At 57.5% G+C, this 115,343-nt stretch carries 95 protein-coding genes and 1 other RNA gene (2 of these 96 running past the window's edge); 53 read left to right on the forward strand and 43 right to left on the reverse strand.

All coding sequences use genetic code 11. From position 1 onward, the window contains the following. The 11 genes from LRR79_RS16350 to LRR79_RS16400 form a co-directional block, all read left to right on the forward strand. Positions 1 to 32: the end of a NarK family nitrate/nitrite MFS transporter gene (locus LRR79_RS16350; RefSeq protein WP_231758224.1), read on the forward strand. The gene continues 1,435 nt to the left of window position 1, outside the view; 32 of the gene's 1,467 nt are visible here — the last part of the coding sequence; the start codon falls outside the window, past its left edge; the stop codon is at positions 30 to 32. A 301-nt stretch (positions 33 to 333) separates the two neighbouring features. Continuing rightward, a complete protein-coding gene (locus tag LRR79_RS16355) occupies positions 334 to 2,082 on the forward strand; it encodes a bifunctional protein-serine/threonine kinase/phosphatase (protein ID WP_231758225.1) in 1,749 nt (582 codons plus the stop codon). 368 nt (positions 2,083 to 2,450) lie between these two features. Further along, positions 2,451 to 4,979 carry a nitrite reductase large subunit NirB gene (gene nirB, locus LRR79_RS16360; protein ID WP_231758226.1) on the forward strand — a complete coding sequence of 843 codons (2,529 nt, stop codon included), beginning with the start codon at positions 2,451 to 2,453 and terminating at the stop codon, positions 4,977 to 4,979. 276 nt (positions 4,980 to 5,255) lie between these two features. Further along, entirely contained in the window at positions 5,256 to 5,612 is a 357-nt protein-coding gene (gene nirD / locus LRR79_RS16365) for a nitrite reductase small subunit NirD (RefSeq protein ID WP_231758227.1), read from the forward strand. Positions 5,613 to 5,636: 24 nt separating this feature from the next. Beyond that, positions 5,637 to 8,339: a nitrate reductase gene (locus LRR79_RS16370; RefSeq protein WP_231758228.1), complete on the forward strand. Its 2,703-nt coding sequence runs from the start codon at positions 5,637 to 5,639 to the stop codon at positions 8,337 to 8,339. 373 nt (positions 8,340 to 8,712) lie between these two features. Further along, positions 8,713 to 9,966, forward strand: coding sequence for a molybdopterin molybdotransferase MoeA (moeA, locus tag LRR79_RS16375; RefSeq protein WP_231758229.1), 1,254 nt, complete (start codon positions 8,713 to 8,715; stop codon positions 9,964 to 9,966). Between the two features lie 178 nt (positions 9,967 to 10,144). After that, on the forward strand, positions 10,145 to 10,438 hold the full coding sequence (locus LRR79_RS16380; RefSeq protein WP_231758230.1) for an antibiotic biosynthesis monooxygenase family protein: 294 nt from the start codon (positions 10,145 to 10,147) through the stop codon (positions 10,436 to 10,438). A 221-nt stretch (positions 10,439 to 10,659) separates the two neighbouring features. Beyond that, the gene (gene trmH / locus LRR79_RS16385; RefSeq protein ID WP_231758231.1) at positions 10,660 to 11,346 is read left to right on the forward strand and encodes a tRNA (guanosine(18)-2'-O)-methyltransferase TrmH; all 687 of its coding nucleotides are present in this window, start codon (positions 10,660 to 10,662) and stop codon (positions 11,344 to 11,346) included. Positions 11,347 to 11,605: 259 nt separating this feature from the next. Then, positions 11,606 to 12,334: a dienelactone hydrolase family protein gene (locus tag LRR79_RS16390; protein ID WP_231758232.1), complete on the forward strand. Its 729-nt coding sequence runs from the start codon at positions 11,606 to 11,608 to the stop codon at positions 12,332 to 12,334. A gap of 107 nt (positions 12,335 to 12,441) precedes the next feature. Continuing rightward, positions 12,442 to 13,389 (forward strand): ABC transporter ATP-binding protein, encoded by a 948-nt coding sequence (locus tag LRR79_RS16395; RefSeq protein WP_231758233.1) that lies wholly within the window; start codon positions 12,442 to 12,444, stop codon positions 13,387 to 13,389. A 15-nt stretch (positions 13,390 to 13,404) separates the two neighbouring features. Next, on the forward strand, positions 13,405 to 14,166 hold the full coding sequence (locus LRR79_RS16400) for an ABC transporter permease (protein WP_231758234.1): 762 nt from the start codon (positions 13,405 to 13,407) through the stop codon (positions 14,164 to 14,166). Positions 14,167 to 14,228: 62 nt separating this feature from the next. Here LRR79_RS16400 and LRR79_RS16405 read toward each other — a convergent pair whose 3' ends face one another. Next, positions 14,229 to 14,879: a TetR/AcrR family transcriptional regulator gene (locus tag LRR79_RS16405; protein WP_231758235.1), complete on the reverse strand. Its 651-nt coding sequence runs from the start codon at positions 14,877 to 14,879 to the stop codon at positions 14,229 to 14,231. 250 nt (positions 14,880 to 15,129) lie between these two features. On the opposite strand from LRR79_RS16405, the gene LRR79_RS16410 reads away from it, so the two are divergent. Next, the gene (locus LRR79_RS16410; protein WP_231758236.1) at positions 15,130 to 16,278 is read left to right on the forward strand and encodes an efflux RND transporter periplasmic adaptor subunit; all 1,149 of its coding nucleotides are present in this window, start codon (positions 15,130 to 15,132) and stop codon (positions 16,276 to 16,278) included. A 50-nt stretch (positions 16,279 to 16,328) separates the two neighbouring features. Further along, positions 16,329 to 19,442 (forward strand): efflux RND transporter permease subunit, encoded by a 3,114-nt coding sequence (locus tag LRR79_RS16415; protein ID WP_231758237.1) that lies wholly within the window; start codon positions 16,329 to 16,331, stop codon positions 19,440 to 19,442. 74 nt (positions 19,443 to 19,516) lie between these two features. On the opposite strand, the gene LRR79_RS16420 is transcribed toward LRR79_RS16415, so the two are convergent. The 10 genes from LRR79_RS16420 to LRR79_RS16465 form a co-directional block, all read right to left on the reverse strand. After that, positions 19,517 to 20,440: a glycerophosphodiester phosphodiesterase gene (locus tag LRR79_RS16420; RefSeq protein ID WP_231758238.1), complete on the reverse strand. Its 924-nt coding sequence runs from the start codon at positions 20,438 to 20,440 to the stop codon at positions 19,517 to 19,519. After that, positions 20,441 to 21,247, reverse strand: coding sequence for a glycerophosphodiester phosphodiesterase (locus tag LRR79_RS16425; RefSeq protein WP_231758239.1), 807 nt, complete (start codon positions 21,245 to 21,247; stop codon positions 20,441 to 20,443). It lies immediately after the preceding gene. A 26-nt stretch (positions 21,248 to 21,273) separates the two neighbouring features. Continuing rightward, on the reverse strand, positions 21,274 to 22,686 hold the full coding sequence (locus LRR79_RS16430) for a hypothetical protein (RefSeq protein WP_231758240.1): 1,413 nt from the start codon (positions 22,684 to 22,686) through the stop codon (positions 21,274 to 21,276). 233 nt (positions 22,687 to 22,919) lie between these two features. Further along, on the reverse strand, positions 22,920 to 24,044 hold the full coding sequence (locus LRR79_RS16435) for an ABC transporter permease (protein WP_231758241.1): 1,125 nt from the start codon (positions 24,042 to 24,044) through the stop codon (positions 22,920 to 22,922). Beyond that, positions 24,041 to 25,018 carry an ABC transporter ATP-binding protein gene (locus tag LRR79_RS16440; protein ID WP_231758242.1) on the reverse strand — a complete coding sequence of 326 codons (978 nt, stop codon included), beginning with the start codon at positions 25,016 to 25,018 and terminating at the stop codon, positions 24,041 to 24,043. The genes LRR79_RS16435 and LRR79_RS16440 overlap by 4 nt, the downstream gene beginning before the upstream one ends. After that, positions 25,005 to 26,189 (reverse strand): HlyD family secretion protein, encoded by a 1,185-nt coding sequence (locus LRR79_RS16445; RefSeq protein WP_231758243.1) that lies wholly within the window; start codon positions 26,187 to 26,189, stop codon positions 25,005 to 25,007. The genes LRR79_RS16440 and LRR79_RS16445 overlap by 14 nt, the downstream gene beginning before the upstream one ends. A gap of 7 nt (positions 26,190 to 26,196) precedes the next feature. Then, entirely contained in the window at positions 26,197 to 26,979 is a 783-nt protein-coding gene (locus LRR79_RS16450) for an outer membrane protein OmpK (RefSeq protein WP_231758244.1), read from the reverse strand. After that, the gene (locus LRR79_RS16455; protein ID WP_231758245.1) at positions 26,976 to 28,211 is read right to left on the reverse strand and encodes a cytochrome c; all 1,236 of its coding nucleotides are present in this window, start codon (positions 28,209 to 28,211) and stop codon (positions 26,976 to 26,978) included. The genes LRR79_RS16450 and LRR79_RS16455 overlap by 4 nt, the downstream gene beginning before the upstream one ends. Beyond that, complete coding sequence (locus tag LRR79_RS16460) at positions 28,212 to 28,757, reverse strand: (2Fe-2S)-binding protein (protein WP_231758246.1); 546 nt, start codon at positions 28,755 to 28,757, stop codon at positions 28,212 to 28,214. 11 nt (positions 28,758 to 28,768) lie between these two features. Further along, complete coding sequence (locus LRR79_RS16465; protein ID WP_231758247.1) at positions 28,769 to 31,579, reverse strand: xanthine dehydrogenase family protein molybdopterin-binding subunit; 2,811 nt, start codon at positions 31,577 to 31,579, stop codon at positions 28,769 to 28,771. Between the two features lie 708 nt (positions 31,580 to 32,287). Here LRR79_RS16465 and LRR79_RS16470 point away from each other — a divergent pair. From LRR79_RS16470 to LRR79_RS16505, 8 genes are all read left to right on the forward strand, one after another. Next, positions 32,288 to 32,881: a response regulator transcription factor gene (locus tag LRR79_RS16470; RefSeq protein WP_231758248.1), complete on the forward strand. Its 594-nt coding sequence runs from the start codon at positions 32,288 to 32,290 to the stop codon at positions 32,879 to 32,881. Beyond that, entirely contained in the window at positions 32,878 to 33,339 is a 462-nt protein-coding gene (locus tag LRR79_RS16475; RefSeq protein ID WP_231758249.1) for a curli production assembly/transport protein CsgE, read from the forward strand. Before LRR79_RS16470 ends, LRR79_RS16475 begins: the two co-directional genes overlap by 4 nt. Beyond that, complete coding sequence (locus LRR79_RS16480; protein ID WP_231758250.1) at positions 33,339 to 33,758, forward strand: curli assembly protein CsgF; 420 nt, start codon at positions 33,339 to 33,341, stop codon at positions 33,756 to 33,758. Before LRR79_RS16475 ends, LRR79_RS16480 begins: the two co-directional genes overlap by 1 nt. A 109-nt stretch (positions 33,759 to 33,867) precedes the next feature. After that, positions 33,868 to 34,731 carry a CsgG/HfaB family protein gene (locus LRR79_RS16485; protein WP_231760049.1) on the forward strand — a complete coding sequence of 288 codons (864 nt, stop codon included), beginning with the start codon at positions 33,868 to 33,870 and terminating at the stop codon, positions 34,729 to 34,731. Positions 34,732 to 34,805: 74 nt separating this feature from the next. After that, positions 34,806 to 35,336 carry a hypothetical protein gene (locus LRR79_RS16490; protein ID WP_231758251.1) on the forward strand — a complete coding sequence of 177 codons (531 nt, stop codon included), beginning with the start codon at positions 34,806 to 34,808 and terminating at the stop codon, positions 35,334 to 35,336. Continuing rightward, on the forward strand, positions 35,329 to 36,267 hold the full coding sequence (locus LRR79_RS16495) for a hypothetical protein (RefSeq protein WP_231758252.1): 939 nt from the start codon (positions 35,329 to 35,331) through the stop codon (positions 36,265 to 36,267). The genes LRR79_RS16490 and LRR79_RS16495 overlap by 8 nt, the downstream gene beginning before the upstream one ends. A gap of 510 nt (positions 36,268 to 36,777) precedes the next feature. Continuing rightward, positions 36,778 to 37,665 (forward strand): hypothetical protein, encoded by an 888-nt coding sequence (locus LRR79_RS16500; RefSeq protein ID WP_231758253.1) that lies wholly within the window; start codon positions 36,778 to 36,780, stop codon positions 37,663 to 37,665. A gap of 102 nt (positions 37,666 to 37,767) precedes the next feature. After that, positions 37,768 to 38,640 carry a hypothetical protein gene (locus LRR79_RS16505; RefSeq protein ID WP_231758254.1) on the forward strand — a complete coding sequence of 291 codons (873 nt, stop codon included), beginning with the start codon at positions 37,768 to 37,770 and terminating at the stop codon, positions 38,638 to 38,640. 85 nt (positions 38,641 to 38,725) lie between these two features. Here LRR79_RS16505 and greA read toward each other — a convergent pair whose 3' ends face one another. The 6 genes from greA to dapB form a co-directional block, all read right to left on the reverse strand. Then, positions 38,726 to 39,202 carry a transcription elongation factor GreA gene (greA, locus tag LRR79_RS16510; RefSeq protein ID WP_043319088.1) on the reverse strand — a complete coding sequence of 159 codons (477 nt, stop codon included), beginning with the start codon at positions 39,200 to 39,202 and terminating at the stop codon, positions 38,726 to 38,728. A 144-nt stretch (positions 39,203 to 39,346) separates the two neighbouring features. Beyond that, positions 39,347 to 42,577 (reverse strand): carbamoyl-phosphate synthase large subunit, encoded by a 3,231-nt coding sequence (gene carB, locus LRR79_RS16515; protein ID WP_231758255.1) that lies wholly within the window; start codon positions 42,575 to 42,577, stop codon positions 39,347 to 39,349. A gap of 69 nt (positions 42,578 to 42,646) precedes the next feature. Further along, entirely contained in the window at positions 42,647 to 43,783 is a 1,137-nt protein-coding gene (gene carA / locus LRR79_RS16520) for a glutamine-hydrolyzing carbamoyl-phosphate synthase small subunit (RefSeq protein WP_231760050.1), read from the reverse strand. A 492-nt stretch (positions 43,784 to 44,275) separates the two neighbouring features. After that, entirely contained in the window at positions 44,276 to 44,869 is a 594-nt protein-coding gene (locus LRR79_RS16525) for a YfiR family protein (RefSeq protein ID WP_231758256.1), read from the reverse strand. Positions 44,870 to 45,015: 146 nt separating this feature from the next. Continuing rightward, on the reverse strand, positions 45,016 to 46,416 hold the full coding sequence (rimK, locus tag LRR79_RS16530; protein ID WP_439651606.1) for a 30S ribosomal protein S6--L-glutamate ligase: 1,401 nt from the start codon (positions 46,414 to 46,416) through the stop codon (positions 45,016 to 45,018). A gap of 27 nt (positions 46,417 to 46,443) precedes the next feature. Then, complete coding sequence (gene dapB / locus LRR79_RS16540) at positions 46,444 to 47,253, reverse strand: 4-hydroxy-tetrahydrodipicolinate reductase (protein ID WP_231758257.1); 810 nt, start codon at positions 47,251 to 47,253, stop codon at positions 46,444 to 46,446. A 248-nt stretch (positions 47,254 to 47,501) separates the two neighbouring features. On the opposite strand from dapB, the gene LRR79_RS16545 reads away from it, so the two are divergent. Then, on the forward strand, positions 47,502 to 47,954 hold the full coding sequence (locus LRR79_RS16545; protein ID WP_231758258.1) for a hypothetical protein: 453 nt from the start codon (positions 47,502 to 47,504) through the stop codon (positions 47,952 to 47,954). A gap of 67 nt (positions 47,955 to 48,021) precedes the next feature. On the opposite strand, the gene dnaJ is transcribed toward LRR79_RS16545, so the two are convergent. The 3 genes from dnaJ to grpE all read right to left on the reverse strand — a co-directional run bounded on the left by dnaJ (position 48,022) and on the right by grpE (position 51,978). Beyond that, positions 48,022 to 49,146 (reverse strand): molecular chaperone DnaJ, encoded by a 1,125-nt coding sequence (dnaJ, locus tag LRR79_RS16550; RefSeq protein ID WP_231758259.1) that lies wholly within the window; start codon positions 49,144 to 49,146, stop codon positions 48,022 to 48,024. 132 nt (positions 49,147 to 49,278) lie between these two features. Further along, positions 49,279 to 51,219 carry a molecular chaperone DnaK gene (dnaK, locus tag LRR79_RS16555; protein ID WP_231758260.1) on the reverse strand — a complete coding sequence of 647 codons (1,941 nt, stop codon included), beginning with the start codon at positions 51,217 to 51,219 and terminating at the stop codon, positions 49,279 to 49,281. A 153-nt stretch (positions 51,220 to 51,372) separates the two neighbouring features. After that, positions 51,373 to 51,978 (reverse strand): nucleotide exchange factor GrpE, encoded by a 606-nt coding sequence (gene grpE / locus LRR79_RS16560; RefSeq protein ID WP_231758261.1) that lies wholly within the window; start codon positions 51,976 to 51,978, stop codon positions 51,373 to 51,375. 282 nt (positions 51,979 to 52,260) lie between these two features. On the opposite strand from grpE, the gene recN reads away from it, so the two are divergent. Next, positions 52,261 to 53,913, forward strand: coding sequence for a DNA repair protein RecN (gene recN, locus LRR79_RS16565; protein WP_231758262.1), 1,653 nt, complete (start codon positions 52,261 to 52,263; stop codon positions 53,911 to 53,913). A 188-nt stretch (positions 53,914 to 54,101) separates the two neighbouring features. Continuing rightward, positions 54,102 to 54,734, forward strand: coding sequence for a 1-acyl-sn-glycerol-3-phosphate acyltransferase (locus LRR79_RS16570; RefSeq protein ID WP_231758263.1), 633 nt, complete (start codon positions 54,102 to 54,104; stop codon positions 54,732 to 54,734). A 55-nt stretch (positions 54,735 to 54,789) separates the two neighbouring features. Here the strand turns inward: LRR79_RS16570 and fur are convergent, their stop codons facing one another. Beyond that, complete coding sequence (fur, locus tag LRR79_RS16575) at positions 54,790 to 55,200, reverse strand: ferric iron uptake transcriptional regulator (protein WP_231758264.1); 411 nt, start codon at positions 55,198 to 55,200, stop codon at positions 54,790 to 54,792. Between the two features lie 295 nt (positions 55,201 to 55,495). Between fur and LRR79_RS16580 the strand changes: the two genes are divergently transcribed. Continuing rightward, positions 55,496 to 55,840: an outer membrane protein assembly factor BamE gene (locus LRR79_RS16580; protein ID WP_231758265.1), complete on the forward strand. Its 345-nt coding sequence runs from the start codon at positions 55,496 to 55,498 to the stop codon at positions 55,838 to 55,840. A gap of 22 nt (positions 55,841 to 55,862) precedes the next feature. On the opposite strand, the gene LRR79_RS16585 is transcribed toward LRR79_RS16580, so the two are convergent. After that, positions 55,863 to 56,192 (reverse strand): RnfH family protein, encoded by a 330-nt coding sequence (locus LRR79_RS16585; protein WP_231758266.1) that lies wholly within the window; start codon positions 56,190 to 56,192, stop codon positions 55,863 to 55,865. Next, positions 56,189 to 56,647 (reverse strand): type II toxin-antitoxin system RatA family toxin, encoded by a 459-nt coding sequence (locus tag LRR79_RS16590; protein WP_231758267.1) that lies wholly within the window; start codon positions 56,645 to 56,647, stop codon positions 56,189 to 56,191. The genes LRR79_RS16585 and LRR79_RS16590 overlap by 4 nt, the downstream gene beginning before the upstream one ends. Positions 56,648 to 56,880: 233 nt before the next feature. Between LRR79_RS16590 and LRR79_RS16595 the strand changes: the two genes are divergently transcribed. The 5 genes from LRR79_RS16595 to ssrA all read left to right on the forward strand — a co-directional run bounded on the left by LRR79_RS16595 (position 56,881) and on the right by ssrA (position 62,252). Then, entirely contained in the window at positions 56,881 to 58,299 is a 1,419-nt protein-coding gene (locus LRR79_RS16595; protein WP_231758268.1) for a sodium-dependent transporter, read from the forward strand. A gap of 41 nt (positions 58,300 to 58,340) precedes the next feature. Further along, positions 58,341 to 58,820: an SsrA-binding protein SmpB gene (smpB, locus tag LRR79_RS16600; RefSeq protein ID WP_226704060.1), complete on the forward strand. Its 480-nt coding sequence runs from the start codon at positions 58,341 to 58,343 to the stop codon at positions 58,818 to 58,820. Between the two features lie 86 nt (positions 58,821 to 58,906). Then, positions 58,907 to 60,253: a sodium-dependent transporter gene (locus LRR79_RS16605; protein WP_231758269.1), complete on the forward strand. Its 1,347-nt coding sequence runs from the start codon at positions 58,907 to 58,909 to the stop codon at positions 60,251 to 60,253. Between the two features lie 108 nt (positions 60,254 to 60,361). Next, positions 60,362 to 61,759 (forward strand): 23S rRNA (uracil(1939)-C(5))-methyltransferase RlmD, encoded by a 1,398-nt coding sequence (gene rlmD, locus LRR79_RS16610; RefSeq protein ID WP_231758270.1) that lies wholly within the window; start codon positions 60,362 to 60,364, stop codon positions 61,757 to 61,759. A 104-nt stretch (positions 61,760 to 61,863) separates the two neighbouring features. After that, positions 61,864 to 62,252, forward strand: a transfer-messenger RNA (tmRNA) gene (gene ssrA, locus LRR79_RS16615). A 210-nt stretch (positions 62,253 to 62,462) separates the two neighbouring features. Here ssrA and LRR79_RS16620 read toward each other — a convergent pair. After that, on the reverse strand, positions 62,463 to 63,491 hold the full coding sequence (locus LRR79_RS16620; RefSeq protein ID WP_231758271.1) for a hypothetical protein: 1,029 nt from the start codon (positions 63,489 to 63,491) through the stop codon (positions 62,463 to 62,465). 225 nt (positions 63,492 to 63,716) lie between these two features. Here LRR79_RS16620 and LRR79_RS16625 point away from each other — a divergent pair, with 225 nt between their 5' ends. After that, positions 63,717 to 65,459 (forward strand): ATP-binding protein, encoded by a 1,743-nt coding sequence (locus LRR79_RS16625; RefSeq protein WP_231758272.1) that lies wholly within the window; start codon positions 63,717 to 63,719, stop codon positions 65,457 to 65,459. Here LRR79_RS16625 and LRR79_RS16630 read toward each other — a convergent pair. Continuing rightward, positions 65,456 to 66,109, reverse strand: coding sequence for a response regulator (locus tag LRR79_RS16630; protein ID WP_231758273.1), 654 nt, complete (start codon positions 66,107 to 66,109; stop codon positions 65,456 to 65,458). The two genes, LRR79_RS16625 and LRR79_RS16630, sit on opposite strands and share 4 nt — an antisense overlap. Positions 66,110 to 66,830: 721 nt before the next feature. Between LRR79_RS16630 and LRR79_RS16635 the strand changes: the two genes are divergently transcribed. Next, entirely contained in the window at positions 66,831 to 69,455 is a 2,625-nt protein-coding gene (locus tag LRR79_RS16635; RefSeq protein WP_231758274.1) for a TonB-dependent receptor, read from the forward strand. An 85-nt stretch (positions 69,456 to 69,540) separates the two neighbouring features. Here LRR79_RS16635 and LRR79_RS16640 read toward each other — a convergent pair whose 3' ends face one another. Next, complete coding sequence (locus LRR79_RS16640; protein ID WP_231758275.1) at positions 69,541 to 70,269, reverse strand: tRNA-uridine aminocarboxypropyltransferase; 729 nt, start codon at positions 70,267 to 70,269, stop codon at positions 69,541 to 69,543. Positions 70,270 to 70,516: 247 nt separating this feature from the next. On the opposite strand from LRR79_RS16640, the gene LRR79_RS16645 reads away from it, so the two are divergent. The 6 genes from LRR79_RS16645 to LRR79_RS16670 all read left to right on the forward strand — a co-directional run bounded on the left by LRR79_RS16645 (position 70,517) and on the right by LRR79_RS16670 (position 77,724). After that, the gene (locus LRR79_RS16645) at positions 70,517 to 71,266 is read left to right on the forward strand and encodes an OmpW/AlkL family protein (RefSeq protein WP_231758276.1); all 750 of its coding nucleotides are present in this window, start codon (positions 70,517 to 70,519) and stop codon (positions 71,264 to 71,266) included. Next, on the forward strand, positions 71,256 to 73,589 hold the full coding sequence (locus LRR79_RS16650) for an autotransporter family protein (protein WP_231758277.1): 2,334 nt from the start codon (positions 71,256 to 71,258) through the stop codon (positions 73,587 to 73,589). The genes LRR79_RS16645 and LRR79_RS16650 overlap by 11 nt, the downstream gene beginning before the upstream one ends. A 54-nt stretch (positions 73,590 to 73,643) precedes the next feature. Further along, positions 73,644 to 74,531, forward strand: a complete 888-nt coding sequence (locus LRR79_RS16655) for a DUF1853 family protein (RefSeq protein ID WP_231758278.1) — start codon at positions 73,644 to 73,646, stop codon at positions 74,529 to 74,531. 74 nt (positions 74,532 to 74,605) lie between these two features. Then, the gene (locus LRR79_RS16660; protein ID WP_231758279.1) at positions 74,606 to 75,187 is read left to right on the forward strand and encodes a GbsR/MarR family transcriptional regulator; all 582 of its coding nucleotides are present in this window, start codon (positions 74,606 to 74,608) and stop codon (positions 75,185 to 75,187) included. A 126-nt stretch (positions 75,188 to 75,313) separates the two neighbouring features. Continuing rightward, positions 75,314 to 76,708 (forward strand): cytochrome ubiquinol oxidase subunit I, encoded by a 1,395-nt coding sequence (locus tag LRR79_RS16665; RefSeq protein ID WP_231758280.1) that lies wholly within the window; start codon positions 75,314 to 75,316, stop codon positions 76,706 to 76,708. Beyond that, positions 76,705 to 77,724, forward strand: a complete 1,020-nt coding sequence (locus LRR79_RS16670) for a cytochrome d ubiquinol oxidase subunit II (protein WP_231758281.1) — start codon at positions 76,705 to 76,707, stop codon at positions 77,722 to 77,724. Before LRR79_RS16665 ends, LRR79_RS16670 begins: the two co-directional genes overlap by 4 nt. A gap of 103 nt (positions 77,725 to 77,827) precedes the next feature. Here LRR79_RS16670 and pelA read toward each other — a convergent pair whose 3' ends face one another. The 3 genes from pelA to LRR79_RS16685 all read right to left on the reverse strand — a co-directional run bounded on the left by pelA (position 77,828) and on the right by LRR79_RS16685 (position 82,695). Beyond that, entirely contained in the window at positions 77,828 to 79,042 is a 1,215-nt protein-coding gene (gene pelA / locus LRR79_RS16675; RefSeq protein WP_231758282.1) for a pectate lyase, read from the reverse strand. Between the two features lie 157 nt (positions 79,043 to 79,199). Continuing rightward, entirely contained in the window at positions 79,200 to 80,327 is a 1,128-nt protein-coding gene (locus tag LRR79_RS16680; protein ID WP_231758283.1) for a PepSY-associated TM helix domain-containing protein, read from the reverse strand. 274 nt (positions 80,328 to 80,601) lie between these two features. Continuing rightward, positions 80,602 to 82,695, reverse strand: coding sequence for a TonB-dependent siderophore receptor (locus LRR79_RS16685; protein ID WP_231758284.1), 2,094 nt, complete (start codon positions 82,693 to 82,695; stop codon positions 80,602 to 80,604). A 200-nt stretch (positions 82,696 to 82,895) separates the two neighbouring features. Between LRR79_RS16685 and LRR79_RS16690 the strand changes: the two genes are divergently transcribed. From LRR79_RS16690 to LRR79_RS16700, 3 genes are all read left to right on the forward strand, one after another. Next, positions 82,896 to 84,533 carry an ethylbenzene dehydrogenase-related protein gene (locus LRR79_RS16690; protein ID WP_231758285.1) on the forward strand — a complete coding sequence of 546 codons (1,638 nt, stop codon included), beginning with the start codon at positions 82,896 to 82,898 and terminating at the stop codon, positions 84,531 to 84,533. Beyond that, the gene (locus tag LRR79_RS16695) at positions 84,530 to 85,237 is read left to right on the forward strand and encodes an Lcl C-terminal domain-containing protein (protein ID WP_231758286.1); all 708 of its coding nucleotides are present in this window, start codon (positions 84,530 to 84,532) and stop codon (positions 85,235 to 85,237) included. The genes LRR79_RS16690 and LRR79_RS16695 overlap by 4 nt, the downstream gene beginning before the upstream one ends. Before the next feature lie 86 nt (positions 85,238 to 85,323). Then, a complete protein-coding gene (locus LRR79_RS16700; RefSeq protein ID WP_231758287.1) occupies positions 85,324 to 87,789 on the forward strand; it encodes a DNRLRE domain-containing protein in 2,466 nt (821 codons plus the stop codon). Positions 87,790 to 87,864: 75 nt separating this feature from the next. Here the strand turns inward: LRR79_RS16700 and LRR79_RS16705 are convergent, their stop codons facing one another. Further along, on the reverse strand, positions 87,865 to 90,081 hold the full coding sequence (locus LRR79_RS16705) for a S9 family peptidase (RefSeq protein ID WP_231758288.1): 2,217 nt from the start codon (positions 90,079 to 90,081) through the stop codon (positions 87,865 to 87,867). Positions 90,082 to 90,173: 92 nt separating this feature from the next. Continuing rightward, positions 90,174 to 91,721, reverse strand: a complete 1,548-nt coding sequence (locus LRR79_RS16710) for a mechanosensitive ion channel family protein (protein WP_231758289.1) — start codon at positions 91,719 to 91,721, stop codon at positions 90,174 to 90,176. 536 nt (positions 91,722 to 92,257) lie between these two features. Between LRR79_RS16710 and LRR79_RS16715 the strand changes: the two genes are divergently transcribed. Further along, positions 92,258 to 92,434: a DUF1328 domain-containing protein gene (locus LRR79_RS16715; RefSeq protein ID WP_231758290.1), complete on the forward strand. Its 177-nt coding sequence runs from the start codon at positions 92,258 to 92,260 to the stop codon at positions 92,432 to 92,434. Positions 92,435 to 92,477: 43 nt separating this feature from the next. Beyond that, positions 92,478 to 92,675, forward strand: a complete 198-nt coding sequence (locus LRR79_RS16720; protein ID WP_231758291.1) for a hypothetical protein — start codon at positions 92,478 to 92,480, stop codon at positions 92,673 to 92,675. A gap of 70 nt (positions 92,676 to 92,745) precedes the next feature. Here the strand turns inward: LRR79_RS16720 and LRR79_RS16725 are convergent, their stop codons facing one another. Beyond that, the gene (locus LRR79_RS16725) at positions 92,746 to 94,137 is read right to left on the reverse strand and encodes a sigma-54 interaction domain-containing protein (protein WP_231758292.1); all 1,392 of its coding nucleotides are present in this window, start codon (positions 94,135 to 94,137) and stop codon (positions 92,746 to 92,748) included. 158 nt (positions 94,138 to 94,295) lie between these two features. Between LRR79_RS16725 and LRR79_RS16730 the strand changes: the two genes are divergently transcribed. The 4 genes from LRR79_RS16730 to LRR79_RS16745 all read left to right on the forward strand — a co-directional run bounded on the left by LRR79_RS16730 (position 94,296) and on the right by LRR79_RS16745 (position 96,811). Next, positions 94,296 to 94,820 (forward strand): hypothetical protein, encoded by a 525-nt coding sequence (locus LRR79_RS16730; protein WP_231758293.1) that lies wholly within the window; start codon positions 94,296 to 94,298, stop codon positions 94,818 to 94,820. A gap of 56 nt (positions 94,821 to 94,876) precedes the next feature. Then, positions 94,877 to 95,443, forward strand: coding sequence for a BON domain-containing protein (locus tag LRR79_RS16735; protein WP_231758294.1), 567 nt, complete (start codon positions 94,877 to 94,879; stop codon positions 95,441 to 95,443). 228 nt (positions 95,444 to 95,671) lie between these two features. After that, a complete protein-coding gene (locus LRR79_RS16740) occupies positions 95,672 to 96,106 on the forward strand; it encodes a hypothetical protein (protein ID WP_231758295.1) in 435 nt (144 codons plus the stop codon). Between the two features lie 72 nt (positions 96,107 to 96,178). Continuing rightward, positions 96,179 to 96,811, forward strand: a complete 633-nt coding sequence (locus tag LRR79_RS16745) for a hypothetical protein (protein WP_231758296.1) — start codon at positions 96,179 to 96,181, stop codon at positions 96,809 to 96,811. Between the two features lie 13 nt (positions 96,812 to 96,824). Here LRR79_RS16745 and fghA read toward each other — a convergent pair whose 3' ends face one another. Further along, positions 96,825 to 97,667, reverse strand: a complete 843-nt coding sequence (gene fghA / locus LRR79_RS16750; RefSeq protein WP_231758297.1) for an S-formylglutathione hydrolase — start codon at positions 97,665 to 97,667, stop codon at positions 96,825 to 96,827. Between the two features lie 12 nt (positions 97,668 to 97,679). Beyond that, entirely contained in the window at positions 97,680 to 98,807 is a 1,128-nt protein-coding gene (locus LRR79_RS16755) for an S-(hydroxymethyl)glutathione dehydrogenase/class III alcohol dehydrogenase (protein ID WP_231758298.1), read from the reverse strand. A 253-nt stretch (positions 98,808 to 99,060) separates the two neighbouring features. Between LRR79_RS16755 and LRR79_RS16760 the strand changes: the two genes are divergently transcribed. Further along, positions 99,061 to 99,441, forward strand: coding sequence for a hypothetical protein (locus tag LRR79_RS16760; RefSeq protein ID WP_231758299.1), 381 nt, complete (start codon positions 99,061 to 99,063; stop codon positions 99,439 to 99,441). A 75-nt stretch (positions 99,442 to 99,516) separates the two neighbouring features. On the opposite strand, the gene LRR79_RS16765 is transcribed toward LRR79_RS16760, so the two are convergent. From LRR79_RS16765 to LRR79_RS16785, 5 genes are all read right to left on the reverse strand, one after another. Next, positions 99,517 to 100,275 carry a hypothetical protein gene (locus LRR79_RS16765; protein ID WP_231758300.1) on the reverse strand — a complete coding sequence of 253 codons (759 nt, stop codon included), beginning with the start codon at positions 100,273 to 100,275 and terminating at the stop codon, positions 99,517 to 99,519. A 183-nt stretch (positions 100,276 to 100,458) separates the two neighbouring features. Next, the gene (locus LRR79_RS16770; RefSeq protein ID WP_231758301.1) at positions 100,459 to 101,403 is read right to left on the reverse strand and encodes a tyrosine-protein phosphatase; all 945 of its coding nucleotides are present in this window, start codon (positions 101,401 to 101,403) and stop codon (positions 100,459 to 100,461) included. A 41-nt stretch (positions 101,404 to 101,444) separates the two neighbouring features. Continuing rightward, positions 101,445 to 103,976, reverse strand: a complete 2,532-nt coding sequence (locus tag LRR79_RS16775) for a TonB-dependent receptor (RefSeq protein ID WP_231758302.1) — start codon at positions 103,974 to 103,976, stop codon at positions 101,445 to 101,447. A gap of 169 nt (positions 103,977 to 104,145) precedes the next feature. Continuing rightward, on the reverse strand, positions 104,146 to 105,360 hold the full coding sequence (locus tag LRR79_RS16780; protein ID WP_231758303.1) for a hypothetical protein: 1,215 nt from the start codon (positions 105,358 to 105,360) through the stop codon (positions 104,146 to 104,148). Next, entirely contained in the window at positions 105,357 to 106,229 is an 873-nt protein-coding gene (locus tag LRR79_RS16785; RefSeq protein ID WP_231758304.1) for a hypothetical protein, read from the reverse strand. The genes LRR79_RS16780 and LRR79_RS16785 overlap by 4 nt, the downstream gene beginning before the upstream one ends. 613 nt (positions 106,230 to 106,842) lie before the next feature. Here LRR79_RS16785 and LRR79_RS16790 point away from each other — a divergent pair. The 5 genes from LRR79_RS16790 to LRR79_RS16810 all read left to right on the forward strand — a co-directional run bounded on the left by LRR79_RS16790 (position 106,843) and on the right by LRR79_RS16810 (position 110,744). Next, the gene (locus LRR79_RS16790; RefSeq protein ID WP_231758305.1) at positions 106,843 to 107,280 is read left to right on the forward strand and encodes a host attachment protein; all 438 of its coding nucleotides are present in this window, start codon (positions 106,843 to 106,845) and stop codon (positions 107,278 to 107,280) included. 196 nt (positions 107,281 to 107,476) lie between these two features. Then, positions 107,477 to 108,430: a magnesium/cobalt transporter CorA gene (gene corA, locus LRR79_RS16795; RefSeq protein ID WP_231758306.1), complete on the forward strand. Its 954-nt coding sequence runs from the start codon at positions 107,477 to 107,479 to the stop codon at positions 108,428 to 108,430. Between the two features lie 242 nt (positions 108,431 to 108,672). Further along, positions 108,673 to 109,371 carry a hypothetical protein gene (locus LRR79_RS16800; RefSeq protein WP_231758307.1) on the forward strand — a complete coding sequence of 233 codons (699 nt, stop codon included), beginning with the start codon at positions 108,673 to 108,675 and terminating at the stop codon, positions 109,369 to 109,371. 166 nt (positions 109,372 to 109,537) lie between these two features. After that, positions 109,538 to 110,107, forward strand: coding sequence for a cytochrome b (locus LRR79_RS16805; RefSeq protein ID WP_231758308.1), 570 nt, complete (start codon positions 109,538 to 109,540; stop codon positions 110,105 to 110,107). A 58-nt stretch (positions 110,108 to 110,165) separates the two neighbouring features. Next, the gene (locus LRR79_RS16810; protein ID WP_231758309.1) at positions 110,166 to 110,744 is read left to right on the forward strand and encodes a YceI family protein; all 579 of its coding nucleotides are present in this window, start codon (positions 110,166 to 110,168) and stop codon (positions 110,742 to 110,744) included. A gap of 311 nt (positions 110,745 to 111,055) precedes the next feature. Here LRR79_RS16810 and LRR79_RS16815 read toward each other — a convergent pair whose 3' ends face one another. The 4 genes from LRR79_RS16815 to LRR79_RS16830 all read right to left on the reverse strand — a co-directional run. Further along, positions 111,056 to 112,474: a sodium/proline symporter gene (locus tag LRR79_RS16815; protein WP_231758310.1), complete on the reverse strand. Its 1,419-nt coding sequence runs from the start codon at positions 112,472 to 112,474 to the stop codon at positions 111,056 to 111,058. A gap of 91 nt (positions 112,475 to 112,565) precedes the next feature. After that, positions 112,566 to 113,573, reverse strand: a complete 1,008-nt coding sequence (locus tag LRR79_RS16820) for a tetratricopeptide repeat protein (protein ID WP_231758311.1) — start codon at positions 113,571 to 113,573, stop codon at positions 112,566 to 112,568. Then, positions 113,561 to 115,117 carry an aspartate kinase gene (locus tag LRR79_RS16825; RefSeq protein ID WP_407665221.1) on the reverse strand — a complete coding sequence of 519 codons (1,557 nt, stop codon included), beginning with the start codon at positions 115,115 to 115,117 and terminating at the stop codon, positions 113,561 to 113,563. The genes LRR79_RS16820 and LRR79_RS16825 overlap by 13 nt, the downstream gene beginning before the upstream one ends. 22 nt (positions 115,118 to 115,139) lie before the next feature. Continuing rightward, on the reverse strand, positions 115,140 to 115,343 hold the 3' portion of the coding sequence (locus LRR79_RS16830; RefSeq protein ID WP_231758312.1) for an ectoine synthase. 201 nt of this gene lie beyond the right edge of the window; only the last 204 of its 405 coding nucleotides appear in the window; its start codon lies off the right edge, out of view; the stop codon is at positions 115,140 to 115,142.

Genomic DNA, 115,343 nt, shown 5'->3' on the forward strand with positions numbered 1-115,343 from the left:
ATGGTAGTGTTTCTTTGATCGACGTAGCGTAATTCTTGAATGCCGTCATGCCGGACTCGATCCGGCATCCAGCTTCGTAGCACTGGATTCCGGGTCAGGCCCGGAATGACGAGAGGGGCGAATTCAGGCCCTCAAATCACAAAAACCGTCATGCCGGACTTGATCCGGCATCCAGCTTCGTAGCTCTGGATTCCGGGTCAAGCCCGGAATGACGAGAGGGGCGAATTCAGGCCCTCAAATCATAAAAACCGTCATGCCGGACTTGATCCGGCATCCAGCTTCGTAGCTCTGGATTCCGGGTCAAGCCCGGAATGACGAGAGGAGCAAACCACTTTGAACACCACCTGCAAAACCATCACCGTGCCCGATTCCGACCAACAGGCCTCCAATTCCGAGAACCTGGAATTTGCCACCGCCACCGAGTGTGGGCAGAGCGCCTACAACGACGATGCGGTTGCAGTCTATCGGGCCACCGGGAGTGATCTGCGGTATCGCGGTTCCCTGGCGGCGATTGCCGATGGGGTGGGCAGCGCGGAGGCCGGGGGTGCGGCGGCGCGGGCGGCGGTGAGCGGGTTTATTTCCGATTATTACAGTACACCGGATTCCTGGTCGGTGAAGCAGGCGGCGGCGCGGGTTTTACATGCACTGAATGGTTGGCTGTACCGGCAGAGCGGTGGGGCGGATGAGGTGCAGCGGGGTTGGTTGACGACCTTTTCTGCAGTGGTGCTGAAGGGCTCTACGGCGCACCTGATTCATATCGGGGATTCGCGGATTTACCGGCTGCGGGATGGCAACCTTGAGTGTCTGACTCGGGACCACAGTCGCACGCTGGGGCCGGGGCGGACGTTTTTGAGTCGCGCACTGGGGATGGATGCGCATATCGAGGTGGATTACCGGCAGGAGCCACTGGAAGCCGGCGATCTGTTTTGTGTGACCACCGATGGCATTCACGATTTTCTGCCCACTAAGCAGTTCAAACAGCTGCTTGAAGCGCACCAGCTGGAGGCGGCGCAGCCATTGATGGCGGCGGCGCTGGATAATGGCAGTAAGGACAATCTGAGCCTGGCGCTGTGCCGGGTGAATGTGCTGGATTCTTTAGAGGCGGACGATGTGATGCTGGCGACAAGCCAGCTGCCCTTTCCGCCGCCGCTGCAGCCGGGTAACAAGATCGACGGTTACGAGGTGCTGCAGGAGCTGCACGCGAGTAGCCGCAGTTATCTGTACCTGGTGCGGGATATGGAATCCGACGAGCTGCGCGCTTTGAAGGCGCCGTCGGAAAATTTCAGTGACGACCCGGCTTATATCGAGCGGTTTATCGCCGAGGAATGGACCGGGCGCCGGCTGGAGCATCCGGCCATTGTGAAGGTGTTCCCGCCGCGCAAGGAGCGCAAGTTCCTGTACCACGTGATGGAGTATGTGGACGGACAGAATCTGCGTCAGTGGATGCAGTTGAATCCGGAACCGCCGCTGGATCAGGTGCGCAATCTGGTGCAGCAGCTGGTGAGCGCCCTGCGCCGCCTGCAACGGCTGGAAATCGTGCACGGGGATCTGAAGCCGGAAAATATCATGGTGGATTCCAGCGGTCGCCTGAAACTGATCGATCTCGGCGGCGCCAATGCAGCGGGGCTGCAGGAGCTGCTGCGCTATCAGGACAGTGCACCACCGGGCAGCAAGAATTATTGCGCACCGGAGTACTTCTTCGGCGATGCCGCCAGCCACCGCTCGGATATTTTTTCGCTCGGGGTCATCGCCTACGAGATGCTCACCGGGCACTACCCCTATAAAGAGCGCTTTGGCAGCAACCACTATCAACTGAAGCACTACGCCAGCCTGCGCTACCGCAGTGCGAGCCGGCAACGGGAGGACATTCCGGACTGGATCGACGGCGCCCTGCGCCGCGCCTGCGCACCGGACCCGAAGAACCGCTACCCGGCACTGTCGGAATTCGTGCACGACCTCAGCACCCCCAACAAGCGGTTCGATACCACAGAGAAGCCGCCGCTGATGGAGCGCAACCCGCTGCTGTTCTGGCAGACGGTGGCGGTGCTGGCGATTCTTTCGCACCTGCTGTATTTCCTGTAACTGGCAAGCCTCGAAGCGCGCCCTGTATAAGAGCCAGTCGGGCTGTCTCCTACGGAGCAGTTGTCTTCAAGCCCCGCCATGGGGCAAGCAACCTGTACGCGCACCAATTTAACGCGCCCGCCCAGGCACTATCGCCAATAAACCGCACAAACCCTGTGGTTTCCCCGCCCCTCCCAACGCTCGCTGCCACCTGCAAGAGTTGGCACAGAGATTGAATACCTATAGTCACAATCCGAAATTCTTTTAGCAAGGCAACGGCGCCTGACACTCTTCGACAGAAGAGGGGACGCCCGTGCAGCCGCAAGCTAACCCGGCCCTTCCCCCAGCTTTCCTTCTGTCGAACGCATCAGGTTCAAACGGCAGAGATTATGGTTAAGCAAAAAATCGTCGTCATCGGCAACGGCATGGTGGGTCACCACTTCCTCGAACAACTGGCCAATCGTCCCGAGCGGGAAATGTTTGATGTGCTGGTATTCTGCGCCGAACCCCGCCCCGCCTACGATCGGGTACACCTCTCTGAATACTTCGGCGGTCGCACCGCCGACGACCTGGCCATGGGCAAGGTGGAACAGTACCGCGAATGGGGCTACGACCTGCGCCTGAACGATGCCGCCGTGGGTATCGATCGCGAAAACAAGGTTGTCACTTCCGCTAGCGGCGCTACCGAAGCCTACGATCATCTGATTCTGGCTACAGGTTCTTATCCGTTTGTCCCGCCAATCCCCGGTCACGAGCATGACAAGTGCTTTGTATACCGCACCATCGAAGACCTGGACAAAATCCAGGCTGCGGCCAAAGAAGGCAAGGTGGGTGTGGTAGTCGGTGGAGGTCTGCTGGGCCTGGAAGCGGCCAACGCACTCAAGCAACTGGGCCTAGAAGCCCACGTGGTGGAATTCGCCCCCGGTCTGATGTCGGTTCAGCTGGACGAAGGCGGCTCCAAACTGCTGCGGGAAAAAATTGAAGAGCTGGGTGTGACCGTACACACCAGCACCGCCACCGAGCTGATCGAAGAAGTGGACGGCGGCCGCCTGCGTATGAACTTCAAAGGCGATAAGTCCCTGGATACCGACCTGATCGTATTCTCCGCCGGCATCCGCCCGGAAGACAGCCTGGCCAAATCCGCCGGTATCGAACTGGGCGAGCGCGGCGGTATCGTGATCGACAACACCTGCCGCACTTCCGACAAGAATATTTTCGCCATCGGCGAATGTGCCCTGTTCAACAACTTTATCTACGGCCTGGTCGCCCCCGGCTACACCATGGCGCGCACCGCGGTTTCCCTGCTGTGTGGCGAAGCGGCAGAATTCAATGGCGCGGACATGAGCACCAAGCTGAAGCTGCTGGGCGTGGAAGTCGGCTCCATCGGCGACGCCCACGGGCGCGCGGAAGGCTCGGCGGCGATCACGTTCGTAGACGAGCAGACCGGCGTGTACAAGCGCATGATTACCGACAGCGAAGGCAAAAAGCTGCGCGGTGCGGTACTGGTGGGCGACACCGGCGACTACGACACCCTGCTGCAATACCACCTGAACGATATGGATCTGCCGGAGCACCCGGAGCAACTGATCCTGCCGGCACTGGATGGCGCGGCCCCGGCGTTGGGTGCCGATGCACTGCCGGACACCGCCACCATCTGTTCCTGTCACAACGTGAGCAAGGGCGATATCGTCGGCGCGGTACAGGGCGGCTGTTGTTCGGTGGGTGAAGTCAAAGACTGCACCAAGGCGGCCACGGGTTGTGGCGGCTGTGCAGCGCTACTGAAAAACGTCGTCGATACCGAGCTGGCGGCCCTAGGTGTGGAGGTCAACAACGATCTGTGCCCGCACTTCCCTTACACCCGCCAGGAAATTTTCCATATGGTGCAGGTGGAGGAAATCAAAACCTTCGACGAGCTACTGCACAAGCACGGTACCGGCAAGGGTTGTGAAATCTGTAAACCCACCGCAGCTTCCATTTTCGCCTCCCTGTGGAATGAGCATATCCATGAGAAGCCCCACGTTGGGCTGCAGGATACCAACGATACCTTTATGGCGAATATGCAGAAAAATGGTACCTATTCTGTAGTGCCCCGTGTACCAGGTGGTGAGATCACCCCGGACAAGCTGATTGTGCTGGGACAGGTGGCGAAGAAATACGATCTGTACACCAAGATTACCGGCGGTCAGCGGGTGGACCTGTTTGGTGCGCGACTGGAGGAGTTGCCGGAGATCTGGCGCGAGTTGATCGATGCGGGCTTTGAGACGGGCCACGCGTACGGTAAGTCCCTGCGGACAGTGAAGTCCTGTGTGGGTTCTACCTGGTGCCGCTTCGGGGTGCAGGACAGTGTGGGCATGGCGCTGACGGTGGAGAACCGTTACAAGGGTCTGCGTTCGCCGCACAAGATCAAGATGGCGGTTTCCGGGTGTACCCGTGAGTGTGCGGAGGCTCAGAGTAAAGATATTGGTGTGATTGCCACCGAGAATGGTTGGAATCTGTTTGTCTGCGGTAACGGCGGTATGCGCCCGCGCCATGCGGATCTGTTTGCGACGGACCTGGATGATGTGACGCTGATTAAATATATCGACCGGATTCTGATGTTCTATGTGCGCACGGCGGATAAGTTGCAACGGACTTCGGTGTGGCTGGAGAACCTGGAGGGCGGTCTGGATTACCTGCGTGAGGTGGTGATCGAGGACAAGCTGGGTATCTGCGAGGAGCTGGAGCGCCAGATGGGCCATGTGGTTGGCACTTACCAGTGTGAGTGGAAAACCGCGATCAACGATCCGGAAATGGTCAAGCGCTTCCGTCAGTTTGTGAACACCGACGAGAAAGACGAGAAAATCGTGTTCGTGGAAGAGCGCGAACAACGCCGTCCTGCAACCCAGGAAGAGATCGTCAAGATTGCCGAGCCGGCTTAAGTTTTTTCCCGGCCCGGTGGCGGCGAGTCACCGGGAGCGGGTTTTCAGGACCGCTGTGAACCCATCCATGGGCGCTGCGGCGCAAACATCCTGTTTGCGACGCTCCTGAAAACCCGCACCCGGCGCCTCGCCTTCACAGCGAACTAATTTACTCCGCCCCACGTCATTCCGGCGCAGGGCCTGTGCCGGACTTGATCCAGTACCGGAATCCAGCCCACCGAAGCTGGAATAGAACACAAGTTTTACGAATATCACCACCATTAGTGGAGAACCAGAATGAGCGAAGTTGCCATAACCCGCACCGAGTGGCTGCAAGTCTGCAAGCGATCAGATCTTGTAGCCAATTCCGGAGTGTGTGCTCTTGTGGGCGATCGTCAGGTTGCCCTGTTTTTTTTACCCGACCAGGAACCCCAGCTGTACGCCATCGATAACTGGGACCCTGTCGCCAATGCGGGCGTGATCGGCCGCGGCCTTGTGGCGGAGATTGACGGTGAGCTGACCGTTGCCTCGCCGCTGTACAAGCAGCACTACCGCCTAAGCGACGGCCAGTGCCTGGAACAGGAAGAGCTGAAACTGGAGACCTTTCCCGTTGCCTTTGAGGGTGATGAAGTTCTGATTCAGGTCGATCCGTAAAACAAAGAAAATAAGCAGTCGAAGATGGCATTAACAGAACTGTTCAGCGCCCACAGATCCTGTACCACCTGCCCTTATTGCGGGGTGGGTTGTGGGGTGGCGGCGACGCGGGAGTCCAGTCCGGGCGGTGGTGAAGATGTGATCCGCATTGAGGGGGATCAGCAGCATCCGGCCAACAGAGGTAAGCTGTGCGTTAAGGGTTCGTCCCTGGCAGATACCCTCGGCAATCGCGGGCGTCTGTTAAAGCCACAGTTGCACGGCGAGGAATGCGACTGGGAGACGGCAATGGAATTTGCCGCGTCCCGACTGCGTGAGACCATTGAGGAGCACGGGCCGGATTCGGTGGCATTTTACCTGTCCGGTCAATTGCTGACGGAAGACTATTACGTTGCCAACAAGCTGATGAAGGGATTTATCGGCACGGCCAATGTGGATACCAATTCTCGCCTGTGTATGTCCTCCGCGGTGGCCGCTTACAAACGCGCCCTGGGTGCGGATGCGGTGCCGTGTAATTACGAGGATCTGGACGAGGCGGAGCTGGTGGTTTTGATCGGTTCCAATGCTGCCTGGACCCACCCGATTCTGTTTCAGCGGATGCAGGCGGCGAATGCCAAACTGGTGGTGGTAGACCCCCGCGGCAGTGCCACCAGTGAAATGGCGGATATGCATCTGGCAATTACGCCGGGTAGCGACGCAGCGCTGTTCAATGGCCTGCTGCACTACCTCACCGAGTATGGTGCCCTGGATCAGGCATTCATTGATAGCCACACGGAAAACTTTACCGACACCCTCTACGCCGCGGCGGAGTGGACGCCGGAAAAGGTGGCGGAGTATTGCAGTGTGCCGCTGGATCAACTGCTCGAGTTTTACGCACTGTTCCGCACCACTGAAAAAACCGTCAGTTTTTATTCCCAGGGCGTCAACCAGTCCAGCACCGGCACCGATAAGAACAACACCATTATCAACTGCCACCTGGCCACCGGACGCATCGGCAAACCCGGCTGCGGGCCCTTCTCCATCACCGGCCAGCCCAATGCCATGGGTGGACGCGAGGTGGGTGGTCTGGCGAATATGCTCGCCGCGCATATGGATTTTACCGAAGATAATATTGACCGCGTGGGTCGCTTCTGGAATGCCAGCAAGATGGCACAGGGGCCGGGCCTGAAGGCGGTGGATCTGTTTAACGCGGTGGAGAGCGGCCAGATCAAGGCGGTGTGGATCATGGCTACCAACCCGGCGGTGAGTATGCCGGACGCGCGCCGTGTGGCTGCGGCGCTGAAGAAATGCCCTACCGTGATTGTTTCCGACTGTGTGGGCGATACCGACACCGCGCGCACCGCCGACCTGCTACTGCCCGCGACCACCTGGGGAGAAAAGACCGGCACCGTCACCAATTCCGAGCGCCGCATCTCCCGGCAGAAAAGCTTCCTGCCCAAGCCCGGTGAGGCCCGCCACGACTGGGAAATCATCTGCGATGTCGCCAAACGCCTGGGCTTTGCCGAAGCGTTCGATTTTGAGTCCCCCGCGGACATCTTTCGCGAACACGCCGCGCTTTCCGGTTTTGAAAACAACCGCGATCAGGCCCGCCGCGCCTTCGATATTTCCGCGCTGGCGAGTATCAGCGATCAGGAATACGACCTCTTTACTCCGGTGCAGTGGCCGGTCAATGCCAAACATCCCAATGGCACCGCGCGCCTGTTCAGCGACGGCGATTTCTATACGCCCAATGGCCGCGCCCGCTTTGTGGCGGTCCAGCCCCAGTGCCCGAAACAGGAAACCCGCGACGAATTCCCGCTGGTACTGAACAGCGGCCGTTTACGGGATCAGTGGCACACCATGACCCGCACCGGCCGCGCGCGCAAACTGCTGGATCACAGCGAAGCGCCGGAACTGCACGTACACCCGCAGGAAGCATCAAAGTTCGGTATCGAAGATGCACAACTGGTGCGCGTGGAAAGCGAAAAAGGTCAGTTCTTCGGCCGCGCCCGGGTTACCCCCAGCCAGAAGCCCGGCCAGCTGTTTGCCCCCATCCACTGGAGCGACAGCCTCGCCCACAACGCCACCGTCAGCGCCCTGGCCATCCCCTTCACCGACCCCTTCTCCGGCCAGCCGGGACTGAAGCAGGTAGCGGTCAACATCGAACCCCTGTCAGCCCACAGCTACGCCTGCCTGCTACTGCGCAGCAAAGCCGCAGAAGAACTCCACAGCCGTTTGCAGGCAGGCGACACGCAACTGTTCGAAACCATTCTGCACTGGTACCGGGTGCCGGTGGAGGGCGGTTACCGGTTCGAACTGGCGTTAAAAAAACAGCCGGACTGGCAATCTGTGGCAGACAAGCTGTTCAACCTGAGCGGCAAATCACTCAATCGCAAGCAACTGCAACTGCCCAGCGGTGAACGCTGGCTGTTGCACAGTGAAGAAATGGAGTTGCTGGTCTTCACCAGCGCCGACTGGCAGGGGCTGCCGGATCGCAAAACCCTGGAAAACGCCCTGCAAGAGCCTTTACCAGATGCCCCCGCGAAACTCTTACACGACGTCCCCGCCGGCGCGCAGATGGTATGTACCTGCCTGCAGGTTTCCCGCAAGGAAATCGAAGCGGCGATTGCCGAGGGTGCGGCGTCCGTTGATGAACTGGGTGAACTGCTGGGATGTGGTACCAACTGTGGTTCCTGTAAGCCGGAAATTTCAGCGTTGCTGAATACCAATCTTGCAGTCGCCGTAGGATAAATGGTGGATGCGCTGCGCTTATCCACCCTACGGTATGGGGGTCGTAGAAATACCTCAGTAGGGTGGATAAGCGCAGCGCATCCACCCTCACCGTCATGCCGGACCTGGTCCGGCATCCAGCTTCGTAGTCCTGGGTTCCGGGTCGAGCCCGGAATGACGGGAGAACGGTAGATCAACCGGTAAGTACGATATACCTACTCTCACGCTCTATCACCGTCATGCCGGACCTGATCTGGCATCCAGCTTCGTAGCCCTGGATTCCGGGTCGAGCCCGGAATGACGATCGCGTTAACAATCCTCTCTCAGCACTTGGCAATTCCCATCCAGCCCAGCTATCTTCTCGACCAAACAGACAAGATCCAAGGCAAGAACAATGACTGATGCCTGTGCAGAAAATGGCCTGCGTTCCGTAGACGTGGCCAAGCAGATGCTGATCGACAGCATCCACCCCGTCTCTGCGACCGAAACCATCCCATTAAGTCAGGCCTGTGGTCGCGTACTGGCGGCGCCGGTACAGGCCACCCTCGACCTCCCCCCCTGCGACAATTCCGCCATGGACGGTTACGCCCTCAGCGGCGACCGTGACAGCTACACCATTATCGGCAAAAGCCTCGCCGGCCATCCGTTCGAGGGCACCCTCAAGGCTGGGGAGGCCATCCGAATCACCACCGGCGCCGCCGTTCCCACGGGCGCCGACCGCGTACAGATGCAGGAAAACTGCACTTTAGATGGCGACCAGCTCACCATGAACCGCCCCGCCAAACCCGGCGAAAATATTCGCCGCCGCGGCGAAGACGTCCACACCGGCCAGAGCCTCGTGCCCGTGGGCTCCAAAATCAAAGTACCCCACATTGCATTACTAGCCGGCGCAGGCGTTGCGGAAGTCACGGTAGTGTGCAAACTCAAAGCCGCCCTGCTCTCGATTGGCGACGAACTGAAACCCATCGGCACCCCGGCATCCGAGCTGGGCGATGGTGATATCTACGATAGCAATCGCATTGCACTGCAGGCCGCGCTGGAACAACTGGATGTGGATATTCTGGATCTTGGCTGCTGGCCAGACCAGCCGGAAAAAATCCGCGAGGCATTTACCAAAGCCCGCGACAATGCCGACTTTGTCATTACCAGCGGTGGCGTCTCGGTGGGTGAGGCCGATTTCACCAAAACCGTATTACAGGAACTGGGTGAAATCGGTTTCTGGAAACTCGCCATCAAACCTGGCAAACCCTTCGCCTTCGGCCGCCTGCCCAGAGCCGAGAGGGAAACGCTGTTCTTCGGCCTGCCGGGCAACCCGGTTTCCGCCATCGTCACCCTGTACCAGCTGGTGGTACCCGCTCTCGAAAAACTGCGTGGCACCGCTGAACAGTTCCGTCGGCCTCCTTTGCAGGTTCGCGCAAGGCTGCTGAACGATATCCGCAAGCGTCCTGGGCGCACGGATTATCAACGCGGCTTTACCTATCGCGATGAGGATGGGATTCAGGTGGTGGAGACCCGTGGTATTCAGGGGAGTCATATTCTTTCCGGCTTTGCGGCGGCGAACTGTTTTGTTGTATTGCCTCGGGAAGGTGGGGATTGTGAGACCGGGGACTGGGTTACTGTGGAGCCCTTTTCTGCTCCTTTGATCTAGTTTGGTGGTTACGAGTAAGCGGGTTTTGTGGCGGTAAAGCACTGGGGATGGGTTTTCAGGACCACTGTAGACCCATCCCTGGGAGTTTCGGCGCAAACATCCTGTTTGCGACGATCCTGAAAACCCATCCCCAGCACTTTCCCTTAGCATTTAAATTTGTACTTTTTAAGGAACTTGCGTGATTCTTGAAGTAGCGATTCTGGACGTAAAGCCGGGCCAGAATGAAAGATTTGAAAGTGCCTTTAAAAAGGCACAAAGCATCATTTCCTCGATGCCAGGCTACCTAAATCACCAACTACAAAAGTGTCTTGAAAAAGAAGGTCGCTACATCCTGTTGGTAAACTGGGAGAAGCTAGAAGACCACACAGAAGGCTTCCGAAAATCCCCCGAATACCAGAACTGGAAAGCCCTCCTCCACCACTTCTACGATCCATTCCCCGAAGTAGAACACTACTCACTCGTCGAACTGTAAAAAACCGATGCGAAGGCCAAGTCCCGGGTATGGGGTTTCAGGAGCGTCGGCGACAGGGACGTCGCCGACGCAGCGTACATGGATGTATTCACAGCGGTCCTGAAACCCCATACCCGGTGCTTGGCCGCCACCAAACCGCCCGAGTAGGGACCACAAAGCCCACCATAAACCACAGTGCTATAATCCGCGGCCAACAGAAGACCGAGCAAGACAGCAGTACCATGAGCCGCAGCCGCTACGAGAAATTCAAGCAGGTGCTCCGCCAGCGCCAACACGACATGACCATCCTCACCGACCAGGTACACAAAGGTCAGAACATCTCCGCCATGCTGCGCACCGCCGACGCCGTCGGCATTCCTGAAATCCATATGGTCCAGCCCAGCTACGGCCACCGGATCTACCACAACACCGCCGGTGGCAGTGGCCGCTTTACCGGCAACAGCGTCTACCCCGACATCCAGTCCGGCATGACTGAGCTCAAAAACCGCGGCATGCACCTTTACGCCGCCCACTGGTCCGACCGCGCCATCGACTTCCGCGAAGCCGATTACACCCGCCCCTTTGCCTTGATCATGGGAGCCGAAAAACACGGTCTGAGTGACTACGCAGCGGAAAATGCCGACGATCACGTGACCATCCCGATTATCGGCATGGTGGAAAGCTACAACGTCAGTGTGGCGGCGGCGATTATTTTGCAGGAGGCGATGTATCAGAGGACCAATGCGGGAATGTATGACAATAAAATACTGGACGAAGAGGATCCCGAAATAAAAGATATTCTGTTTCGCTGGATGCACCCGAAGATGGTGAAGTATTGCGAGACTCACGGGCTGCCATTTCCGGAACTGGATGAGGATGGCGATATTATTCCACCGAAGGACTCAAAGTACCGCCAACCGAAAAGCTGACCGCGTGATCGTCATGCCGGACTCGATCCGGCATCCAGCTTCGTAGCACTGGATTCCGGGTCAAGCCCGGAATGACGAGGGGGATCGATTCCCGCATCCAACTTTACAGAAACCGTCATGCCGGACTTGATCCGGTATCCAACTTCCTAGCACTGGATTCCGGGTCGGGCCCGGAATGACGGCTGATTGCTTTGTCCGAAACACCCATCTACCCTTGGCACACCATTTCCAAGACCAAGTATTCCTCAAGGAGGACGCAGTGCATACCGAAGAAATCGAATACACCGTCGACGGCGAATCCTTTACCGGCTACCTGGCCTACGACGAAACCATCGAAGGTAAACGGCCCGCCATTCTGCTGGTCCACGAATGGTGGGGGATGAACGACTTTATCAAAGAAGAAGCCGAGCGCCTCGCCGCGGAAGGATTTACCGCCTTTGCCCTCGACATGTACGGCACCGGTGTTGGCGCCGACAACCCCACCGACGCCGCCGCCCTGATGAACAAAACCATCGAGAACGAAGGCGCCCCCCTCAAACGCTTCCAGGCCGCCCTGGACCTGATCAACAACCACGAAACCGTCCTCGAAGGCGAAGTGGCCGCACAGGGCTACTGCTTCGGCGGCGCCGTGGCACTGACCATGGCGCGCCTGGGCCTGCCGTTGAAAGGTGTCGTCAGTTTCCACGGCGATCTGCAGACCGAAGTGCCAATCAAACCCGGCGATGTCAAAGCCCAGATCCAGGTCTACACCGGTGGCGACGACGACATGATTCCCGCCGAACAGGTGGCCAACTTCGTCACCGAAATGCAGACCGCCGGTGTCCGCTTTGACGTCATCAGTTACCCCGACGCCAAACATGGCTTTACCAACCCCGCCGCCACCGGCCGCGGTGAAAAGTTCGGTATTCCCCTGGCTTACAATGAAGATGCCGCCAATGATGCCTACGAAGGTGCGGTGAACTTCTACAACAGAATCTTCGGACGCTAATCCCGAATTGCCCTCCTCCTGCCCCGAACCGCTAGCGTATCCGCACGGCTTCGGGGCACAATGTGTGCCGCATTTTTGCGAGATGCACAGAGAACAAGGGAGGATGCGTGCAGCCGATCATTTCCATCGAGGGCATCGGCAAGACCTATGCCGGCGGTTTTACCGCGCTCAAGTCAGTCGATCTCGACATCAAACAGGGCGAAATTTTCGCGCTGCTCGGGCCCAATGGGGCCGGCAAAACCACCTTGATCAGTATTGTATGTGGCATCGTCAATCCCACCAGTGGCCGGGTGACCGCCGATGGCCATGATATCCAGCGGGATTTCCGCGCCGCCCGCAGCAAAATCGGTCTGGTTCCCCAGGAGCTATCCACCGACTCGTTTGAAAGTGTCTGGAACACCGTCAGCTTCAGCCGCGGTCTGTTCGGGAAAGCCCCCAACCCGGAATATATTGAAAAGATCCTGCGACAGCTTTCTCTGTGGGAGAAAAAGGACAGCAAGATCATGGCGCTGTCTGGAGGCATGAAACGGCGGGTGATGATTGCCAAAGCCCTATCTCACGAGCCTTCCATACTGTTTCTCGACGAACCCACTGCCGGTGTGGATGTGGAGCTGCGCCGGGACATGTGGGAAATGGTGCGCGGGCTGCGCGAGAACGGCGTTACCGTGATTCTCACCACCCACTACATCGAAGAAGCGGAGGAAATGGCGGACCGCATCGGTGTGATCAACCACGGCGAGCTGGTACTGGTAGAAGAAAAACACACGCTGATGCGTAAGCTGGGCAAAAAACAGCTGACCATTCACCTGCAGAATCCGGTCTCCGATTTGCCTGCCGGGCTGGGTGAGTTTGCCCTGGAGTTGAGCGATGAGGGAAACCAGCTGGTTTACACCTTCGACACCCAGCGCGAGCATACCGGAATTGCGGAGTTGCTCCGCGCATTGAACCAGCAGGGTATCGAGTTCAAAGACCTGCACTCCAGCGAAAGTTCGCTGGAGGAAATCTTTGTCAATCTGGTGCACCAGAATCAGAATGCACGCCAGCAGGCCGGATAACGGAGGGATTTGAAAATGAATGTTTACGGTATCCGCGCCATCTACCAGTTTGAAATGGCCCGCACCGGGCGCGCCCTGATGCAGAGTATCGCCTGGCCGGTGATTTCCACCTGCCTGTACTTTATCGTGTTCGGCACCGCCATCGGCGGTCGCCTGGGCGAAATCGAAGGGGTGAGCTACGGAGCGTTTATCATTCCCGGTCTGATCATGCTGTCGCTGCTGTCGGAAAGTATTTCCAATGCTTCATTCGGCATCTTTTTCCCCAAATTCAGCGGCACCATATACGAGGTGCTTTCCGCACCGGTATCCGCGTTTGAGATCGTCGCCGGTTATGTCGGCGCGGCGGCCACCAAGTCGGTGATTATCGGAATTCTGATCCTGATCACCGCGCGGTTTTTTGTGGACTATGAGATTGCTCACCCTTTCTGGATGTTCGGTTTCCTGGTACTCACCGCCGTCACCTTCAGTATGTTCGGCTTTATTATCGGTGTCTGGGCAGATGACTTTCAGAAGCTGCAGATCATCCCGCTGATGGTGATTACGCCGCTGACCCTCCTCGGCGGTGCGTTTTACTCCATCAATATGTTACCGGAGTTCTGGCAGAAAGTGACGCTGTTCAACCCGGTGGTGTATCTGATCAGTGGTTTCCGCTGGGCCTTTTACGGGGTCTCCGATGTCAACGTGGGCATCAGCCTGGGTATGACACTACTGTTTCTGTTTGCATGTATGACCGCAGTCTGGTGGATCTTTCGTACCGGCTACAAGATCCGCAGCTGACTCCGGATACAAGGGACAAAAAAGCCCGCGCGCCCATGGCTCGCGGGCTTTTTTTCGAATGTTTATCGCGGCTGGTAGCCCCGGGTAAATACCCGCACCACTTCCGCCACATGCTTGGCGATTTCCGCTTTGCCGGGAGGTCCGGCACACCCGAGCATAATCTGGATATGGGTACAGCCCCCCTGCAGCATGCCAAAAAACAGTTCCGACGCACGCTCCGTATCGGGAATATTCAGTTGCTCCAGGGCACAGGCCCGATCCAGAAAACGGGTCATTTCATTGCGGGTACGCATGGGCCCCGCCTCATAGAACAGATTGGCCATCGTCTGATCCTGAGCCCCCACCGCGCTGATCAGACGCATCAGCTTCATGGAATCTTCGTGGTACAGCATTTCCAGAAAAGCCTCGCCGATCTGCTGCAGCATCTCCTCCACCGGCACCCCAGGTTCAAGAGTAAACATTACCACCGGCATCTGGCTGCAGCACTTGTCCTCAATGGCGTCCGAAAACAGCGTCTCCTTATCGGAGAAGTGGCTGTAGACCGTCAGCTTGGAGACACCCGCCGCACTGGCCACTGCATCCATGCTGGTACCGGTAAACCCGTGGGTGAGAAACAGGTGCTTGGCCGCATGGAGTATCGCCTGCCGCTTGGCCGGATCTTTGGGGCGGCCCCGGCTGGCTGGGGCAGTACTGCTGGAATTTGCTTGGCTCATGATCGTCATCGTCGTTGTGTCGCGCACCTGTCCCGCCAGGGTTACCGGACGTCGAAGCACGCGCTCGCCACCACTGAATTAGTGGACTCACGAGTTTAATATACTTACTATACTCGCCAGTACAGAATAGAGTCCGGCGCAGTATGGCAGACAACTGTACCAGTTTCTGCCGGTATCCCCGACCCCAAAGTCATCGCCCCGGACCGCTCGATATCAACGCAACCCGTGCCCCACAGGGATTGAGGTAATCATGCACCGCTTCCTGCCACACCTAATTTCTGCTCTCCGATGCTCTGCAGCCGTAGCGGCCGCGCTGTCCCTGGCCGCCTGCTCGGCACCGGAACCGGATACTGCCAAGCCTCCGCGCCCGGCCATAGTGGTACACCCCAGTGCATCCGGCGCCCAGCTGGCGGTCTACCCTGGCGAAGTGCGCGCACGCCACGAGCCGGCACTGGCGTTCCGGGTGGGAGGTGCGGTGACCCGTCGCCTGGTGGATGTGGGTGACCGGGTCAAACAGGGCCAGCCCCTGGCGGAACTGGATGCACAGGATCTGCAATTGCAGCGAGATGCGGCCCGCGCACAGCTGCAGGCGGCCGAAACCGAAAACCGCAACGCCAGTAACGAACTGGCGCGCTACCGGGATCTGCTGCAGCGCAAGCTGATCGGCGAATCCCAGTTTGATGCGGTGAAGACCCGCCACGACAGCAGTGTGGCGCAGCTGGAGCGCACCCGCGCCCAATGGAAGGTAGCGGACAACCAGGCCGAATACGCAACCCTCAAGGCTCCCAGTGACGGCGTGATTACCGGCCGCCGCATTGACGCCGGGCAGGTGGTGAGCGCCGGTCAGACCGTATTCACCATGGCGGCCGATGGCGAACGCGAGGTGCTGATCGACCTGCCGGAACAGGAGATCACCCGCTTTGCCGTGGGCCAGGCGGTTACGGTGGAGCTGTGGTCCACCCCCGGCACTCCCATTCAGGGCAAGGTACGGGAGCTCTCCCCGGCGGCGGAATCCGGCCTGCGCACTTATGAGGCCCGCATTGCCTTCTCCGCCGACGCCAATACCGAGGTCAATCCACAGCTGGGTCAGAGTGCCCGGGTTTACGCGCGCACCGATGCGAAACGCCCGACTCAGCGCCTGCCCATGTCGGCAATCACCGCCGACGGCGCCGAGGCCCACGTCTGGCGTATGGATCCCGAGACCTTCACCCTGCACAGGGTTGCCGTCTCCGTAACCCGCTACGGCCACGAATACGCGGAAGTGATTTCCAGCCTGACCCCACAGGACTGGGTGCTCTCCGCCGGCACCCAACTGGTGCGGGAAGGCCAGCGGGTACGCCCGGTAGACCGCCAGAACCGACCGATCGAGATGGATGACCGGCTGGCACAGAGCCAGTAGACACCACCTTCTCCGACGCCTGTAAATACTGTATTCACGGACACAGCAAGATGTCATTCAACCTCTCCGAGTGGGCACTGAAAAATAAACCGCTGGTGCTCTATGCCATGCTCGTGCTCGGCCTGATCGGGGCCATTTCCTACACGCAACTGGGGCAGAGCGAAGACCCGCCCTTTACCTTCAAGGTGATGGTGGTCAATACCCTGTGGCCCGGAGCCAGTGCCGAAGAGGTGTCCCGCCAGATCACCGAGCGTATCGAAAAGAAACTGATGGAGACCGGGGATTATCAGCGCATCACCTCGTTTTCCCGCCCCGGTCAGTCCCAGGTGATGTTTATGGCCCGGGATGATATGCGCTCATCGGAGATCCCTGACCTCTGGTACCAGGTGCGCAAAAAAGTGGGGGACATCCGTCACACATTGCCCGCGGATATACAGGGGCCGTTTTTCAATGACGAATTCGGCACCACCTTCGGCAATATCTATGCCCTGACCGGTCAGGGCTTTGATTACGCGCTGATGAAAGACTATGCCGACCGACTGCAGCTGGCGCTGCAGCGGGTGGACGACGTGGGCAAGGTGGAACTGCTCGGCCTGCAGGATGAAAAAATCTGGGTGGAAATTTCCAATGCCAAGCTGGCATCACTGGGCATTCCACTTTCTGCTGTACAGTCGGTTCTGCAGGCGCAAAATCAGATGGCGGATGCCGGCATCGTGGAAGCGGTCAGCGACCGGGTGCGTATCCGCATCAGCGGTCAGTTCCGCAGTGTCGAGGAAATTCGCCAGTTTCCCATTCACGCCAATGGACACACATTGACCCTCGGCGATATCGCCAACGTATATCGGGGCTTCAGTGATCCCCCGCAACCGCGCATGCGCTTTATGGGTGAGGATGCCATTGGCATCGCGGTGTCCATGAAGGACGGCGGCGATATCCTGCAATTGGGTGAGCGACTGGATGCCGCGGTGGAAACACTTCAGCAGGACCTGCCCATCGGCCTGACCCTGAGCAAGGTGTCTGACCAGCCGGCTGCGGTAAAAAGCGGTGTGGGCGAGTTTGTAAAGGTACTGATTGAAGCGCTGGTGATCGTGATGCTGGTGAGCTTCTTCTCACTGGGCTTCCGCACCGGGCTGGTGGTGGCCCTGTCTATCCCGCTGGTGCTGGCGATGACCTTTGCACTGATGCACTACTTTGATATCGGCCTGCACAAAATTTCGTTGGGCGCCCTGGTCCTCGCCCTGGGATTGATGGTGGACGACGCGATCATCGCCGTGGAAATGATGGCCATCAAAATGGAACAGGGATTGAGCCGACTGAAAGCCGCGGGCTTTGCCTGGACCAGTACCGCCTTTCCCATGCTCACCGGTACCCTGATCACCGCCGCCGGATTCCTGCCAATCGCTACCGCGCAATCCGGTACCGGTGAATACACCCGGTCGATTTTCCAGGTCGTGACGCTCTCCCTGCTCGCCTCCTGGGTGGCGGCGGTGGTGTTCGTGCCCTACCTGGGTAACCGCCTGCTGCCGGCGTATGGCGGGCATACCCCTTCCGACCATTCGGGCAGCAAAAGCGCCGATCATCAGGACCCCTACCAAAAACCGTTTTACCAGCGCTTCCGTCGAGTTCTGAATGTGTGCCTGCGCTACCGCAAGACCGTGCTGCTGCTGACCGTCATCATTTTTGTGGGGGCGATTTTTCTGTTCCGGTTTGTGCCGCAGCAGTTCTTTCCCTCCTCGGCCCGCCTGGAATTGATGGTGGACCTGAAACTGAATGAAGGCGCCTCCCTGAGTGCCACCGAAGAACAGGCATTGCGCCTGGAGGAACTGCTGTCGCAGAACCCGCTGGTGGAAAACTATGTGGCCTACGTGGGCACGGGCTCACCGCGGTTTTACCTGCCACTCGACCAGCAGCTGCCCGCGGCCAGCTTTGCCCAGTTTGTGGTGCTGACCCGCAGCGTGGAAGAACGGGAGCAGGTACGCCAGTGGCTGATCTCCACACTCAATGAGCAGTTCCCATCGGTGCGCACCCGGGTATCGCGGCTGGAGAACGGGCCACCGGTGGGTTACCCGGTGCAGTTCCGGGTTTCCGGAGAGCATATCAGTGAGGCGCGCCGGATCGCGCGGGAAGTCGCCGCAGTAGTGCGCAGCAATGACGACGTGGCCAATGTCCATCTGGACTGGGAAGAGCCCAGCAAAGTGGTAAAACTCGATGTGGACCAGGCGCGCGCACGGGAAATGGGGGTCAGTACCGCTTCCCTGTCCCGGGCATTGCAAGGCTCACTGTCCGGTACCGCAGTGGGGCAATACCGCGAGGATAACGAGCTGATTACGGTCGCGGTGCGCGGCCAGGAACGGGAACGACAGGCGCTGGAACAGCTGGGGAACCTGGCGGTGCAAACCGACAGCGGCCAATCCCTGCCTCTGAACCAGGTTGCCACGCTCGATTACGGCTTTGAGGAAGGGGTGATCTGGCACCGGGACCGCCTGCCCACGGTCACCGTGCGTGCGGACATTTACGGAACCCAGCAACCGGCAACCGTGGTCGCCAATCTCTGGCCAAAGTTGCAGTCGGTACGCGAGGCACTACCGCCGGGCTACCTGCTGGAAATCGGCGGCAGCGTGGAAGAGTCCGCGCGCGGACAGGACTCGGTCAACGCCGGTATGCCACTGTTTATCTTTGTGGTGTTTACTCTGTTGATGCTGCAGCTGCGCAGCTTCTCACTGGCCACCATGGTGTTCCTCACCGCGCCTCTGGGGATTATCGGAGTCACCCTGTTCCTGCTGCTGTTCAATCAGCCCTTTGGCTTTGTGGCGATGCTTGGCACTATTGCCCTGGCCGGCATGATCATGCGCAACTCGGTTATTCTGGTGGATCAGATTGAGCAGGACAAACGCCAGGGCCTCGCGCCCTGGGACGCCATCGTGGAGTCCACAGTACGCCGCTTCCGCCCGATTGTGCTCACCGCGCTGACCGCGGTACTGGCGATGATCCCGCTGTCCCGGAGTGACTTCTTTGGGCCCATGGCGGTGGCAATTATGGGCGGTCTGATTGTGGCCACCGCGCTGACGCTGCTGTTTCTGCCGGCACTCTATGCGGCCTGGTTCCGGGTTGAGAAATCAGAGGAAAGTGATTCACCAGAAAATCCTTTACCCGCAATCAGCTAACTCGACCTCACACAACCGAGACGAAAAAGGCTTCCGGATCGGAAGCCTTTTTTGTGGGCTCGGAATATCCGCCTTTAATCACTCATCTCGTGAAACTCCTGTATCTCCTCGATCACCCGCAACAGGCGATCGGGTCTATCGGTCATAATGCCATCCACCCCCAACTCAATCAGGCGGCGCATCTCCGCTTCGTCATTCACGGTCCACACATCCACGCGCACCCCATGGTTCTGCGCCTGGCGCAGACTGCGGCGATCCACCAGCGTGATGCCATCGTAGGACAGAGGGATATGCAACGCCTGATAACGAGGGCTCAACAGGCGAAAGGCGTTCAGTTTGGTGGCCGCGGCAAAATATCTGACCTCATCGGAACCGGCCCCGGTAGCCACCTGCGGGCAGTCCTCCCGCAGCGCATTGACAGCGCCCTGATAAAACGAAGAGACGATCACCAGATTACTTTTGTTAAAAGCCTTCAGCTTGCGGCAGAGTGCGCGCGCCGCTTCCGGGTCCGGGGTTTTCAGCTCGATCACCATTGGATAGCGGGGATAGGTTTTGAATACTTCATCCACCGTAAGAATGCGCTGAGGGTTTTCCCGGTATGGGTAGGTGGTGCCATCCTGGCTCCAGTTGTAGGCCACATTCAGCTGCCTTAATTCTTCAAGGGATTTATCGCGAATACGCCCCTTGCCATCGGTGGTTCTGTCGACGGTATCGTCGTGCATCAGCACCAGCTCATCGTCGCTAGTGGCGTGGACATCCATTTCCAGTACATCCACGTTCATTTCCGCCATCTTTTGTAAAAAGACCGGCGTATTGCCCGGGTAGAGCCCCAGACCGGAATCGTCCGCGTGGGAAATGACCAGCGGCCGGCGAAAGCCTTCGGCCTGGAAACTGGGAAATTGCAGACCGGTGTGCGCTGCCGGACGGGCGGCGAGGTAGCGCCAGCCAATAAATACCAGTAGACCGATCAGTAGGAGTAACAGTAGGCGTTTGATCATTTAGCGTTCCAGTATCGACATCAGCCGGTCGGGCCGGTCGGAAACAATTCCGTCCAGTCCCCGGGCAATATATTTTTTCATGGCTGCAGGTTTATTGACGGTCCACACGGACAGATGCAGGCCTGTACGACGCGCCGCCGCGATAAAGCGCCGGGTGAATACGGGGATGCCGTAGTAACGCATCGGCAACTGCATGGTCTGATAGGCAGGCTTGAGTAACTGCTCCGCAAATACCAGCTGCGCGAGAAAAAACAAAAGCGCTTCCGGCAGGGTGGCACCGGTGGCGACTTCGGGGCAGAGCTCGCGAAAGGCACGGATCACCCCGCGATGAAAAGAGGATACAACCACCCTCGACTCACAACCCGCCTGCGCAATGGCCTGGGCCAGAGCCCGGGCCGCACGCGGATCGTCGTTCTTCAACTCGATAATCATCGGGGTTTCCGGAAACTCGGCAAAAGCTTCCTCAATGGTGATCAGCGGCTGGGGATCTTCCCGGTAGGGAAAGTGCTCGCCATCCGGCGACCAGTGATAGGCCGCGTTGAGCGCACGCAGTTGCGCAAGGGATTGCTCCCTTGCCAGTCCATGACCGTCGGTGGTGCGCTCGAGGGTGCCGTCGTGTAGCAACACCAGGCGGCCATCTGCAGTCAGGTTCAGGTCAATTTCCAGCGCGTCCACCCCCAGCGCCACCATTTTGCGCAGGTACAATCGTGTATTGCCCGGGTACAGACCTCCACCCCGCTCGTCCCCATGGGCGATAACCAGGGGGCGCGCACGGTGCGGATTCAACCAGAATTCAGAACGACTCAATGAGAGATTCTCTTCGCGGGAGCCAGTTACTGATTCACGGGCTCACCGCCGGCAAGCGTTTTCTCTTCTGCCGCGGCCTGCTGTCGCCAGAGTAGAAAGCGTGCCTCGAGCCATAGTGGCAGGAAAATAATAATGTCGTAGAGTCGCACGGCAATCCCACCGGCACGGAGAATGCCGGTTCCGGCAACCCGCAGCACTACGGATAGAAGACGAAGAAAAAAAGCCGTCAACATGCCCAACACCGTACGGGTGGAGGCGACAAACCGCTCCAGGGGCACCGCCACAAACGTCATTACCAGCGGCAATAGAAACCCCAACCCCATTTGTACGGCCAGTATGATCCGGAATTGCAGCCCCTCCGAGGTCAGCACACCGGCGCCCATCCCGTCGGGACCGGGCAGCGCGATCAGTTCCCGTGTGAAAGCAAGCGCCCCATTCAATAGTGCAAACAATATCAGGAGTGAGATTGCCATCCACATGATACGGCTGCGAAGCCGATCGCTAATGGCGCCCATTGCGGGAAAGAAGCGAGTCATGCGCAGAGATTCCATGACAAAAATCCCCACAGTCAATTCCACCAGGATCATGACCAGCGCCGCAATATCCGCAAAATGAAAACCACCGAACTGACGGGTGTCTGCCCACAACACAGACATCGGCCCCGCAACCAGATGAAAACTGATGAACGCGCCGCCTGCGGCAACAACCAGTAATAGCGAGGAGATAAAAAACTGGCTCAGCGAGGAGGCGGAAAGCGCACCCAGAGCCCGGTCAGAGCCCTGCACGATTTCCTCATGGCGCTGCATATGGTGGTCGATCTGCCGTGCACGCTGCTGCACAGAGATCACCGTCTGATTCACTTTACCCAGGCTTTTCAGAATCGAGCGCCAGGCGGGCATCATGCGCTTGAGTAACTGGTGGCGCTCCCGCACCGCTTCCCGATAGGCCTCCAGGGCTTTGCCCTCGGCCTTACGCATTGAGCCATAGATGGTTTCCAGTACATCGGCCACCACGGAATCCTGTGGGGCCGGAATTTCCGCCACCGCCTTGATGGCTCTCGCCCAGTTGGTGGGTTCCGGTGGCACCTCGGCGCTACGCACGTAGTCTTCATCGATGGCGGTGAGCTGCTCGCACAGACGGCGGTGCAACTCGGGATATTGCGCAAGCTCTTTTTTCATCGCGCTTTCGATGCGATCAAAGTCCCGCTCGATATGGCGCTCGCAGGCCTCGCGACCGGCGGCCAGAAGGACTTCCCGGTTGCGCAGCTGCAGGCGCACACCGGCGGCAGCAACCGCATTGCCAGCAAGGCGTAGCGACTGGTGAAAAAAGCGCGCCAGCGCATAGATACCCTGGTGCATCGGCGTGCGCGCCAGAAACAGCGCGACCGCCGCAATCACAAACCACAACCACGGTGGCAAACTGTGGAATAACTCGGCCATGGTACAACGTCCTCCCTGCTGACGTGCAGCAACGTTCTAGTGGGCAATCCCTGGATACGTCCTGTCAGGGCTTCACACAGATGCTACCAACTGTGCGCCAGGGAATCCCCTGGACAATTCCACAAATGCTGTGAATTGGGTGCAGGGTACGATGAAATAGAGGGCATATTGTCAGGAAAGGTCCCCAAGGAAAGATTTTCGCGCCATTCTATGCAACGCCGATGATGGGGCACTCAATCGAGACTCTTGTTAAATCGCAGTATCGCCAGTGTCATCATCACGCCGATGAAGACCACAAGGGCGAGCAGATCCGGCCACAGCTCGAGGAGGCCGGCACCGCGCAACATGATCCCCCGAATCAGGCGCAAGAAATGGGTCAGCGGCAGTATCTCCGCCAGCCACTGGGCGGCTTTGGGCATTCCATCAAACGGAAACATAAATCCGGATAGCAGGATCGACGGCAGAAACACGAAAAAGGTCATCTGCATGGCCTGAAACTGGGACAGCGCGCGGGTGGAGATCAACAGCCCCATGGCGAGATTGGCAAGAATCAGCAGCAGCGCAGCCAGATAGACATCCACAAGGCTGCCGCGCACCGGCACGCTGAACAACAGCAACCCCAGGATCAGGATCAGGCTGGTCTGGATAAGGCCAATCAGCCCATAGGGAAGCACCTTGCCGATCATCAGTTCCGCGCTGCTCACCGGGGTGGCAATCAACAATTCCATATTGCCCCTTTCCCGCTCCCGCACGATCGCCACTGCGGTAAACATCACCATGGTCATGGTAAGAATGATACCGATAAGCCCGGGCACAATATTGATCGCTGAAACCCGCTGCGGATTGTAAAAAGCCACAACGCTGATGGGGCTTTGTGGAAAAGGAACCGAGGACTGGCGATTGGGTAGCAGCGTATTGTTTTCCGGTGGCGGTTCGCCAATGGGTATCTGCGCCAACTGCGCGGCGGCGCTCTGCACTACCGTATCACTGCCATCCACCAGAATCTGCACCGCCTCCTGACCCACCGCCAGGCGACGCTCATAATCAAACGGAATCACCACCCCCACGCTGATCACTCCGCGCCGCAACATATCCATCAACTGCTCGGGAGTCTGCGCCTGGGCGACGGGCTGGATCACCTCCGTCGCGAGCAGATCCATCACAAACTGCCGGGAAGCGCTGGTATTGGACTGATCGGCAATTGCCGCAGGCAGATGCCGCAGGTTGAGATTGATGGCGTAACCAAACAGCGCGAGCTGCATTACCGGAATACCCACGATCATGGCCAGCGTCATCCGGTCCCGCCGCATCTGGCGGAATTCTTTGAGCAGAACGGCATAGAGGCGCCGCAGATTCAATGGCGCACCTCCTCATCCGACGCTGTGGTGCGTTCGCTGGACTGACGGTGTGTGACCGATACAAATACATCCTCAAGGTTGGCGCCGACAGACGTGACACGGGCATCGGCCTCGCGCTCCTGCAGCACCGTCTGCAATTCCTGTAGGATCTTTTCCCCGCTCTGCTCACCACTGGTCAGGATGCGCAGACTATTACCTATCTGCGCCGCACTGATGACACCCGGTAACTGCAACACCCGCTTCCGCGCGGCACGCTGATTGTGTGTATTCACCAGCAGCGTTCGCCCCGCCAGCGCGTTTGTAAGTTCGTCGGGCGTACCGTCGGCAACCAGTCGGCCGCGATCGAGAATGGCCAGCCGGTGGCAGCGTTCGGCCTCGTCCATATAGTGCGTGGAAACCAGGATGGTGGTGCCGTTATCGGTAAGCTCGAATAACTTCTCCCAGAAGTCCCGCCGCGACTCCGGGTCCACCGCGCTGGTCGGTTCGTCCAGAAACAACAGCTCCGGTTTATGGATGACCGCGCCCGCCAGTGCCAGACGCTGCTTTTGGCCACCGCTCATGGTTCCTGCCACTTGCCCGGCTCGACCCACGAAATGATATTCCTCCAGCAGCTCGTCAATACGGGGGCGCGCCCGCCGTGACGGCATATTCTGGACCGCCGCGAGAAACTCCAGATTTTCCCGTACCGTCAGGTCCTCAAACAGCGAGAATTGCTGGGTCATATAGCCAATGCGCTGACGGAGAACCTCGGCCTGTGCCGGGATCTTTAAACCGAGCACTTCAATTTCGCCGGCAGAAGGCGTCAATAATCCGCACAACATACGGATACTGGTGGACTTGCCGGAGCCATTGGGTCCGAGAAACCCGTAAATCTGTTTGCATGGCACGGCAATATCAATCTGGTCTACCGCCACCAGGCTGCCAAATCGTTTGCTGAGACCGCTGGCGCGGATGGCGACTTCACTTTCCGCCATCGCGAGGCTCCGGGTATCGGGACCTGGCGGGCGCAGCATCCTTGTGCGGAAGCGCTCCATCCGGATCGGGCAGGTTTTCCCGAGGCGCGTCAGGAGGAGAGGGAGCGCCGGAAATGTGCGGTTCCGCCAGTGTGTCCCCTTGCGGATACGCTTCGCCGCCGACGGTTTCCGGCAGGAATTCCACGCGCAGCGGCAGGCCTGCCGGTAACTCTGCAGCACGGGGCTCATTGCGCAGCTGCACTTCGGCGATATGGCTGAGACGCGTCACATCGTCCCCGGTCAGCGCATAGTAGGGCGTGAAAGAAGGTTCGTTGCGCACCATGCGCACGCGGCCATCAAACAGAGCCCGGCGATCAGCTTCAGCCTGCTGTGGCTCGCCCGATACAACGCTGCTATCCAGGATAATCCGCGCGCGCCCGCCAACGATGACCTGCCGCCGCAGGGATTGGGGCACATAAACCCGGGCGTAGGGTGTGATACCGGCCAACAGAACCACCAGTGCGCTGCCGACCGGGGCCTGGTCACCGAGCTTGAAAGGGATGCTGTCGACGACACCCGCGCGCGGTGCGCGCAGTCGCAGCTTTTCCAGTAGAACCCGCTGGGCCTGTGCCTGAGCACGCGCCGCTGCCAGGGATGCCTCGCCCTGATCAACGTCTTCAACCCGCGTGCCACGCTCCAGTTCCAGCAATTGCTCCCGCGCTGCCCGTACCTGCGCTCGGGCACTTTCCGCGGCCGCGCGGGCGCCGTCAATATCGGAGCGGGAGGCATAATTTTTTTTGCCGAGGGCGACCAGGCGCTGGTAGTCCGCCTCCCGGTCTGTCAGGGTCGCGCGGGCGGATGCGAGACTGGCTCTGGCGCGCTCTATTTCCTCAACCCGCGGGCCGACACGCAATTCGATCAGCGCGGCCTGCGCCTGTGCCACAGCGGCTTCGGCATTGCGCAGCTGCGCGAGCGCTTCAGCGTCATCCAGATCGAGAAGGCGCTGTCCCGGCTCAACCCGCTCCCCTTCGCGCACATAGATCCGTACCACTTTTTCTGCAGCAGGCGCCGGCAGTGCGATCCGATCCCATTCCAGCGTACCCAGGGCCACCTCTTCCTGCTCGCCACAGGCCGCGAGCAGTAGCAGGAGCGAGACAACCGCACAACGCAGGTTTACGCAGCGTATCGACATCGCCGCATCAGAAGCGCCATACCAGTAACGCCTGCACCGTGCTCTCGGTGACATCGACGCCCAGCTTGTTGCGCCAGTACTGGTATTCAATCCCCACAAACAGCTGTTTGGGACTGTTAAACAGCGTCTTCCCCATATCCCAGCGAAATTGCGGCTGTGCGAAAACCCAGCTTTTTACATCGCCAAACTCGCTGGTGCGGTTATGGATATACTCGATATGCCCTTCGATACTGAAATCCTGTTCACCAATACTGAACGGGAAGGCACCGTTGAAGTCGATCATGTAGCTGCTCCCCTCTTTGGGCGCACTATCGCCATAACCGATGTCTTTGTATCCGGTAATATCGGTGTTCAGAAATGCGCCTTCCGGGAGATTCCATGCCACCCGGAATCCCGGTAAAAACTTTTCCACATTGGCGTCTGACGAGTAGTTGAACCCGGCAATGATGCCCAGGTCTTTCACCGGCCCGAAGGTCAGATCACAGCCGGTTATCTTTCCAAGACTGAAGTTCGGATACCATTCGGCATAGACATCGCTATCGTTGAAGCCGTCGCGCTCGCCGTCGTTAATAAAGTCCACAAAGAAGAAATTGTCGCCGTATTTCCACCCACTTGCATGTTGCAGTGTCAGAATGGTGCTGCTGGCCTTTGTGCGCGTAAATGGGTTCTCCAGACGGCCATACTGGAGTTGAGCCTCGGTGTTTGACCACTCCGCTGCCATCGCGGGCAGCGCGGCGATACAGCCGACAAGAAGCACCAGACCGCCATACACATTCTGCAAATACTTCACTGATGTTCTCCAAGAAAGCCGTGCTCACGGAGATCCTCACGAATTTTCGCTATCTGATCTTCGGTCACCGCTGTGCCCGACGCGCCCCAGGCGGTGCGCATAAAATTCACAACGCCGGCAATACGCGCATTGTTCAACTCCTTGGCAAAGCTTGGCATTCCCGCGCGCGCGTTTGTCCGGCTCATGCGCTGGACTGGCAGCCCCCGCAGTACCACCGCGATCGTGTTGTAGGGGTTTTCGCCGCGCACACCGGCATTGCGGTGCATCGGCGGCGCGAACGCCAGGGTGATACCAGTGCCTTCCCGACCATGGCAGGCAGCGCAGTAGGCTACGTAATCCGCTCGCCCCTGGGGATGCTGCTCGGCGGCAGCTTGCGGATCGCCGGTCGTCTGTGCGACCGTTCCACTCGCCGTCTCGTCGTCATCCAGAAGGTAGGTGATCATCGCGTCGAGATCACTGTCGGACAGGTGACGCAGGCTGTGTTTCACCACACTGAACATTTCGCCAAACGCGGCCCCCTGCTCACTGACGCCAGTGCGAAACAGTGTGCGCAGACTGGCTCTGTCCCAGCCCTGACGCCGCAGTGCCTGCGGTCGGATGTCCACCGCATCCCAGCCTTCGAGAACATTGCCGGCGAGGGGGGCTTCCCGCTTTAGCGCATAGGCAAAATTGCGCGGGGTGTGGCACTCACCGCAGTGCCCCAGGGCATTGACCAGATAGTTGCCACGCTGCCAATCCGGACTTTTGCCCGCTTCCTGCTGCAGGGGCTGTCTATCGAAAAACACCCAGTTCCAGGCTTTCAGGCCGAACCGCAGGTTTGCCGGAAAAATCAGGTCGTTCTCAGGCGCAACATACTCGACGGCCGGTAACTGCATAAAGTAGGCATACAGGGCCGCGATATCCGCGTCCGAAATTCGGTAGTAGGAGGTATACGGCATTGCCGGGTAAAGATTCCCGTGTATACCCATACCGCGCCGCATGGATGCGGTGAAGTCTTCCAGGGTATAGTTTCCGATACCCGTTTTTTTATCCGGCGTGATATTAGTGGAATACAGCTTTCCGAAAGGCGTATGAAAAGGTCTGCCGCCAGTCATAGGACGACCATTGACTGCGGTATGACAGGCGACACAGTCCGCGGCGGTGGCGAGATAGCGCCCCTTGTCGATCGGGGTCTGTGCGGCGGCAATGTCCACACAGAGAATACACAGGACAACCAATATCAACCGGCTCACTTACTCCACCTCCTTCAGCAAACCCGGAGTGGACTCGATCACCTCGCGCACGGCGCGAAAGTAACGCACGTAACCGGTACAACGGCAGATATGATCACCCAACGCTTCTTCGATCACCTGCTCCACATCGTTCGCGGAAACCGGCTCGCGTCGCAGACGATCAATCAACGCGGTAGCTCCATTAACGAAGCCCGCTGTACACCAACCGCACTGAAACGAATAATTACGGAGAAAGGCCTGCTGTACTGGTGACAGTTTCAGCAACGCACCGTCGCTGTTCCGCTCCGCCTGCCCCTCTATCGTAGTGACCTTGGTACCGTGAAACCGGCCCACATTATTGATACAACTGCGTATCGGTTGTAGCGCGCCGTCCTGCCCTTCGACAACGATGGTACAGCTCCGGCAGACTCCGATTCCACAGCCGAGCTTCGTGCCCGTCAGGTTCAGGTACTCCTGCAGAAAATCCAGCATGGAAGTGTATTCATCGACCTCTACCGGCCCTACTTCTGCGCCGTTGACCACCATTGAAACGGGAATCTTCGCCATGACCAATCTCCTCACAAAATCTGGGGGTTGAGCGCGCGGCGCAGTGTTTCCGGGGATACAGGCGTCTCGTTAAAACGCTTTCCGGTCGCCTGATAGATCGCCTCGACCAGAGCTGCGACAATCGGGATCATCACCACCTCGGCGATTCCTTTGTGCGGATCCTTTTCCGATTCTGGGGGTAGTATTTCATGCTGCTGATTCCATACGGGGACGTGTCTGGCGAGTGGTACCTGATAGCGATTCAGGTTCCAGGTGCCATTGCCGGCACCTTCGCCGAGCGCAGGCAGCACTTCGTAAAGCGCATGACCAATACCCATCGCCACCCCACCCTCGATTTGCCCTTCCACCAACTGGGGCACGATGGGACGACCGCAGTCCATATAATTCTGCAATCCGTGAATGGTGACCTCCCCGTTTCCGGGGTTAACCGCCACTTCCACCAGCGCCGCCGTGGGCGCATAGTAGGTCACCATGGCATTGTTCAGCGCTGTGGGCGGGTAGCGTACCCCTTTGCGTTTAACCACTTCGTACTCGCTGGCTTGCACTCTGTCGGCACTTCCGCCACGACGCAGCGCGAGCCCGTCTATCGCCCAGGTGTAGTCATTCCCACTCAGTTCAAAATCCGCCTCTGCCCATTCCCAGCGGTTGAAACAATGCACCATGACGCCGCTGATACCACCATCACGGTGAATTTCCCGCGCCAGATCTGGCAGCGATAGAGGCTCGTGATCACCAAAATGCAGTCGGCCATCGCGCCATTCGATCTGGGACCGCTCTACTGGCCCGCTATTCCACAAGCGTTGCGCCGCCGGCAAAATGCCCTGCTCCAGCAGGACCTCTGCCGCCCGGTGTGTTGCGTGGCTCTGGAAGTATGCCGACATGGAGGCGGCACTGGCCATTGCGGTGACCGGAGTCCACAGGGGGGCGCGAGACATTTGATCCTGATGATCCTGACTCATGGTGTAAGGGCTTTCGGTCTGGAATTGTTCGAGCGCATGCCACGCATCGATCTCACCAACGTCGCACCGCTGCGCGGGCTGCCCCAGAATGCTTTCCAGCAGCATGGCCTGTGAAGTACCGACGCCGGTCCCCATTTCCATGAATTCCACCGCCATGGAGAGCCGACCCTGTCCATCCAGCTGCACTGCGGCGCTGGGCGAGGCGGCGCCGGTGCCGTAGTCCTTGGTGGCAATGGCGTAGCCGGTGCCAAACAACAGGCCGGGGTTTTCCGCTTCGAAGGATTGCTTCCGGTCAGCGCGCTCCCGCCACATCGGGTGCTGCTGTGCTCGTTTGAGCAACTCGGTATAGCGAACGCCCACGCGCGGGACAGCCCCCTGGGTGTTGCGCCAGCCATCCTGAAATGCATTGCGCAAACGCAGGTCGATGGGGTCCATGTTCAGCTCTTGCGCGGCCTGGTTGACCATCATTTCCATGGCCGACATGGTCTGCAGGGTGCCGTAGCCACGCATGGACCCTGAGTCCACATTCATGGACTGATTGGCGATGGCCGATATATCGTTACGCGGCAGGTAGTAGATACTCTGGATCGCACTGGCACCGACCATGGACACGGACGCACTGAAGTTCTGTCGGCCACCGCCATCCACCTGCATTTCTGAGATCAGCGCCTGGAACTTGCCGCTCTTGCGATCCACCGCGAGCGTATTGCGCATGTGAAAGGGATGCCGTTTGAGTCCCGCCTGAAACTGCTCAAAACGGTTGTTGGCCAAGCGCACGGGGGCTTTGGCGAAGAGCCCGGCGACAAGTCCGTAATAGGGAAAAATGGAGTGGTCTTTCGCACCAAAGCCTCCGCCCACCACCGAGGAGTGCACCACAATATTCTTGATATCTGTGGCATATTGGCTCTCGGCGATCATATGCGCCGCAAGCTCCTGGAAGTCCTGGGGAGATTGGCTGGTCAACACCAGATGGAGTGTCTGCTCGCCCCGATCAAACCACACGTTGGCGGCTTCCGGCTCCATCATCATTGGATCGATAATCTGGGTTTTGTACTCCCCTTCCACCAGGTGCCAGTTGCCCGCGCGGGATTCTTTCTGTGACTGTGCACGGATTTTCTGTGCGTAAAAGATCCCCCGCTCACTGACATCCCCGCTCTTGTCGGCATCCGTGGGCCACACAACCTTGCGGTTGCGGTAGTTTGGGAAGAACAAGCCGTCCTGTAGTGGCGAATACAGGTCCTCACCACTCGGCCCCTCCGGCCCTTCCACACGGATAATTCGCCAGCTGGCATAAGGGTCGCGAGTGTAGGGAGGTGTGGCATCTCCGTAGCGAATCACATTTTTATTGAATTGCAGCTGCTGCTTGGCGCCGTTGTATTTCTCAAACGTATCAAACAACAGTATGGCCACCGCGTGCCCGTAGTAGTGCGGTGATGCCCCTTCGGGCAACAGCATTGCGTCCCCGTAAAAAGGGGGCAGTTTGACCCGTTTTTCATCCAGGGAATCCGCGGTGATACGTGCGTAGGGCCGGCAGTCTTCAGGTACCTGACTCCAGTCAACACCGGTAAACCGGCGCTCTACCCGGTTGCAGCGCAATATCAGTGCATAGTGTTGCTGCCGGTCCCAGCCAGGCATATCCTCAGCGCGAAAATCCCGGCCAAATATTTTCTGACCGGTGACCTTGGCCACACCATCCATACGAAATGCCGGATTGTTACCACTACCTCGCCAGTTCATCGGATCCGGCACCTCAGCCCGCGCGCCACCAATACGTCGCCACAGGGAAGGCGCGGCAAACACACTGATACCGGCGATGGTACAGACCTTAATGAACTTTCGCCGATCCGAACGGAAACCTTGCATAGTCATCCTGGGTTATTTCTCGGGGTTTTCAGCGGTGGTTGCACCTTTAAACCAACCGTCAGCGGCGCGTGAACGGTACGGTGCAGACGTTGAACGCATTGCATCGTGGGAAGGCCGGATATGGCGTCAATCGCATCCTGCCTGCGGTTTTTGATTATTCCTGCGCCTTTTTCTGCGCTTCATTCATGAACTAATAGTCTCAAGAGACCAGAACGTCCATTCACGTCTGCGTTGATGGCGTTATTTGTATCTTTCTTCGGTACCTTCACCGAATCCACAATGGTCGCAGATCAAAAGTGGTTCGGCGTCGACTACAGCAACAGGAACATAAATATTGCCTTCCGGGATACACACACAGAAAGACGTCTTTTTAAGTCAGAACTATGGAAAGTTATTCCATAAAACAATCAAAAAAGTTATTCCCTTAATTTAAATTATTAAAAATTCATTTTTTAATAAAAAATAGTCTTTTATAACTGTCGCTGCATTCGTCGGCACCTACTCGAGTGCCGACTACACTCCATACAAATTTCTCAAGGAATGAGATTTTCCACGTAAACGGAATTGCGCGTACTCACGAGAATGTGCCAGCAGCACCATTGGCCGGACTGAAGAAGTAAGTGAGAGATCTGCAGCAGGAAGCCCCTGCCAGCAATGGCGTAAGAATCTCAACCTGGGGTCTTCTGGGGCTAAATACGGGGTACTTTCATGCCGATTCTCTTTCTGAGCGATTCCGGCCTGCACGGAGACTTATTGTTCTCACTGGTCTCACAGTCACTTCCTTTTAACTGGGAAAAATCAGACTTTGGAAAGCAGAAGCACTGCCTAAAATCCTACGAGGCAATTGTGGTCGACTGCTTTGGACTCTCCTCAAAATCGACGCCCAGCGCCGAATTCAACTATCTGAAGAGCATCGACCACTCGAAAGTCATTCTTATCAATATTCCCCAGGGGCTACCCACCCATATTACGCAGCCGCTGGAAAGTCGAAAGTTCTCCTTTTTATGCGATAGCCGCGCCAGTCAGAAAGATCTGATCAAGAAACTGGAGTACTCGATCCAGAATGCGCGCTCTCAATCGGAGAAGGACCCGCGCTCACAGCTGCTATTGACCAAACGCGAGCAGGAAATTCTTGCACAGCTCACCACCGGCGACCCGAACAGTATTATCGCCTCGAGGCTGCACTTGAGTGAGCACACAGTAAAGAACCACATGTACAACATTTACCGGAAAATTGGTGTCAAGAACCGGCTGCAGGCCAGCAACTGGGCAAAGCTCCACCTTCAGGTCGAACGGATATGAACATTCCCCTTCGCCCCGCAGGCCATATCTTAATCGCGATACTTGTGCTGCCCACGGCAGTCTGCATCGCTCAGGAAGATATTCAGGTATTGGAGGAAGCGCCTACCCAGGCCGACAGCGGACAGATAGAGGATGAGATCAGCGGTTTCAATGTTGATCAGACGATCACACGAACCGGCCACGATTTCGCACGCTACATGAGCGAATATCGCAATCTGCACTATCCGGACAGCACCTACAACCTGACCATTCAGGAGCGGCCATCTGCGCGCTGGGGCAACCTGATCTGGGTAACGTACAACAACAAAACGGTGTTTCGGCAGTTCATCAGCCCAAGCACCAACAATATTCGAGCAGTAGCAGAAGAAACGGCAAAAGCCATTCACGAAATGGTTCTGAAGGAAATGGTTCGTCAGGCACTAACCGATCACTTCGACCTTGGAAAGGATGAATTCTAATGAAAATTACCAGGTTGGCCGCGCTGGCCGCTGCCCCGGCACTCCTCTTGATGGGAAGCCAGGGGCTTGCTTCGCAATTGATTTATGAACCGGTAAACCCGAATTTTGGCGGTAACCCGCTAAACGGTAATTACCTGATTCAGAACGCACAATCCCAGGACGACCATGAGGACCCGGACAATCCCGCGGACCTTTACGAGCAACCCAGCGCGTTGGATCGCTTCACCGACTCACTGGAAACCCGTCTGTTGAATCAGCTGCTGACCGATGTCGGTGATGGCAACAGCGGGGAGCTGGTGACAGATGATTTTATCGTCCAGATTGTCGATAACGATGGTCAACTCACAGTGCTGATCACCGATCGCGCAACCGGGGATAAGAGCGAAATTATTGTAAGCGGACTGAACCCCACCAACTGATAGACAGGAATCCGACCACACAAGAGGAAGTACAGCTATCAAGTCCTAGATGTACCCGGGACTGACCCGTGAGCTCGAATAATCACGAATAATATTGGAGATAAACGTGATGTTTTTAAGAGGTACAAGACTGGCTGCGGCTCTGGCATTTGCTACAGCATTGGCAGGCTGCACAGCGGTAAAAAATACCGGAGACGCGCTTTTCGGGCCTGGTGAAGAAGCCGCCAAGCTGACGCCGCGCAACGAAACCTATCGGGACCTTCTGAATCTGCCTCAGCCGAAGGGAAAAATACTGGCGGCGGTTTATAGCTTTCGCGACCAGACGGGACAGTACAAACCGGCCCCCGCAAGCAGTTTTTCCACCGCGGTCACCCAGGGTGCGGCATCCATGCTGATGAATGTGCTCAACGAATCCGGCTGGTTTATTCCGCTGGAGCGTGAAGGCCTGCAGAATCTTCTGACCGAACGAAAGATCATTCGGGCGGCGCTGGCCAAACCCAATGCGCCGGAAAACAATCTGGCTCTTCCGTCGTTGGTTGCCGCCAATATCCTGCTGGAGGGCGGTATCGTAGCCTACGACACAAACATCAAAACTGGCGGCGCCGGCGCGCGTTACTTTGGTATTGGTGCAGATGAGCAGTACCGGGTGGATCAGGTCACCGTCAACCTTCGTGCCATCGATATACGCTCAGGGAGAGTGCTACACACCGTACTAACCTCCAAGACCGTCTACTCAAAAGCAATCAGCGCCGACGTTTTCCGCTATGTGAAATACAAGCGATTGCTCGAGATTGAGGCTGGCACGACCACCAACGAACCTGCGCAGCTCGCCATGCTGTCCGCCATGGAATCAGCGGTGATTCACCTGATCGGAAAAGGCATTATCGCGAACTCCTGGTCGCTGCAAAACCCGGACGACATCAATAGTCCAGTGCTGCAGTACTATCTCAATGAAAGTACCGCGATCATGTAACAACATAGCCCCCTATCCATACACATACACATACACATAAACATAAACATTTCGAGGTGACGATGGATCTGTGCATGGCCCTGTATCGAAAAGCCCTCCCTGCGATACTGGTGTTGCTCACTACAGGGAAGGCCGGTGCGGACGATTTCTCACTGGTCCACGAGCTTTCTGCAGCGAATGAACTGGATGTCTACATTGCAGCGTCTTCTGCGAACCTGGCGGTTATTCAGCAGGAAGGTAATTTCAACCACGTCGCCGCGGACCAGTCAGGTACCGTAAACTACCTCTCGATCCAGCAATCGGGCTACGGCAACCTGCAGATCCTGGATCAGGTGGGAAAGAGTAATAGCATGATCACCAGCCAGCAGGGTGAAAGCAATGTCGCCATTCTGTTGCAGGCCGGCTATGAAAATCTGATCTTGCTGGACCAGATTGGCTACGCCCACAAAGCGGGTATAACCCAGTACGGTATCCAGAACTCCGCAACCGTCGAGCAGATTGGCGTGGCGCATCAGATCACCATCAACCAAAGAGGCAATGGGCTACACACTGCGGTTACCCAAACAGGGGTTTCGATGACTACCACGATCAACCAGTATGATTAAGCATATCTCCGTCAGCGCACGGCAAAGAAGCTCCAGCAATGGCTTGTCCCGCGCCCTGCAGGGCCTGCTGTGTTGCACGGTACTCCCATTCGTAGCGGTGGCAGAAACCCGGGAAAACACTCAGTACCAGGCTTCCTTCGCTGATATTCAGGCGGTATCCGCCCCCATCCGTACAAGTACAGGTAACAGCCTCTCACAGACTCAGGAGGGGAATGGGAATAGTGCTGATGGTATCCAACAGGACGAAACCGGCAGCACCATAGTACAGGTCCAGGACGGTGCGCTGAATACTTCCAGTGCGCAGCAGGAGTACGGCGTAAGCAACACGATTTCAACACAGCAGTATGGCGGGCGAAACACCGTCGAGATTATCCAGGTGTTCGGCTATGACAACTCCGCGACCAGCCGTCAGCTGGGCATCGGCAACACGCTGTCGGTGGAGCAGACGAACGGCATACTGAACCGAGCCCAGACATTTCAGCGCGGCGCCATAAATCAGGCGGATGTATCTCAAGATCAGAGTATCCATACGCGCAGCCATATCGAGCAATTAGGCAATGATAATTCTGCAGAGGTTCAGCAGGCCGGCGGCGGTAGCTTTTCTGCAACGTCCCAGAATGGCGCATTTAATAATTCCCGCACACACCAATCCGGGCTTTTACAGGACGCGGAGATAATCCAGTCAGGTATCGCCAACCAAGTGGACCTTCTCCAGGAAGATAATTACAACAGTATCAGTGCCTTTCAAAGTGGCTCATTCAATCAGATTGCCGTCTCACAAAAAGGTACCTTCGGACTCGGCGGGAGCCATCAGGCACTTATCAATCAGGTAGGCAATCTGAATGCGACCTCGGTTACCCAGACCGGGGTCTCGTCCACCGCCATTATCACGCAGTTTGGACACGGAAATTCAGTTTCACTGAAAAACTGATCTGACGACGTTACGCCCCCCGCCCACCGCTTCGCGTCTCCGCACCCATGGGTTTCATTGCTTTTTCCCCACCGGGAAAAACCGGATTTACCGAGAAATGGAAACCGCGCCAAAAGAGGCAGTTCACGCCAAATCGCTATCTTTCGGTTATCAAACCACGTTAACCAGAATGAATGCTGCTTAAAAACTGTACTTTCTTCCTAGTCTTTCATGACTTCCCTCCTATAGCGACCGCCCCCCCAAACGACAACAATCAATATCAAGGTGAACACTTTTTGCACACTTAGATTGATAACCAAACAATGAGTTTGAAATTTAAACAGCAAAAGTGACAAAGGTGTCACGCTGTACACCTCCGTTCGCCGGGTCGCTGAGCATGAACCGCAGGGAGCTGCAATCTGTTCAGATATTTACCCAAGAAGAAATATGGCGCTGCTTTCAGCACCATTGAAGATCAGTTCCGCCCTCGGGGCTGGTTGGATTCTAACGTCCGAAGTAAAGGAGCAACTCATGAAGACGTTTTCCCGTATCGCTGCTGCCATCGCACTTGTAACCAGCGGTAGTGTTTTCGCAGACGACAATATTGCAGTTCAAACCCAAGTGGGCGCGTTCAACCTGGCAACCTCTACCCAGCTGGAGTTGATTGGTGGTTTCAACGAGGTTTATCAAACCCAAGTGGGCTTTGTTAACCTGTCTACCGCTCTGCAGGTTGGTCTGATCAGCGCGTTCAACGATATCAACCACTTCCAGTTTGGTGCTCTGAACAACGCATTCTCTCTGCAAAACGGCATTATCAGCATCGATAGTAACGCTACTATCAATCAGGTTGGTGTACTCAACAACGCCACTACCTTCCAGAGCAACTCATTTTTCAACAACGCAACCATCAATCAGGTAGGCGTACTGAACGACGGTAACATTGGTCAGAATGAATCCGCGTTTAACAATGCCACCATCAACCAGGATGGTCTGCTGAACCAAGCCAACATCAACCAGTCCGCAAGCCTGGGGAACACCGCCGTTGCTAACCAGTTCGGCATCGCCAACCTGGCCAACCACCTGCAGCAAGGTAACGGCAACACCTCGGTTTCCAACCAGTTTGGTGTTCTGAACGCGGCCAACGTACTGCAAACCGGTAACGGTAACGACTCCATGATCACTCAGGTAGGCGTTCTGAACCTTGCCGACCACGATCAGTCTGGTGACGGAAACCTGGCTTCAACCCTGCAGGTTGGTGTTCTTAACCTGGCACTGGTAGAGCAGACTGGTGACGGCAACGCCGCATTCACTGCACAGGGCGGCGCACTGAACGTACACCTCACTTCTCAGTCCAGCGACAACAACATTGCTGTTGGCACTCAGATCGGTGTGGCGAACGTTGGTGTAATCATTCAGTAATTCCTGAATGATATTTCGGCGGCCGCAAGGCCGCCGGTTACTGCATCAGGTGTTCGGGATACACCTGAACGTCCTTTGAAGTAGGCAGTAGAGGGGTTACCAATGAAAGCTTTCCACTATTGTGCGTTAGCTGCTGCATTGGCAACGAGCGGTTTAGCCTCAGCGTCAGACAACGTTGCCATCCTTACACAAGCAGGATTCGGCAACGCAGCGCTCATCGATCAGACGGGCCTGGAAGGCAGTGTCATTATCAAGACACAATCTGGGGGACTCAACCAAAGCAGCTCGGTTCTGGCCTCATTCGGCAGTATTACCCAGCATACCCAATTCGGGCTATTCAATGACGCCTACTCTTTACAGATTGGCGGACAGGACAATAGCAACGCTATTTTTCAATTGGGCGTGGACAACTGGGGAACCGTACTTCAGATTGATACCACCAACAGCCAAGCCTACATTTTTCAGGTAGGCGACAACAACAGCGCAAACATTCTGCAGATTGCCGGTAGCGATAATCTTGCGACCATTACCCAATTTGGTTCATTGCACAACGGGAACATCGGGCAGATTGCTGCTCAGGACTCCGATGCGCACATCACCCAATTTGGTATTGGACAGCAGGCATTTATTACGCAAACCGGCATGGGGCACTATGCCAATATTCTGCAAAACGGTACTTACAACGTCGCAATTAGCACACAGGCCGGTCAAGGGAACAACGCTGACATCAGTCAGGATGGTGTTACCAACTTCGCCAGCGTGACACAGACGTCGAATTTCAATACTGCCTTGGTGACACAAGATGGTATTGCGAACATGGCCGTTATTTCTCAGGCTGGTGTACTGGGCGGAAACTCAGCCACCATTAGCCAGAATGGTCTACTCAACAATGCTTATATCAGCCAGATTTCCGCGTCGAACACCGCGGTCGTCTCGCAGGTCGGCATCGGAAACCAAGCCAATATCCTGCAGTAGTTCGAGTAGTCACCGTGAGATAGGTTTGCTGAAAATTAAAAGGGCGGTCAATGTGACCGCCCTTTTTTTGGTGCGAGGCTGTCTGTCAGATGTGCTCTACCGAATCAATCTCATATTCGATGGCACCAGAAGGCGTATTCACAACAACAATGTCCCCCTCCTCTTTACCAATCAGCGCGCGGGCGATTGGGGAGTTGACCGAGATTTTCTTATTTTTCACGTCAGATTCGTCGTCACCCACAATCTTGTAGGTTACTTCACTGTCGTCTTCCAGATGGATGATGGTCACCGTGGTTCCGAAAATCACTTTTCCGGAAGGCTCGATGGCTTTGACATCGATCACCTGAGCCAAAGACAATTTACCCTCGATTTCCTGAATACGGCCTTCGATAAAGCCCTGTTTCTCGCGGGCTGCGTGGTACTCGGCGTTTTCTTTCAGGTCGCCGTGTTCACGGGCTTCGGCAATCGCCTGTACAACCGCCGGGCGCTGTACTTTCTTCAGGTCTTCCAGTTCGGCACGCAGTGCTTCTGCGCCTTCTACGGTCATGGGTACGCGGTTCATGGGAACCTCCACATTTTCAGTATTTCGCGGACGCTGGGTGTCGGCCGCAATGGTTTAATATTGTTCTTTAACGAAAAAGCTCCGCCAAACGGCGGAGCTCTTCCGGTGCACCTCTCCAGAAAGAGGCGCTGATTGGCTCGCAGATCAGTCCTGCAGACGTACTACACGCTGGTGCAACTCCTGCAAGCTGCGTACCTTGTGCGGTTCAGCAATCTGCATCGACATTGCCATGGCGCGCGCGGCTGCCAGGGTGGTGGTGTAGCAAACCTGGTGGTTTTCCGCACTGCGGCGGATATCGGCGGAATCGCGGATGGCCTGGCGGCCCTCGGTGGTATTCACCACCAGCGCAATTTCGTCGTTCTTGATGGCGTCGACGATATGCGGGCGCCCTTCGCTCATCTTGTTTACCGTTTTAACGGGAATATCCGCTTCTTGCAAGACCTTGGCGGTTCCGCGGGTAGCCACCAGCTCGAAACCGAGGCCGACCAGTTCCCGTGCCACGTCCAGCACACCGGGCTTGTCCACATCGCGCACGGAGATAAACACCTTACCGGATTCCGGCAGTGCGTCGCCAGCGCCGATCAGGCCTTTGTCGAAGGCTTCGGCGAAGCTCTCGCCCACGCCCATCACCTCGCCGGTGGATTTCATTTCCGGGCCGAGGATGGGGTCCACCTTCGGGAACTTGTTGAACGGGAAGACCGACTCCTTGACGGAGAAGTAATCCGGCACGATCTCCTCGGTAAAGCCCTGTTCTTTCAGGCTGATGCCGGACTGACAGCGCGCGGCGATCTTGGCGAGCGAGGTACCGATACACTTGGACACAAACGGTACGGTACGGGATGCCCGCGGGTTCACCTCGATCACATAGATCTCGCCGTCCTGATAAGCCAGCTGGGTATTCATCAGACCAACCACGCCCAGTTCTCGGGCCATGGCTTTGACCTGCTCGCGCATCAAGTCCTGTACCTCTGCCGGGAGGCTGTAGGGCGGCAGGGAGCAGGCAGAGTCACCGGAGTGCACGCCACACTGTTCGATGTGCTGCATGATCGCGCCAATCACCACATCTTTGCCGTCGGATACCGCGTCGATATCCACCTCAATGGCCGAGTGCAGGAAGTGGTCGAGTAATACCGGCGCTTCGTCGGAGACTTCCACCGCTTCCTTCATGTAGGTCTTGAGTTCGTCTTCCTTGTAGACGATCTCCATGGCGCGGCCGCCCAGTACGTAGGACGGGCGCACCACCAGCGGGTAGCCCACTTCTTTCGCTCGCTGGATGGCTTCGAACTCGGAGCGCACGATGGCGTTCTGCGGCTGCTTGAGCCCCAGGCGCATAATCATCTGCTGGAAGCGCTCACGGTCTTCCGCGCGGTCGATCTGTTCCGGGGTGGTCCCGATAATCGGTACACCTTCGTTGGCCAGGAAACGCGCCAGGTTCAGCGGGGTCTGGCCACCGAACTGCACGATGACACCCACCGGTTTTTCTTTGCGCACGATTTCCAGCACGTCTTCCAGCGTCACCGGCTCGAAATAAAGGCGATCGGAAGTGTCGTAATCGGTGGATACCGTCTCCGGGTTACAGTTGACCATAATGGTCTCGTACCCGTCTTCACGCATGGCCAGCGCCGCGTGCACACAGCAATAGTCAAACTCGATACCCTGGCCAATCCGGTTGGGGCCGCCGCCGAGTACCATGATTTTTTTCTTGTCCGTGGGCTCCGCTTCACACTCCTCATCGTAGGTGGAGTACATGTAAGCGGTGCTGGTGGCGAATTCTGCCGCACAGGTATCCACGCGCTTGTACGCGGGGAAAACACCCAGCTTGTGGCGGAATTCGCGCACGGTTTTCTGGCTCACCCCCAATAGATCCGCCAGGCGCTTGTCTGAAAACCCTTTGCGCTTGAGATAGCGCATGGTTTCACTGGTAAGCGCCGAGGTGGGCATGGACTTGAGCGGCTCTTCGATGTCCATCAGCTCCTTGATCTGCACCAGGAACCAGGGGTCGATACCGGACAGTTCGTAAACCTCATCGATACTCATGCCCACACGGAAGGCGTCGCCCACGTACCAGATACGCTCAGCGCCGGGCACCGAGAGTTCGCGGCGCAGACGCTCCATGGAGCCCGCTTCTGCCGGGTCAACCTTCGGTTCGAAACCAAAGGAGCCCACTTCCAGGCCACGCAGGGCTTTCTGCAGGGACTCCTGAAAGTTCCGCCCGATGGCCATCACCTCACCCACAGACTTCATCTGGGTGGTCAGGCGCGCATCCGCTTCACCGAATTTCTCGAAGGTGAAGCGCGGGATCTTGGTAACGACATAATCGATGGACGGCTCGAAGGACGCAGGCGTTGCACCACCGGTAATGTCGTTCTGCAGTTCGTCCAGGGTGTAACCCACCGCCAGCTTGGCTGCAACCTTGGCGATCGGGAAGCCGGTGGCCTTGGAGGCCAGTGCGGAGGAGCGGGACACCCGCGGGTTCATCTCGATCACCACCATGCGGCCGGTTTTCGGGTCCATACCGAACTGCACATTGGAGCCACCGGTTTCCACACCGATCTCGCGCAATACCGCGATGGATGCATTCCGCATCAGCTGGTATTCCTTGTCGGTGAGGGTCTGGGCCGGAGCTACGGTAATGGAGTCACCGGTGTGCACGCCCATGGGGTCGAAGTTCTCGATGGCACAGACGATGATGCAGTTGTCGTTTTTGTCACGCACAACTTCCATCTCGTACTCTTTCCAGCCGAGCAGGGATTCGTCGATCAGCAGCTCGTTGGTGGGCGACAGGTCGAGACCGCGTTTGCAGATCTCTTCAAATTCCGGCCAGTTGTAGGCCACACCACCACCGGAACCGCCCATGGTGAAGGACGGGCGAATGATTACCGGGAAGCCGAACTCTTCCGGTACTTTTTTCGCTTCCTCCATGGAGTGGACGATCTTGGCGCGCGGGGTTTCCAGGCCAATGGCCTTCATCGCCTTGTCGAACAGGTCGCGGTCTTCCGCTTTTTCGATGGCGTCTTTGTCCGCACCGATCAACTCACAACCGAACTTCTTGAGCACCCCGTGCTTGTCCAGCGCCAGCGCACAGTTCAGTGCGGTCTGCCCGCCCATGGTGGGCAGGATCGCGTCCGGGCGCTCTTTCTCGATGATCTTGGCAACGGTCTTCCACTCCACCGGTTCGATGTAAGTGGCGTCCGCCATGGCCGGGTCGGTCATGATGGTGGCCGGGTTGGAATTCACCAGGATCACCCGGAACCCCTCTTCCCGCAGGGCCTTACAGGCCTGGGCACCGGAGTAGTCAAATTCACAGGCCTGACCGATGACGATGGGGCCCGCGCCGATGATCAGAATGCTTTTAATGTCTGTGCGTTTTGGCATCTTTCTTCCGTATCTAGCCGGCCGCGGCCGGTGGATAAAATTCTGGTCTTCGTTTGAGGAGGCTTCGGCTTAGCGGCGCGCTTCCATCATCTCGATAAACTGGTCGAACAGCGGCGCCACGTCGTGTGGACCCGGGCTCGCTTCCGGGTGGCCCTGGAAACTGAACGCCGGCTTGTCCTTCAGGCGGATGCCTTGCAGGGTGCCGTCGAACAGAGACGTGTGGGTAACTTCCACATTTTCCGGCAGGGAGTCCATATCCACCGCAAAACCGTGGTTCTGCGCGGTGATCATTACCTTGGTGGAGTTCAGGTCCTGCACCGGGTGGTTGCCGCCGTGGTGACCGAACTTCATTTTCGCAGACTTGGCACCCACCGCCAGGCCCAGCAGCTGATGCCCCAGGCAGATACCGTAGGTGGGCAGGCCCGCGTCGAGAATTTCCTTGATCGCCTTGATGGCGTAGTCACAGGGCTCGGGGTCACCGGGGCCGTTGGACAGGAAGACACCGTCCGGATTCATTGCCAGCACCTCGGACGCCGGGGTTTCCGCCGGCACTACCGTAATACTGCAACCGCGATCCACGAGCATGCGCAGGATATTGCGCTTTACACCGTAGTCGTAGGCCACCACGTTAAACGGCTGGGTCGCCGGTGCCGGCTTGTGGCCCTGGCCGAGCGCCCAGGTGCCTTCGTTGAAGTCGTACTTCTCCTTGGTGGAGACCACTTTCGCCAGGTCCATTCCCTTGAGGCCGGCAAATTCCTGGGCCTTTTTCAGGGCTTCGGCTTCGTCCACATTGTCGCCGGCAACGATGCAGCCGCTCTGGGCACCCTTGTCACGCAGGATGCGGGTGAGGCGACGGGTATCGATATCGGCGATGCCGACGATATTGCGCGCCTTCAGGTAATCCTCGAGGGACTGCTCGTTGCGGAAGCTGGAAGCCAGCAGCGGCAGGTCGCGAATCACCAGACCGGCAGACCAGATTTCCGCGCACTCTTCGTCTTCGGCGTTGGTGCCGGTGTTGCCGATATGCGGGTAAGTGAGGGTAACGATCTGGCGGGCATAGGACGGGTCAGTCAGAATTTCCTGATAACCGGTCATGGAGGTGTTGAAAACCACCTCACCAACGGTTGAACCTTCCGCGCCAATGGCGCGACCGCGAAAGACACTGCCATCGGCGAGCACCAACAGTGCCGGGGTGGTGCTGGGCATCAGGGATTCCGGCGTGGGAACGGCGTTGTTCAATTCAATCTCCAGTCGTCAGAACAGCTTCCGGGCGGGGTGAGAGGGGGCACTTTCAGTGCTGCTTCGAGTGAAGTTACAGCTGCAACTTTTTACTCTGCGCCCTTTATAAAAAAGCGAGATGAAACTTCTGCTTCATCTCGCTTATTTATAGAGTTCTTCTCGGGCGCTCACTGAGGCATTTACCTGGGCTCTCACGGTGTGGCCGGCAACCGCTTTTACGGTTGAATGGGCGGAAAAATCCGCCAGCACCGGCGCAATTCGGGGCTGGAAAGCCACGGCCCCTGCTGCCTGTCTCCCCGGTCCCGAGAGGAACTGGGGAACGCCAAATGGCGGGGGAAACTACGGTGGGACCTTTCCAAGCCGGGCGCAGATTCTACGGGAAAATAACGGCGATCGCCAGTACAAATTTACGCCAGAAACCGGGACATCCATGGGCCGACCGGCCAGCCCCGGCGCGGGTCAATGGGTCGCGGTGCGCGTAAGGCGAAACAGGCTGGTACCCATTTTGAGCTCTGCCCGGTCAAGGCGGGTCTTGTTCAGTTGCAGAGACATATTGGCGCCACTGCCGGAGAATTCCACCATCCCCCCCAGCAATGTGAAGCGACTGACATCACTCACCGTCAGCACCGGGAAAAATTCCAGCGCGCCAATGGTCTTTGCCATGGGCTCTTTGCCCAGCTCACCGCCCATCACCACAATCTGGCAACTGCGCGCACGCATATTCTCGCCGTGGTTCACGGTTTCCAGGGAGACCATCCGCCCCTGAATACGGTGGCGATGAAAACGCACGCCCAGTGGAGACATCAGGGCATCGTCCCCCATCACGCAGATACGGAAGGGTGCGTTGGAGCCGCTGAACACCTCAATGGGCCACTGGAAGTGGTGGGCAAAGTGCACGATATAGTCGACCATGACCTTGCGGCCCAGATCGGTATCAGAGAGGTAATCCGCACGGGCGGGGCTGAGGGCAAGCACACTGAGAAGAAGGCTGCAGCACAGCAGGCGACCGCGGGCCGAGCGTGTCGGGTTGATCAATGGACGGAAGTTATACATCTCTGGGGCACCGGCGCGTATATTGGCCCCACCGGCGAATTTGCGGCGGGGCTCCCCCAAGATTAGTCTCGGCCGGCCACCCCCACCACGCAGGAAGCGCGAGCCGGGCGCCAGAAAACGCACACGGCCCGCGCCAGATTGGTCACTCAGTCATCTTCATTCCCAACCGGAATGGCCGGACGCCATTTCAGGGCCTTCTCAATTGCCATGATCATGGAGCCCGCCACGTCCTTGCGGGTGGCGCTCTCAATACCCTCAAGGCCCGGTGAGGAGTTCACCTCCAGTAGCAGCGGCCCTTTCTTGGAGCGGATGATATCCACCCCTGCCACTTTGAGGCCCAGGGTTTTCGCCGCCTTGATTGCCAGCTTGCGCTCTTCCGGCAGGATCTTCACCACAGATGCCGTGCCACCCTGGTGAATATTGGCGCGGAATTCGCCCGGCGCCGCTTCCCGCTGAATCGCGGCAAACACCTTGCCATCCACCACAAACAGACGCAGGTCCTTGCCCTGAGCCTCGCGGATAAACTCCTGCACCAGCAGGTTCACTTTCAGTGACTTGAACGCATTGATCACCGACTCCGCCGCCTTGCGGGTTTCCGCCAGTACCACCCCGCGCCCCTGGGTACCTTCCAGCAGTTTCACGATCAACGGTGCACCGCCGACCATTTCAATCAGCTCATTGGTATCCATGGGTGAATTGGCGAAGCCGGAAATCGGAATATTCAGCCCGCCCTCCTGCAGCAGCTGCAGGGAGTAGAGCTTGTCCCGGGACTGACTGATGGCGGCGGCGCCATTGAGCGCGTACACCCCCATGCTTTCGAAGTGTCGCGTCAGTGCACAGCCATAGAAGGTCATGCTCGGGCGGATACGGGGAATGATCGCATCCAGATTATTCAGGACGCGTCCGTCCCGGTAATGTACTTCCGGGTCCGCGGAGTCCAACTTCATATAGCACTGGCGAATATTCAGGAAGGTCATACGGTGCCCCCGCTCGGCACCGGCTTCCATGATCCGCTGGTTGCTGTACAGATCCGGGTTGGAGGCGAGCACCCCGATGCGCAGACCGGTGCCCGCCATATGGTGCTCGTCGTGGTAGTACTCTTCGATCTGGCTCGGTGGGATTTCCCCCAGACAGAAGCTCTCCGATGGATCCACCAGCATGCGGCCCATCATCGCCTCGCGGCCCAGCAACATGCGGTATCCCATGGAGTCGCGATTGGTCAGGGTCAACTCGATATCCCAGACACTGCCGCCAATGCTGATACTGGTCTTGATCACCAGGCGCTTTTCCGAATCGCCGGAAGAGCTGCGAATGGTTCTGCGGTCGAGCACACGCGCTTCACAGCGCACCCGCGGGCGGCGCAGATTCTGCAGCGGGTGCGCCTCGAAGCTTACCCAGGGCTCACCACCCCGGTTAAATTGCTGGATGTTGTAGGCATGCAGACAGGAGGTCTTGGCTCCCGAATCCACCCGCGCCTTGATGGCGGGAATCCCCAAACCCGGGAATGCACACCATTCCTCACTACCAACAATGATTTTCTTGTCCAAGCAAAGACTCCTGAAAAGATTGGCGAATTATTTCAGCGCCAGTACGTCACGCATATCGTATTGGCCCGCTGCGCGGCCGGTTAACCAGACCGCGGCGCGCACGGCACCGCGGGCGAAGGCCAGGCGACTGCTGGCTTTGTGGGTAATTTCGATGCGCTCGCCATCGGCAAGAAAAGACACCGTGTGCTCCCCCACCACATCGCCACCGCGCACGGTGGCAAAGCCGATGGTCTCCCGCTCGCGGGCACCGGTCTGACCTTCGCGACCGTATACCGCAACCTTGGACAGGTCGCGCCCCAGGGTGTCGGCAATCACCTCACCCATACTGAGTGCGGTGCCGGAGGGCGCATCCACTTTGTGGCGGTGGTGCGCCTCGACGATTTCGATATCCACGTCGTCGCCCAGCACCCGCGCCGCAGTTTCCAGTAAGTTAAAGCACAGATTCACACCGGTGGAAAAATTGGTCGCGAAACACAGCGGCGTTTTATCCCCCGCACTCAGCATCTGCGCGCGCTCCTCCGGGGTAAACCCGGTGGTACCAATCACAATCGCCTTGTGGTGCTCTGCGCAATAGGCGGCATTGGCCAGGGTCGCCCGGGGCGACGTGAAGTCGATCAACACATCAAATTCCGTCTGTTCCAGACTGTCGACAATGGCCAGGCCATTGCGGCCGAGCCCCGCCACTTCCCCGGCATCCGCCCCGACCAGGCTCGACCCCGGGCGCACAATGGCACCGCTCAGCCGGGCCTTGCCTTCCTGCTCCGCATAGGACACCGCCTCTGCCAGTACCCGGCCCATCCGGCCGCCAAAACCTGTGATCGCAATGTTTACTGCCATATTCCCTCACTCTCCTGCTTTGCCGAGGTTTTTTCCACTCACCCGGATGATGCGGTTCAGGCCCCACGGGCGAAAGCGGCGGATTCTACCCCGGTTTTTCAGCGCGCCCTACCAAAATGCACGGTATCGCCAGGCGCACTCGAATACCCCGCCACCAAACCTAACAGAGAACTGACCCGGGAGTTCACCTTGTGACACCAAAATCCTTCACTAGACTTTGAGTAGCCCGAATGAATGGAGCGCCTCTGATGTTTAGTGATTCGCAAAACTCTCTCTGGTCCAACCTGTCTGCCGCCATTCTGGCGATCCTGCTCTCCACCATACTCTCCTTCCCCAGCCACGCCTCCGACAGCAAACTCGGATCGATGGACGACTTCTGGGAAAAATACGACGATATTACGGACTGGATAACCATCCGCCTGAAGCTGACTCCCGAGCAGGAGGATAAGGTTCTGCCCCTGCTGGAAAAGAACTTTAAAGTGCAGATGGCGATTATGGAGGAGTACGGTATCAAGCCGGATACAGAGGTTCCCAAGCTGACCCGGGAGCAGAAAGAAGAGATCGACGCGAAAGTTATTGCCGTGCGCGCCGCCACCCGGGCCGAGGTCATCAAGGTTCTCGAAAAAGAGCAGCTGCAAGAGCTGAAAGAGATCCAGAAGGAGTACCACGAGGAGCTTCGCGAGCGGCTTGCAGAAAACTGACAGCCACAAAAAAGCCCGGGCACGAATGACCGGGCTTTTTTGTGGCGCAGGCAATATGACGCGGCAGTTACAGCTTCATATCACCAAAGAAATTCTTTACCCCTTCAAACCAGCCGGTCTGACGGGGAGAGTTTTTCTTTTCGCTCAGGGTGCGGGCAAACTCGTCCAGCAGCTCTTTCTGCTTGGAAGACAGGTTTACCGGGGTTTCCACGACCACACGGCACAGCAGATCACCGGGTGCCCCGCCGCGCACCGGAGTAACACCTTTGCCGCGCAGGCGGAACAGCTTGCCGGTCTGACTCTCGGCCGGAATCTTAAGTTTGACCTTGCCATCCAGGGTCGGCACCTCCATTTCCCCACCTAGGGCGGCGGTAACAAAGCTGATCGGCACTTCGCAGTACAGGTTCTTGCCGTCGCGCTGGAACAGCTCGTGCTCGCGCACCATCACCTGCACATACAGGTCACCGGCCGGGCCGCCGTCTGGGCCCGCTTCACCTTCGCCCGCTAAACGAATGCGATCACCGGTATCCACACCCGGCGGCACCTTGACCGACAGGGTCTTGGTTTCTTCCACTCGGCCGCGACCGTGACAGCTGTCGCAGGGATCAGTGATGACCGTGCCGCGCCCACGACAGTTGGGACAGGTCTGCTGTACCGAGAAGAAACCCTGTTGCATACGCACCTGACCGGCGCCACCACAGGTACCACAGGTCTGAGGCTTGGAGCCGGCCTTGGCACCGGAGCCGTGGCAGGTGCCACAGTTGACCAGCGTCGGCACCTTGATCTTGACCGTGGTGCCGCGCACGGCGTCTTCCAGGTCCAGGTCCAGGTCGTAACGCAGGTCGGAACCGCGCGCCGGGCCACGGCGGCCGCCACCGGCGCCGCCACCAAAGATATCGCCGAACACATCACCGAAGATATCGGAGAAACCGCCAAAGCCGCCGGCACCAGCGCCCCCCGCCTGGCCATCCACACCAGCGTGACCGAACTGGTCATAGGCCGCTTTCTTTTGCGGATCGGAAAGCACTTCGTAGGCCTCATTGGCCTCTTTGAATTTGTTTTCCGCTTCTTTATCGTCGGGGTTGCGGTCCGGGTGATATTTCATCGCCACCCGGCGGTAAGCTTTTTTCAGCTCCTTTTCATCCGCGCCTTTGCTGACGCCGAGGACTTCGTAGTAATCGCGTTTGGACATAGCTCTGTGTGTTCTTCTTAAAACTGCAGAAGGCGCGAAAGCCCCACTGAGCCCCCGCGCCTTTTTTATTGCCCCACTTTTGTAGGAGTCTGCCTGCAGACTCCTACAAATCAGGGTCGAGACAAATAGTGATTACTTGTCTTCTTTCTTGTCGTCTTTGACTTCTTCGAACTCAGCGTCCACTGCATCGTCACCGCCAGACTGGGCCTGATCCGCCTGCTGGGCCTGATCCGCGGCTGCTTCACCGGCTTGCGCCTGCTCGGCGTACATCTTCTGGGCTACCGGGCCGGAGGCTTCGGTCAGTTTGGTGGTGGCGGCTTCCATTGCGGCCTTGTCGTTGCCTTTTACGGCCTCTTCCGCTTCCGCCAGGGCTGCGTCGATCGCCGCCTTCTCTTCTCCAGTGGCCTTGTCGCCGGCTTCTTCCAGAGTCTTTCTGGTGGCAGAAATCAGGCCGTCGAGGGTGTTGCGGGTGGTTACCAGCTCCTCGAACTGCTTGTCCGCTTCGGCGTTGGCCTCCGCGTCCTGCACCATTTTTTCGATCTCGTCATCGGACAGGCCGGAAGAGGCCTTGATCACGATGGACTGCTCTTTGCCAGTGGCCTTGTCTTTGGCGTGCACATGCAGGATACCGTTGGCATCGATATCGAAGGTCACTTCGATCTGCGGCATGCCGCGCGGTGCCGGCGGGATGTCGGCCAGGTCGAAACGACCCAGGGACTTGTTCTGCGCGGCCTGCTTGCGCTCACCCTGCACCACGTGAATGGTCACGGCAGTCTGATTGTCATCGGCGGTAGAGAACACCTGGGACTTTTTGGTCGGGATGGTGGTGTTCTTCTCGATCAGCGGAGTCGCAACGCCGCCCATGGTTTCAATACCCAGAGTCAGCGGGGTAACGTCCAGCAGCAGTACGTCTTTCACGTCGCCACCGAGAACCGCGCCCTGAATGGCCGCGCCCACGGCGACGGCTTCGTCCGGGTTCACGTCTTTACGCGGCTCTTTACCGAAGAATTCGGTGACCTTGGACTGAACCAGCGGCATGCGGGTCTGACCGCCCACCAGAATCACTTCGTCGATCCCGGAGGCAGACAGGTCGGCGTCGGCCAGCGCCGTTTTTACCGGCTCCAGAGAGCGGGTTACCAGATCTTCTACCAGGCTTTCCAGCTTGGCGCGGGTCAGTTTGACCACAAGGTGCTTGGGACCCGTGGCGTCTGCGGTGATGTACGGCAGATTGACTTCGGTCTGCTGGCTGGAAGACAGCTCGATCTTGGCTTTTTCCGCGGCCTCTTTCAGGCGCTGCATGGCGAGCGGGTCGCCTTTCAGGTCGATGCTCTGCTCTTTCTTGAACTGCTCGGCCAGGTAGTCGATCAGGCGCAGGTCGAAGTCCTCACCACCGAGGAAGGTGTCACCGTTGGTGGACAGTACTTCAAACTGCTTCTCGCCATCGACGTCGGCAATCTCGATGATGGAGATATCGAAGGTACCACCACCCAGGTCGTAAACCGCGATGGTGCGGTCGCCACCGGCTTTGTCCATGCCGTAGGCCAGGGCCGCAGCGGTCGGCTCGTTGATGATGCGCTTCACGTCCAGACCAGCGATGCGGCCGGCGTCTTTGGTGGCCTGACGCTGGGAGTCGTTGAAGTAGGCCGGCACGGTGATGACCGCCGCGTCCACTTTCTCACCGAGGAAGTCTTCCGCGGTTTTCTTCATCTTTTTCAGCACTTCCGCAGAGATCTGCGGCGGGGCTTTCTTGTCGCCCTTGACTTCTACCCAGGCGTCACCGTTCTCGGCTTCAACGATGGAGTAAGGCACCATTTTGATGTCTTTCTGTACAACGTCGTCTTTGAACTTACGGCCGATCAGGCGCTTCACCGCGAACAGGGTGTTCTGCGGATTGGTCACCGCCTGGCGCTTGGCGGACTGGCCCACCAGCACTTCGTTGTCCTCGGTAAACGCAACGATGGAAGGGGTGGTGCGATCGCCTTCGGCGTTCTCAATGACGCGGGCCTTGTCGCCGTCCAGTACCGCCACACAGCTGTTGGTGGTACCCAGGTCGATGCCGATGATTTTTCCCATGCTCTAAATCCTCACTTTGCTGCGCGCGCCCGCACTCAGTGTGCTATCTGCCTGGCGCTGCGCGGTTTAATTCGGTTGCCTGCTTATATTGGTGCCGCCGTTCACATTTCAAGGGCGGCGCCACAGGGTTTTGTGATGAAAAGACGGACTGCCTTACGGCGCCTTGCTGACCACCACCATCGCCGGGCGCACCAGGCGGCCGTTCAGACGGTAGCCTTTCTGGAACACGTCCAGCACGGTATTCGGCTCCACGTCCGGGTTCGACACCTGAGTCATGGCCTGGTGCAGCTCCGGGTCGAAGGGCTCACCCGCGGGATCGATCACCTCCACACCAGACTTGGTCAGGGTATCGATAAAGGACTTCTGGGTGAGTTCGATCCCTTCCGCCACTGCCTTTTGCGCCTCGTCCTCGGTATTGATGGAAGAGAGCGCGCGCTCCAGGTTGTCTACAACCGGCAGCAGCTCCTTGATCAGCTTCTCCACACCAAATTTGTGGGCCTTTTCCACATCCTGCTGGGCGCGACGGCGGGCATTCTGCACCTCCGCCTGGGCGCGCAGCACCATCTCCTTGTGGTCTGCCAGTTGCTGATGCAGGGAGGCGATCTCTTCTTCCAGGGCACTTTCGCCACCGGCCAGCTCCTCCGCCAGCGCTTCTTCGGCGGCTTGCTGCTCTTCAGCGCTCGGGGTTTCCACCTCGGCGGCCTGTTCCGCCTGATCGCCAGTCTCGATCTGTTCTTCTTCGCTGCGCTCTTTGGCCACTGCTTTCTCCGTCTGTGTCCGTCGGACTACTGCCAATTGGTCAAAATGGATACACACCGTCAGCGATACTGCCACCGGTGATGTGGCTATATGGGGGCGTCAGCGGGCACTTCAAGTGATCGCACTCACGGGGCGTGATGCAGGGAGGATAATGTGGCAACCACCCCGTGACTAAGTTGATTGCCTCGCAATCAACCCCCGAGGTGATTGAAAGCCACTGGATAAATACTGTATAAACAACCACTATTAAGCCCAAAATCTAACAACGGCGATCACATTCCCATGTTGCTGCATCTGTCTATCAGTCAGTTCACCCTGGTCGACCAGCTGGAGCTGGAGTTTGGCCCGGGCACCAGCACCCTCACCGGGGAAACCGGCGCGGGCAAATCCATTACCCTCGACGCTCTCGGGCTCGCCCTCGGGGACCGCGGCAACGGTGATCTGGTCCGGGCCGGCGCCAAGCGTGCCGATATCCACGCCACCTTCGATATCAGCGCCCATCAAGATGCCCGCGCGTGGCTCGAAGAGCAGGAAATGGACGCGGGGCGCGAAGTGATCCTGCGCCGCACCATCAGCGCCGACGGCCGCTCCCGCGCCTATATCAACGGCCAGCCGGTAACCCTGATGCAGCTTCGCACCCTCGGTGAGCAGCTGATCGATATCCACAGCCAGCACGAACACCAGTCCCTGCTGAAAAAGGACACCCACCGCCGCCTGCTGGACGAATATGCCCACGCCGAGGCCCAGAGCGCGGAAGTGCGCATTCACTACAAGACCTGGCAGGACCAGTACCGCCGCTACCGCAAACTGGCCGACAGCGCCGAGGAAACCCAGGCCCGCCGCGACCTGCTGGAGTATCAGCTGCAGGAGCTGGAACAGCTGGACCTGAAACCCAGCGAACTGGAAGAGCTGGAGAGCGAACAGCGCCAGCTGGCCAATGCCGGCGACATCCTGAATGGCAGCTACCAGCTGGCCGCGCTGCTGAACGGCGGCGAGGGCGATATTGCCGAGCAGCTGCACCGCGCCCTGCAACTGGTCGGCGCCATGCCCGAGCAGAGCCCGGCACTGGCCGAGGTGGCGCAGATGCTCGACAGCGCGCGCATCCAGATCGACGAAGCCGGCAGCACCCTGTCCCGGCATATCGACCGCTTCGAAATGGACCCTGAGCGGCTGGCAGAAGTGGAGGAGCGCCTGTCCGCCATCTACTCCATTGCCCGCAAGCACCGGGTACAGCCGGACCAGCTGCCGGAATTACAGCAGCAGTGGCAGCAGGAGCTGGAAGAAATCGGTGCGCCGGACGCTCTCGACAAGCTGGCCAGTGAATGCGAGCGCCTGGAGCAGGACTTCCGCACGGCCGCGGGCAATCTCAGCAAGTTACGCAGCGCCGCCGCGCGCAAGCTGGCCGATGCGGTAAACGCGCAACTGGCGGACCTGGCGATGCCCCACGCGCGTGTGGAGTTGGCGCTCACCGCGCTGGAAAAACCCACCGCTACCGGGCTGGAAGAAGTGGAAATCCTGATTGCCACCAACCCGGGGCAACCGGTGCGGGCGCTGGGGAAGATCGCCTCCGGTGGCGAACTGTCCCGGGTCAGCCTGGCCATTCAGGTGGTTACCGCACAAACCTCCCGCACCCCCACCCTGGTGTTCGACGAAGTGGATGTGGGTATCGGCGGCGCCACCGGCGATGTAGTGGGCAAACTGCTGCGCCAACTGGGCGAGCGCGGCCAGGTAATCTGCGTTACCCACCTGGCACAGGTGGCCGCACGTGCACACCGACAGTACCTGGTGGAGAAGCACAGCGACGGCGAAGCCGCGTTTGTGGCCTTACGGGAGCTGAAAGACGGCGAGCGCAGTGCCGAAGTGGCGCGCATGCTGGGTGGAGAAGCTACTGCCCAGTCCCTCGCTCACGCCGAGGAGATGCTGGCGCGGGCCTGACCCGCGCCGCGCGCCGGCGATGATAAGCCCTGCCCGCAGCAGGCAGGTGTCTGAGCAGTCACAACCATCCCGGCATTGAGACCGAAATTGACCGAAAGTGGCGGGAGATTCACTTTATACTGCCCCGCCCGCACTCAGGCCCCGCCGGGGATACAACTACACTGACGGGCAAAGAACTCGGTCTCAACATGCAAACCACCATATTCAACACCCCTATTCTCACTCCCTGTCTGCGACTGCTGGCGCGCCTGCTGCTCCGGCTGCACGGCTGGAAAGTGGTCGCTGACGAGCGCGCACTGAAACTGAAAAAATACGTGATGCTGGCCGCCCCCCACACATCCAACTGGGATGGCTACTTCTTTATCCTTGCGGCGCTGAAGCTGAAGGTAAACCCGCAGTGGATGGGCAAAGACAAGCTGTTCCCGTTTCCTCTGGGTGGCGTGATGCGCTGGTTTGGCGGTATTGCGGTGGATCGCAGCAAGGCCAACAACCTGGTGGAGGCCACCATCAACCAGTACAAGGCGCGCGACGAACTGGTGATCGCAGTGCCGCCGGAGGGCACCCGCGGCAAAGCCGAGCGCTGGAAAACCGGCTTCTACCATATCGCCCGCGGCGCCGCGGTGCCCGTGGTGTGTGGCTTTATCGATTTCGCGCGCAAGGAGGCCGGGCTGGGACCGGTCATGGAGATGGGGGAAAACCTGGCCCGGGAGCTGGCACGCTTTGGCGAGTTTTATGGGACCAAAGTGGGTAAATACCCCGAAGATTACACCCCCCCCGGTGTAGCGAGCGGGTATTCGCAGGCATTACAGAACAGGCATTAAAAAAGGGAGCGATCTGCTCCCTTTTTTAATGTCGTAAAGAATCAACCGAGCCTGATCAGCTCTCTTTCTTCTTCACGTACAGCACCAGGCTATGGCCGGTCAGCTCGTAGCCGTGCTCTTCGGCGATCTGGTGTTGCAGCTCTTCAATCTGCTCATTGTGAAACTCGATCACCTTGCCGGAGTCGGTACACACCATATGGTCGTGGTGGTCGCCGCGGTCCAGCTCGAAAACCGAGTGGCCACCGTCAAAGTTATGGCGCATCACCAGGCCTGCACTCTCAAACTGGGTCAGGACCCGGTACACGGTCGCCAGCCCCACGTCCTCACCGGCTTCCAGCAGCATCTTGTACACATCCTCAGCGCTCAGATGCTGTTCGCTGGCGCTTTCCAGCAGCTGCAGAATTTTTACGCGCGGCGGGGTGACCTTGAGGCCAGCCTTGCGCAGTTCCTGATTTTCGTTCGACATGGGTATTCAGATTCCGGATGTGTTTTCTCTATCGGTGTTTCGCCTGTCGGCAGGCGAATAGTTCGGGTATTATCCACGCCCAGTGTGGGCAGCGAAACCCCAACCGCTGAAATCGCCATCCGTGCCCCGAGCACCCCGATGAGGATTCTCCTGCTGATCAGGGAACTTAATCCCTCGAATGGCGACTATTCTGTGTTGGGGCGGGGTGTCGGTCGCCCGAGTCACCCGCTCCCCCACGCGCGCTCCGCGGTCGCGGAGACACGACGGAACCATAAAAATCCAGATGGAGCATTCAATGCCATCAGTTGTACGTATTCTGCTGATCGCCGGGCTGGTTAGCCTGGTTACCGGTTGCAGCCTGTTCAAATTCCCCGGGGTGCACCGCATTCAGGTTCAGCAGGGCAATATCATCACCCAGGAAATGGTCGACAAACTGCAGCCGGGTATGACCCGCCGCCAGGTACGCTTTGTGCTGGGGACCCCGCTGGTGGAAGACACCTTCAATCCCAACCGTTGGGACTATATCAACCGGGTGCGCAGCCCCAAAGGGGAAGAAACCCAGCAGCGCTTCACCGTGTACTTCAACGGCGACCAGCTGATCGAGACCAGCGGCGACTGGCAGCCGGCCAACTGGCCCTGATGTCCCCCCTGCGGCGGCGCTATCAGCCGCCCTCCGCCTGACGCTTCGCCTTCGCCGCCCGCTGCTTGCGCGCCTCTTTGGGGTCGGCAATCAGTGGCCGGTACACTTCCACCCGGTCTCCGGGCTGCAAAACATACTCGGACGCCACCGCCAGCCCCTTGGTGCCGAGCGCCTGGCCGAAAATCCCCAGCTTCGCGGTAGTAGGATCCACTTCCGGATACTCCCGCGGTATGCCTGAAAGCTCCAACGCCTGCAGCGCCGTAGTGCCCGGCTCCACCAGCAGGCTCATCAGGCGCTGCTCGTGGGGCAGCGCATAAACCACCTCTACGGCGATGGTTTTCTGCTTGGTCATCCGTTTTCTCCATGTATTCCGTTCTGTTCATACACCTGCTTGGCCCGCTCGCACATGGCATCCACCATCTGATTGGCAATGCCACTGAACAGCTTGCCAACGGCAGCGCCCAGCAGACGGTTCTCCACACTGAACGACAGGGTAAATGCCACCTTGCAGGCATTCTCGGCCAAGGGGGTAAAGGTCCAGCAGCCATTGAAGGTGCTGAAGGGCCCGTCCACCAGCACCAGTTCCATCCGGTCCGGGCGCTGCAACCGGTTGCGCGTGGTGAAACTCTGACTGATACCGGCGCGGGACAGATCCAGGCGGGCTTCCAGGGTTTCTTCGTCCCGGTACAGTACTTCCGCGCTGCGACAACCCGGTAAAAACTGCGGGTAGCTGGCCACATCATTCACCAGGTCAAACATCTGTTCCGCGCTGAACATCACCAGCGCACTGCGTTCAATTTTTGTCATCGATTAAATTTTATTCATCACTGATCGATTGCCCACAGAGGCGGAATTCTTGCCTATCCTGTGTGGCACGGGGCAATTTTCGCCCACGACGCTATTCAAGGCGGATAAATCCTGCAACAATCAGCTTTTATCCGCCCGGGTGTTCCGGGCCATAAGACCGGCCGCCACCTCACCACCGGCGGCCACAGCCGCAATCATTCAGACGACAAGAATAAAAGGCAAGCGAGATACCCATGTCTGCAGCTCGAGAACATTTCGGATCCCGCGTTGGATTTATCCTGGCCGCCGCAGGCTCCGCGGTCGGCATTGGCAACCTGGTCGCTTTCCCGGTCGCCGCAACCAAAAGCGGGGGCGGTGCTTTCCTGCTGGTGTATGCCCTGTTCGTGTTTCTGATCTGCCTGCCGGTGATGATGGCGGAGCTGGCCCTTGGCCGCAAAACGGATAAAGACCCCGTGGGCGCCTATCGACAGCTCTCCGGCGGCTCGAAACTCTGGCGTATTCCCGGCTGGCTGGCCCTCTTCACCCCATTTATGATCGCCGTATTCTATATGGTGGTCACGGTGTGGGTCCTGGGCTATCTGGTAGAAATCTTCAAAGGCAATCTGACCAGCCTCACCACCGAGGCCTACTTCGGTGCCTTTATCAATTCCAAAACCGTCTTCTTCTATCTGATCGCGCTGATGCTGATCATCAATGGCGTCCTTTCAATGGGGGTAAAAGACGGTATCGAGCGCGCAGCCAAAACCCTGATGCCCCTGCTGTTTGTGATGCTGCTGGTACTGGTGCTGTTTGTTCTGACCCGCGAAAACGCCATGCTCGGAGTGCAATACTACCTGATTCCCGATTTCTCCAAACTCAGCGGCGAAGTCGTCAGCAAGGCGATGGCACAGGCCTTCTTCTCCCTGTCTCTGGGCATGGGTATCATGATTACCTACGGCTCTTACATGAAGAAGCGGGACTCCATTCCCGGCTCCGCCAAAGCGGTGGCACTCACCGACACCATGGTCGCCATCACCGCCGGCCTGTTGATTCTGCCGAGTATCTTCCACTTCAACCCGCAGATTGACACCACCTCCCTGAGCGACTCCTCGGCCGGTATGATCTTCCTGTTCCTGCCCAAGATCTTCCTCTCCCTGCAGGACAGCATCGGCTATACCGGCGCGAGCGTATTCGCCGCCGCCTTCTTTTTCCTGGTCTTCGTCGCGGCGCTGACATCACTGGTGTCCATTATCGAGGTGCCCATCGCCACCCTGCGCGATGAGCGCGGCATGAGCCGCAAGACAGCAATCTATACCGTCGCAGCGGTGCAGTTTGTCCTCGCTGTGGGCTGTGCCATGTCATTTGGCATGGCAGACTGGCTGACCCAGTTTGTGAGCCTGGCGGGCAGCGATAAATCCTTCTTCGATCTGGTAGAAATCGTGTTTTACGATACCATCCTGCCCCTGAACGGCCTGCTGGTTTGTATCTTTGTGATCTACAAGTGGAAGCGAGCCAATTTCGACCAGGAGCTGCACGAGGGCGACAGCGGCTTTGCCGGCTCTTTCTCGCAGAAATATGTAAACTTCGCCCTCGGTACCTTTATCCCGGCAATCCTGCTGCTGATCTTTATCAACACGGTTGCACTGAAGTTTTTCGGCTCCAGCATTCTTTAAAAGACACGACATTCGCCTGCGACAGGCACACAGAAGTATTCATGGCAAAAAAGAAAAAGGCCCCGTCCTCAAACACCATCGCCCTCAACAAGAAGGCCAAGCACGATTATTTTATCGAGGAGAAGTTTGAGGCAGGCATGGAATTACAGGGCTGGGAGGTCAAATCCTGCCGCGAGGGCAAGGCCCAGCTCACCGACAGCTACGTACTGTTCAAAGATGGCCAGGCCTGGCTGCTGGGTGCGCGTATCCAGCCGCTGCCCAGCGCCTCCACCCACTTTGTGACCGAGCCGGATCGCACCCGCCGGCTGCTGCTGAACAAGCGCGAGATTGCCAAACTGGTCGCCGCGGTGAACCAGAAGGGCTACGCCTGCGTGTGTACCGCCATTTACTGGAAAAAACACCTGATCAAATGCGAAATCGCGCTGGCCAAGGGTAAAGCCTCCCACGACAAGCGCGAGACCCTGAAAGAGCGGGACTGGAACCGCCAGAAACAGCGGGTGATGCGCACCGAACACCGGTAACCCGGGAATAGAATCACCTCGCTTAGGGGCCTGCTTGCAGGCTCCTACAGGGAACAACTACAGAAGAATAACGACGAGATTCACCAATGAGTGCACCGCGAGGACAGTTCAGTTCCAATTTCGGCTTCCTGATGGCCGCTGCCGGCTCTGCCGTAGGCCTGGGCAATATCTGGGGTTTCCCCACCAATGTGGCCGCCAACGGGGGCGCCGCCTTTGTCGTGGTCTACCTGGTGCTGGCGTTTATGCTGGCCTATCCGGTGCTGATGGCGGAACTCGCCATTGGCCGTCACGCCCGCAGCAATATGGTGAAGGCGCTGCGCGGCATCGCCAGCGGCCCGGTGAGCCGCGGCGTGGGCACGCTCGCCGGCTTCGGCGGTATCGCCGTTGCCTCCCTGATTCTCAGTTTTTACGCCATTGTCGCCGGCTGGATGGTCGCGCACCTGGCGGACCCATTTGCCGCGCTGGTCGGCGCCACCGATACCGCAAACTGGCTTACCGGCGACAGCACCACCCGCAACATCACCTTCACCGCCATCTTCAGTGGCCTCACCATGCTGATCATCGCCAGTGGGGTGGAGAAGGGTATCGAGCGCTGGTCCACACTGCTAATGCCGGCACTGATCATCCTGTTGCTACTGCTGATCGTCTACGTACTCACCCAGCCCGGCGCCGTACAGGGTCTGGAGGCCTACCTGATTCCGGACTTCAGCAAACTGTCGCCGCAGCTGCTGCTCTCTGCCATGGGCCAGGCCTTTTTTTCCCTGTCGCTGGGTGTGGGCACCATGCTGATTTACGGCTCCTATCTCAGCAAACAGGAAAGCCTGCCGCGCCTGGGGGCGCTGGTGACCCTGATCGATGTGGGGATCGCCTTCACCGCCGGCCTGCTGATTCTGCCGGCCATGTACGTGGCTCAGGAAGCCGGTACCCAGATCTTCGCCGAGTCCGGCGACCTGATCGCCGGCCCCGGCCTGATCCTGCAGGTACTGCCCGCCCTGTTCGACACCATGGGTACCAGTGGCCTGTTTGTGGCGATTGCCTTTTTTGCCCTGATGACCATCGCATCGCTCACCTCCTCCATTTCCATGCTGGAAGTACCAGTGGCCTTTTCCATCGAGAATCTGGGGCTCAAACGCAAGCCCGCCACCCTGATGATGGGCGCGATCATTTTTGCCATCAGCAGCCTGATCATTTTCAATTTTGACGCGCTGTTTGGCCTGGTGATTTCCATCAGCACCGAATACGGGCAGCCATTACTGGGCGTGGCCCTGTGCGTATTCGCCGGCTGGATCTGGCGTCGCGACCAGCTGCTGAAAGAGCTGCAGGAAGGTCACCCGGGCATCGAGCACACCCTGTTCTGGAAGATCTGGCCCTGGTACGTGCGCATTGTCTGCCCGCTGCTGATCCTCGCCGCGTTTGCACAGTCCGTGCTGTAACGACCGGTTCTAAACGACCGTCTTAAAGAGACCGATGTACCGGCTGGGCTGCCAGAACGCAGCCCAGCGCCCCTTCTCCAACCGCCCCTAGTTTCCCCATAGTCTCCCATGCCAGCCAGAAAACCACCCTCGTTCGTCCGCAACCGCTCCGCCAACGGCAACAAACGCCCGGCGAAACCGAAACCCGTACAGGGCACTCCGGAGCTGCAAATAGAGCGCTTCAGCCACGAGATGCGCGGTATCGCTCGTCATCAGGGCAAAACCGTGTTTGTGGATAACGCACTGCCAGGCGAGAAGGTGCGCGCCCGCTTTACCGCACAGCGGGCCAAGTTTGATGAAGCGGTGGCGATCGACATTATCGAGCCCTCTGCGGATCGCCTTGTGCCCCCCTGCCCCCACGCCGAGGTATGCGGCGGCTGTGCACTGCAGCAGATGACGCCAGAGGCGCAGATTCACGCCAAGCAGCAGATTCTTCTGGAGCAGTTGCAGCGCTTTGCCAAAGCCACCCCAGAGGCAATCATTCCACCGCTGACCGGCGCGCCCCTGGGTTACCGCCACAAAGCGCGCCTCGGGGTGCGCCTGGTAAAACCCAAGAGCGGAGGCAAGCCACAACTGGTGCTCGGATTCCGGGAAAAAGGCTCCAATGATCTCACCGAGATCGAACAGTGCCCGGTTCTGCCCAGTGCCGCCTCGGCACTGATCCCCAGCCTGAAGAAAACCCTGCTGCAGAGTGCCGGCCGTCGGGCAATCGGACACATCGAAATTGCCGCCGGTGACGACCATATCGCCCTGGTCATTCGCCACCTGCAACCCCTCAGCGCCGAGGACCTGGAGCGCTGGTGCGCATTCGCCCGAGAACACGGGCTGCACCTGTACCTGCAGGGAGAAAACGATGACCACAGCACCCGCAAGGTCTGGCCCCCATCCGGCCCGGAGCGCCTGAGCTACGCCCTGCCCGCGTTCGGCCTGACACTGAATTTTCACCCCCGGGACTTTATTCAGGTCAACTTCGACATCAATCGGCAGATGGTCTCCCAGGCCCTCGCACTGCTCGACGTACAGCCCCAGGACCGGGTGCTGGACCTTTTTTGCGGGCTCGGCAACTTCACCCTGCCACTGGCCACCCGCGCGCGGGAAGTGGTCGCGGTGGAAGGCCTGCTGTCGCTGACCCGGCGCGGCCGCGAGAACGCGGAGGCCAATGGTCTTCACAACATCCGGTTCCAGGCTGCCGACCTCAACAGTGATTTCACCCGCAGCTCCTGGGCCCGCGGCGGCTTCGACCGCATCCTGCTGGACCCACCGCGCAGTGGCGCCCTGGAGGTAGTGCGCAATATCCGCCACTTCAACGCCAGCGCCATCCTCTACATATCCTGCAACCCCGCCACCCTCGCCCGGGACGCCGCGGAACTTCTGCAGGCCGGCTACCGTCTAAGCAAAGCGGGCGTAATGGACATGTTCCCCCATACCACACATGTGGAGTCCATCGCCCTGTTCGAGAAGGCCTGAACCGACAGTCAAACTTTTTTAAGTCACGTCTATTGTGACAATCCGGCTTCAGGTATAATGCCCGATACGCAAACGTGCTTTAGCGCTAGGCGGCCACTGAATTTGGGGATGACTTGGATTCGACGCCGGTGACAAAACCATGGGTGCATGCCGTGATGGTAGCGAATCACGTAAATCAAAAGCTGCATTTTATTAGTTGCCAACGACGACAACTACGGTGCCCAACTGGCTGCGTAAGCAGCCCGTAAAGCACTACTAAGGGTTCGCCCCTTAGCGGCCTTCAGTAAGGTGCCAGTACCGCGCTGATAGCTGTCATACAGAACTGGATCGCCGTGAACCGTGCCTGTCGGGGATCGGTTAAAACTTTTACAGGTTCGCCAATTACGTCCTGCCCATCGGGCTGTATGCGGCTAAATCAATAGATGGATCTAAGCATGTAGAGCCTCTGGCGGAGTGCTGACGGACGCGGGTTCGACTCCCGCCATCTCCACCAAATTAAAAAGGCCCGTTACCGCAAGGTAACGGGCCTTTTTAATTTGGAAGAGCTGACGCGAGTGGAATTCAAAGCGCCGGGTTCGAGCAGCGCGCCCCACGGCGCGCTAAGACAGCCGCAGGCTGCCCCCCCTGTTACTCTCCCCGGCAATTAAAGCAAGCACTCTATTCTAAGGCCATCATTCTTAGACCCGCTTCCCACCCTTTTGCCTTAAACCCCCGGTGAGCCCGAACTATATTTGTAAGTAAGTACGTAAACGCCCCCCTTATCACCATCCTGACCATGAATGACAAAAAAGCCCGGGTTATCTACATTGGTACCGGTTGGACTCTCGAAGCCAGGTTGACTTGGATTGATTGATTCGCCTTCTACGAAATTACTGCCATCGAGAGTTACCGTTCCCAACGACGTATCTGAGCCCACATCTGAATCCCACAAATTTAAATTTACTTTATAGAGCGCGTACTTCAGTAAAGGAACGGCTAAATAATTACTACCGGTAGGGTTCGCACCGGTCAAAACAACTGAATCACTGGCCTTCATTGGGGTGTATACCGGTGGATTTGGCCAAATCTGATTGTATTTATCCGAGGCAGTTCCAATGGTCATATAGACATTGTCTGTGCCGTCATCTAATTTCCCAATCGCTTTAAGAACTTCTGAATAGACTGAACCCACCGCTTGGGCTGCAGCCCCAACAACTTGCATTCTGGGATCTGGAGCGCCAGCCAGCGCCTGACCAAACGCATCGTAGGCTGAGCCAATGGAATTGGAGATTTGCTCTACTGTTCCAGCTGAAATGTCATTTGAAGCTTCCACACAAAACAGCTCTCCAAGTGTGGCATAAACTGGATCCTCAGCTGTTGCGCCGAATGAAAGGGTAAATTGACAACGATCATGAGCTGAAGCGAAGGTTGCCTGATTAGCGACCTCCGATTGATCGGGTGGATAAGCTCCACTGGAAATAGTATAGGTCGCCAGCAACTCTTCATGTATAACTTTATCCTTATAAACTTTTACTACCACGTCCCCCGTGTAAGGAACACGATAGTTAATCGCTAGCTGCGTGTTATTTCCGACACGGGTATATTTGTTTACGCTAGGATAGCTCATCGTTTTCGCCGCCAGCCCCAACCTGACTTCAATATAGTACTCGATCTCGACACGAATGTTCATGTGGTTGTCGCCAATAGATGCGTCGCTCACTTGCAAAGTCGTCAGTTCTAAATAGGTGGTCACAATAGGTCTCACTGTATTACGGGTTATAATCATCTGTTTAGTACGTTCAGCAGTATCTTAACGGCCCCAAAAAAGATAAAAATTACCCAGAAGTTGTACAACATCTGAACCTACAGCCACTGAACACCGGGACAGGACGTACTCCTTTTGGCCTATTGCATACGCCTGTAGAAGAATTCAAAGTAAAAAACCAAGAAGCACTACTGTAATAATAAAGACCCCCATATGTCAGAGTCTCCCGCATTGGCGGATATCGTAAAGACCGAGCAAGCTAAATTTATCTTCAAGCACGCACCGACTGGGACAATATCGAATGTCATCGTTAGCAGTGCTGTGTACTTTATCGGTGAACGAATTGTTCCTGGAGATAGCTTGTGGCACTGGTTTTGGGCTGTGCAAGTGATGGTCATCTTTCGACTGGGTGTAATTTTTTATTTCAGATATGCGGCCAAGGAGAAGGCTGCAAACCATCAAATGGCATGCGTACGCCTCTACAGTTTCGGAGTATTTTTAACTGCTCTAAGCTGGTGCTATGGTCTGATTCTATTTTCACACCCTGTACCTATTGCTTACCAAGTTATCGTGCAAATGATTCTGGTAGGCTTCTGTGTTGGCGCCTTATCCTCCGGATATGCCTATATGCCTTCGGTGTTAGCTTACGTCGCACCTATATCTGCGACTATATTTATGTTTTCGCTATTGTCAGACCACCCTGCCTACAAAATTATGGCAGTTGCATACCCACTATATGCACTGGTTATTACAAAACTCTGCTATAGCACGAGCAATGAATTTAAAAACAACTTAAAACTACAGCACGAACTGAACGAACGTCGCATAGAAGCAGAAAAAGCAAACTCATCTAAGTCTCAGTTTTTAGCGGCAACAAGCCATGACCTCCGGCAACCCTTACATGCCATCAGCCTGTTCTGTGGCGCGCTGAAAAATATGCCATTGCCGTCACAAGCGGAGCCGGCAGTGGAAAATATCAGCAAATCAATTGAACCCTTAAGTGGATTATTCTCTGGCCTGCTGGACATATCAAAGCTGGATGCAGACATTGTGAGCGTTGAAAAGGAGGATGTGGAACTGGGTGCAGCGCTGGAACCCTTAAGGAATGAATTTTCAGCTTTAGCCAGTGAGAAGAGTATCGATTTCGCATGGCACATTGAAGAAAATATCGTCAGTGTGGACATTGAAATATTACGTCGAATCGTCCGAAACCTCCTGTCCAACGCTTTTAAATACACCAACGCCGGTCGTATCGAGCTAATCGGCCAGGCGCAGAGCGGGAGCATTTCATTAGCAGTAAAAGATACTGGAATCGGCGTTGCAAAGGCAGATCAGGAAATAATTTTTGAAGAGTATGTTCAGTTAAACAACCCGGAAAGAGACAGGTCACGTGGCCTGGGTTTAGGACTGGCAATCGTATCCCGCTTGTGCCGCCTAATGAAATATAAGTTGCACGTTGACTCAACACCAGGAAAAGGGAGCTCCTTTTACTTTTCCATCCCAATAAGCCATGTAAAACCTTATAGAAAACCATCAGCCAACCCGCTGGCTAATTTTGATGAATTGTATGTTGTCGTGATTGATGATGAAAAATCGATACGAGAAGGCACGAAACTTCTACTGGAAAGCTGGGGCTGCTCAACCGACACCTTTCCGGATAAAGACAGCACTATTAACCACCTTAAGCAAAAGAAAAAAAAGCCTGAACTGATTCTGGCAGACTATCGATTGTCAAATTATGTATCGGGTATAGACGTGATAAAGGCCATTCGAGAATTATTTGAGGAGCCGATTCTTTCAGCGGTCATTTCCGGCGACACCGCGCCGGAGCCCCTAAAAGAGGTAGAAAAAAACAATCTGTTATTACTGCACAAGCCAATCAATCTAGCAAAGTTACGATCGCTATTAAACCAGGCAAAAAGAGAAAAAACTCAGATCTTGACAACGGGAATTTAAGCCTGCAAATCGAAGCCGCGCAAGGCATGTGTGGCTTCAGTCCGATTTGAAACATTTAAGGCTTTCAGTATCGCAGCAACATGGGCTTTTACTGTTGCTTCCGTGCAGCCTAGACTTCGCGCGATCTCCTTATTTGAAAGGCCCTTGCTGACAAGCATTAAAACTTCGCGCTGCCGACGCGTCAAAATTTCCAATACGTCAGCAGACCCTACATCTCTGTCAGAACGTTTTCCGGTCTGAAACTCGACAAGCTGTGGCGGAATGTATACGCCACCTGCCAATACAAGTTGAACCGCACTCTTAATAATTTCAGGAGAGGCTGACTTAGGAATATACCCAACGGCCCCCAACTCAAATGCATGCCGCATATCATGGCGATCGAGTGAAGCCGAAACCATGATGATACTACTGAGCACAGAGCTTTGTTGAATTTTAGGAATCAACGAAAATCCGTCAATTTCCGGCATACATAAATCAAGCAAGCATAAATCCGGCTTTTCTTTCTTAATAAATATTAGTGCCTCTTCAGCATTAGTAAAAACCGAAACCGAAGATCGAACATCCAATTTAATTGCGACTGAGGCCATGGCCTCAGCGAAAAGCTGATGATCGTCGACCACGACAACACTGAGATTAGAATTTTCTGACATAGATAGGATTCGTAAACTCGGATTCTACTCAGTAGTAGTGATCAGACCAGCTGTACTTGGGAAAAGTACAGGCCAGAAGTGTCCGCATAAAATAGATTGCCCATACGCCGACAAAAAATCGTAAAGCGCATATTATCTCACGCAATCACTCTGGAACTATAAACTACCTTTTGCGGCATAGAAAGTATAAAGCGCCATATCACCATTCACCTACATCGTCATACTGGCTCCTCACCCACCAAACATCCAATCGTACATACTTCACTCTATCTAATGCTAAGGTTTCTGCTTTCCGCCCTATTAGGTATCGGCTATCCAATAGGTTCTGTAAACGCTGGTGCGAGCCACTATACTGAGCGAAGCCAATTCTCTGGCTGAGCTTCTGCTGCTTCTGAATAGCACCTGAAAAATTCAATTCCATAGATATCTCTAAACCCAAATTCTCCTTAGCTCAAAAAATCTATTGATCGACTAACTCCATTGCCAAACAGCGAAGCTAAGCGAACTTTTGCTCTCTCCCCTGTCGCCAGACTCCCCCTAAATACGAAACCCCCATCACACAATTAACACAACCACCATCAACCCATCACAATTAACGTCATAAAATCGTTACAGCCTAATTGACACACTGTTACACCATTGTTAGTGTTGCTCGTGCTATTGAACGGCCATGCAGTTTCGGTCACTCAAAATAACAAATAATTCAGGACGAGTAACAACCATGGAAAAAGCAATATCACGCCGCAATGTTCTTTCAAGCGCCATTATCGCGCTTACCACATCAGCAGCTCCACAAATGCTGTCTGCCGCCGAGGAAACCGCTAACACGATGGAGGAAGTTGCGGTTGTGGGCTCGCGGATTCAGCGCAATGCGGAGTTTGAGACCGCGACACCTATTCAGGTAATGGATCGCGATGCCATCGAAAAATCCGGCTACACCAACCTGCAACAGATGTTCGAGAAAAACCCGGCGGCCGGTAACGGCACCTTTTCGACCCGGGGAAATAACCAGGACTCCACCGCCAACGGGGCTGCGGCTGTCAGCCTGCGTGGTATGGGGGCGGATGCGACCCTGGTACTGGTCAATGGGAAACGGGTGGCGATCAGTGCCTTCGCCGAGAGCATCACCACCAACTTCGTCGACATCAACAGTATTCCCATAACCGCCGTTGAGCGGGTGGAAGTATTGAAAGATGGGGCTTCGGCGATTTACGGCTCCGATGCGGTGGCGGGAGTCGTGAACCTGGTGCTCCGCAAGGATTTTGAGGGGGCGGAGGTTTCCGCCGACTTTGGTGGCGCCGACGGTTATGACGAGCAGTCGGTGTCGGCGATTTGGGGTGTCAACGGTGACGACTCCAATCTGACGCTGATTTTTGATCACCGTTCCAATTCCACACTGGCCAGCGTGGAACGCCCCGGACTGGATACCGCAAACCAGGCACCGCGCGGTGGTATGGATTTTCTTTCGTCGCGGGGTTATCCGGGCCGCTTTATTGTGGATGGTGAGACCACCATTGATCCTGACTGTCCGGCAGACAGCGCTTTCGGTGCCACCTGTGTGTACGACTACGGCCCCTGGACACTGCTGACACCGGAGGCGGAACGCACCGGTGTGCTGATGCTCGGTCACGCGCAGTTGAGCGACAGTGTGGAGTTCTTCAGTGAAATTGCGGTGCAGCACAATACGTCCGTGGCCCAGGGGGCGCCGACGCCACTGGACGAAGACGCCGGCCTGACCGTACCGGTGACTCACCCGGACAATCCCTTTACCGGTGCCACCAGCGTGGATATCGGCCGCTACCGCACGGTGGATGCCGGTGCCCGACAGTGGGATATTGAAACCGACAATCTGCGCGGCGTATTCGGCCTGCGGGGCAGCTTCGCGGACTGGGACTGGGAGGCTTCAGTACAGCGTTCGCGCAGTGAATCCACCCAGACCGGTGACCGCACGCAAGGCTGGGTGCGCACCGACCTGTTACAGCAGGAAATCGATGCGGGCCGCTACAACCCCTTCGGCGGTGTGCAGAACCCGCAGTCGGTGATCAATGCCATCACGACCAGCCTGGTACGTCAGGGCAAGTCGGAACTGCGCGGTATGGACTTCACCATAAATGGCGAGCTGTTCGATACCCGCAACGGCGCCGTGGCCATGGCGGCAGGGATCGAGCGGCGCGAGGAAAGTGCTTCCGATATTCCCGATGACCAGTTCCAGCGCGGGCTGATTTTTGGCACAGAATCGGTTTCCGCGGCTGCCAGCCGAGATATCAACTCCGCATTTGTGGAGTTCGCTATTCCGCTGGCCGCCAGCCTGGATCTGACTCTGGCAGGCCGTTACGACGATTACAGTGATTTTGGCAGCACCACCAATCCGATGGCGAATCTGCTGTGGACCGCCAGTGAGCAGCTTTCTCTACGCGCCTCCTGGGGCACCGGGTTCCGTGCACCTTCTCTCGCGCAAATCGGCCTGGGCCCGTCGCAGGAGTCGCAGTTCTTCACCGACACCTACGGCTGCGCCATCAACGATGCCTACTGTGCGAGTACCGATTACAACATTGTGTTCTCCGGCAACCCGGACCTGGAAGCGGAGGAGTCCGAGTCCTTCAACCTGGGGGCGGTAGTGAAACCACTGGAAGGCATGCAGATGTCACTGGATATCTGGCGCATCACCCAGGAAGGCAAGATCGATGAGGTGCCGTTCGGTTACCTTTACAGCCAGTTCTGTAACGACCAGAACAGCAGCGTCTGCGTGCGCTCTGCCCCGCTACCTGGCGAGTCTCTCGGTTCGCTGCAATCCATCAACAGTGGCTTTATCAATATTGGCGAACAGAATGTTTCCGGTATTGACCTGAGCATGGTGTATTCCGCGCTGACCGTGGCCGGTGGTGATCTGGGTCTGCGCCTAGATTACTCCTATCTGACGGAGTTCGAGCGGGTGGAGCTCAACTCTGCCGGCGATGCGTTTATCAACCGCGATCTGGCCGGAGAATACGAGTACCCGGAGCACCGCTGGGCGGCCTCTGCGGACTGGGCGCGGGATACATTCGCGTTTACCCTGGGCCTGAATTATGTAGGCGAGTTTGAGGACACACCCGACATCGATTTCGATGGCACTCTGGACTACGACACCAACAGGTCGCGCATGGTGGATGCGTTTATGACGGTCAATCTTCAGGCCCGCTACACCGGATTTGAAGACATGATTCTGAGCCTGGGCGCTGACAACGCTTTTGATGAAGAACCACCCTTTGCCATTGGCGACGGCGACTCGGACCTATACGGCTATGTATCCAGCCAGCACGATCCTCGCGGACGTTTTATTTATGGCAAAGTGACTTATAACTTCTGATCCAACCTATCGGACAGTCACCGACTTTCAGACCCACCGGGGAGAGCCATGCGCTCTCCCCTTTTTTTAGGAGCCGGTTGCCGGGCTATTCCGACAACAGCGCCTCCAACTGCGCATGACACTCACCACGCGCGGGCTGGTAGCAGCCCCGTGTCGCCAGATAGTGCTGATTGAATACCCGGAAATAATTCTGCAGGGCTGACGCCGCGCGTTCCTGCTGCATCAGCAGCAAGCAACTGATGGCTGCTTCCGCGGTGGAGAAGCGGTGATCTCTGCCCGAGTCGCGCACCGCATAAGATCGCACCAGTGATTCCGGCAGACTCAGGCAGGGAACCGGATCCAGCCAGCGACTTAACCCGATCATACGGCTGCACTGCTTCCAGGTGCCATCCAGCAGGATCAATGTGGTTTTCTTTTTGCTTCGCGGAATTTCCCGCACCACCGGGCGCGAGCCGTTCTCGGTACCATCGGCGGGAAATACTATGAAACAGTTGCGCGCGGGATCCTGCAGAATATCCGCAAGTTCCCCCGGGGCTTCCAGCCGGTTCCACAGGAAAACCGGCGTGCCCGCAAAGGCATCCACAATCAGGCGGCCGGTATTGGTGGGTTTGAACAGTTCTTTGCGGTGCATCAACAGTACAAAATCCACCGCACTCTCTGCCCGGGGGCGCCAGGCACACATACAGGCAAACTCCCCCATCTGGCAGTCGGAACAGCGTTTGACACTTTTCCCTTTGGCCAGGAACGGTCTGGTGGATTTGGCCAGCTCACGATCCCGCAGGCGGGTATAGGCAGTGGAATACTTGGCAGTCATTGATCGGTAGTACCGCAAAACATCTGGCGAGATTTTACACCTGGCCACCAAATATGTCGTGACCATCCACTGCCTCCGGTCATCATCTCCCCGGCAACTTTTGCTCCCCATGCTACTTTTACAGGTGCCCTTTGGCATTCCCCCGGCAGTAGATATTTCAATAGATGCCGCGCCATATACAGCTGTTACAAGAAACCCTGGCCAATAACGCATAAGCAGGGCCAACCGGTGTTACATGGAGTTAACAATGAAAAGTCTCAGGCTGGCCGCTTGCATAACATTATTGTTCCCGCTTTTGGCGCACGCGCAGATTCCTGTTTCTGATGTCGATCTCAAACGCTTTTACGCACGGGTGGGTGCCAGTTTTATCTACCCGGATGACAACAATACGTCGCTGAAATACCACATCTTTCAGGACTGGAACCTTTACCGCACAGAGTGGGATATTGACGATGATGTAGGCTGGAATATTTCCGGTGTATGGCGTCCGCTACCCTATTTCGGCGTAGAGCTGATGTACGCGGACGGCGCGGATTTTTCGCTGAGCCTGGATCACCTCAAGGGACGGCCGGGGCACGAACGTATCGATTTCGGGCGCTTCAGCGCGTCCTCCGCCAACCTGTTTGTCAACTGGTACATGATGGATCTGGACTGCCTGGGCCAGCCCTATCTGGGCATAGGTGTCAATTACTCGGACTTCTACGACGACGACCTCTACCCGGAATTTCAGAATTTTCTGATCAATAGCGGCATCGCCACCGGGCCCAGCGACTTCGGCATGCGCCACAGCTGGGGCGCCAGTGCCCAGCTGGGAATCGACTGGCGCCTGGGCCGTGGCGTGGCGCGTTCCTGGCTGATCAATGCGGCGGTGATCTATACCGACGCCAACACCGATACCATCGTCACCTACACGACGGACCCGGGTTACCAGCGGCTCTACTCGGATTTTGAGGTCAATCCATGGACTCTGAATCTGGGCATCACCTATGAATTCTAAAAAGCAGGCGCTGCTCACAGTCGCCCTGCTACCGGCCGCTATCGCCTGTATCCTCATTCCCCCCGCCGCGCGCGCAGAGTGCACCCCCGGAAATATCGGTACGGAGGGGCCGGACCAGATCCTGTGCGACGTGAATAACGATCCAGCAGGTGCGGATGTCAGTACCCTGGGCGGAAATGATTTCGTCGATATCGATACCGTTACCCTGGGGACCGTGGATACGGGTACAGGGAACGATACGGTAGAGATCCTCGACGGGGTGATCGAGACCAATCTTGCAACAGGAGACGGCAACGATACCGTGATCGTGGAGGGTCGCGACTCAGAGATTGGCAACTACTTTTCCGGCGGGATCCACACTGGCGCGGGCAGAGATTATGTGGAGATTCTCGATGGCGTGGCGTTCGAAGTTCTCACCGGCGACGGTGACGACACCCTGATACTGGACGAAGGATTTATATTCCACCACGCCAATATGGGCGCGGGGGATGATCACTTTTATTACGACGAAGGTGTGATCGAACATTTTATCGGGGGCGACGGCTCCGATACCCTCCGCGTGGATTCCTTCGCCTACGATGCGACCACCCTGTTCGATGGCGGCGATGACCTGACCGCCGACGATGGGTACATCGACAGTATCAAATTTGTGCTCGATCACGATCTGGACGGGCGACTGCTGCAGAACTGGGAGCAGGTGATCGTCAACGGCAGCTCGAAGATCGATTTCTTTGGCACCCTCGCGGTCGGCGGAGGCACCGCGGCCGATGGCGAACGCCTGGGGCTGACCATCCGCCGGGGAGGCGTGGTCGAATTTATTCCCAAAGCGTTTACCATCCAGGGCGACGTCGTCAATGCCGGCACCCTGTGGATGAACGACGGGCGCTTTAACCAGCTGGACCTCGCCCCGCACGACGACGGCCGCTTCGGTAATTACACCGGCTACGATGGTCGGCTGTGGATGGATACCACCCTCGCTGGTGACGACAGCCCCACCGACCTGCTGAACGTGGCGGGCGATACCGCCGGCCACACCTTCGTGCGCATCTACAATTTCGGCGGCGATGGTGCCATGACAACCGGCGACGGCATCAGGATTATCGATGTTGCCGGCCACTCCGCACCGGACGCGTTTACCCTGGACGGCGAGTACATCGGTTACGACGGCCAGCCGGTTACCGTGGGTGGAGCCTACGGCTATACCCTGCACTACGGCGGTCAAACCGAGCCGGATGATGGCGACTGGCATCTGCGCTCCACCCTGCCGGATCCGTTTACCAGCAGTGACCAGCTGGTGCCACGCTGGCAGCCGGGGGCCGTGCTGTACGAAACCTACGCACAGGCCATTCGCCGCATGAACCAGCCCACCACGCTGCGCAAGCGCGTGGGCAACCGCTTTTGGGCAGGCACCAACTTCAAAGACCGCGGTCTGTGCTGCTACGGCGATGCGGTTGAGCGCACCATTGATGGCGGCGGACTGTGGATGCGGGTCAATGCGTTTTACAACGATAATGCGCCCGAAGAATCCACAGCCAATGCGCAGTGGCAACAGGATTACGGGCAGGTACAGATCGGCTCCGACTTCTCTTTCGATCCCTCGGTCTACCGCGGGCGGCTGATGCTTGGCATTTTCGCCCAGTACGGTTACGGCAGCACCGAACTGGACAGCTTTTTTGGCCAGGGAGATATCGACACCTACAACTGGGGTATCGGTAGCACCCTGACCTGGTACGGCAGCCAGAGCAGCTATGTGGATCTGCAGGCGCAGTTCAACTGGTTTGATTCCGATCTCTATTCCAGAGAGCTGTGGTATCTGGGTACCGGCAATGACGCACGCGGTTTCAACTTTTCCGTGGAGGGAGGACACAGCTTCAAACTCTGCGATTTCTACTCCCTGACACCGCAAGTACAGTTGGCGTATACCGCAGAGGATATCGACGATAACCACGACCCCTACGGGGTGCGCCTTGAAGATACGGAAAACCAGGGCGGGTTCGCCCGTTTCGGACTGGCGTTCGAGCAGCGGGTAAGCCAGCGTATCAACCGCAATATGTATGGCAACCTGTTGCTGGAGCGCATCGGCCTCTACGCGATCGCCAATACCTATTACTACTTTGATGATAAAACGGAAGTGAAAGTCTCCGGCACCTCGCTGTACCAGGCGCGGGACGAATGGTGGGCGCAACTGGGGCTGGGGTTTACCTACGATCAGTGTGGTGACCGTTGCTCGGTTTACGGTGAGGTGGACTATGCCAGCAGTGTGGAAAACTTTGGCGATAGTGACAGTGTGCAGCTGACCCTTGGCTTCCGCTTCAAGTGGTAGTACCGGCTTCGCGCCCGTGTTTCCGGTGGCGGCCTAATTCCCTATACTCCCGCCATGAGCAGCCCATCCGCCACTGCAGGCTCCGACCCCCTCGCCACCGTGACACCCAATCACTGGAGCAATCTCCTGTGGGCGCTGGAGGCACCGGATATCGCGCCTGATTTCCCCCTGCCCTGGCTGCCGGTACACCGCCACCGGGCGCTCACCGAGTTCTTTTCCCGTCCTGATGTCCATTCACAACTGGCGCCCGCCCTGCTCGCGCATCTCGAGCGGTTGCGCCACCATCGGCTGGGTATCTATTTCGAGAGCCTGTGGGCATTCGCCTTTACTCATCACCCGGACTATGAACTTCTGGCCCATAACTTTCCCATTCGCGACCAGGGCAAGACCCTCGGCGAGCTGGATTTTGTTGTCCGCCATAACCCAGACAATACATATGAACACTGGGAAATAGCACTGAAGTTTTATCTGCAGGTGGGAGATTACTGGGTGGGGCCGGGGCTGCGGGACCGGCTGGATATCAAGCTCGCACGTATGCGCAATCACCAGCTGCCCATTGCCCGCAGCGCCATTGCCACAGACACCCTGCAGGCGTCGGGTCTCACCATAGACCGTCAATGGGCACGGATGCCGGGGAGACTCTTCTCCCCTCTGGCGGGGCCAGACCTCCCCCAGCCCGGGGCACTCTGGTGGACCGACCTGGCTGGTTTTGACGCCCACCTGTCCGCCCACCAGAACAACTGGAGGCAGCTACCCAAAACCGGCTGGCTGGCCCCCATCCAGCCCGATTCCTCACCACCGGCCTTCCCGGTTGCACACGCCCATCTTGCCCGGGGGCCCATCTGTGTGGCCGCCCACGACGGCCAGAGCGAGGTCAGCCGAGGCTTTCTGGTCCCCTCGGACTGGCTCTCCCGCGCCCGGAACACCGTCCATCAGAATTAACCATCCCTTGACACAGATCAAAACAAGTTTACAATTTTCAGAAATTTCTGAAAGTTAAGAAGAAACCAAAACTAATGAAGCTTTCCAGTCAGGCCCAGGCCTTCGTGCTGCACTTCGGTGAAATGGGTAGCCGTTGGGGATTCAACCGCACCGTGGGGCAGATGTTTGCCCTGCTCACCATTCACAGCGAACCGGTGAACGCAGACCAGCTGGCCGAGGCACTGAAGATCAGCCGCGGCAATGTGAGCATGGGGCTGAAGGAGCTGCAGGCCTGGCGGCTGATCGAGTTGCACCATCAGCCGGGGGACCGCAAGGATTACTTTACCGCGGCCGGCTCCATCTGGGATCTGGCGCGCACCGTATTTGAAGAGCGGCGCAAACGGGAGCTGGACCCGACACTCACCCTGCTTCGTCAACTGCTGCTGACAGAACCAGGGGATGCTCAGGAAGCCGAGGCGCAGAAAAAAATCCAGGAGGTGTACAGCCTGCTGGAAATGCTCGACCAGTTTGCCAATACCCTGAGCAAACTCGATGAAAAAGACCTGCTCAAACTGATGAAGCTGGGCTCGGGACTCAGCAAGCTGCTGGATCTGAAGTCCAAAGCAACTGGCGCCGGGAGCAAGGCCGGGGCGAAAAAAGTCCCGACACGTAAATAGCCTTCTCCCTTCGTCCTTTCACACCGACTGCAACATCACCCCCGGTCTCGCGGCATCGGGACAAAGCCTGCCGCGCCCAGTTTACGTTGCGGCCACTCCGGCCGCGGCGGTTATAAAGAGGTGCCCATGCTGGATACTCTGATTCTTTCGCGCATACAGTTCGCTGCCAACATCAGCTTTCATATTCTCTTTCCCACCATCACCATTGCGCTCTGCTGGATTCTGTTCTTTTTCAAACTGCGCTTTGATCTTACCGACAACCCGGTGTGGATGCGGGCCTACCGCTTCTGGGTAAAAATATTCGCACTGACGTTTGCCCTCGGCGTGGTAAGCGGTATCACAATGTCATTCCAGTTCGGCACCAACTGGCCGGGCTATATGGAAACCGTGGGCAATATTGCCGGGCCCTTGCTGGGCTATGAAGTGTTGACAGCGTTTTTCCTGGAGGCCACCTTTCTCGGCATTATGCTGTTCGGCATCAAGCGGGTACCCAGCAAGATACACACCTTCTCCGCATTGATGGTGGCCATCGGCACCACACTTTCTGCCTTCTGGATCCTCGCACTCAACTCCTGGATGCAGACCCCGGCGGGCTATGAAATCCGCGATGGTGTTGTGCATGCCACCAGCTGGCTGGAAGTGATTTTCAACCCCTCCTTCCCCTACCGTCTGGCACATATGCTGCTGGCCTCCGGCCTTACCGCCGCCTTTTTTGTGTGTGGCCTTTCCGCCTACCGGATTCTGAAGGGCGATGAAAAACAGGCACCGCGGCTGGCCCTCAAAACCGGGCTCATCCTGGCGGCAATACTCGCTCCGTTACAGGCCTTTGTGGGCGACCTGCACGGATTGAACACCTTTGAACACCAGCCACAGAAAGTCGCGGCCATGGAAGGGGTATGGGAAACCGAGCGCGGTGCGCCGCTGTTGCTGTTTGCCGTGCCCAATGAAGAAACCCGCAGCAACGACTTTGCCGTGGGTATTCCCAATCTCGCCAGCCTGATCCTCACCCATGAACCTGACGGTGAAATTCGCGGGCTCAACGAATTTGAAGGCGATCACCCACCGGTAAAGCCGCTGTTTTTTGGCTTCCGTATTATGGTGGGCATGGGCCTATTAATGCTGGCAACCGCCTGGACCGGCTGTTACCTGCTGCGCCGTAAACAGCAGCTACCACCGGTGTTTCTGAAACTGCTGGTGGCCATGACCTTCTCCGGCTGGGTTGCCACTCTCGCGGGCTGGTACGTCACCGAGGTGGGACGGCAACCCTGGCTGGTGACTGGAATTTTGAAGACTGCAGATGCAGTCACTCCGGTAGCGCCGGCCAATGTGGGGCTTTCCCTTGCGCTTTATCTGATTGTGTATGTGATTTTGATGTGGGCCTATATCCATACCCTGAAACGTATGGCGCTGAAGTCAGTCACCGTGGAGGAATTTGAAACTGCGGAACCGGTAGCGGACGGTAGCCTGACCAATCTTCCCCATTCGCACGCACACACTGAAACTTGTGGAGGTACAGCATGAACGAGATGGTCAACCACAGCGGCGACTGGTTACCGGTGGTTTTTATCGGATTGATGGGTGTGGCGGTGCTGGCCTACGCAATCCTCGATGGCTACGACCTGGGCGTGGGCATTCTGCTACCCATGGGCGAAGATGACGAACTGCAGCGGGATACCATGATCGCCTCCATCGGCCCTTTCTGGGATGCCAACGAGACCTGGCTGGTGCTGGCCATCGGACTGTTGCTGATTGCCTTCCCCGCAGCCCACAGTCTGATTCTGATGCACCTGTATATTCCCGTGGCGATTATGCTGATCGGCCTGATCATGCGCGGGGTGGCCTTCGACTTCCGCGCCAAGGCGGCGGTGGACCACAAGCTGGCCTGGGACCGCACCTTTAAAGTCGGCTCTCTGCTGACCACTCTCACCCAGGGTTACATGCTCGGCCAATATGTCATGGGCTTCGATCAGAGCCTGCCTTCACTGCTGTTCTGCGCGGTGTCTGCACTCGGTGTCACTGCGGCCTACAGCTATATTGGCGCGGCTTGGCTGGTGTTGAAAACCGAAGAGAAGTTGCAGACGCGGGCGGTGCGCTGGACACAACGCGCGGGGCGGGCATCCCTGGTGGGCGTGATTGCGGTGTGCGCAATCAACCCACTGGTAAACCCGGGCGTGTTCGATCGCTGGTTTACCTTCCCACTGGTGATGTTTGTGCTGCTGATTCCGGCGCTGTGTTTTCTGGGATTTGTATTTAACGATATTCTGCTGGCGCGACTGCCCAAGGCCGATGATCGCCACAGCGCCGTGCCCTTCGCCATTGTGGTGGGGATTTTCACCCTGTGTTTCAGCGGGATTGGATTCAGCTTTTTTCCGGAAATCGTTCCCGGGCAGATGAATATCTGGGAGGCCGCCAGTGCACGGGAATCCCTGCAGTTTATTCTGGTGGGAGCCGTAATCGTGATTCCAGTGATACTTCTGTACACGGCGTTTTCTTACCGGGTGTTTCGCGGGAAAGCGACCGATTTGCACTACCATTGAAGGTCGTTGGTTTCGCAGATACGAAAAAGCCCTGATTTTTCAGGGCTTTTTCAGCTCGCCTGCGGGCAGGCTCCCGCAGGAAAGGTGCTTTCCCGGTAGGAAGCTACTGCTTCCACTTGCGGTATTCTTTCAACGCCTTGTAGGGGCGCTCGCTGTACCAGGCGTAGCCCTCACGACGCTCGGCGGATATTTTCTTAATCTCGAACTGGATACTGCCATCGCGGTCGCCGAAAACCGGGCGACTACTGTCGATATCGTAAAAGCGCCCCCACAGCGGATCGGCGTTTTCATCCGGCATCAGTGCCGGCAACACTTCGCCACGTCGGTAACGCAGGCCGTCGATCCGGTGCTTCTCGAACCAGCCAGCCGCGCTGTCGATCGCGTCGCGCACCGGCGGTGACGGATTCTCGATCGTCATCAGAAACAGCATCAGATCCGCACTTTCACTGGTGGCCAGAGCAACCGGCTCAAAGGCGCGCGCGGACGTGGGCTCCAGGGTAAGCGGGTGGTGCTGGGCACCCCAGATAGTGGGCTCACCGTTCACTTTTACTTGCGTCGCTACCAGCATATCCAGAGCGCGGCGCAGACTGTCTCGGGCCCAGGCTTTCAGGTGTTCCGGTAAAAACGCGAAACGGGCACCCCCCTGCGCCACCACACCGATTATTTCCAGCAGGTTGGCAATGGCATCGTCATTGAACGTAATGTCATCGTGGTAACCACCACGCAGTGGAAACGTTTGCGGCCATCCCCCATTGGGGTACTGGGCCAGAAGAATGTAGCGCAGAGCACGACTGGCAGAATCGCAATAGCGCGCCTCTCCGGTGGTATTGCACGCATTCACCATCACCCAGAACTGCACACTGGTCGCGTTGTTATCAAATGTGGGGATATACTTTTTTTCGGTGCCGTAGTACTGACCCGGCTCGCGGGGAATGCGCATATCGGTGCGCTTGGACCAGCCACCGGAAGGCGTCTGGTAACTGAGCAGGCTGTCGGCCAGCGCCCGGCCTTCGTCGCTGGCGATATAGTCGCGATCGTGCCGCGCTTTTTTGACGTCGAAACCAAACAGCTTGGCTTTGGTGGGCTTGGTACTCTTTTTGATACCTGCCGCCTTGCGCTCAGCGGCCAGAGCCTTCTGATCCAGTTCGGAAAAGAAACGGGAGAGCGCACGATAGTCTTCCATATTGCGGGCGGGCTGATACGCATCTGCATTTTCCGCTTCCGGACTGCACCCACCGGAGAACAACAACACAAGACTGAGGGAAAACAGACGGGCGGCGCCGATCCATCGTGCAGGCGGTACTGGTCGCAAGGTCATAGTCGGACTCGCTATCGATCCTGTCAGGCAGGATTTCATTATTTGGTAAGGCCAAATAATGTTAGCAAAAGCACCGCAAGGAGGGAACAGGCACAAAAAAGCCGGGGCTGGCCCGGCTCAAAGAATGCATTGGTTTCCTGGCTATTCAGACTGCTATTCAGGCAGTAGCCCCGGTCAGAGCCGCCGCTTTCGCACGTCTTTTGACCCGCGCATTGCGGCGCTTCTCGCGGCGCTGGTACCAGATATAGACGCCGGTGATGGACAGCAGCAGCGGCGACAGGCCGATCACGCACCACAGGATTTTACTCACCAGGCCGGCAAAGTTGCCAAAGTGCAGGCGGCGGTAGCTGTCCACGATCACCGCGCCCAGGTCAGCGTCGCGGATATCGTAGCTGAGTATATGTTCACCGCTCTGGGCGTTGTAAGTGACGTTGCTGGCGTATTCGCTGATCAGCGGATTGCCGGTGGGGACGTCGCCCCAGAAGGTGAAGTTGGCACCCGGTTCCCAGGGGAAGGAGATGTAGGTGGTTTCAAAGTTCTGGATGCGGTTGCCGGTATCGTCCATCAACCCCTGCAGGGAGAGGTCGTCGTTGTACAGGCGCTCGGCCATCTTGTAGTGCTCGTGGCCGTCCGCATGTTCTGCCACCTCGTGGGCAAAGTGGGTGATGTTCCACCAGGCACCGGTAAAACCGAGAATCAGCAGAATGGGCGCGCCGATAATGCCGGTCATTTTGTGCAGGTCGGAGAAATACACGATCATGCGCGCGTTCCAGCGCAGGGTGAAAAAGTTTTTCCAGAATTTGCGGTACAGAATAAAACCGGTGATACCAAGTAGACACAGCAGAATGGAGAAGACACTGGTGATCAGCATGCCCCAGTCACCCAGCAGCAGGGTGTAGTGCAGGTCCAGCAGCCAGTTGGTCAGGTCGTCGGTCAGACCGGTGGGGCCGCGCAGGGGTTCACCGGTATACTGATCCATCAGGGCAAAGGTCCACTCGTCGGTACCGTACTGCATGGTGTAGACCACGTCCGCGCGGTCCCCGTCCTGAAACAGCGCCCAGCCGGTGACTTCGTAATCCGGGAAATTCTTGTGCATGGACGCCTCCAGGGCATCCAGGCTCAGCCGCTCGCGTCCGGCGGAATCCACCCGCACCAGGTCCGGCGCGAGCATGGTGTCGATCTCGTGCTTGAACACCAGGATGCTGCCGGTGATACAGATAACCAGCAGCGGAACAAAGGCGGCCAAGGCCATCCAGCTGTGCAGTTTGAACAGGGTTTTATTCATAATTCTTGATGTTTGAGCTCGGACAACGCGCCTGTACAAATAGTAAACAGCGGCGGAGGGTAAGCATTCTGGACAGACATGAGGCCGACCGAAATGCGGATTGAAACTTGCACGGGAGTCTAGCCTCCAACCGAAACAAATACAACGCATTCTCATTTAGCTTTTCGCAATCGACGCCAGATGCGAAATATCTAGAGACTGAAAAGCAGAAAGGCCGGACAAACTGCGGGTTTGTCCGGCCTTTCCTTCTGACTCAGGAAGCCATGCCTCGTTATCAGAAGCTGTACTGGAAGGATACCTGACCGTGACGCGGCGCACCGTAGATAGCGCCGTAGGCCAGACCCTCCACATACTTCTCGTCGAACAGGTTGTTGATGTTGAATCGAACAGTCGCGGACTCGCTCACTTCATAAGACGCGAAGGCGTCCGCGCGGAAGAAGGCGTCCTGCTCGGCATAGCTACCGACGATGTCTGATTGCCAGCGACCGTTCACACCCAGGCGCAATTGTGGCAGCGCCTCCAGTCGAGTATTGACACGTACCAGGGCGGTGGTGCGCGGTACCCATTCGTAGATGTCACTGCCATCCGGGCCAGTCAGGTCCAGATGAGTCAGGCCCACCGTCAGGTTGGTATTATCGGTTACCTGCCCCACCGCTTCGATCTCGAAGCCTTCCGACTTTACGTCTTTGGGGGCGTACCAGGAAGTACCATCGATCTCGCCGGCGTATGTCGCCAGGCCCTGCTGCTCTGCACTGAATACCGCAGCGGTGGTCAGCAGGCGGCTGTCGAACCACTCGGCCTTGACCCCGGCTTCCATATTCACGCCCTTCATCGGGTCCAGATAGACACGGTTGATATCGGTCTGGTCCTGATTCTGGAAAATATCGGAGTAGGAAACGTAGCCGAGAATATTGTCGGTGAAATCGTAGGTCAGCCCCATATACGGGCTGGTCTCTTCGGTATCCGGGTAGTAGGTCTGGGATACACCACCGCCGTAGATAGAGCTGCCTTCGCGCGCCAGCTTGATGGAATTCACTCCCACGATCGCATTGAGCGCATCGGTAATGCTCAGGCGTGCCGCAGCGTAGAGGCGGGTCAGTTCCTGCTCACCGGCAGATGCAGGGGACATCTCACCCCATGTGGGCTCTGGATAATCCTTTCCACCATCAGGAATGGGAAGCGGAAGAAACATTTGCTCGTCCGGAGCCGGCGCAGAACTTGAAGCGGTCTCCTTCATGGAGTGGCTGACTCCGGCAATCAGCGTGTGCTCCTGACCAAAAGCATTGAATGCGCCGGTCAGATTCGCGTCCAGCAAATCGTTGGTGCTGTCGGTGGCGCCGCGATATGGCCAGCCAAGGGGACCGGTGCCATCTTCATTGATGTAGCTGCCCCACGCGTAGAGAAGCTTGGATTGAGTTTCGTTCTCGTGCCGGTTGTAGGTGAACTTGGCTTCCCAGCCCTCGGGCAGCTGGTGGGTATATTCGACAAACGCGGTTTTGGATTCGGTATCCCAGTAGGCCCAGTCGGCGGCGGTGGAAGTGGAGGTATCGAAGTCCGCCATGCTGCCGTCTGCGCGGAACAGAATCAACGAGCCCCACATCGGGGAATCCTGCTTGTCATCGCGAATGGTCACACCGGCAGTCAGTACACCGTTGGTGCCGATCTGGCCGTCCACGACACCGTACAGGGACATCTTCTCATCGTGCTGGTCACGGATGTGGGAATCCTTGTCTTCGTAAGCAACAACCACACGGCCGGCCCAGCTGCCATCTTCGGTCAGCACCTGGTTGTAGTCTGCTGCGGCACGTTTGTAGCCGTAGGAGCCACCGCGGAAATCGACGATGCCACCGGTTTCATTGGTCGGGCGCTTGCGCACATAGTTGATGGTGCCGGAGGCGTTGCCCACACCGGTCAGCAGGCCGTTGGCGCCGCGGATCAACTCAATCTTGTCAAACAGGAAGGTATCCAGCTGGCCAACTACAGTACCGAAGTCGTTGGTCATACCGAGGCCGTCGACCTGGGTAAGCTGGATCTCGAAGCCACGGGAGTTGAAGGTGGCACGGTTGGTTTCGTACTGGTCGACATTCACACCGGTGCTCAGCTCCAGCGCCTCATTGGAGCCGGTGACACCGAAGTCTTCCATAGTCTGCTGGTCGACAATACTGATCGATTGCGGGGTGTCCTTGATGGCCAGTGCCAGGCCAGTGGCACCGCGGCTGACACGCTTTTCACGTACACCCACAACGGTCATTTCTTCAATTGCGGTTGTTGTGGTTTCGCTTTCCTGCTCAGCAGCGATGGCGCTATTGGCGCCGGCCAGCGCAACCGCCAGCAAAGACCAGGCAAAAGTACGTTGATTTGATCCCATGATTGAGTCCCCAGGAACTACCCCTTGAATTTGGGACGGGAGTTTAATGAACCAAAACGCTAAATGCAATGCGTTCTCATTTAGATTTTATTGCGAAAAGGCATTTATCTCCCCACGCCCGCATTCGCCGCCGGTGTCACCGAATTGCCACAAATACGGATTACGCTGCCGCTCTTTCACTGTCGGGATCAGGGGAAGACGTGGCCACAGATCGCAAGAGCCTGCGCTGGATTCTGCTGCATGGGGCGGCCGCTATCGCGGTACTGTGCAGCCTGCTGACCGGCCTGCGCATTGCGAGCCTCACCCGGCCGGAGATCGCCCGCTTTGAGGAGCTGCTTCCCCAGGGGCAGGTGGTGGGGCTGCATATTCTCAGCGCGCTGGGGATCACTGTGGTGGCCGCGCTCTACCTGGCATACCGCCTGTTTGCCTCGCGCGACGCTTCCGCGAATACCTCCTCACTGTCTGGCTGGCGCTGGCCGGGATGGCACCGGGCGATTATTCGCGCGGGCTACCCCGCTCTACTGCTATCTCTGATCAGTGGCTGGCTGTTGTTTGGCGGCACCGGCTGGCATCTGCGCGACTGGCACTACCTGGGCGCGCTCGCCATTCTGCTCTACCTGGCGTTACATGCGGGCCTCTATCTGGCCCGCTGGGGGCGGCAGTCGCTGCTGCGGACATGTCTGCCCCGGGGTGGGCGGAGATCCGGCCCCCTCCTGCTCACCGGTGGCGGTTTGCTCGCCCTTACCCTGCTGCTGTTTACCGGCGGCTGGCTTGCCACCCACAACCAGAGCCAGATCCCACTTCCGGTCACACAAATTCCACTGCTGGACCCACAGCAGCCACCCATAGAAATCGACGGCTACGCCAGTGAGCCCCAGTGGCGCGACGCCGTACCGGTTACCCTGCACACCGACGGCGGCGCCAACTTTGACAATGGCGCCACCGAGGTCACCCTGCGGGCACTCACCAACGGCGAAGAGTTTTTCCTCTCCGCACGCTGGCGCGACGCTACCCGCAGCCTGGTGCACTTGCCCCTGATAAAAACCGAACATGGCTGGCAGGTGCAGCAGCAGGGTTTCCACAACTTCGATGAAACCCGCCACTACGAAGACAAGTTTGCGGTAATGCTTTCGGCCAGTTGTGCGTTCGGTGCTGCCGGTACCGCCCACCTGGGGCGCAAGCCATTGTCCAGTCGTCCCGCCAACTGGCACGGCAAGGGCTATCACTACAGCAGCGACGGACAACTGCACGATCTGTGGCACTGGAAGGCGGTGCGTACCAACGACATGTATCTGGCCGACGACAACTTCATCGGCCCCCCAGACCAGGTGCGCCCGGGGGAGCGTCGCTATACCGCCGGCTACCAGCAGGATGGCAAGGAGTCCGGTGCCTACGTAATGAACTGGCAGTGGTACAAACCCACAATCATTATTCCCAAACGCCTGCCCAAAGACCCGGTGCAACTGGCGGCGCTACAGGATGAAGGTAGTGCTTTAGACAACAGCAGTCAGGCAGAGTGGGTAATCCCCTGGTTTGACTACCAGCCCTACTCGGCAGAGCAGGACGCGCACTTTCCCCAAGGGACGCGGATGCCCTCGGTCATGTACAACTCCAACCGCTTCGAAGGGGACCGCGCGGATGTGCGTGCCCGCGGCGAATGGAAGGATGGTTACTGGCACCTGGAAATGGCACGCAAGCGGGTTACCGGTTCCCCACTGGATGTGCCCATTGCAGACGGCACCTGCCTGTGGGTTTCCGCATTTGACCGCTCCCAGGTAGCGCATACCCGGCACACCCGTGCCGTGCGCTTGCAGTTTCCCGGGGGACCCCGCTCGTGAAAAGATGGCAGCGCTCGTTGATCCTGTTTTTTATTCCGTCGAGTGTATTGCTCGGCGCTGCATTGCATCAACCGCAGGCACCAACACCCATTCGACACCATTTCACCAAGATTGATGCCACCGGTACGCCTCTGCCCGCCTGGGCGGGGCCCTGGGCCTGCGTGTGCGACCATCGCACCGGGCTGTTGTGGGAAGTGAAGACCGACAGCGAAAATATTCACGATGGCTTATGGACTTATTCCTGGTATGCCGAGCCCCGGAACAAAGCGGCCAGCCCCCCTGCAGCCGGCGAGTTTGTTACAACCTCTGCAGAAAACGACCCGCAGCCGCTCGGCACACCCAATCAGGGCGACTGCTATTTTGAGGAAGAGCGCTGCGATACCGCCGACCTGATCCGGCGCACCCGCAGTGAACAACTGTGCGGCGAGCAGCACTGGCGACTGCCGACCAGCGCCGAGCTGAAAACACTGGTCTATACCGACGCAAAAGCGGGCCAGCCGACCATCGACACCGCCTTTTTTCCGAAAACCAAACGCGGTGATTACTGGACTTCCGAGCAGGGCCGCGGGTTGCAGAATGTTTACAACTATTTGAACACCGGCGCGGTGGCCATCAGCTTCGTGCATGGGCAAACCATCACAATTCCACACCGCAATGCAGCCTTTGTGCGCCTCGTTTCCGAGAATTCAAAAAGCTGTCACTAATCCTCCGCACACTACCCGCGCTGTAATTTTTCGGTCTTCTGATCTTCATTTATTCCTTTTAAATAAAAATCTGAACAGGAAAACCCATGAAACAGTTTCAGGGAAGTAACCGTATCGCATTGGCCGGCGCCAGCAGCCTGCTGATGACTCTGTGCGCGGCAGACGCCAGCGCCGCGACCAAACACCACCGCCTGGTATGGGATAGCGATGGCCGCACCAGCGCGGTGATTGGTTTTTCTCCCGACGGCACCAGCAACAATCCTTATGTCAGCTACGGCTACACCACCAATGAAAGCAATTGGAGCAGCGCCGGTGTAGACGCCAGCTATACCTTTGATGGCAGCATCAACAGCAACTTCGTACGCCTGGATAACCTCTCCGCGGATTCGGAAATTTTCTTCCGCGTGTGCGATCAGGACGGTTGCGGCGAGCGCTTCTGGTTCAAGACCGCCCCCAACGACAACTCGCCGTTTGTGGTGATTGCCGGCGGTGATACCCGCACCGGCCATACCAACCGTCGCCAGGGCAACCAGCTGCTGGCAAAAATCCGTCCGCTTGCGGTACTGCACGGCGGGGACTTTACCGATGCCAACAGCGCCTCACAGATGCGTGCCTTTCTGGACGACTGGGAACTGACCTACTCCAATGACACCATCGACGGCCTGAGCTACAAGCGCATCTATCCGCTGATTCCGACCCACGGCAACCACGAAGACGACAACTACTCCACCCTGTGCCAGGTGTTCGGCGCCGACTTCAATGCTGATGGTCACTGCAACCCCAGCGATACCTACGGTGCGGTGCAGATCTCTCCCCTGCTGCGGGTGTACACCCTCAACAGTCAGTTCAAAAACAGCGGCTGGTCTTCCTATGCTTCCGCCATGAACAACTGGCTGCAGAGTGACCTCGCCACCTACGGCGGCAGTGCTCAGTGGCGTTTTGCCCAGTACCACAAACCGATGTTTCCCCACTACACCGGCAAATCCGACAATGTGATTCTGCACAGCTGGTGGGCACAGAACTTTTACGACTACGCCATGAACCTGGTGGTGGAGTCCGATACCCACATGACCAAGCTGACGCAGTCCCTGGCCCCCAGTGGCAACGGTTTTACCACCGCCTCCAACGGCGGCACCGTATACGTGGGTGAAGGCAGCTGGGGCGCACCGGCCCGCTCCGCCAACGATCCGAAATCCTGGACCATCGATCTCGCCAGTATTCAGCAATTCAAGGTGATTCAGGTGAGCCCCAGCGAGGTGACGGTTCGTACCGCTCAATTCAACACCTCTGCGAACACCCTGAGCCGCACCGAGCGTGCAGCAGATCCGCTGGCACTGCCGGCCAATGTCAACTGGTGGAGCGCCAATCAGGTGGGCGAGGCCATGACTCTGACCCGTAACGGCAGCAACCGCACGGTGATCAGCAGTAGCTCTTCCGGCGGTTCGTCCAGTGGCAGCTCTGGTGGCAGTGTTGGTAATAACCCCATCGCCATGGCGGTCACCGATGACGTGTTTGTCACTGCGAACCAGACCGGCACCAACTATGACGGCAGCAACGAAGGCCTGCTCGCCGACGGTTACGACTCCACCTACGGCGAGATGATGACCCTGCTGAAATTTGACCTGGACGAAGTCGCCAGCTGCAGTAACTTCAGCAACCTTACGCTCGAGGTGAGCGTCACCAATTACTCCAACAGCAGCTACGGTGTGTTTCTTGCCAACGGCAACTGGCAGGAAGAGAGCGCAACCTGGAGCAATGTCGGCGGCAGCGGCGTGCGGGGCACCCAGCTTGCGACCTTCACGCCCTCGTCCACCGGACTGCACCAGATCAGCCTCTCCGGCGGTGCCATTGAAAGCTGGCTGAGTGGCAACAACACCGGCCTGGTGATTGCCTCCCTCGGTGGCGGTGATGGGGTCGACATGCACTCAAAAGAAACCGGTGTTGCACCGGTACTGTATGTCGACGGCGACTGTGGGGCTTCCAGCAGCTCCTCCAGCTCTGGCAGCTCCTCGGGCTCCGGGAGCTCCTCAGGGTCTGGCAGCACGCAGCAGTTCGTGCAGGCCGCTTCCGACGATGTGTTTGTGGGCTCTGGACGCAGTGGCAGCAACTTTGACGGCAACAGTGACGGCCTGTTGGCAGACGGCAGTGATCGCTACTACGGCGAGCTCTACACGCTGATCAAATTTGACCTGAGTGGGGTGGAAAACTGCAGCAATTTCTCACAGGCCACCCTGGAGCTGAATATCACCGACCGCTCCGGTAATACCTATGGTATCTACCACGCGGCAACCAACTGGCAGGAAGGCAGCGCCACCTGGAACAGCGTCGGCGGCAGTGCGGTGCTCGGCAATCAACTGGCCACCTTTGTCCCCAGCGCGAAAGGCACACGGCAGATTGATCTGCTGTCTTCCGGCATTGTGGAAACCTGGCTCGCCGGCACCAACACCGGCCTGGCGATTGCACCCATCAACGGCAGTAACGGGGTGGATATGACCTCCAAGGAAACTGGCCAGGGACCGCTGTTGCGACTGGAAGCGACCTGTAGCAACTGATTGCGATAAGGCTTTGCGTGTCGCATAAAAAAAGGGGCTCCCATAGTGGGAGCCCCTTTTCGATGGTCCTGCCGGTTAATCCGATGCCTTGAGGCTACGGTCAAAAAAGTCCTTCATCATCTGGTGCCAATGCTTGCGGGTTTCCTTGCCGCGCAGACTGTGCTTTTTGCCCGGATAAGTCATCAGCTCGAACTGCTGGCCATTGTCCTGCAACTGCTTGATCAGTTTGGTGGTGTTGGTGAACAGCACATTGTCGTCGGCCATGCCGTGATAAATCAGCAGCGGGCCTTTCAGCTCCGCAGCATAGGGAAATACCGATGCCGCCTCGTAGGCTTCCGGCACCTGATTCGGGTTGCCCATATAGCGTTCGGTGTAGTGGGTATCGTACAGGCCCCAGTCGGTTACCGGCGCACCGGAAATACCCGCCTTAAAATAATCCCCGGCCTTGAACATGGTCATCAGCGCCATATAGCCCCCGTAGCTGTGGCCATAGACTCCAATACGCTCCGGGTCAACAAACGGCAGTGAGCGCAGGAATTTGACTCCGGTGACCTGATCTTCCACTTCCACGCTGCCCATTTTCTTGAAGATGGGGTCTTCAAATTTTTTGCCGCGGTTCGCCGAACCACGGTTGTCCAGGGTAAACACCACGTAGCCTTGCTGGGCCATGTACTGGTTGAAAGGTCTGTCCCAGCTATTGGTCACCAGCTGTGCGTGGGGGCCCCCGTACAGAAACACCATGGTCGGATAGGACTTTTTCGGATCGAAGCCTGCAGGCTTGTACAGGCGGTAGTGCAACCTGTGCCCTTCCGGCGCCGTAATCTCACCGAACTCCGGTTCGATCCAGTCGCTCATATACGGATACAGCGGGTGGCCTTTCTCTACCTTGTTTTCCTGCAGCCAGGTCACGCGTTGGCCATCAACTCCGTGCAGGCTGACCTGGGCCGGCGTCGTCGGGTTGGAATAGGTATCGATATAGCCGGAGGCATCAGCGGCAAACTCGATACTGTGCATGCCGGCGCGGGAGGAGATTTTTTCAATCTCGCCGCTACCCGCCAGGTCGGTCACATAGAGATGGCGCTCCAGCGGCGTGTCCTTGCGACCGGAGAAATACACCTTGCCGGCTTTCTCATCCAGCGCTTCCAGTTCGTCAATGGTCCATTCACCATGGGTCAGTTGCGCCAGTTGCTTGCCGGAGAAATCGTACAGGTAAAGATGTTTGAAACCGTCCTTTTCCGACGCCCAGATAAAGCGGTCGCTGTCGTTCAGAAAACGCAGGTCGTGAAACAGGTTTACCCAGGTGTCACTGGTCTCCACCAGGGCGTTACGGGTGCGACCGCTGGGGATATCCACAAAGCGCAGCTCAAGCCGGTTCTGGCTGCGATTCTGCCATTGGTAACTGAGCAGGTTATCCCGAGCCCACTTTACCCGCGGAATATAAATATCTTCCTCTTTGCCCAGATCCAGCCACTGGGTTTTCCCACTGGTCAGATCCAGAACACCCAGCCTGATTTTCACATTGGGACGACCCGCTGCGGGGTAGCGCTGCTTGATCATCTCGATGCGGTCCGCATAGATCTCGCTGCGGGTCACTTCATCCACCGGGCTCTCGTCTACCTGCAGATAGGCGATGCGCTTCTCATCCGGCGACCACCAGTAGCCGGTCATCCGATCCATCTCTTCCTGGGCGACAAATTCGGCCATGCCGTTTTTGATCGCGCCATTTTTGGAACCGCCATCGGTGGTCAGCTGGCGCTCTTGGCCAGAATCCAGATCCACTACGTAAATATTCTGATCGCGAATAAAGGAAACGAAGTTGCCCTTCGGCGATACCCGGACGTCGGTCTCAAAGGCTTCGGTCTCGGTCAGCCGTTTCGCCTTGCCTGTCTCCAATGCGTAATAAAACACATCGCCGGCGAGGGGGAACAATAAGGACTGGCCGTCTTTGGACCAGCTGTACTCCATAATGCCGCTGCCAAAAATACGCTGGCGCTCGCGGCGGGCCTTTTCCTCATCGGAGAGCTTTTCCTCTCCACTGTGGAGCTTGTCGGAATCCACCAGCATCCGGGTCTCGCCGTCGCCGAGTCGGTACTCCCACAGGTCGTAGCGGTTGTAATCTTCTTCCCGCCCTTTGAGAAAGGTCACGCGGCTGCCGTCCGGTGAATACTGCAGCGCGCGCGGGCTGGTGCCGCTCAAAGCAGGATCGGAGAATATTCGATCAATTGTCAGCTTTTCAGCAACAGATTGTCCGGCAAAACCAGCAATAAACAGAGACAGGGCAAAGTGCTTCATAACATATCAACCACACGGAAAATCGTGACGAGAAAATGACACAATTTGCACAAGATTAGTAGCTTTCGGCACCGGCGCCCTGCACCTGTATATCAGTCCGATGGATCCTCCCCCGCATCCGTGGCCACGCCTGCGGACGCCGTACGCCCACGGTCACTGGAGGCCTGGGTATCGCCGTGTTTCGCCGCAACCGGTTGAGTGGAAGACCGGTCCTGCGACCCGGCACGACCTTGAGTATCGTCGGCACCGGACAACAGTCGAATGTTGGAGGTTGTGGCTTCCCCGTCTTTGTTCTCGCCAAAATACAGCGTCTGATGAGGGAATGGGATTTCAATATTGCGCGCATCAAATGCCAGCTTGATCCGACGGTTGAATTCCCGCCCCACATACCACTTTTCGTGGGCACGGGTGCGCGTTCTGGCCTTGATGACAACGGCACTGTCATCAAATCGGTCGACCCCCAGCACCTCCAGTGGCTCCAGAATATAGCGGCCAAACTCTTCGCTTTCCCGCAGATCCCGATCAATCTCCAGCAGGCAGGAAACCACTTCATCGGTGTTTTCCCGATAGGCGACGCCGACCTCGAGCATGTAATAGCTATAGTCCTTGGTGAGGTTGTCCACAATGCTGATTTCGCTGAAGGGCACCGTGTGTACGGTACCGTCCAGAGCGCGCATCTCCACTTTACGCAGCGTTATTTTCTCTACCACACCGGTGCGCCCGCCGACAGTCACCACGTCGTCAACCTGTAGCAGATCTTCAATCAGAATGGTAAACCCGGTAAGGAAGTCCTTCACCAGGGTTTGCGCCCCGAAACCAATGGCGATACCCAGCACACCCGCACCGGCCAGTAAAGGCATCACGTCGATCCCGATTTCCGACAGCACAACCAACAGCGACAGCACCGTAAGAAAGAACAGCAGCGCATTGCGTACCAGCGGAATCAAGGTGCGCACCCGGGCCGTGACCGCCCCCTGATTTTTACCGGTAAAATGCTCGATGGCGCCGTTGATCAGTTCCCAGATACTACTGAAGACCAGTATTACCAGCAGAATGGAGAACACCACCTCGGCCGCTTTCACCAGGCTTTCATCGTCCACCACTACCCCAAAAGTCCGGTTAAACACCAGCGACAGGGTGTACAGGGCCAGCAGCCCGGCAATGGCGTATCCCGCCAGTATCTGCAGGCGGAAGTAACTTGAAAAACGGTGGTGGTGTAATCCGAGGGCCCGCCGTACCCGACCAAACCTGCGGTCGAAGCTGCGTGCAAGCCGGCGATTGCCCCACACAAACAGCGCAATCAATGCCAGCGCGCTGCCGGTCACGATCAGCTTGGCGGCGCTGTTGGCACTGATACCCAGGGTGTCCAGCAGTTCACCATACTTATCCACAAGGCGACTGGCGGTCTGCTCGGGTAAAAGTGCGTCGGCAATGGCCAAAGGGTTTTCTCCAGCCCGCTCACTTTCGGTCTTCTGCAGGGCCTTCAGACCCTTCAGGTTCTGAATAAACTGATCGCGTTGGTTCGGGTTCTCCAGCGTCTGGATCAGGCGCTCGATTTCTTCTGTCGACATCTCCGGGCTGGCGCTTGACGCAGCGCCGGTGTCACTGACCGCTGAGTTCAATACAGATGTGCTCTGCACTTCGGCGCCAGCAAGCGCCGGGGCAAGTATCAAGAACAGAAGCAGAGCGCTTCGCACAAACAGAGACACCGGGTCATTTATCCCGGTAACACTCTCCCCCCAAAAACGATTCGTACCTGATGACTCTCCCAAAGGAATAACCTCACTCCACAAAATACAGTACTCACAATGACGAATTTTTCTGGAGAGGTGCAAAGGAAGTGCCAACCGTTGCACGCCAGTCACTGTGATTGCGACTACCCGGTACACTCCCCTTCCAGGCAAAAAAATAGGTTTCCAAATGCGTTGCCATGAGCAATACATTCTTTCCGGGCGGGCATGTTTGAGCGGCGGCCGGACCTGAATCGGTAAAAATTTCACAAACACATGAAATAAATACCGGAATCCGTTTTACCGGGTACCGAATCAACACCCCCCATCGACGCCAAACCCAGTTGCCATGGGCTTTTCAGAAAATTGGCATGGGGTTTGCGATACCACTGTCGGAACTCATGACGAAACCCAAACTCGTTTTGCTGACACACGGAGACAGAAACATGCTTGGATGGTCGATCATCTTTCTTATTATCGCGCTGGTGGCGGCACTTTTCGGATTCACCGGCATTGCCAGTGCATCCGCGGGTATCGCCAAAGTCATCTTTTTTATCTTTATCGTATTGTGGCTGATCGCCGTGGTCGCAAACGCTATTCGCGGACGGGGCCCCAAGCCCTAACAGGCTGCGTATTAGAATCACTGACATCAACCAAGGAGAAACCATGAAGATTTTCAATAAAACGGTATATATCGCACTGGCCATCACTACCGCCATGGCACTGGCGGCCTGCAGCGAAGAAAAGGATGCAGAATCCATTGGTGAAACCATCGATGAAACCGTTACCGATACCGGCAATGCCATTGAGGACGCCTGTGAAGACGTGAAGGAAAACGCAAATGCGGAAGATACGGACTGCTAACCCACAGCATCGGGCATAAAAAAGGGAGTGCACTGCACTCCCTTTTTTATTGAAAAGAAACCTGAACCACCTACTCCGGATGGAATGAATCCGTTGCCGATTGCGGCGCACCATCACCGGTGGCCTTCTCGTATTTATCCAGTTTGTTGTACAGGGTTTTCACACTGATACCCAATTGCTCGGCTGTTTCCGTTTTGTTTCCGTCGTTCTGAGCCAGTGTGCGCTCAATGGCTGCCTGTTCCAGTACGTCCAGTGGTACACCGGCCGGCACCTGAGGTACTGTGGATGCCGAGTCCCGATCTGCCTCCATATCGCCGAGAATAATATGTTCGGGCTCGATGACATTCTCTGCCAGTATGAAAGCACGCTCTACACAGTATTTCAGTTCCCGCACATTCCCCGGCCACGGGTGCTGCTCCAACAACTGCAGAGCCGCGGCACTGAATGTTTTGGCCGCCTCCTCTTCACTATTGCGGTAGACCAGAAAATGTTGCGCCAGACCGGTAATATCACCGGCACGCTCGCGCAGAGGGGGAACCCGGACCGGGAATTGGCAAAGCCTGAAGTAAAGGTCTTCGCGAAAAATGCCCTCACAGACGGCAACTTCAGGGTCGCGGTTTGTCGCCGACACGATCCGCACGTTGGTATTGCGCAGCTGACTCCCTCCCAATGGTCGATACTCACCGGTCTCAAGTACCCGCAACAGCTTGACCTGATGCTCGAGGGACATTTCCGTCACCTCGTCGAGAAACAGCGTGCCGCCTTCCGCCTGGGCAAACAGCCCTTCGTGCGCCTTGTGCGCACCGGTAAAAGCGCCCTTGGTATGACCAAACAGTTCACTCTCCACCAGTTCGGGGCTCAAGGCGCCACAGTTTACCGCCACAAACGGCGCGCGCGAGCGATCGCTGGCCTGATGGAGCGTATTGGCCACCAGCTCTTTACCGACACCACTCTCACCCACCACCAGTACATTTGCCTCGGATGCCGCCACCTTGCGCAAGGTTCGGTAAAGCTTGCGCATGGGGCGTGCCGAACCAACCAGTAGACCGTACTGATCCAGCTGGCTACCGGTGGGCGTCGCTACCGGTTCCGATTCGACTTCCAGCTCCGCGGCAACCTCTGCGATCGCCTCACTGATTTCCTCTATGTCATACGGCGCTCGAAAATGAAACCCTCCGGAACGGGAGGTCGCCTTATCCAGTGCTTCATTGGGTGTTCCGTCGCTGAGGAGAAAGAATTCACACTCCGCCAACGCGGGGGACTCCGCCAGTGACCACAGTGCGTCAGAAGCGCAACCTGTGGCGTCTACAACCGCAAGGTCATAGCGATTCGCGAGCAGTGCGTCCAGCCACGCCCCGGCCTCGGAAAAATCCTCTGTCTGCACCGGGCTGACCAGAGCGTCGGCCACCCGGTCGCGGATGGCGGCATCCTTGATTCGCAAAAATACACGTCGCTGGCTCATTCCCAGTTCCTTGATTGATTGGCCCTGAATGCAAAAACCGTGGCGCCTGGGTCCGGGACGCTACTGGCACAGGGTTTGAATTGTATCACCATGTAAACGCGAATGTTTTCGCACACGCTAGCGCCCAACCCCACAGCCAGGGCGAACAGGAGGACATTGTGACGCACGGAAAACTCTCGCCCCCCCCATTTAAACCGGATATTTCGCCAATTATCCGTCAAAAAATGGCGGAACTGCATCACACCAGCACTCACGCCACCAGGTTTTATGGATCCCGTCTGAGCACCCGTTTGGACTACCCATTGCGGCAATGTTTCCAGAACCTGAAAAATTTACACGGCAATCTGAAAAATATTCTCTTCGCGCAGCTTGGCGACGGCCCTGGTCAGGCGCAACCGGACCATATGATGCAGCAACGGCGCCCCGGATCCACAGCCGTAGAAATCGCGTTGCGCTACCGTTCGCTGGCACTGTTGGTTCCGAGACCGGGTCCGGATCTGATTGACTATCTGATTACCACGGAACGCTGTCAGAAGCGCCTGCACCGGTGCTTACTGGAAGATTTGACGGATATACCGCTGAAGATTTCCATATCCGCGCAGACCGCAATGCTGCAGATCACCATAGATCGTATGGCGAATTTTTCTGCCCGGCTTGGTACAGCCGACATCCGCAATCGTTGACCTTGGCATGGTGGTTGCAATAACTCGGTTGTCTACAGCAAAAAAGGAACTCAGATATGCAACATAAGATTCACTTTTCCAAACTCACTCTACTTTCTGCCATTGCAGGTACCGCATTCAGCTTTTCTGTTTTGGCACAGGCAGCGGACAAAGCGGAGGAAAGTGCGGTCAGCGATGCCTGGCTCGACGGAAAAGCGGAAACGGTTTTGTTGCTGAATGAAAACCTCAACAGCTTCACCATCAATACTGACGTATCCGACGGCGTGGTGCTGCTTACCGGTGAAGTGGAGAGCAAGGTAGACCGACGCCTCGCGGAAGAATTGATCACCAGTGTCGACGGTGTGAAAAGCGTAAAAAACAAATTGCGCATCGCCAACGAAGAACCCCTTGGGAACAAGATCAGCCGCGAATACGTCGATGCAAAAATCGCCACGGTCGTGAAAACACGACTGTTGATGGACCGCGAGGTGGCCGGTACCGATATTGATGTCGCCTCAGAAAACGGCACCATCATTCTGCGTGGGTTTGTGACGTCCGGCGCTGAGAAGGACCTCGCGGAGGCAATCGCTCGCAATACCAATGATGTGGATAACGTTGAAAATAAACTGAAGATCTCGGGCTAAGGTTTACCGGATCGTCGACTCTCACAGAGTCTCCAACAGACTTCATGTGGTTCCCCTAAACCACAACCATCCCTTGGCCGGTCCCCCACCGGCCCTTTTTCGTTCACGGCACGGACGTGAGTCTCGCCGTTCAGAAATTAACACTCGTTAACGGATCTTTACCCGCCCACACTCAACCAATCCAATACCCCAGTGGTCTCATAGAGCGCAAACCACTCGGGAGACACTATGAAATTTTTTTACAGCGCTGCAGCCTTTGCAGCGATCACTGCGCTTGGCGGGTGTGCCAGCGCCCCCAAAGCGCCGCCGGTATTCTCAGAATCGTTTATTACCAATATCACCCCACAGGGAAACCAGCTCTTTACGTATTCCGCCAGTCTGTCCATGGACAAAGCCGGGGGTGGACGCCAGTCCGGGGGAGGAGGCCGCGGTGGTCGCGGCGGCCCCGGAGGAGGTAAAGGTGGAGGTATGGGTGGCGGAAAAGGCGGCGGTCCTGGCGGCGGAATGCCGGCAAAGATGCGCGAGAACTCTGGTGAGGCGGCAATGGAACGTCTGGATCAGGTACTGGCGGAAACCGGCTACTGTCCCCACGGCTGGTTTGTGATCGAGAAAACCGTGGACCGGGGCTCGGTAGAAGTGAAGGGGGAATGTCGCGCACGCTAACCGATCAACCTCTGCGATTGCCGCCCGAATAGCGTAAACTGAGCGGAAAGATGACAACCGTGGACGCTATTTATGAACATTCGGGCCGGTGCCGCTATCTCACTGTCTGTCAGCGCGCTATGGCTGGCAGGCTGCGATAACAATACGCCTCAGACCCCGGGCACAAACTCAGAGTCGAACCCGGCTGACCAGTTTCTGAAAAACATCGCGGCACACTGTGGCCAGGCGTTTGCCGGGGATATCACGGCTAATGAGCCGCCCTCGGATAAGCCGGATGCCTTCGACGGCAAAGAGCTGGTGATGCATGTACGCGGCTGTGACAACCCAGCAGAGGAAATACGTATTCCCTTCCATGTAGGGGAGGACCGCTCCCGCACCTGGATACTCACGCGCACCGCAGATGGTCTGCGGCTCAAGCACGATCACCGCCATAAAGATGGCAGTGAGGATGCGGTGACCATGTATGGGGGGGATACGGCCAGCGCCGGCACGGAGAATCGGCAGGAGTTTCCGGTGGACGAGGCATCCATTACCACGTTTAACCGCGAAGGGCTCGGCGCATCAGTGAATAACACCTGGGCCATGGAAATCCATCCGCAGCGCTATTTCGTTTACGAACTGACCCGCCCTAACGGACGGGTGTTTCGTGTGCAGTTCGACCTCAGCAACCCGGTACCGGCACCACCGGCGCCCTGGGGAAACTGACCAGCCTCCGCTCTCAACGCTTGTGCAGCAGGTAGTCTGCGTGGAAACGCAGATGCTGCTCAACAAACGTGGCAATAAAGTAATAGCTGTGGTCGTAGCCCGCGTGGAACTCGAGCTTGAGTGGATAGCCCGCCGCTTCTGCCGCGGCTTTGAGCGCGCTGGGTTTCAGTTGCTCGTCGAGGAACGGATCCTCCTCTCCCTGGGATACCAGCATGGGTAATGGTGCGGTGGAACGACTCAGCAGCACCGTCGCATCGTAGTCTTCCCACAGCGCCCGATCGGCTCCCAGGTAGGCTGCCAGTGCCTTTTCCCCCCAAGGGCAGGCCATTGGATTACAGATGGGGCTGAAAGCGGATACCGATGTGAAGCGCTCCGGGTTTTTCAGGGCGATGGTCAAGGCCCCGTGCCCCCCCATGGAGTGCCCACTGATAGCGCGGCGATCGCTCACCGGAAAGTTGGCCTCGATCAGCGCCGGTAACTCTTTCACCACATAGTCGTACATCTGGTAGTGCGGCTTCCACGGGGCCTGGGTGGCGTTGACGTAAAAGCCTGCGCCTTTCCCCAGGTCATAGCCTTCATCGTCCGCCACCCGGTCACCGCGGGGGCTGGTATCCGGAATCACCAGGGCAATACCCAGTTCCGCAGCCATACGCTGTGCACCGGCTTTCTGGGAAAAATTTTCATCGGTGCAGGTGAGGCCGGAGAGCCAGTACAACACGGGGAAGCGCTGATCCTTCTCCGCCTGCGAGGGCAGGAAGAGGGAAAAACGCATTTCGCAATCGAGCACTTCCGAGTCGTGCCGATACTGGCACTGACTGCCATCAAAGCTTTGTGTTTTGCTCACAAGTTCTAGCATTCCGGGACCACCTCAGTTGTAGTGAATGACACTGCGAATACTTTTGCCTTCGTGCATCAGGTCAAAGGCTTCATTGATCTGTTCCAGTGGCATGGTGTGGGTGATGAAATCGTCCAGCTGGAATTCTCCCGCCAGGTAGCGCTCTACATATTCCGGAAGTTGCGAGCGCCCCTTCACACCGCCGAATGCTGTGCCGCGCCACACGCGCCCGGTAACCAGTTGAAACGGGCGGGTGGAAATTTCCTGACCGGCACCGGCCACACCAATGATCACCGACTCGCCCCCCCCCTTGTGGCAGCACTCCAGCGCCGAACGCATTACGTTCACATTGCCAATGCACTCAAAGGAATAGTCCACACCGCCATCGGTGAGCTCTACGATGACTTCCTGGATCGGCTGATCGTAATTTTTCGGGTTGATACAGTCGGTAGCCCCCAGCTTTTTCGCCAGTTCGAATTTACCTTCGTTGATATCGATGGCAATAATGCGCCCCGCTTTGGCCAGGCGCGCACCGATAATGGTGGCGAGCCCGATGCCCCCGAGACCGAATACCGCAACACTCGCGCCCTCTTCCACTTTTGCGGTGTTCGCCACTGCGCCCATGCCGGTGGTTACGCCACAGCCCAGCAGACAGATCTCTTCCAGTGGCGCCGTTTTGTTCACCTTGGCCACGGAAATTTCCGGCAGTACCGTGTACTCGGAGAAGGTGGAGGTCCCCATATAGTGGTAAATCGGTTCGCCGTCGATGGAAAAGCGCGTGGTGCCGTCGGGCATCAATCCCTGCCCCTGGGTAGAGCGGATTTTCTGACACAGGTTGGTTTTTCCGGAGGTGCAGAATTTACACTCGCCACATTCCGGGGTGTACAGCGGAATGACGTGATCACCCACCGCGACACTGGTGACGCCCTCGCCCACAGACTCCACCACACCGCCACCTTCATGACCGAGGATCGCTGGAAATACCCCCTCCGGGTCTTCACCGGACAGAGTGAATGCGTCGGTATGACAGACACCGGTTGCCATCAACTTGATACGTACCTCGCCCGCCCTGGGCGGCGCCACTTCCACATTTTCGATGGACAAGGGCGCGCCGGCTTTCCAGGCGACCGCGGCTTTACACTGAATCGGTTCCGCTGACATATGGCTCTCCTGTTTGTTCTGATGGCCAATCTGGCAGAAAGCTTAACAGATCAGAACATGCCTGCCTGTCTTTAATACAGGCCAGAAGGCGGCTGATGCACCGTTTTACATCACCGGACACCGCTCACGCCCGCCACTGGTGCTATCTGTCCACTGTTGTAAGTGCTCAGATCAAGATCTGACGCTTGTGCGAGGCTGGCCCATTCTTTGCTCCAACAAGAACAAAAGACAACCACACAGAGGCGCAATAACGATGACGGATCACCAATGGCTGATGACCTCCCAGGCTCTCAACTCCCTGCGTAAATTACGCAAGCGTATTCAGGCCGAATTCGGCATCAACCTGCGGTTTTCCGATTTCAATTTCGAACAGCAGCTGGCAGATCTCAAGCACCGCAGTAAAGACGCAGAGTCACTCGCCTTGATCGCGCAGCTGGAAGCGTTGAAAGGAGGCCCGTTCCTAAACGGCCAGGAACCACCGGAGCGCCTGTACCGGGGGCAGAAAGTCCTGAAAGAATCCGCGCGAAAAGATATCTATGAAATGATTTATGGCGAGGAGCTCGCACTGCACGACGGGCGAGGCGTTCAGGCGCAGCCGCGCAGAATGTATCGCGGCCAGCCTGTGATCGGCTGAGTCATGATGGCCGACAAGGCATCACTAGTGGTCCATGCGGAAAAGCGGACAGAAATGGCAATTAGAAGTGCCCGGCTACATGCGGGCCAACTCCTGCAATGCATCCGCTTCCAGAATATCTTCCAGCTCATCGAGCAATTCCTCGGCCAGATCTTCCAGCAGTCGCTCGGTCGCCTCGCGGGTTGTATCTTCCACAGTGCCGCCGTCCTTCGGCGCCTTGGTGCGGTAGCGCGCCTGCAGCTTCAGATCGGCAATATCTACACTCCCCTCCCGCAGGGCCGGTGTATCGCCGTTTGAACCCAGCAGGCGGTAGTGGAATTTACCGTAGGCCGTCATGGTGCCCTTTTCTACGTCGTACTCTTTGCTGCTGAAGATATCGAGAATTTTCTGTCGCACGGTCACGTCAAAGGCAGTATGCAGCGTCAAGGGTGCCGCCCCCTCCACTACGCGTACCCGCTCGTCATCAAAGAAAGCGCCAAACTGTTGCTGCACCTGTTGTTTCAGATACACACCGAAAGCATCGTTGGCTTTTTTACGCATTTCGCCCAGTCCGCTATTGCTCCCGGACAGAGCCAGCAGTATCTGCAGGTTGCTGCCGGTAAGTGGGGTCGGGGCCTCGATGCGAATGTCAGACGGCGCCACGGATAACCAGAATTCCGGCTCACCACCGGTATAACCGGACCAGCCAGTGGCCGTGTTGGCGGACAGTGCGGGAGACCAGGCAGTCAGGCATGCAAAGATCAGAGCAAGGGTACGCGGCAGGGCGCGTAAAAGCGGTGGTTGCGAGTGGGATTGAGAAGATAAAACCGCATACAGAGGGGTGTTGAGGGGCATATTGTCGCTCCCGGGTCGTCGGATTGATAGATCGTGCAGCCAGTGGGCGGAAACCCAGTTTGCTGCACGAATACTATCCCTTGCAACCTGCGGGCCAGATTCACCCCCTGCGTGCGCAGCGAATCTGCCCCCAAAGCGATCGACCGCGACGCCCGGTGCACGACCTACCGGGCGCCTGGCGGTTTACTGGAGGTAGCGGGCCTTGAGCAGCGCCAGCTCCCGGGCATCCACATCCAGCGCATGCTGAATATAGCCCTCTACCGAACCGTGCTGGCGCTCCATCTCGGCAAAGGCCGTTTCCAGCCACGAGGCCTCAACACCGGCGAGAACCTCTCGAACCTCTGGCGGCAACTGAGCAAAGAAGGCATACATCCGCTGCTGTTTTTCGCTGGCGTCCTCCGGCAGCTGCATCATGTCGTGCTTGCTGTTTCTGATCACCTCGTTGGTCAGCAGGTAATCCTGCTGGATGGTGGCACGGTCCACCCCCAGCGCGGTCAGAATCAGCGCCGCACCGATACCCGTGCGATCTTTACCGGCGGAACAGTGAAACAACAGTGCTTCGTCTGAGTCGATCAGCTTCTGAAACATGGCTTTGTAGTGCGGCGTCTGTTGTTGCACCAGACCCGCGTAGCCTTTGTCCATCAACGCCACCAGGTCCTCGCGGGTAAAGTCCGGCTTGCGCAGTACTTTGGCAAACTCCGCTTCCCAGTCCGCCATCATTTCGTAGTCCCAGGTCAGGTGATCGATGTCGCCGGCCTGCCAGTCTGTAGGTTCACTGGAGCGTTCTTCGTTGGAACGAAAATCAACGACCGTAGCAATTTCACGATCTTCCAGATAGTCGTAGTCGCTTTCGGTCAGATTACTCAGCACACCGGAGCGGTACAGTTTGCCCCACTTGACGGTTTTACCGTCGGTGGTTGTGTAGCCACCCAGGTCGCGGAAATTGCGACCACCTTCCAGCGGCAATACCCGCGTGTGCTCAATCGCCTGGTCGACGGCCTGCGCTTTTGCTGGCTGTTCTTTTGCCTCCGCCAGCGCATTGCCCTGCATGGTGTCGGTAGATACACACCCAGCCAGAGTCAGTGCGGCAATGGCGGCCGCCAGAGTATGGGTTACAACCTTATTCATAATTCACCTCAATTTTTTATGTCTGATGTCAGGGACTGTGTTCAGAAGTTCACGCGGAAGCCTGCGAGATAACGGCGGCCGTAGCTCTCGACCTGATTCGGGTTGCTCTCGTCACCGGTGTAACGAACATCCTGCTGGTCGGTGAGATTGTTGGCATTGGCATAGAGGGTGACGTCGGAACCAAATACGGCCACAGGCAGGTCGTAACTCACCGACAGATCTACGCGCTCCTGAGCCGCCCAGTAGTCGGTCATGCCGACGTTTTCCGTAGTGGAAAGCCAGTCGTCCCGGTACTGGTGGTTCAGGCGAATGGAAAAGCCTTCCATTTCGTAAAATACCGAGGCGTTGAAGATGGTCTCCGAGGTTCCCGGCAGGCTGTGACGCTCGCCCGCGACTGTTTCAAACTCGCTGTCCAGCAGCGTCAGGTTGGCACTCACACCGAACCCGTCCAGAGCTGGCAGTAAATCGGCCGCCTGCGCGATGGCATTGAACTCGGCACCGCGCATATTTCCGTTGCTACCGTTCAGGTATTGGGTGTACACCCAATAGTCGGCCCCGACCTCTGGCATATAGGCGTCGCCGGCAATCACATCACTCTGCGCGTAGATCACGTTGTCGATATTGCGCGTGAACAGGCCGGCGCTCAGCAGGCTGGCTTCTCCGGCATACCATTCGAGCGACAGGTCCGCGCCCACAGATTCTTCCGCTTCCAGGGACGGGTTACCTGCAGTCACGCTGCTCTGGATAAAGTCGACCATGTCGTCGCCACGCCATTCGGAATAGGTCGGGCGGCTGACACCGGTGGATACCGACATCCGCAGTTTTACATCTTCCGCGAGATCCAGGTTCAGGTGTGCGCTGGGCAACACATTGGTGAAGCTGTCTTCAAAATTGCCGGAGGGGCCTTCGCTCAGGTAGTCGGTGTTCTCGACACGCATCCCCAGTACCAGGTTGCCCCAGTCATAGTGGGTGGTGACCATGGCGTAGCCAGCCCGGATGTCTTCCTGCAGGCGAATGGCCTGGGAATCATTCGGGTTCAGGTCGAGGCCGCCGACGGCCGCGTCCCAGGCTGCGCGCAGCCCTTTGTTGTCATAGTAGGTCGCGCCGGCAATGCCGTTGCTGAACTGGCTATCCCAGGCTTCATTGGTGGCGAAGTCGTCGATGTTCACATCGGACGGGAAGCCGCCAATCGACAGAACAAAGCCCAAGCCTTCGGCCTCGCGGGAATCCATTTCGACACCGGTTTTCACTATAGCGTCCTGACCAAACAACATCAGTTCACGCTCGGCATCCAGCTTGACCTTGGTGGCGTCAATGGCCATTTCTGTACCGATCAGCATGCCCAGGTTAACGGCATAATTGAGATCGCTGGCGTCGATCGGCGCCTGGGCCATCGGATCGAACAGGCCGTAAACAGCCGGGTCCAGCATATCGCTGACATCGAAGCTGGCCATGGCGAAACCACCTTCACTGCGCGGTATCGGCAGGAACATCGTGTTCTCGGTTTCGGTGAAATTGACCCGGGATTCGATATGCCACTCACCCAGTGCAAAATCGGCGCCCAGGGTATTGGTAAAGGTGGAGTTTTCGTACAGGCCGTACTCCAGGGAACGACCTACCAGTGCGAACTGGTTTTCAGCCGCAGCACCAACGGCCTGCGGCGCACCAACTGCTTCAGCAGCTCCGGCAAAATCGAACACATACTGATTGCGCTCTTCGAAATCCTGGAATTCGTTGTACAGGGTGGAGACAAATACGCGCTCCAGTGCGCCGTCGCCGCGGAACTCGAAGCGACCGCCATAGGCGCGGTCTTCACGAGTGACCTTGTAGCTGCGGAAATCCAGCTCGTTGACCAACACTTCGCCGCCGTCGGTGCGGTCGATATCGTATTCGCGGTTATCGGTAACCTGCTCGCGGCTGTTCTCAGAGGTGAACAGAGAGAAGCCAAAGTTTTCATTGGACCAGGAGGTGCGCAGGGCCACTTTTTCGATATCGCCGTCGCCCAGTTCCTGGTTGCCCATACCCACGTCAGTGGAGAAGGCCCAGCCATCTTTCACAAACGGGTCAAACGTGGAAATGTTGATATGTCCGGAAACAGCGCTGCCGGGCATGTCTGCCATGATCGCCTTGTTTGAGTCGATGCGGCTGGTGATCACCGACGGGAAGCTGTCAAAGCGCGGTACGCGACCGTTCTCGGCGCCGGGAATGCTCAGGCCATCAATGGCGAGCGAGGTGTAGCGGAAAGGCGCACCGCGGAAGTTGATGTAGCGCGCCTGCCCCTGGTCGCGCTCGATGGCAAGACCGGGAACGCGACCCAGTGAGTCCGCCAGGTTCTGGTCGGGGAAGCGGCCGATGGTGTCGGCGGAGATGATGTCGACGGTGTTGTCGGCATCGCGCTTGGCGTCGATGGCGGCTTTCTGGCTGTCGCGGATGGGCTGCGCCATGACCACGACTTCTTCCACGGCTTCGCCGTCAATGCTTTGCATCTGCGCCAAAGCTGAAGCCGGTGCTGCGGCACCAGCCAGGGAAAGGGAAATCAACAAGGACAGCTTGTTGTACTTGAATTCGATCATTTCTCTGCTCCGAAGTGTGTTCGGGTGGTTTTGCTTGTGTGCTCTTGCAAAGGCCCCGGGGTGAACCGGGCCGCTCGCTGCGCATGATCGAAATTGCGTGTGACAGGGGGGTTAAAAAGAGGCTTCGGAGCAGAAAAGAGATATCCCAGAAATGAAAAGCCTTTTTAAATCAGTGGTTTAGAAAGGTGACATCCGCAGCGTCGAGGCCCAGCCGGTAGCGGTAACGGCCGCTCCGGAGATCGCGTTCGGCAGTGAACAGGAAAGGAGTGGCGAGATCCTCGCCCAGCACCGACACCAGCTCATCGCGGATCTTGTTGCGATTCTGGTCCAGGGTCTTTGCCCGCAGACCGTGCTCGCGCAGGTCATTGATGGACTTGGCATGGCCACCGTGGGTTTCCATCAGCGCGATCAGCGATTGTGCACTTTCCCGGTCTGGTCGGTTGACCGGCGGATTCAGCACCCAGCCCTCTCCCTGGGTGCGCAGGCGTGCGTACCAGAGGTAATAGAAAAACGGCGTTTTTGACAGCGGAATCTGTATACCGTGAATCGAGACCTGTAGCCGCTGACAGTCGAAATGCAGTCGCTCCGGCGCCGTGGCGGCCACCAGTGCGGTATCCATGGCATCCAGCCAGGGCGCTCCTTCTGCGGGCAGGGATTTCACCGCCAGGGCACGATGAAACCACGGGACCTGTTCCTCGCGCAGCGCGGCCATATCCGCCTGAGCCAAGCGCTGCAGGATTTGCGCGGGAGAAAGGGGCGACGTCTGGCTAAAGAACGCAAATAACTGCCGCTGTACCGGATTCAACCGCGTGAGTTGCCCGTGCAGACGGCGCGCGGTGCGATAGCCGGTACCGGATGTCATCAGCGCCCGGACCTGGGCCCGCGCATCCGCGGGCAACGGGCGCGGCAACAGAAGCATCCCCCCCAATAACATCAGTGCCAGCAGCCCCTGGCTCCCGACCAGCAGCGGGATATTGGCCTCACAGCCCACGCTCAGCCGCGCCTGCTCAGGCCGGTCACTATCGCCAAACTGCCAGCGCACGGTGACATCGCCGGCGGCTTTGACAGCGTCGCCCCCGCCCCGGATTACCCGGTCATCCAGTAACTGCTCCACCCGGGCGTGACACTGCCGCAAGAGAGACAGCCTGCCACTGGTGGGAATGACGGAAAGATCCTGCTCAAGGCGCTCGCGCACCCAGGGTTGCGCGCCGCCGTGGGACAGCCGGTTTTGCAACGCCAGCTGCAACCGCTCCGGCAGCTGCTGCTGCAGCTGTTCACCCAGGTGTGTGCGAAAACTGAGTCCCGCATACCAGTACGCCAGCCCACTCAGCGCCGCGGTGAGCAGGCACCACGCAAACAGCAGCCGGCGCAAATGCCCCTTCACGGCTCCGCCCCCGCACATTTGTGCGCCCCCGGAAAATCCCGGTGTGCACTGAACAGGCCACTGCTGGCCAGATCAAAGGCGTCGGCGATAGCGCAGTCGATACCGGCCGGACGCGCGAGGCGTACAAACAGCGTCGCCGCGGTGACATTGTCTGCCAGCAGGGTGCGCTGCAACGGAATGTCCATATCCTGCTCGAGAAACAGTCCGCCGCTCACCAGATCCAGCTCCCCCTGACGGAAGGCGCGATACAGGCTGATGGCATCATCAAAGTAAAACAGCTGCTGCTGGGAAATATCCACCCCGACTTGTTTCAGGGAGGCCAGAGGTAATAGATGGAAGGTGTGGCTGAGCCTGTCATTCAGCAGGCCAATTTTTTTCCCGGCGAAGTAATCGCGCTCAAGGCGCGGTTTCTGGTCGCGACTGAACCAGTAAACCTTGTACTGGTCGTACCGCAGCAGGGGCTCGTAGTAGGTAGCGTACTCCGGCACCAACCCCCTGAGACTATGGGTGCGACTCCAGATAAGGTCGTAATCCTCGTTCAACACTTCTTCAGCACGCAATTGACTGCGGGGCTTCCAGGAGATCTGCACCCGGTGGTAGTGGCGCGCCATGGCGGCGGAGCGGCACAGGTTGTCGGCAATTTCCCGGGCGAAAATGGAAGATACCGTGAGCAGGCTGAACACACTGCCGCTTGTATGCGCCTCCCCGGCACTGCTGCCGGTGGCGCACTGGTAGACGTGATAGTCCCGCAGTACGGGCGCCGCAGCGCGCTGTTGTGACAGCCACAGACTGACCGCCGCTCCCAGTGCGAGGATTGCGCACAGGCCTGCGAGATACACCCGTTGGCTGAGAAAAATAAGCGGCGGCATTGCGGTTGCGTCACGGCACCCAGGTTATGGATTCAGCCTCGCAGTCTATGTCCGTTTTGTGACAAACCGATTACGCGCCAGCGGGCGAGCCCCCTCTGCGGGCAGCGCCACACCACGTTTCACCCCCCTCGCCCGAACCGCCCCCCACCCGCCACACACTGGGTCAGGCCGGTTCTGTACCGGTGCCTTTCACCCCACAAAGAAAGAAATATGCGCCAATATATGCAAATGCTAACAATTATCATTCATATGCGTTAGTATCCCCCTCGCTGTCACGCACAGACCGACGAGTTCCCTCCTCGAGGCAAGTGCCAGCAGCAAACGATCGTTTTTTGAGCGCAGGAGTTCGATCACAGGCGACCTCCGATACGCGCGCTTGAGCACGCAGTGCACGGATGCACTGTCTCTGGAATACCTCCGCATCTGCTATTCCGGAGCAAGTCGGTGTTATACGCCCACCGGCTGGCGTCGTGAGTGCAAGGACGCACTTTTTTTCACCCCCTCAGACCCGGGGCCCGTCAGTGCGGGCACCCAGTGTGCAATGACTGTTAGGAACCTTCCGCCCCCCGCCCTAACATTCGGTGGAATCCCCAGAAAAAGAGAGGTAACCGCCATGCCAAAAGCCTGGGTTCTGGTAGCCAACCATACTCACGCCCGTGTGTTTGAAGCGGAAAAACGTGCGGGCACTCTCACCGAAGTCGAATCCATGGTGTACCCGGAAGGGCGCATGAAAGGCCAGGAACTGCGCCGCGACGCTCCCGGGCGCTCGTTCGACAGCCAGGGACAGGGGCGTCACGCCATGGCGGAGCCCACCAACCTGCGCAAACAGGGTGCTCAGAGATTTGCCAAGGATATTGCCCACACGCTGGAAAAGGGCCGTCAGGAAGGGCGCTTCAGCCGTCTGTATATTGTCGCGGAGCCGTCCATGGCCGGTACCCTGCGCCTGTCCATGAGCTCCCCCTGCCTGGCCACGATTGCAGGCGAGGCGCGCAAAAATCTTTCCACCAGCGACCCTGACGAGATTCGCGCCCAACTGCCCATGTGGCTGTAACATCCCTGCCGCACCACTCCCGGTGCGGCTGTTCGTTGCCGCTTACCCCATTATATTCCGCCCGGCAGTCATTGCGGGGTGGTGTCAATTGATTTGTCATCGCCAGCCTGCCAACATGCCGACAATCCGCCGATAGCCACTTCCCCGGCTATTCTGTGCAGACCCCATAATCGAGCTCCAACGATAAGGATGCGGTATGCTGAGACTGTTTCAAATCCAGCGCGGCAAGATCAAAGAAACCTATGCCGGTAGCGATTACCACAGTCAGCCATTGTCTGACGCCGCCTGGATTGATCTGCAGGACCCGGAGGAAGACGAACGGGACCTGCTGGAACAATTACTGCGTACCGAATTACCCGAGTCCGACGACGTCGACGAAATCGAATCGTCCGCGCGCTTCTTTACCGATTCTGCCGGTATCCATGTCCACTCGCTCTACCTGACCCAGAGCGAAGGCCGCCACGACACCGCCACTGCCGCTTTTATCCTGCAGCCCCAGCGCCTGATCACCGTGCGCGACAGCGAGCTGGCCGACTTCCGCCTGCTGCGCATGCGCGCCCGCCGCAACCAGGTGGAAGCGCACAACGCGCAGGAGCTACTGATCCTGCTGTTTGAACAGAAGGTGGAAAACCTCGCCGACGCCCTCGAAGACAACTACCTCAAGCTGGGTGAAGTCAGCCACCTGGTGCTGGAAGACGAAGAGGCCGATCTGGAAGAGGCCATCGATCACCTGGCCAAACTGGAAGACTCCAACGGTAAAATCCGCCTGTGCCTGATGGACACCCAGCGCTCCATCGCCTTTCTGCAGCGCCACCTGAAAGACGATCCGGAACTGCGCGAAGACTGTTGGGGCATTCTGCGCGACATCGACACCCTGATGTCCCACACCACCTTCCTGTTCGAAAAGATCAACTTCCTGATGGACTCCACCCAGGGCTTTATCAGCATCGAACAGAACAAGATCATCAAAATCTTCTCCATCGCCGCCGTGGTCTTCCTGCCCCCCACCATGGTGGCGAGTATTTACGGTATGAACTTCGAACACATGCCGGAACTCGAGTGGCTGCTGGGCTACCCCTGGGCGCTGCTGTTGATGTTGCTGGCGGGTATGGCGCCTTATCTCTATTTCAAAAAGAAGGGTTGGCTCTGACCGGAGCCCTGCATTCAAACTTTGGGGCGAAGGTGTCACCGGTACGTCTTTGCAAGACACGCCGTGAACCCATCCATGGGGGCTCTTCCGCGAGGTCCCTCTCGCGGAAGGTCTTGCAAAGACGTACCGGTGCCACCTTCTTATCTTCTACCAAATGCGATCACGACCACCAAATTCACCGCCAGCTGCTAACCTTTATGGGTAAAACGGGATAAAGGTCATTGCAGGGTAGCAGGGCAATAATGGCGACGTCGGACGGCAAAACATCAGGGAAAACCAGTCCCAAACCCTTTCATATGCGGCGCTGGCTCAGCGTACAGCAGGCGGTCGATCATCTGAGCGCCCTGTCGGAAGATCCACTCACCAGCGACGACCTGGCCAGCCTCGCTGAAGATCACCAGCTGGACCTCTACTGGTACCGCCCCGGGCAGAAGCTGACCTACCTCGACAAACCCGGCTGGGGCACCATCGAACTCACCCAGCCCCTGCGCCTGAGCCCCGAACACAACAGCGACTGGCGCGCCATTGTCGGTATTCTGCGTCAGCGCCCGGCCCTGCCTGCAGAAGAAAATGACACCCCCACGCTGGAGGATGGCGACGGCAATCGCCTGCGAATCGCTTTCGATTTCAGCAATCGCCCGGAGCCTTTCAGCGCGCGCTGGTATCCCAACTACGCCGAGCTGGTGGTCAGGCGCCGCGACCTGGACCGGCTGGAAGATCAGCTGTTCCGTGATGATGACGAGCAATCCCTGGAGCCGGAACTACTGCTGGATGTGATCTGGCAACTGGAGCAGATGGCGATGGAAAACGGTGAAAGCCGCGGTCCCGTTCACGACCTCGACTGGCTCACCCACCAGTTAAGTGACCGTAGCAAGCTGGATCCGAACCTGCTGGGCAAGGTGCTCAATGCGGCGGAGCGCCAGCACGCCACCCACCACTAAGCCTCCTCTCCTTCCCTCCCCGCCCCACCGGACCGGTGCTGGAACACCAGCACCACTCCTTGTGCGATTTTTTCGAAACGTTCTTACAGCTTTTTGCGCTAGTCCCCGCCCGCAAAATTTTTATAATCCCCCTCCATTGAAACCGCGACTTTGTAATGGAGGCCCCGTGCAGTCCCGCAACAGCAATACCCACTACGGCTGGGTCGCCGTGGTTTTTCACTGGCTGATGGCGCCGGTCGTCATCGGCATGTTTGCCCTCGGCTGGTGGATGGTCGGACTTGGGTACTACGACCCCTGGTACCGACAGGGGCCGGATATCCACAAGTCTGTTGGCATTCTGCTGTTGCTACTGCTGATCGCACGCTTGCTGTGGCGTGCGGTAAACGTATCCCCCGCACCGGAGCCCGCGCCGCGCTGGCAGCAGCGCGCCGCCAATGTGGCACACGGCGTGCTGTATCTGCTGTTGATCGCGATCTGCATCACCGGCTACCTGATTTCCACCGCAGACGGGCGCGCGATTGAGGTGTTCAACTGGTTTCGTGTTCCTGCGACGATACAGGGACTGGAAAATCAGGAAGACATTGCCGGCACGCTGCACGAATGGTTAGCCTGGACACTGATGGGGCTGGTGGTGCTGCACGGACTTGCGGCTTTCAAACATCATTTCGTCAACAGAGACAACACCCTGCGCAAAATGCTGGGACTGGGCCCCAAAAGTGGTTCAGTACACCGTTGATACCAGAACCCTTGCTGTCATTAACCGAAATACGATTAACCCACAAAGGAAAACTCCCATGAAGAAACTCGCTTCACTGCTGTTCGCGGCCCTGGTGGCCAGCACCATCGGCACTTCCGTTCAGGCTGCCGAATACCAGTTTGACACCAAAGGCGCACACGCCTTTATCCAATTCCGCATCAAGCACCTGGGCTACAGCTGGCTGTACGGCCGTTTCGACAAGTTTGACGGCAGTTTCACCTACGACGAAGCCAAGCCGGAAGATTCTTCCGTTCAGGTCACCGTGGATACCACCAGCCTGAACAGCAACCACGCCGAGCGCGACAAGCACCTGCGCGGCGACGACTTCCTGAACGTGGCCAAGTACCCCACCGCCACCTTCAAAAGCACCAGCTTTGAACCCAAGGGCGATGGCAAAGCGCTACTGAAAGGCGACCTGACCCTGCACGGTGTCACCAAGCCGATCACCATCGACGTGGAAGAAATCGGCGGCGGTAAGGATCCCTGGGGCGGCTACCGTCAGGGCTTCAGCGGCAAAACCGAGTTCAAACTGAAAGACTTCGGTATCGACTACGACCTGGGCCCGGCTTCCCAGACCGTGGAAATGATCCTGGATGTGGAAGGCATCCGTCAGTAAGCCACGATTGCCGTCTCACAGGATGGACAAGAAGCCCGGCCTCAGTGCCGGGCTTCTTGTATCTGGAGCTGACGAAGTAAAGAAGTACGGGCGAAGGTGGAGCGGCGGGGATCTGTTTTTGAAAGCGTCGGAAACAGGGATGTTTCCGACGCAGCCTACAGGGACGTATTTATGGCGGTTTAGCTGGGCACATCCCTGTGCCCAGCCCTTCGGGTAGCTTCGCTACCTCAAATTGCTCCAGGCAATTTGTTCAAAAACAGATCCCTGTCGATCCACCGCCACAGAAGTCAGTAAAACGAACCACAAAACCTTCAGGCGTTTACGGTACGACCTACAGGCTCCCGGGCTAGAAAATGCCCCACGGTAAAGACCACAAGCCCCATCAGGATTCCCGGCATACCTTCGTAGATATGCGCATGCCAACCGAGCCAGCGCCAGATCAGCGCTGTGGCCAAACCCAGTACGCTCATGGTAATCGCCAGTTTTTGTGACGGTTTGCCACCGGCCGCCAGCACCATTAACAAAGGCGCAAATGCCGAGGCCAACGCCGACCAGCTCATCACCACCAGGCTGAACACACTCTGCTTGTTCAAAAGCGCCCAGGCCACCGCCGCTGCAGTAATACCCAGCGTGGCAATCTTCAGCAAGCGTGTATTTTCCGTACGCTGGGGCAACAGGTCGTGGGTCAGGGCCGCAGAACAGCTCAACACCAGGGAATCCGCGGTGGACATGGTCGCGGCAAAAATACCCGCGAGAATCAGCCCCACCAGCACCGGCGACAACAACTCCATCGCCATCATCGGCAGTGCCAGCTCCGCATCAAAGGTCCCGGGGTCGTTCAGCAGGATTCGCGACAGCATACCCACGCCAGTGGCCATAAAATAGAAAATGGTAAACCACAGGTAGTACCAGCAGCGGGCCTGCAGCATACGCTTGCCATCGTTCAGCGCCATAAAGCGCACCATCACATGGGGCTGTCCGACCACAGAGATACCGGCAAACAGCCAGCTCAACGCAAACAGCACGCCGCCGGCAATACCCGGTAGTAAGAGGTCCTGGGGATACCAGTTCAGGAAGCCTTCCACCTGTCCCATCTGCTGCCAGGCCGCACCAATGCCTCCCACCGATTGCGTCGCGACAACCAGCAGAATGGTCATGGCCACCACCATCACCATCGACTGGGCCGCGTCGGTCCAGATGGATGCGCGAATACCCCCGGCCAGGCAGTATGCGGCAACGATCACACCGCCGATCACCGCACCGCTCCAGATCGGCAGATCCAGTACTACGTACAGCGCCTTACTGCCGGCCACCAGCTGAGCACTGGCGTAAGCAAGAAGGAAAAGAAGAGAGAGAATACCAGCGATTTTCTGCCAGTGGCCAAAGCGGGTGCCCTGCCAGCAGGCCAGCACACCGGCGTAACTGGATTCCCCGCTGCGCTTGGCCGCCTCGCGCAGATTTTTGTGCATCCACAGGGAACCGAGAAAATCCCCGAGAATCCACCCCAGCATCAACCAGATGGAGGCGAGCCCGGTGGCATAGGTGTAACCGATCACACCGATAAACATGTAGCCGCTGTTATTGGTGGCCACCGCGGAGAGCCCCACCAGCATCGGCGAGACATCCTGGCTGGCGAGATAATAATCTTTTTTGGTGCCACGGCTTTTACGGTAGGAGCTGACTCCTACCGCGGCGAACAGCGAAAGAAAAAACAGGAAACTGATCAGCACGTCCCTTCCCCTAAACAGTTTGATTTTTATTGAAATTTATTCGTCGCGGCCGACAGCATTCTTATTCTCGGCACCGGAATTTCATCGCACCCTAACGCGATTCCTCTGACTTGCCGTCGGACTCCGACTGAATTCCCAGCAGTGCGGTGAATTCTTCTGAATTGTAGAGGCCATTAAACGCCGAATCTTCCAGCGCTTCATCCCGGTAGGCAGGCGAAATATCCAGGGCCTTCTGCAGGTAATTAATAGATTCTTCCCACTGCTCCAGATAGGCATAGGCGCAGGCCAGCTGGTAATAGGCATTGCCGTTCTGACTGTCGATCTGCAGCGCCTGCAGACACAGGTTGATGGCCCACTGGGGTTCATCCAGTTCGAGCACCGCATCCGCCTTATAGGTGAGGGCTTCACCGTCGTCTTTACGCAGCTTGAGAATCTGATCGTATACGGCAATTTTGCCCGTGGGCGTCTGCTCGCGGCCGGCGCGCAACCACAGGGAGTGGATCTCCTGGGTCAGCTCGATCTCGTCGCGGTTGTCTTCAATGTGCTGGGTCTTCTCTGAAAGCTGCTCTTCAATACTGCGCAGACGCGCTTCGTACTGTTCGACCAGGCTGGAAATTTCCTGGTTGGCGAGGGTATGCACCTTTTCCTTTACATCGCGAATGGACGTCCAGCCCATGATCACCAGCAGGGAGCTGAAGCCGGCAATCAAATAGAAGAAGTAGGTAATGGTATCGGTGGCGTAGGTGATCGCCTTGTCCGCGGCACTTAATTGTCGGTCGACAATATTTTCGGTGAGAGACACCTTCTGCGCCGCCATATCCACGCGCAGCTGTTTCAGCTCGTCCAGCACATAGCGTTCAATAAACGGGGTGTACAGCGCCTTATCGAGTTTGTCCACCTCGGCTGCGGCGCGCTCCAGCTCGGCGAGCTTTCGTTGATTTTCTGCTTTTTCCTCGTCGCTGATGACCGGCGGCGGCACTGTCCCGTCTTCCTGTGCCTGCGCCAGCAGGCCAGGGAAAAAACCACAGGCCACAACCAACACTGCCGCCAGCAAAGCTGGCGGCAGTTTCGGAAGCAGGCTACCGGTTACGCGGCGCATATGGCCTCGCCGTGCTCGTGGACTTCCACCAGTGCGGCATGCAGGCTCTTGACCGCACTTTCGTAATCGCTCTCGTCAATCACAAACTGCATGTCGACCTGTCGCATGGACTGGTGCACCGCAAGGATACTGATGGCGGAGTTGGCCAGGGCGCCAACCGCACGGGACAACATGCCAGAGACTTTCATGTCGCTGCCAATAGCGGAAACTACCGCCACCTTGCGCACCTGAATGTCGCAATCCGGGAACAACTCGCCAATGGCTTTTTTGATGCGTTTGACGGTTTTCAGATTGTTGCTCAGGTAGTGCGTGATCGTGTTGGCGTTGGTGTCCTTGGTGACCACGCTGCCCTTGAAGCGCGCGATGATCTCGTTGATCGCCCGGTCGTAACTGGTCATGCTGCCCATCATATCCTGATCGAAACATTCAACAGCATAGATGTTTTTACGACCCGCGATGATTTCCACACGGGGGGTGTCACTTACATAGTCGCCAGTGACCAGGGTACCGCGGTGCTCCGGCTCAAAGGTGTTCATCACACGCAGGGGAATCTCCTGCTGGCGCAGGCCTTTTGCCGCTCGGGGGTGGATCGCTTCCATACCCAGATTGGCCAACTGATCCGCCACGTCGTAGTTGGTACGACCGATAGGCACTGCCTGCTCTTCACCGACGAGGCGCGGGTCGGCACTGCTCAGGTGGTACTCTTTGTGAATGATGGCTTCGCTGGCGCCGGTAATCACCGCAATACGGCTGAAGGTCATTTCACTGTAGCCGCGGGCGAAGGTTTTCATCAGGCCATCGGCGGTGTGCGCATAACCGGTGGCAATAGGCAGCTCAGTGTCAAAATCCACGTCCGCGAAAGCGCGCTCGATGCGCTGGTCCAGGGTCAGATGTTCGCCATCACGCCAGCCGGTCAGGTCCACGAAGCGTGCATTGATGCCTTCCTGCTTCAGCAGCTGCGCCATATTCCAGGCACTGTGGGCTTCACCCAGGCTGGCAAGCATTTCGCTGACCACGTCCAGGTGCCCTTCCAGGGCAAAGTGACCGTGCTGACACACCCGCTCCAGGTCCGCCAGACAATTGGCGGCGTCATCCAGGCGCTCGCCGATAAAGCCGTTGGCCTTGGCCAGGGTCACTTCATCGTCGAACAGCTGGGCGTTCACTTCTTCCATGCGTGCGCGCAGACCGGCAACGGCGTCGGACCACTCACGCTCATCATCGGCACCGGCAAACAGGGCAAAAATACCCGGGCGACCGGATTTCTTGTGCTCCAGCAGCATATCGGTGATGCCACCGTAAGCGGACACCACGAAAACCCGACGGTACAGACCATCCGCTTTCGCCTTGCCGTTTTTGAGAATGATGTTGTCGCGTACCGCGCGGTAGTCGCTCATGGACGTACCACCGATCTTTTCAACCGTATGTGCTTTCATGGGATCCTTGCGTTGACCGTTTTTGCGTTTCAGATTGGGAGCACCGCGGCTGTTGCCGGTATCGAAATATTCCCGGGTGGTGCTCCAAAACTCCGCTGCCTTGTTGTGCATAGCGATGACGTTGGCGGCCGGCTTATTTTTCGTCCTGTACCTCTTCCGCATCCAGCTCGTAGGCGCCTTCCGCGTTGTGCACTTCTTTACCGTGCAGAGGTGGATTGAACACACAGGCCATTTTCATTTCTGACTTGGCCTTGAGTACGTGCTTGTCGTTTTTATCCAGGATATAGATGGTGCCCGGAGTGATCTCGTGTACCACACCGTCTTCTTCTGCCATCAC

Source organism: Microbulbifer elongatus (genome assembly GCF_021165935.1).
Lineage (GTDB): Bacteria > Pseudomonadota > Gammaproteobacteria > Pseudomonadales > Cellvibrionaceae > Microbulbifer > Microbulbifer elongatus.

Excerpts from the sequence above, each read along its gene's own strand:
- nirB (WP_231758226.1), top strand. The coding sequence starts at position 2,451 with ATGGTTAAGCAAAAAATCGTCGTCATCGGCAACGGCATGGTGGGTCAC.
- nirD (WP_231758227.1), top strand. The coding sequence starts at position 5,256 with ATGAGCGAAGTTGCCATAACCCGCACCGAGTGGCTGCAAGTCTGCAAG.
- LRR79_RS16370 (WP_231758228.1), top strand. The coding sequence starts at position 5,637 with ATGGCATTAACAGAACTGTTCAGCGCCCACAGATCCTGTACCACCTGC.
- moeA (WP_231758229.1), top strand. The coding sequence starts at position 8,713 with ATGACTGATGCCTGTGCAGAAAATGGCCTGCGTTCCGTAGACGTGGCC.
- trmH (WP_231758231.1), top strand. The coding sequence starts at position 10,660 with ATGAGCCGCAGCCGCTACGAGAAATTCAAGCAGGTGCTCCGCCAGCGC.
- LRR79_RS16400 (WP_231758234.1), top strand. The coding sequence starts at position 13,405 with ATGAATGTTTACGGTATCCGCGCCATCTACCAGTTTGAAATGGCCCGC.
- LRR79_RS16405 (WP_231758235.1), bottom strand. The coding sequence starts at position 14,879 with ATGAGCCAAGCAAATTCCAGCAGTACTGCCCCAGCCAGCCGGGGCCGC.
- LRR79_RS16410 (WP_231758236.1), top strand. The coding sequence starts at position 15,130 with ATGCACCGCTTCCTGCCACACCTAATTTCTGCTCTCCGATGCTCTGCA.
- LRR79_RS16415 (WP_231758237.1), top strand. The coding sequence starts at position 16,329 with ATGTCATTCAACCTCTCCGAGTGGGCACTGAAAAATAAACCGCTGGTG.
- LRR79_RS16420 (WP_231758238.1), bottom strand. The coding sequence starts at position 20,440 with ATGATCAAACGCCTACTGTTACTCCTACTGATCGGTCTACTGGTATTT.
- LRR79_RS16430 (WP_231758240.1), bottom strand. The coding sequence starts at position 22,686 with ATGGCCGAGTTATTCCACAGTTTGCCACCGTGGTTGTGGTTTGTGATT.
- LRR79_RS16440 (WP_231758242.1), bottom strand. The coding sequence starts at position 25,018 with ATGGCGGAAAGTGAAGTCGCCATCCGCGCCAGCGGTCTCAGCAAACGA.
- LRR79_RS16445 (WP_231758243.1), bottom strand. The coding sequence starts at position 26,189 with ATGTCGATACGCTGCGTAAACCTGCGTTGTGCGGTTGTCTCGCTCCTG.
- LRR79_RS16460 (WP_231758246.1), bottom strand. The coding sequence starts at position 28,757 with ATGGCGAAGATTCCCGTTTCAATGGTGGTCAACGGCGCAGAAGTAGGG.
- LRR79_RS16465 (WP_231758247.1), bottom strand. The coding sequence starts at position 31,579 with ATGCAAGGTTTCCGTTCGGATCGGCGAAAGTTCATTAAGGTCTGTACC.
- LRR79_RS16470 (WP_231758248.1), top strand. The coding sequence starts at position 32,288 with ATGCCGATTCTCTTTCTGAGCGATTCCGGCCTGCACGGAGACTTATTG.
- LRR79_RS16475 (WP_231758249.1), top strand. The coding sequence starts at position 32,878 with ATGAACATTCCCCTTCGCCCCGCAGGCCATATCTTAATCGCGATACTT.
- LRR79_RS16480 (WP_231758250.1), top strand. The coding sequence starts at position 33,339 with ATGAAAATTACCAGGTTGGCCGCGCTGGCCGCTGCCCCGGCACTCCTC.
- LRR79_RS16485 (WP_231760049.1), top strand. The coding sequence starts at position 33,868 with ATGTTTTTAAGAGGTACAAGACTGGCTGCGGCTCTGGCATTTGCTACA.
- LRR79_RS16490 (WP_231758251.1), top strand. The coding sequence starts at position 34,806 with ATGGCCCTGTATCGAAAAGCCCTCCCTGCGATACTGGTGTTGCTCACT.
- LRR79_RS16495 (WP_231758252.1), top strand. The coding sequence starts at position 35,329 with ATGATTAAGCATATCTCCGTCAGCGCACGGCAAAGAAGCTCCAGCAAT.
- LRR79_RS16500 (WP_231758253.1), top strand. The coding sequence starts at position 36,778 with ATGAAGACGTTTTCCCGTATCGCTGCTGCCATCGCACTTGTAACCAGC.
- LRR79_RS16505 (WP_231758254.1), top strand. The coding sequence starts at position 37,768 with ATGAAAGCTTTCCACTATTGTGCGTTAGCTGCTGCATTGGCAACGAGC.
- greA (WP_043319088.1), bottom strand. The coding sequence starts at position 39,202 with ATGAACCGCGTACCCATGACCGTAGAAGGCGCAGAAGCACTGCGTGCC.
- carB (WP_231758255.1), bottom strand. The coding sequence starts at position 42,577 with ATGCCAAAACGCACAGACATTAAAAGCATTCTGATCATCGGCGCGGGC.
- carA (WP_231760050.1), bottom strand. The coding sequence starts at position 43,783 with ATGCCCAGCACCACCCCGGCACTGTTGGTGCTCGCCGATGGCAGTGTC.
- LRR79_RS16525 (WP_231758256.1), bottom strand. The coding sequence starts at position 44,869 with ATGTATAACTTCCGTCCATTGATCAACCCGACACGCTCGGCCCGCGGT.
- dapB (WP_231758257.1), bottom strand. The coding sequence starts at position 47,253 with ATGGCAGTAAACATTGCGATCACAGGTTTTGGCGGCCGGATGGGCCGG.
- LRR79_RS16545 (WP_231758258.1), top strand. The coding sequence starts at position 47,502 with ATGTTTAGTGATTCGCAAAACTCTCTCTGGTCCAACCTGTCTGCCGCC.
- dnaJ (WP_231758259.1), bottom strand. The coding sequence starts at position 49,146 with ATGTCCAAACGCGATTACTACGAAGTCCTCGGCGTCAGCAAAGGCGCG.
- dnaK (WP_231758260.1), bottom strand. The coding sequence starts at position 51,219 with ATGGGAAAAATCATCGGCATCGACCTGGGTACCACCAACAGCTGTGTG.
- recN (WP_231758262.1), top strand. The coding sequence starts at position 52,261 with ATGTTGCTGCATCTGTCTATCAGTCAGTTCACCCTGGTCGACCAGCTG.
- LRR79_RS16570 (WP_231758263.1), top strand. The coding sequence starts at position 54,102 with ATGCAAACCACCATATTCAACACCCCTATTCTCACTCCCTGTCTGCGA.
- fur (WP_231758264.1), bottom strand. The coding sequence starts at position 55,200 with ATGTCGAACGAAAATCAGGAACTGCGCAAGGCTGGCCTCAAGGTCACC.
- LRR79_RS16580 (WP_231758265.1), top strand. The coding sequence starts at position 55,496 with ATGCCATCAGTTGTACGTATTCTGCTGATCGCCGGGCTGGTTAGCCTG.
- LRR79_RS16585 (WP_231758266.1), bottom strand. The coding sequence starts at position 56,192 with ATGACCAAGCAGAAAACCATCGCCGTAGAGGTGGTTTATGCGCTGCCC.
- LRR79_RS16590 (WP_231758267.1), bottom strand. The coding sequence starts at position 56,647 with ATGACAAAAATTGAACGCAGTGCGCTGGTGATGTTCAGCGCGGAACAG.
- LRR79_RS16595 (WP_231758268.1), top strand. The coding sequence starts at position 56,881 with ATGTCTGCAGCTCGAGAACATTTCGGATCCCGCGTTGGATTTATCCTG.
- smpB (WP_226704060.1), top strand. The coding sequence starts at position 58,341 with ATGGCAAAAAAGAAAAAGGCCCCGTCCTCAAACACCATCGCCCTCAAC.
- LRR79_RS16605 (WP_231758269.1), top strand. The coding sequence starts at position 58,907 with ATGAGTGCACCGCGAGGACAGTTCAGTTCCAATTTCGGCTTCCTGATG.
- rlmD (WP_231758270.1), top strand. The coding sequence starts at position 60,362 with ATGCCAGCCAGAAAACCACCCTCGTTCGTCCGCAACCGCTCCGCCAAC.
- LRR79_RS16625 (WP_231758272.1), top strand. The coding sequence starts at position 63,717 with ATGTCAGAGTCTCCCGCATTGGCGGATATCGTAAAGACCGAGCAAGCT.
- LRR79_RS16630 (WP_231758273.1), bottom strand. The coding sequence starts at position 66,109 with ATGTCAGAAAATTCTAATCTCAGTGTTGTCGTGGTCGACGATCATCAG.
- LRR79_RS16635 (WP_231758274.1), top strand. The coding sequence starts at position 66,831 with ATGGAAAAAGCAATATCACGCCGCAATGTTCTTTCAAGCGCCATTATC.
- LRR79_RS16640 (WP_231758275.1), bottom strand. The coding sequence starts at position 70,269 with ATGACTGCCAAGTATTCCACTGCCTATACCCGCCTGCGGGATCGTGAG.
- LRR79_RS16645 (WP_231758276.1), top strand. The coding sequence starts at position 70,517 with ATGAAAAGTCTCAGGCTGGCCGCTTGCATAACATTATTGTTCCCGCTT.
- LRR79_RS16650 (WP_231758277.1), top strand. The coding sequence starts at position 71,256 with ATGAATTCTAAAAAGCAGGCGCTGCTCACAGTCGCCCTGCTACCGGCC.
- LRR79_RS16655 (WP_231758278.1), top strand. The coding sequence starts at position 73,644 with ATGAGCAGCCCATCCGCCACTGCAGGCTCCGACCCCCTCGCCACCGTG.
- LRR79_RS16660 (WP_231758279.1), top strand. The coding sequence starts at position 74,606 with ATGAAGCTTTCCAGTCAGGCCCAGGCCTTCGTGCTGCACTTCGGTGAA.
- LRR79_RS16665 (WP_231758280.1), top strand. The coding sequence starts at position 75,314 with ATGCTGGATACTCTGATTCTTTCGCGCATACAGTTCGCTGCCAACATC.
- LRR79_RS16670 (WP_231758281.1), top strand. The coding sequence starts at position 76,705 with ATGAACGAGATGGTCAACCACAGCGGCGACTGGTTACCGGTGGTTTTT.
- pelA (WP_231758282.1), bottom strand. The coding sequence starts at position 79,042 with ATGACCTTGCGACCAGTACCGCCTGCACGATGGATCGGCGCCGCCCGT.
- LRR79_RS16680 (WP_231758283.1), bottom strand. The coding sequence starts at position 80,327 with ATGAATAAAACCCTGTTCAAACTGCACAGCTGGATGGCCTTGGCCGCC.
- LRR79_RS16685 (WP_231758284.1), bottom strand. The coding sequence starts at position 82,695 with ATGGGATCAAATCAACGTACTTTTGCCTGGTCTTTGCTGGCGGTTGCG.
- LRR79_RS16700 (WP_231758287.1), top strand. The coding sequence starts at position 85,324 with ATGAAACAGTTTCAGGGAAGTAACCGTATCGCATTGGCCGGCGCCAGC.
- LRR79_RS16705 (WP_231758288.1), bottom strand. The coding sequence starts at position 90,081 with ATGAAGCACTTTGCCCTGTCTCTGTTTATTGCTGGTTTTGCCGGACAA.
- LRR79_RS16715 (WP_231758290.1), top strand. The coding sequence starts at position 92,258 with ATGCTTGGATGGTCGATCATCTTTCTTATTATCGCGCTGGTGGCGGCA.
- LRR79_RS16720 (WP_231758291.1), top strand. The coding sequence starts at position 92,478 with ATGAAGATTTTCAATAAAACGGTATATATCGCACTGGCCATCACTACC.
- LRR79_RS16725 (WP_231758292.1), bottom strand. The coding sequence starts at position 94,137 with ATGAGCCAGCGACGTGTATTTTTGCGAATCAAGGATGCCGCCATCCGC.
- LRR79_RS16735 (WP_231758294.1), top strand. The coding sequence starts at position 94,877 with ATGCAACATAAGATTCACTTTTCCAAACTCACTCTACTTTCTGCCATT.
- LRR79_RS16740 (WP_231758295.1), top strand. The coding sequence starts at position 95,672 with ATGAAATTTTTTTACAGCGCTGCAGCCTTTGCAGCGATCACTGCGCTT.
- LRR79_RS16745 (WP_231758296.1), top strand. The coding sequence starts at position 96,179 with ATGAACATTCGGGCCGGTGCCGCTATCTCACTGTCTGTCAGCGCGCTA.
- fghA (WP_231758297.1), bottom strand. The coding sequence starts at position 97,667 with ATGCTAGAACTTGTGAGCAAAACACAAAGCTTTGATGGCAGTCAGTGC.
- LRR79_RS16755 (WP_231758298.1), bottom strand. The coding sequence starts at position 98,807 with ATGTCAGCGGAACCGATTCAGTGTAAAGCCGCGGTCGCCTGGAAAGCC.
- LRR79_RS16760 (WP_231758299.1), top strand. The coding sequence starts at position 99,061 with ATGACGGATCACCAATGGCTGATGACCTCCCAGGCTCTCAACTCCCTG.
- LRR79_RS16765 (WP_231758300.1), bottom strand. The coding sequence starts at position 100,275 with ATGCCCCTCAACACCCCTCTGTATGCGGTTTTATCTTCTCAATCCCAC.
- LRR79_RS16770 (WP_231758301.1), bottom strand. The coding sequence starts at position 101,403 with ATGAATAAGGTTGTAACCCATACTCTGGCGGCCGCCATTGCCGCACTG.
- LRR79_RS16775 (WP_231758302.1), bottom strand. The coding sequence starts at position 103,976 with ATGATCGAATTCAAGTACAACAAGCTGTCCTTGTTGATTTCCCTTTCC.
- LRR79_RS16785 (WP_231758304.1), bottom strand. The coding sequence starts at position 106,229 with ATGCCGCCGCTTATTTTTCTCAGCCAACGGGTGTATCTCGCAGGCCTG.
- LRR79_RS16790 (WP_231758305.1), top strand. The coding sequence starts at position 106,843 with ATGCCAAAAGCCTGGGTTCTGGTAGCCAACCATACTCACGCCCGTGTG.
- corA (WP_231758306.1), top strand. The coding sequence starts at position 107,477 with ATGCTGAGACTGTTTCAAATCCAGCGCGGCAAGATCAAAGAAACCTAT.
- LRR79_RS16800 (WP_231758307.1), top strand. The coding sequence starts at position 108,673 with ATGGCGACGTCGGACGGCAAAACATCAGGGAAAACCAGTCCCAAACCC.
- LRR79_RS16810 (WP_231758309.1), top strand. The coding sequence starts at position 110,166 with ATGAAGAAACTCGCTTCACTGCTGTTCGCGGCCCTGGTGGCCAGCACC.
- LRR79_RS16820 (WP_231758311.1), bottom strand. The coding sequence starts at position 113,573 with ATGCGCCGCGTAACCGGTAGCCTGCTTCCGAAACTGCCGCCAGCTTTG.
- LRR79_RS16825 (WP_407665221.1), bottom strand. The coding sequence starts at position 115,117 with ATGCACAACAAGGCAGCGGAGTTTTGGAGCACCACCCGGGAATATTTC.